The 115,343-nt window shown below is 71.9% G+C and carries 94 protein-coding genes and 4 pseudogenes (1 of these 98 cut by a window edge); 48 read left to right on the plus strand and 50 right to left on the minus strand.

All coding sequences use genetic code 11. The annotated features are described in order from the left end of the window. Nucleotides 1-180: 180 nt before the first annotated feature. From Sspor_RS35400 to Sspor_RS35425, 6 genes are all read left to right on the plus strand, one after another. Nucleotides 181-387, plus strand: coding sequence for a hypothetical protein (locus Sspor_RS35400; protein WP_202202749.1), 207 nt, complete (start codon nucleotides 181-183; stop codon nucleotides 385-387). Between the two features lie 286 nt (nucleotides 388-673). Next, nucleotides 674-2,149: a sialidase family protein gene (locus Sspor_RS35405; RefSeq protein WP_202202750.1), complete on the plus strand. Its 1,476-nt coding sequence runs from the start codon at nucleotides 674-676 to the stop codon at nucleotides 2,147-2,149. A 226-nt stretch (nucleotides 2,150-2,375) separates the two neighbouring features. After that, nucleotides 2,376-4,427: an MMPL family transporter gene (locus Sspor_RS35410; RefSeq protein ID WP_202202751.1), complete on the plus strand. Its 2,052-nt coding sequence runs from the start codon at nucleotides 2,376-2,378 to the stop codon at nucleotides 4,425-4,427. 68 nt (nucleotides 4,428-4,495) lie between these two features. Next, nucleotides 4,496-5,638 (plus strand): sensor histidine kinase, encoded by a 1,143-nt coding sequence (locus Sspor_RS35415; protein WP_202202752.1) that lies wholly within the window; start codon nucleotides 4,496-4,498, stop codon nucleotides 5,636-5,638. Next, nucleotides 5,635-6,291, plus strand: a complete 657-nt coding sequence (locus tag Sspor_RS35420) for a response regulator (protein WP_202202753.1) — start codon at nucleotides 5,635-5,637, stop codon at nucleotides 6,289-6,291. Before Sspor_RS35415 ends, Sspor_RS35420 begins: the two co-directional genes overlap by 4 nt. Nucleotides 6,292-6,373: 82 nt before the next feature. Beyond that, on the plus strand, nucleotides 6,374-7,162 hold the full coding sequence (locus tag Sspor_RS35425; protein ID WP_202202754.1) for a class I SAM-dependent methyltransferase: 789 nt from the start codon (nucleotides 6,374-6,376) through the stop codon (nucleotides 7,160-7,162). A 32-nt stretch (nucleotides 7,163-7,194) separates the two neighbouring features. Here the strand turns inward: Sspor_RS35425 and Sspor_RS35430 are convergent, their stop codons facing one another. From Sspor_RS35430 to Sspor_RS35440, 3 genes are all read right to left on the minus strand, one after another. Further along, nucleotides 7,195-8,232: a COX15/CtaA family protein gene (locus Sspor_RS35430; RefSeq protein ID WP_266818151.1), complete on the minus strand. Its 1,038-nt coding sequence runs from the start codon at nucleotides 8,230-8,232 to the stop codon at nucleotides 7,195-7,197. Nucleotides 8,233-8,340: 108 nt separating this feature from the next. Then, complete coding sequence (locus tag Sspor_RS35435; RefSeq protein WP_202202756.1) at nucleotides 8,341-8,748, minus strand: FKBP-type peptidyl-prolyl cis-trans isomerase; 408 nt, start codon at nucleotides 8,746-8,748, stop codon at nucleotides 8,341-8,343. Between the two features lie 143 nt (nucleotides 8,749-8,891). Next, the gene (locus Sspor_RS35440) at nucleotides 8,892-9,188 is read right to left on the minus strand and encodes a hypothetical protein (RefSeq protein ID WP_202202757.1); all 297 of its coding nucleotides are present in this window, start codon (nucleotides 9,186-9,188) and stop codon (nucleotides 8,892-8,894) included. 415 nt (nucleotides 9,189-9,603) lie between these two features. Here Sspor_RS35440 and Sspor_RS35445 point away from each other — a divergent pair, with 415 nt between their 5' ends. Both Sspor_RS35445 and Sspor_RS35450 read left to right on the plus strand, forming a co-directional pair. After that, the gene (locus tag Sspor_RS35445; RefSeq protein WP_373318876.1) at nucleotides 9,604-10,980 is read left to right on the plus strand and encodes a DUF5685 family protein; all 1,377 of its coding nucleotides are present in this window, start codon (nucleotides 9,604-9,606) and stop codon (nucleotides 10,978-10,980) included. Between the two features lie 207 nt (nucleotides 10,981-11,187). Beyond that, a complete protein-coding gene (locus Sspor_RS35450; RefSeq protein ID WP_237404166.1) occupies nucleotides 11,188-12,702 on the plus strand; it encodes a DHA2 family efflux MFS transporter permease subunit in 1,515 nt (504 codons plus the stop codon). A gap of 401 nt (nucleotides 12,703-13,103) precedes the next feature. On the opposite strand, the gene Sspor_RS35455 is transcribed toward Sspor_RS35450, so the two are convergent. From Sspor_RS35455 to Sspor_RS35465, 3 genes are all read right to left on the minus strand, one after another. Further along, nucleotides 13,104-14,048 carry a 5'-nucleotidase gene (locus Sspor_RS35455; protein ID WP_202202759.1) on the minus strand — a complete coding sequence of 315 codons (945 nt, stop codon included), beginning with the start codon at nucleotides 14,046-14,048 and terminating at the stop codon, nucleotides 13,104-13,106. A gap of 185 nt (nucleotides 14,049-14,233) precedes the next feature. Beyond that, nucleotides 14,234-15,352: a fatty acid desaturase family protein gene (locus Sspor_RS35460; RefSeq protein ID WP_202202760.1), complete on the minus strand. Its 1,119-nt coding sequence runs from the start codon at nucleotides 15,350-15,352 to the stop codon at nucleotides 14,234-14,236. A 7-nt stretch (nucleotides 15,353-15,359) separates the two neighbouring features. Then, on the minus strand, nucleotides 15,360-16,415 hold the full coding sequence (locus Sspor_RS35465) for a ferredoxin reductase (RefSeq protein WP_237404167.1): 1,056 nt from the start codon (nucleotides 16,413-16,415) through the stop codon (nucleotides 15,360-15,362). 86 nt (nucleotides 16,416-16,501) lie between these two features. Here Sspor_RS35465 and Sspor_RS35470 point away from each other — a divergent pair, with 86 nt between their 5' ends. The 5 genes and pseudogenes from Sspor_RS35470 to Sspor_RS40825 form a co-directional block, all read left to right on the plus strand. Further along, on the plus strand, nucleotides 16,502-17,641 hold the full coding sequence (locus Sspor_RS35470; RefSeq protein WP_202202761.1) for a PucR-like N-terminal domain-containing protein: 1,140 nt from the start codon (nucleotides 16,502-16,504) through the stop codon (nucleotides 17,639-17,641). A gap of 276 nt (nucleotides 17,642-17,917) precedes the next feature. After that, nucleotides 17,918-18,822 (plus strand): annotated as a pseudogene (locus tag Sspor_RS40815) (PEP/pyruvate-binding domain-containing protein); the annotation flags it as partial. Between the two features lie 720 nt (nucleotides 18,823-19,542). Further along, entirely contained in the window at nucleotides 19,543-20,505 is a 963-nt protein-coding gene (locus Sspor_RS40820) for a PEP-utilizing enzyme (protein WP_237404433.1), read from the plus strand. Between the two features lie 55 nt (nucleotides 20,506-20,560). Then, nucleotides 20,561-21,688, plus strand: coding sequence for a cell division protein ZapE (gene zapE / locus Sspor_RS35480; protein ID WP_237404168.1), 1,128 nt, complete (start codon nucleotides 20,561-20,563; stop codon nucleotides 21,686-21,688). A 627-nt stretch (nucleotides 21,689-22,315) separates the two neighbouring features. Next, nucleotides 22,316-22,504: pseudogene (locus tag Sspor_RS40825) on the plus strand (tyrosine-type recombinase/integrase); the annotation flags it as partial. Nucleotides 22,505-22,548: 44 nt separating this feature from the next. Here Sspor_RS40825 and Sspor_RS35485 read toward each other — a convergent pair. Then, entirely contained in the window at nucleotides 22,549-23,109 is a 561-nt protein-coding gene (locus Sspor_RS35485) for a hypothetical protein (RefSeq protein ID WP_202202764.1), read from the minus strand. 205 nt (nucleotides 23,110-23,314) lie between these two features. Here Sspor_RS35485 and trhA point away from each other — a divergent pair, with 205 nt between their 5' ends. Beyond that, a complete protein-coding gene (gene trhA, locus Sspor_RS35490; protein WP_202202765.1) occupies nucleotides 23,315-24,100 on the plus strand; it encodes a PAQR family membrane homeostasis protein TrhA in 786 nt (261 codons plus the stop codon). 68 nt (nucleotides 24,101-24,168) lie between these two features. Here the strand turns inward: trhA and Sspor_RS35495 are convergent, their stop codons facing one another. After that, the gene (locus Sspor_RS35495) at nucleotides 24,169-24,528 is read right to left on the minus strand and encodes a PRC-barrel domain containing protein (protein WP_202202766.1); all 360 of its coding nucleotides are present in this window, start codon (nucleotides 24,526-24,528) and stop codon (nucleotides 24,169-24,171) included. A gap of 264 nt (nucleotides 24,529-24,792) precedes the next feature. Here Sspor_RS35495 and Sspor_RS40830 point away from each other — a divergent pair, with 264 nt between their 5' ends. Both Sspor_RS40830 and Sspor_RS35500 read left to right on the plus strand, forming a co-directional pair. Then, nucleotides 24,793-24,963, plus strand: a complete 171-nt coding sequence (locus Sspor_RS40830; RefSeq protein ID WP_237404169.1) for a hypothetical protein — start codon at nucleotides 24,793-24,795, stop codon at nucleotides 24,961-24,963. Between the two features lie 60 nt (nucleotides 24,964-25,023). After that, a complete protein-coding gene (locus Sspor_RS35500) occupies nucleotides 25,024-25,659 on the plus strand; it encodes a PP2C family protein-serine/threonine phosphatase (protein ID WP_237404170.1) in 636 nt (211 codons plus the stop codon). Here Sspor_RS35500 and Sspor_RS35505 read toward each other — a convergent pair. The 3 genes from Sspor_RS35505 to Sspor_RS35515 form a co-directional block, all read right to left on the minus strand. Beyond that, nucleotides 25,604-25,942 (minus strand): MerR family transcriptional regulator, encoded by a 339-nt coding sequence (locus Sspor_RS35505; RefSeq protein ID WP_202202767.1) that lies wholly within the window; start codon nucleotides 25,940-25,942, stop codon nucleotides 25,604-25,606. The genes Sspor_RS35500 and Sspor_RS35505 overlap by 56 nt on opposite strands. Nucleotides 25,943-27,856: 1,914 nt before the next feature. Then, nucleotides 27,857-28,060: a cold-shock protein gene (locus Sspor_RS35510; RefSeq protein WP_202202768.1), complete on the minus strand. Its 204-nt coding sequence runs from the start codon at nucleotides 28,058-28,060 to the stop codon at nucleotides 27,857-27,859. Nucleotides 28,061-28,308: 248 nt separating this feature from the next. Beyond that, on the minus strand, nucleotides 28,309-28,647 hold the full coding sequence (locus Sspor_RS35515; RefSeq protein ID WP_112452790.1) for a helix-turn-helix domain-containing protein: 339 nt from the start codon (nucleotides 28,645-28,647) through the stop codon (nucleotides 28,309-28,311). An 866-nt stretch (nucleotides 28,648-29,513) separates the two neighbouring features. Between Sspor_RS35515 and Sspor_RS35520 the strand changes: the two genes are divergently transcribed. Continuing rightward, nucleotides 29,514-29,924, plus strand: a complete 411-nt coding sequence (locus Sspor_RS35520; protein WP_202202769.1) for an ATP-binding protein — start codon at nucleotides 29,514-29,516, stop codon at nucleotides 29,922-29,924. Nucleotides 29,925-29,981: 57 nt separating this feature from the next. Here Sspor_RS35520 and Sspor_RS35525 read toward each other — a convergent pair whose 3' ends face one another. The 20 genes and pseudogenes from Sspor_RS35525 to Sspor_RS35620 all read right to left on the minus strand — a co-directional run bounded on the left by Sspor_RS35525 (nucleotide 29,982) and on the right by Sspor_RS35620 (nucleotide 52,622). Further along, nucleotides 29,982-30,158, minus strand: a complete 177-nt coding sequence (locus Sspor_RS35525) for a hypothetical protein (RefSeq protein WP_372499587.1) — start codon at nucleotides 30,156-30,158, stop codon at nucleotides 29,982-29,984. Nucleotides 30,159-30,253: 95 nt separating this feature from the next. Beyond that, a complete protein-coding gene (locus Sspor_RS35530) occupies nucleotides 30,254-30,568 on the minus strand; it encodes an SCO5918 family protein (protein WP_202202770.1) in 315 nt (104 codons plus the stop codon). A gap of 49 nt (nucleotides 30,569-30,617) precedes the next feature. After that, nucleotides 30,618-31,022 carry a CBS domain-containing protein gene (locus tag Sspor_RS35535; RefSeq protein WP_202202771.1) on the minus strand — a complete coding sequence of 135 codons (405 nt, stop codon included), beginning with the start codon at nucleotides 31,020-31,022 and terminating at the stop codon, nucleotides 30,618-30,620. Nucleotides 31,023-31,068: 46 nt separating this feature from the next. Beyond that, entirely contained in the window at nucleotides 31,069-32,577 is a 1,509-nt protein-coding gene (locus tag Sspor_RS35540) for a DEAD/DEAH box helicase (protein WP_202202772.1), read from the minus strand. A 319-nt stretch (nucleotides 32,578-32,896) separates the two neighbouring features. Beyond that, nucleotides 32,897-33,100 carry a cold-shock protein gene (locus Sspor_RS35545; RefSeq protein WP_008734853.1) on the minus strand — a complete coding sequence of 68 codons (204 nt, stop codon included), beginning with the start codon at nucleotides 33,098-33,100 and terminating at the stop codon, nucleotides 32,897-32,899. 552 nt (nucleotides 33,101-33,652) lie between these two features. Further along, nucleotides 33,653-34,333 (minus strand): transposase, encoded by a 681-nt coding sequence (locus Sspor_RS35550; RefSeq protein WP_202202773.1) that lies wholly within the window; start codon nucleotides 34,331-34,333, stop codon nucleotides 33,653-33,655. A 559-nt stretch (nucleotides 34,334-34,892) separates the two neighbouring features. Beyond that, nucleotides 34,893-35,282 carry a hypothetical protein gene (locus tag Sspor_RS35555; RefSeq protein ID WP_202202774.1) on the minus strand — a complete coding sequence of 130 codons (390 nt, stop codon included), beginning with the start codon at nucleotides 35,280-35,282 and terminating at the stop codon, nucleotides 34,893-34,895. Between the two features lie 181 nt (nucleotides 35,283-35,463). Beyond that, nucleotides 35,464-35,595 (minus strand): hypothetical protein, encoded by a 132-nt coding sequence (locus Sspor_RS41200; RefSeq protein WP_272934856.1) that lies wholly within the window; start codon nucleotides 35,593-35,595, stop codon nucleotides 35,464-35,466. A 618-nt stretch (nucleotides 35,596-36,213) separates the two neighbouring features. Next, a complete protein-coding gene (locus Sspor_RS35565) occupies nucleotides 36,214-38,334 on the minus strand; it encodes an MMPL family transporter (RefSeq protein WP_202202775.1) in 2,121 nt (706 codons plus the stop codon). A 304-nt stretch (nucleotides 38,335-38,638) separates the two neighbouring features. After that, nucleotides 38,639-39,982, minus strand: a complete 1,344-nt coding sequence (locus Sspor_RS35570) for an FAD-dependent oxidoreductase (protein ID WP_202202776.1) — start codon at nucleotides 39,980-39,982, stop codon at nucleotides 38,639-38,641. Then, nucleotides 39,979-40,938, minus strand: coding sequence for a UbiA family prenyltransferase (locus Sspor_RS35575; RefSeq protein WP_202202777.1), 960 nt, complete (start codon nucleotides 40,936-40,938; stop codon nucleotides 39,979-39,981). Before Sspor_RS35575 ends, Sspor_RS35570 begins: the two co-directional genes overlap by 4 nt. After that, on the minus strand, nucleotides 40,935-41,603 hold the full coding sequence (locus tag Sspor_RS35580; protein WP_237404172.1) for a methyltransferase: 669 nt from the start codon (nucleotides 41,601-41,603) through the stop codon (nucleotides 40,935-40,937). Before Sspor_RS35580 ends, Sspor_RS35575 begins: the two co-directional genes overlap by 4 nt. A 114-nt stretch (nucleotides 41,604-41,717) precedes the next feature. Next, nucleotides 41,718-42,797: a polyprenyl synthetase family protein gene (locus Sspor_RS35585; protein WP_202202779.1), complete on the minus strand. Its 1,080-nt coding sequence runs from the start codon at nucleotides 42,795-42,797 to the stop codon at nucleotides 41,718-41,720. A 235-nt stretch (nucleotides 42,798-43,032) separates the two neighbouring features. Continuing rightward, a pseudogene (locus Sspor_RS35590) lies at nucleotides 43,033-43,245 on the minus strand (transposase); the annotation flags it as partial. A gap of 6 nt (nucleotides 43,246-43,251) precedes the next feature. Next, nucleotides 43,252-44,367 carry an IS110 family RNA-guided transposase gene (locus Sspor_RS35595; RefSeq protein ID WP_202198328.1) on the minus strand — a complete coding sequence of 372 codons (1,116 nt, stop codon included), beginning with the start codon at nucleotides 44,365-44,367 and terminating at the stop codon, nucleotides 43,252-43,254. Between the two features lie 215 nt (nucleotides 44,368-44,582). After that, nucleotides 44,583-45,053 (minus strand): annotated as a pseudogene (locus Sspor_RS35600) (transposase); the annotation flags it as partial. A 196-nt stretch (nucleotides 45,054-45,249) separates the two neighbouring features. After that, entirely contained in the window at nucleotides 45,250-46,773 is a 1,524-nt protein-coding gene (gene exaC, locus Sspor_RS35605) for an acetaldehyde dehydrogenase ExaC (RefSeq protein ID WP_202202780.1), read from the minus strand. A gap of 53 nt (nucleotides 46,774-46,826) precedes the next feature. Then, the gene (locus Sspor_RS35610; RefSeq protein ID WP_202202781.1) at nucleotides 46,827-48,131 is read right to left on the minus strand and encodes a GAF domain-containing protein; all 1,305 of its coding nucleotides are present in this window, start codon (nucleotides 48,129-48,131) and stop codon (nucleotides 46,827-46,829) included. Between the two features lie 166 nt (nucleotides 48,132-48,297). Next, on the minus strand, nucleotides 48,298-49,614 hold the full coding sequence (locus Sspor_RS35615) for an SWIM zinc finger family protein (protein ID WP_202202782.1): 1,317 nt from the start codon (nucleotides 49,612-49,614) through the stop codon (nucleotides 48,298-48,300). Next, nucleotides 49,611-52,622: an SCO1167/SCO6262 family helicase gene (locus Sspor_RS35620; protein ID WP_237404173.1), complete on the minus strand. Its 3,012-nt coding sequence runs from the start codon at nucleotides 52,620-52,622 to the stop codon at nucleotides 49,611-49,613. The genes Sspor_RS35615 and Sspor_RS35620 overlap by 4 nt, the downstream gene beginning before the upstream one ends. Nucleotides 52,623-52,817: 195 nt before the next feature. On the opposite strand from Sspor_RS35620, the gene Sspor_RS35625 reads away from it, so the two are divergent. Then, nucleotides 52,818-53,000 (plus strand): tail-anchor membrane protein, encoded by a 183-nt coding sequence (locus Sspor_RS35625; RefSeq protein WP_202202783.1) that lies wholly within the window; start codon nucleotides 52,818-52,820, stop codon nucleotides 52,998-53,000. A gap of 106 nt (nucleotides 53,001-53,106) precedes the next feature. Here the strand turns inward: Sspor_RS35625 and Sspor_RS35630 are convergent, their stop codons facing one another. Together Sspor_RS35630 and Sspor_RS35635 are read right to left on the minus strand one after the other, a co-directional pair. Continuing rightward, nucleotides 53,107-54,105 carry a polyprenyl synthetase family protein gene (locus Sspor_RS35630; RefSeq protein WP_202204056.1) on the minus strand — a complete coding sequence of 333 codons (999 nt, stop codon included), beginning with the start codon at nucleotides 54,103-54,105 and terminating at the stop codon, nucleotides 53,107-53,109. Between the two features lie 274 nt (nucleotides 54,106-54,379). Further along, nucleotides 54,380-55,168: a hypothetical protein gene (locus tag Sspor_RS35635; RefSeq protein WP_202202784.1), complete on the minus strand. Its 789-nt coding sequence runs from the start codon at nucleotides 55,166-55,168 to the stop codon at nucleotides 54,380-54,382. Between the two features lie 132 nt (nucleotides 55,169-55,300). Between Sspor_RS35635 and Sspor_RS35640 the strand changes: the two genes are divergently transcribed. Further along, entirely contained in the window at nucleotides 55,301-56,218 is a 918-nt protein-coding gene (locus Sspor_RS35640; RefSeq protein ID WP_202204057.1) for an oxygenase MpaB family protein, read from the plus strand. Between the two features lie 51 nt (nucleotides 56,219-56,269). Here Sspor_RS35640 and Sspor_RS35645 read toward each other — a convergent pair whose 3' ends face one another. Continuing rightward, on the minus strand, nucleotides 56,270-56,869 hold the full coding sequence (locus Sspor_RS35645; RefSeq protein WP_202202785.1) for a class I SAM-dependent methyltransferase: 600 nt from the start codon (nucleotides 56,867-56,869) through the stop codon (nucleotides 56,270-56,272). Nucleotides 56,870-57,085: 216 nt separating this feature from the next. On the opposite strand from Sspor_RS35645, the gene Sspor_RS35650 reads away from it, so the two are divergent. From Sspor_RS35650 to Sspor_RS35670, 5 genes are all read left to right on the plus strand, one after another. Then, nucleotides 57,086-57,865 carry an MHYT domain-containing protein gene (locus Sspor_RS35650; RefSeq protein ID WP_202204058.1) on the plus strand — a complete coding sequence of 260 codons (780 nt, stop codon included), beginning with the start codon at nucleotides 57,086-57,088 and terminating at the stop codon, nucleotides 57,863-57,865. A 186-nt stretch (nucleotides 57,866-58,051) separates the two neighbouring features. Next, nucleotides 58,052-60,676, plus strand: a complete 2,625-nt coding sequence (locus Sspor_RS35655; protein WP_202202786.1) for a sensor histidine kinase — start codon at nucleotides 58,052-58,054, stop codon at nucleotides 60,674-60,676. Continuing rightward, nucleotides 60,676-61,119, plus strand: a complete 444-nt coding sequence (locus Sspor_RS35660) for a roadblock/LC7 domain-containing protein (protein ID WP_202202787.1) — start codon at nucleotides 60,676-60,678, stop codon at nucleotides 61,117-61,119. The genes Sspor_RS35655 and Sspor_RS35660 overlap by 1 nt, the downstream gene beginning before the upstream one ends. Before the next feature lie 17 nt (nucleotides 61,120-61,136). Beyond that, on the plus strand, nucleotides 61,137-61,517 hold the full coding sequence (locus Sspor_RS35665) for a DUF742 domain-containing protein (RefSeq protein WP_202202788.1): 381 nt from the start codon (nucleotides 61,137-61,139) through the stop codon (nucleotides 61,515-61,517). Beyond that, entirely contained in the window at nucleotides 61,514-62,176 is a 663-nt protein-coding gene (locus Sspor_RS35670) for a GTP-binding protein (protein ID WP_372499584.1), read from the plus strand. The genes Sspor_RS35665 and Sspor_RS35670 overlap by 4 nt, the downstream gene beginning before the upstream one ends. Nucleotides 62,177-62,259: 83 nt before the next feature. Here Sspor_RS35670 and Sspor_RS35675 read toward each other — a convergent pair whose 3' ends face one another. Further along, nucleotides 62,260-62,697 (minus strand): PPOX class F420-dependent oxidoreductase, encoded by a 438-nt coding sequence (locus Sspor_RS35675; RefSeq protein ID WP_202202789.1) that lies wholly within the window; start codon nucleotides 62,695-62,697, stop codon nucleotides 62,260-62,262. Nucleotides 62,698-62,804: 107 nt separating this feature from the next. Here Sspor_RS35675 and Sspor_RS35680 point away from each other — a divergent pair, with 107 nt between their 5' ends. Both Sspor_RS35680 and Sspor_RS35685 read left to right on the plus strand, forming a co-directional pair. Continuing rightward, nucleotides 62,805-63,203, plus strand: a complete 399-nt coding sequence (locus tag Sspor_RS35680; RefSeq protein ID WP_189734290.1) for a roadblock/LC7 domain-containing protein — start codon at nucleotides 62,805-62,807, stop codon at nucleotides 63,201-63,203. A 113-nt stretch (nucleotides 63,204-63,316) separates the two neighbouring features. Continuing rightward, nucleotides 63,317-64,132: a DUF6397 family protein gene (locus tag Sspor_RS35685; protein ID WP_202202790.1), complete on the plus strand. Its 816-nt coding sequence runs from the start codon at nucleotides 63,317-63,319 to the stop codon at nucleotides 64,130-64,132. Here Sspor_RS35685 and Sspor_RS35690 read toward each other — a convergent pair. The 3 genes from Sspor_RS35690 to Sspor_RS35700 all read right to left on the minus strand — a co-directional run bounded on the left by Sspor_RS35690 (nucleotide 64,096) and on the right by Sspor_RS35700 (nucleotide 68,040). Next, the gene (locus Sspor_RS35690) at nucleotides 64,096-64,497 is read right to left on the minus strand and encodes a YchJ family protein (RefSeq protein ID WP_202202791.1); all 402 of its coding nucleotides are present in this window, start codon (nucleotides 64,495-64,497) and stop codon (nucleotides 64,096-64,098) included. The genes Sspor_RS35685 and Sspor_RS35690 overlap by 37 nt on opposite strands. Before the next feature lie 8 nt (nucleotides 64,498-64,505). After that, entirely contained in the window at nucleotides 64,506-65,429 is a 924-nt protein-coding gene (locus Sspor_RS35695; protein WP_202202792.1) for an acyl-CoA thioesterase, read from the minus strand. An 88-nt stretch (nucleotides 65,430-65,517) separates the two neighbouring features. Then, a complete protein-coding gene (locus Sspor_RS35700; protein WP_030009150.1) occupies nucleotides 65,518-68,040 on the minus strand; it encodes a DEAD/DEAH box helicase in 2,523 nt (840 codons plus the stop codon). A 144-nt stretch (nucleotides 68,041-68,184) separates the two neighbouring features. Here Sspor_RS35700 and Sspor_RS35705 point away from each other — a divergent pair, with 144 nt between their 5' ends. Then, nucleotides 68,185-68,976 carry a metal-dependent hydrolase gene (locus Sspor_RS35705; RefSeq protein ID WP_202202793.1) on the plus strand — a complete coding sequence of 264 codons (792 nt, stop codon included), beginning with the start codon at nucleotides 68,185-68,187 and terminating at the stop codon, nucleotides 68,974-68,976. Nucleotides 68,977-69,135: 159 nt separating this feature from the next. Next, the gene (locus Sspor_RS35710) at nucleotides 69,136-70,302 is read left to right on the plus strand and encodes a hypothetical protein (protein ID WP_202202794.1); all 1,167 of its coding nucleotides are present in this window, start codon (nucleotides 69,136-69,138) and stop codon (nucleotides 70,300-70,302) included. A 105-nt stretch (nucleotides 70,303-70,407) separates the two neighbouring features. Here Sspor_RS35710 and Sspor_RS35715 read toward each other — a convergent pair whose 3' ends face one another. The 4 genes from Sspor_RS35715 to Sspor_RS35730 all read right to left on the minus strand — a co-directional run bounded on the left by Sspor_RS35715 (nucleotide 70,408) and on the right by Sspor_RS35730 (nucleotide 77,695). Further along, complete coding sequence (locus tag Sspor_RS35715; protein ID WP_202202795.1) at nucleotides 70,408-72,189, minus strand: ABC transporter ATP-binding protein; 1,782 nt, start codon at nucleotides 72,187-72,189, stop codon at nucleotides 70,408-70,410. After that, on the minus strand, nucleotides 72,186-74,108 hold the full coding sequence (locus Sspor_RS35720) for an ABC transporter ATP-binding protein (RefSeq protein WP_202202796.1): 1,923 nt from the start codon (nucleotides 74,106-74,108) through the stop codon (nucleotides 72,186-72,188). Before Sspor_RS35720 ends, Sspor_RS35715 begins: the two co-directional genes overlap by 4 nt. A gap of 160 nt (nucleotides 74,109-74,268) precedes the next feature. Further along, on the minus strand, nucleotides 74,269-77,202 hold the full coding sequence (locus Sspor_RS35725) for an FAD-binding and (Fe-S)-binding domain-containing protein (RefSeq protein WP_202202797.1): 2,934 nt from the start codon (nucleotides 77,200-77,202) through the stop codon (nucleotides 74,269-74,271). Between the two features lie 40 nt (nucleotides 77,203-77,242). Beyond that, nucleotides 77,243-77,695: a MarR family winged helix-turn-helix transcriptional regulator gene (locus Sspor_RS35730; RefSeq protein WP_202202798.1), complete on the minus strand. Its 453-nt coding sequence runs from the start codon at nucleotides 77,693-77,695 to the stop codon at nucleotides 77,243-77,245. A gap of 132 nt (nucleotides 77,696-77,827) precedes the next feature. On the opposite strand from Sspor_RS35730, the gene Sspor_RS35735 reads away from it, so the two are divergent. Continuing rightward, complete coding sequence (locus Sspor_RS35735) at nucleotides 77,828-79,690, plus strand: ABC transporter ATP-binding protein (RefSeq protein ID WP_202202799.1); 1,863 nt, start codon at nucleotides 77,828-77,830, stop codon at nucleotides 79,688-79,690. Nucleotides 79,691-79,753: 63 nt separating this feature from the next. Beyond that, nucleotides 79,754-80,599: an endolytic transglycosylase MltG gene (mltG, locus tag Sspor_RS35740; RefSeq protein WP_202202800.1), complete on the plus strand. Its 846-nt coding sequence runs from the start codon at nucleotides 79,754-79,756 to the stop codon at nucleotides 80,597-80,599. Nucleotides 80,600-80,758: 159 nt separating this feature from the next. On the opposite strand, the gene Sspor_RS35745 is transcribed toward mltG, so the two are convergent. Next, nucleotides 80,759-81,844: an FAD-dependent oxidoreductase gene (locus Sspor_RS35745; protein WP_202204059.1), complete on the minus strand. Its 1,086-nt coding sequence runs from the start codon at nucleotides 81,842-81,844 to the stop codon at nucleotides 80,759-80,761. A 66-nt stretch (nucleotides 81,845-81,910) separates the two neighbouring features. After that, nucleotides 81,911-83,290 carry a cytochrome P450 gene (locus Sspor_RS35750; RefSeq protein ID WP_202202801.1) on the minus strand — a complete coding sequence of 460 codons (1,380 nt, stop codon included), beginning with the start codon at nucleotides 83,288-83,290 and terminating at the stop codon, nucleotides 81,911-81,913. A 138-nt stretch (nucleotides 83,291-83,428) separates the two neighbouring features. Here Sspor_RS35750 and Sspor_RS35755 point away from each other — a divergent pair, with 138 nt between their 5' ends. Together Sspor_RS35755 and Sspor_RS35760 are read left to right on the plus strand one after the other, a co-directional pair. Beyond that, complete coding sequence (locus Sspor_RS35755) at nucleotides 83,429-83,845, plus strand: SRPBCC family protein (protein WP_202202802.1); 417 nt, start codon at nucleotides 83,429-83,431, stop codon at nucleotides 83,843-83,845. Continuing rightward, nucleotides 83,845-84,273 carry a MarR family winged helix-turn-helix transcriptional regulator gene (locus tag Sspor_RS35760; protein ID WP_202202803.1) on the plus strand — a complete coding sequence of 143 codons (429 nt, stop codon included), beginning with the start codon at nucleotides 83,845-83,847 and terminating at the stop codon, nucleotides 84,271-84,273. Before Sspor_RS35755 ends, Sspor_RS35760 begins: the two co-directional genes overlap by 1 nt. Nucleotides 84,274-84,315: 42 nt before the next feature. Here Sspor_RS35760 and Sspor_RS35765 read toward each other — a convergent pair whose 3' ends face one another. Genes Sspor_RS35765 through Sspor_RS35775 form a run of 3 tightly spaced genes read right to left on the minus strand, consistent with a single transcriptional unit; the run spans nucleotide 84,316 to nucleotide 86,308 of the window. After that, entirely contained in the window at nucleotides 84,316-84,996 is a 681-nt protein-coding gene (locus tag Sspor_RS35765; RefSeq protein ID WP_202202804.1) for an HAD family hydrolase, read from the minus strand. Between the two features lie 45 nt (nucleotides 84,997-85,041). Continuing rightward, entirely contained in the window at nucleotides 85,042-85,521 is a 480-nt protein-coding gene (locus tag Sspor_RS35770) for an Lrp/AsnC family transcriptional regulator (RefSeq protein WP_030713436.1), read from the minus strand. Between the two features lie 25 nt (nucleotides 85,522-85,546). Next, nucleotides 85,547-86,308, minus strand: a complete 762-nt coding sequence (locus tag Sspor_RS35775) for a YoaK family protein (protein WP_202202805.1) — start codon at nucleotides 86,306-86,308, stop codon at nucleotides 85,547-85,549. 71 nt (nucleotides 86,309-86,379) lie between these two features. Between Sspor_RS35775 and Sspor_RS35780 the strand changes: the two genes are divergently transcribed. Genes Sspor_RS35780 through Sspor_RS35790 form a run of 3 tightly spaced genes read left to right on the plus strand, consistent with a single transcriptional unit; the run spans nucleotide 86,380 to nucleotide 88,993 of the window. Continuing rightward, entirely contained in the window at nucleotides 86,380-86,973 is a 594-nt protein-coding gene (locus Sspor_RS35780) for a histidine phosphatase family protein (RefSeq protein WP_202202806.1), read from the plus strand. A 51-nt stretch (nucleotides 86,974-87,024) separates the two neighbouring features. Then, nucleotides 87,025-88,557 carry an APC family permease gene (locus tag Sspor_RS35785; protein ID WP_237404175.1) on the plus strand — a complete coding sequence of 511 codons (1,533 nt, stop codon included), beginning with the start codon at nucleotides 87,025-87,027 and terminating at the stop codon, nucleotides 88,555-88,557. A 10-nt stretch (nucleotides 88,558-88,567) separates the two neighbouring features. Next, nucleotides 88,568-88,993, plus strand: a complete 426-nt coding sequence (locus Sspor_RS35790) for a universal stress protein (RefSeq protein WP_202202807.1) — start codon at nucleotides 88,568-88,570, stop codon at nucleotides 88,991-88,993. A 49-nt stretch (nucleotides 88,994-89,042) separates the two neighbouring features. Here Sspor_RS35790 and Sspor_RS35795 read toward each other — a convergent pair whose 3' ends face one another. From Sspor_RS35795 to Sspor_RS35805, 3 genes are all read right to left on the minus strand, one after another. After that, entirely contained in the window at nucleotides 89,043-90,323 is a 1,281-nt protein-coding gene (locus tag Sspor_RS35795; RefSeq protein ID WP_202202808.1) for a cation:proton antiporter domain-containing protein, read from the minus strand. After that, nucleotides 90,310-90,927 (minus strand): flavin reductase family protein, encoded by a 618-nt coding sequence (locus Sspor_RS35800; protein ID WP_202202809.1) that lies wholly within the window; start codon nucleotides 90,925-90,927, stop codon nucleotides 90,310-90,312. The genes Sspor_RS35795 and Sspor_RS35800 overlap by 14 nt, the downstream gene beginning before the upstream one ends. Before the next feature lie 84 nt (nucleotides 90,928-91,011). Continuing rightward, nucleotides 91,012-92,613 (minus strand): tryptophan halogenase family protein, encoded by a 1,602-nt coding sequence (locus Sspor_RS35805; RefSeq protein ID WP_202202810.1) that lies wholly within the window; start codon nucleotides 92,611-92,613, stop codon nucleotides 91,012-91,014. A gap of 176 nt (nucleotides 92,614-92,789) precedes the next feature. On the opposite strand from Sspor_RS35805, the gene Sspor_RS35810 reads away from it, so the two are divergent. The 13 genes from Sspor_RS35810 to Sspor_RS35870 all read left to right on the plus strand — a co-directional run. After that, nucleotides 92,790-93,806 carry an AfsR/SARP family transcriptional regulator gene (locus Sspor_RS35810; RefSeq protein ID WP_202202811.1) on the plus strand — a complete coding sequence of 339 codons (1,017 nt, stop codon included), beginning with the start codon at nucleotides 92,790-92,792 and terminating at the stop codon, nucleotides 93,804-93,806. Between the two features lie 128 nt (nucleotides 93,807-93,934). Further along, on the plus strand, nucleotides 93,935-95,446 hold the full coding sequence (locus Sspor_RS35815; RefSeq protein ID WP_202204061.1) for an aldehyde dehydrogenase family protein: 1,512 nt from the start codon (nucleotides 93,935-93,937) through the stop codon (nucleotides 95,444-95,446). Then, on the plus strand, nucleotides 95,443-97,362 hold the full coding sequence (locus tag Sspor_RS35820) for a non-ribosomal peptide synthetase (RefSeq protein WP_202202812.1): 1,920 nt from the start codon (nucleotides 95,443-95,445) through the stop codon (nucleotides 97,360-97,362). Before Sspor_RS35815 ends, Sspor_RS35820 begins: the two co-directional genes overlap by 4 nt. Before the next feature lie 3 nt (nucleotides 97,363-97,365). Further along, nucleotides 97,366-98,139 (plus strand): thioesterase II family protein, encoded by a 774-nt coding sequence (locus Sspor_RS35825; protein WP_202202813.1) that lies wholly within the window; start codon nucleotides 97,366-97,368, stop codon nucleotides 98,137-98,139. Next, complete coding sequence (locus Sspor_RS35830) at nucleotides 98,096-98,359, plus strand: MbtH family protein (RefSeq protein WP_308296203.1); 264 nt, start codon at nucleotides 98,096-98,098, stop codon at nucleotides 98,357-98,359. The genes Sspor_RS35825 and Sspor_RS35830 overlap by 44 nt, the downstream gene beginning before the upstream one ends. Before the next feature lies 1 nt (nucleotide 98,360). Next, nucleotides 98,361-99,575, plus strand: coding sequence for a cytochrome P450 (locus Sspor_RS35835; protein ID WP_202202815.1), 1,215 nt, complete (start codon nucleotides 98,361-98,363; stop codon nucleotides 99,573-99,575). Nucleotides 99,576-99,590: 15 nt separating this feature from the next. Then, a complete protein-coding gene (locus Sspor_RS35840) occupies nucleotides 99,591-103,529 on the plus strand; it encodes a non-ribosomal peptide synthetase (protein WP_202202816.1) in 3,939 nt (1,312 codons plus the stop codon). A 144-nt stretch (nucleotides 103,530-103,673) separates the two neighbouring features. Then, nucleotides 103,674-104,705 (plus strand): winged helix DNA-binding domain-containing protein, encoded by a 1,032-nt coding sequence (locus Sspor_RS35845; RefSeq protein ID WP_202202817.1) that lies wholly within the window; start codon nucleotides 103,674-103,676, stop codon nucleotides 104,703-104,705. A 119-nt stretch (nucleotides 104,706-104,824) separates the two neighbouring features. Further along, nucleotides 104,825-106,099 (plus strand): MFS transporter, encoded by a 1,275-nt coding sequence (locus tag Sspor_RS35850; RefSeq protein ID WP_202202818.1) that lies wholly within the window; start codon nucleotides 104,825-104,827, stop codon nucleotides 106,097-106,099. Between the two features lie 225 nt (nucleotides 106,100-106,324). Then, nucleotides 106,325-110,407 carry a non-ribosomal peptide synthetase gene (locus tag Sspor_RS35855; RefSeq protein WP_202202819.1) on the plus strand — a complete coding sequence of 1,361 codons (4,083 nt, stop codon included), beginning with the start codon at nucleotides 106,325-106,327 and terminating at the stop codon, nucleotides 110,405-110,407. Beyond that, the gene (locus Sspor_RS35860) at nucleotides 110,400-113,756 is read left to right on the plus strand and encodes a non-ribosomal peptide synthetase (RefSeq protein ID WP_202202820.1); all 3,357 of its coding nucleotides are present in this window, start codon (nucleotides 110,400-110,402) and stop codon (nucleotides 113,754-113,756) included. Before Sspor_RS35855 ends, Sspor_RS35860 begins: the two co-directional genes overlap by 8 nt. Continuing rightward, complete coding sequence (locus tag Sspor_RS35865) at nucleotides 113,756-115,153, plus strand: condensation domain-containing protein (RefSeq protein ID WP_202202821.1); 1,398 nt, start codon at nucleotides 113,756-113,758, stop codon at nucleotides 115,151-115,153. The genes Sspor_RS35860 and Sspor_RS35865 overlap by 1 nt, the downstream gene beginning before the upstream one ends. 10 nt (nucleotides 115,154-115,163) lie before the next feature. After that, nucleotides 115,164-115,343, plus strand: the beginning of a protein-coding gene (locus Sspor_RS35870; RefSeq protein ID WP_202202822.1) for an acyl-CoA dehydrogenase family protein. It continues 1,011 nt past the right edge of the window; the window shows 180 of its 1,191 coding nt (coding positions 1-180); its start codon is at nucleotides 115,164-115,166; its stop codon lies beyond the right edge, outside the window.

The raw sequence follows: 115,343 nt of genomic DNA on the forward strand, positions 1-115,343 counted from the left end.
TCGGCCGCGTCCCCGAACGGGACACCGCGCGCCGGAGGTTCACCGCCACGGGCGGCGGTGGTGGGCGACCTCGCCGCGCGGGCCCCATGCGGAGCGCCCATGCTGAGAAGGAGGGCGCCGTCGTCCTGAGCCCTGTCCTTCCCGAAGGCCGACGCAGGCGCCTGAGAGGAGGAGGAAGTCATGCGCATGCGAAGAATCCTGGGACTGGCCCTGGCCGCGGCGACCCTGGCAGGCATGAGCGCCGTCGGCGCGGTCAGCGCCGGGGCCGCCTCGTCTCCGAACATCACCAGAGACGAGTGCACGGCCGCCGGCGGACAGGTCACCGCACGCCCCTACGCCGGCTATCTCTGCACGCTGCCTGACGGAACCACGCAGGCGGTCACCTGACCGCTCCCTGATCCGCCCTGACCGACAAGACACCCCCTAGCAGCACCGCGTCACCGCACAACCTACGAGCCGACCGGCACGTTCCACCGCTGGTCGGCTCCGCCGTGCGTGCCGACGCCTCCGGGGAGGACTCCGTCGTTCGGCCCATCAAGGGCACCGGCCGCGACGCCGAAAAGGATCAGGCGGAGCCGCCCCACCCCCGCGTTCCGGTACACCTCCGTGCCCCTCGGCCGCCCTGACGACGGCGGTCCCGTACCCCGGCCGCCAGGCCCGGAGGAGATCCCGCATGCGCGTCTTCCTGCCCCTGACCGCCGTCACCACCGCCGCGCTCCTGCTCGTCACGGTCACCGGCGCGACCCCCGCCGCAGCCGACCGGAACCCCGGCGGCGCATCGCTGATCAAGGTGTCCGACGGCGACCCGTACGCGGACTGCACCATCGGCGCGAGGTCCCCCGACAGCGTCGTCTACCCGGGCACCGAGGTCGAGCCGTACCTGTCCGTCGACCCGCGCGACCCGAAACGCGTGGTCACCGCCTACCAGCAGGACCGCTGGAGCGACGGCGCCGCCCGCGGCCTGGTGGCCTCCTGGACCACCGACGGCCACACCTTCCACCGGAGCACGCTGCCCTTCAGCCTGTGCGCCCCCGGCGGCGCGGACTACGAACGGGCCACCGACCCCTGGGTGAGCACCGGACCGGACGGCACCGTCTACGCGAGCGGGGAAGGCGTCGACTTCACCAAGAGCACGCGCACCGCCCTCCTGGCCGCCACGTCCCGCGACGGCGGCCGCACCTGGCAGAACCTCACCACCACGCACGTCGACGAGTTGCCGTTCTTCAACGACAAGCCCTCGGTCACCGCCGACCCGATCCGCGAAGGCACCGCCTACCAGGTCTGGAACCGCCTCGACAACGATCCGCCCGGCCCCAGCTCCCTCGACGGTCCCGGCTACATCTCCCTCACCCGCGACGGCGGCCGCACCTGGAGCGGGGCCCGGCGCTTCGTCGACACCGCCTCCGTGCCCAACACCCAGACCATCGGCCATGTGATCGTCGTCGACAAGCGCACCGGCACCCTGTACGACTTCTACGACCGGATCACCTACTCCGACGACCTGAGCACCGTCACGGAGGCCCACTACGAGGTGGTCACCTCCACCGACGCCGGAGAGACCTGGAGCGGCCCGGCCACCGTGGCCCGCGACACCTCCGTACCCGAGGTCGACCCGAACGACCCCACCAAACTGCTGCGTGCCGGGTCCACCCTGCCCAGCCCGGCCGTCGACCCGAAGACGGGCACGCTGTACATGGCCTACGAGGGCGCGGACTTCTCCGGCGGCCGGTTCGACTCCGTCCAGCTCGTGCGTTCCACCGACGGCGGACGTACCTGGGGGACCCCCGAGCTGATCAGCCCGCAGGACGTGCCGGCCTTCTCCCCGGCGATCGCGGTCGACGAGCGGGGCACGGTCGCGCTCACCTACTACGACCTGCGCTTCCTCCAGCCCGGTGACACCACCACCCTGCCCACCGCCTACCAGCTGGCCACCCTGCCGCACGGAAACCCGGAGCTGCGGACCGAACGGCGGATCTCACGGGTCTTCGACTGGCTGCAGGCGCCGTTCGCCGGGGGCTACTTCCTCGGCGACTACCAAGGCCTGGTCGCGGACGGCAAGGGGGTGCGGGCGGTGCTCACCGAGACCAACTCCGGCGCACCACAGAACCGTACGGACGTGTACACCGGCAGTTTCCGCACCACCCGGTGAGCGACGCGGCCGCCCTCTCCCCTGAGAGGGCCCGCGCTGGACCTGTGGCACGGTCACCCGCCCCGCTCCTTCGTCGCGGGGCTCGCTCCCGTACTCCCCCGGGAGTAGCCCCCGCGGTCCACCGCCCCCGGCAGTACCCCCCAAGTCGGCCGTCAGCACGACGAATCGGCCTTCCGGCGGCGGGAATCTGGGATCGACCCCATGAGGACCGTCGAAGGGAGGCCCGATGCAGGGCCGTAAGAGGACCGTCGGCTGGGGGGTGCTGGCCCTGTGGGTGATCGTGATCGCCCTCGCCGCACCCCTCGCCGGAAAGCTCGGCGACGTACAGCGCGACCGCGCCGTCGACTACCTGCCCGCGAGCGCCGACTCGACCCAGGTCGCGAAGATCACCGAGCAGATGCCGGGCGGGGAGTCCACCGACCTCGTGCTGGTCTACCACCGAGACGGCGGACTCACCCCCGAGGACAAGGCGACCGCCGCCTGGGAAGTGCGGCAGGTCGCCGCCGAACACCCGCTCACCTCGCCGCCGCAGGCCGTTCCCTCCGAGGACGGCAGCACGCTCCTGTACGCCGTGTCCAGCACGGAGCCCGGTACGGACGAGGCGGCCCGGGACGCCTTCGTCCACGACGTCCGCGAGACCGTGAGCGGAGAGGTGGGCGGACCCGGCGCGCTCGCCACGGACGCGAGCGAGGTCTACAACTCCCTCGACGGGCCGCTCCTCTACACGACCGTCGCCGTGGTCGCCGTCCTGCTGATCGTCATCTACCGCAGTCCCTTCCTCTGGCTCGTCCCGCTGGTCGTCGCCGGAACCGCCGACTACCTCTCCATGGCCGTCACCTACGCCCTCCACCAGGGCTTCGACATCAGCGTCTCCGGCCAGAGCACGGGCGTCATGACCATCCTCGTCTTCGGCGCGGGCACCGACTACGCACTCCTGCTCGTCTCCCGCTACCGCGAGGAACTGCGCCGCGCGCCGCGCCCGTACGACGCGATGGCGGCAGCCCTGCGCGGCTGCGGACCCGCCGTACTCGCCTCCTCCGGGACCGTCGCCCTCGGCATGCTGTGCCTGCTCGCCGCCGACATGAACAGCAGCCGGGGGATGGGCCCCACCGCCGCCGTCGGTGTGCTGTGCGCACTCGTCGCGATGATGACGCTCCTCCCCGCACTGCTCGTCGTCCTCGGCCGACGGGTGTTCTGGCCCCTGATCCCGGCGTACGGGAGCGAGCCGAAGGCCGCGCGCCGCTCCCTCTTCGCCGCCATGGGCTCCTCGGCAGGCCGGCGGCCCCTCGCCGTCCTCGTCGCCGGCGCCGCGGCCCTGGCCGCCCTCGCGCTCGGCACGCTGAACCTGCCCGGGGCCCTCAAGCAGGAGGACTCCTTCAGCTCCACCCCGGAGGCGGTCGCCGCGATGAAGACGCTGGCCGCCGCGTACCCGCGGGCGGGTACCCAGCCCATCACCGTCGTCGCCCCGACACCCGCCTCCTCCCGGGCGCTGGAGACCGCCCGCGCCACGGAGGGCGTCACGAAGGCCGAGGCGGGCCGCAGCGGGCAGGGGTGGACGGAGATCACGGTCGTCGCCGCGTACCCGCCGCAGACACCGGCCGAGACCGCGACCATCAGAGAGCTGCGCTCCGCGCTCGGTGACGGCGTGTACGTCGGCGGGCCCAGCGCGGAACGGCTCGACATGGCCGACACCAGCACCCGCGACCGGAACATCGTCGTCCCGCTCGCCGTCGTCGTCGTCCTGCTCGTCCTGATCGCACTGCTGCGGAGCATCGTCGCCCCCCTGATCCTGGTCGCCGCGGTCGTCGCCGTCTGGGGCGCGTCCCTCGGCATCGGCGGTCTCCTCTTCGAGTCCCTCTTCGCCTTCGAGGGAACCGACCCGGGCCTGGCCCTGCTCTCCTTCGTCTTCCTCGTCGCGCTCGGCGTCGACTACGGCATCTTCCTCATGCACCGGATGCGCGAGGAGTGCCTGGGCGGCGCGGAACCGGGAGCCGCGGCGCTGACCGCCCTGCGGACGACCGGCGGGGTCATCGCCTCGGCGGGACTCGTCCTCGCCGCCACCTTCGCGGTCCTCGTCAACATGCCCATGGTGCAACTGGCCGAACTCGGCTTCGTGATCGCGGTCGGCGTCCTGCTCGACACCTTCCTGGTACGCACCTACCTCGTCACCAGCGCGAGCGTGCTGCTGGGGCGCAAGGTCTGGTGGCCGGGGCCGTTGGCCGGGAAGCCCGTACCGACGGCCGGTTCGGACACCGGGCGGGAGCGCGTACGGGTCTGACCGGGGCCGGGCCGGGCGGGGGCGCCCCGTACGCCCGGGGGCCCCTGCCCGCAGGGAGGATGGGCATCATGGACCTCGCAGCGGCGTTCACCCGCGACCCACAGGCCGCGCCGCACCCGGTGCGGCGCGACGCGACGGCCGCGGCCGTCTTCGCGCTCCTCGCGGCAGTGCTCGCGCTGACCGTCGAGGACGGCCGGCGCCCCGACGCCCTCGGCTGGGCGCTGCTGCTCGCCGCGCACGTCCCGCTGGCATGGCGGCGCAGGGCACCCATGCCGGTACTGCTCGCCGTGGTGGCCTGCGTGGCGCCGTACCACGCCTTCGACTACATGCACCTGGCCCCGATCCCGGCCTCGATGACCGCGCTGTACACCGTCGCGTCCACCGGCAGGCCGAAGCGGACGCTGATCGTCGGGCTCTCGGTCACCTCCCTCACGCTCACCATGCAGCTCTTCGTGAATCCGCACGAGACGGTGGAGCTGCTGAGGGTCTCCGGCTGGGTGATCGCCATGCTGGCCTTCGGCGCCGGCATCCGGCTCTACCGCCAACTGGTGGCGGGCGTCGTCGAGCGGGCCGAACGCGACGCGGAGCGCAAGGTCGCCGAGGAGCGGCTGCGCATCGCCAGGGACCTGCACGACCTCCTCGCACACTCGATCACCCTCATCGGCGTCCAGACATCGGTCGCCGCGCACGTCCTGGTCGCCGACCCCGACCGGCTCGACCGGGAGGCGCTCGTCAAGGCGCTCGACGGCATCGCGGAGACCTGCCGGGAGGCCCGCTCCGAGGTACGCACGACCCTGGACGTACTGCGGGCCACCCCGGAGGGCCCGTTGCCGGACCTGGCCTCGCTGCCCGATCTCGTCCGGTCGGCGGGCGCGGAGCTGATGGTGCGGACGGGAGCGGCGAAGGTACCGGCGGCGGTGGGCGCGGCGGCGTACCGGATCGTGCAGGAGTCCCTGACCAACGCCGTGCGGCACGGGTCACCGGGCGCGGACGTACGGGTCGACGTCGGGCTGGAGAAGGAAATGCTGAGGGTGCGGGTGACCAACGGCGGGAGCGCCTCCGGAGGGACGGCCGGCTCCGGGTACGGGATCCTCGGGATGCGTGAGCGGGCGAGGAGCGTCGGCGGCACACTGAGCGCGGGCCCGCGCGACGGCGGGGGTTTCGAGGTCACTGCGGCGCTGCCGCTGGCGGGGAGAGAGGTGACGGTGTGATCCGGGTCCTGCTCGCGGACGACCAGACGCTCGTCCGGGCGTCGTTCGCGATGCTCGTCGAATCGGCGCCGGACATGGAGGTCGTCGGCCAGGCGGCCAACGGCCGGCAAGCGGTGGAGCTGGCCCGTTCGGCCAGGGCCGACCTGGTCGTGATGGACGTCCGCATGCCCGAGCTGGACGGAATCGAGGCCACCCGGCTGATCGTCGCCGACGAGGACCTGGCCGGGGTGAAGGTATTGGTCCTCACCACCTACGACACCGACGAGCACGTCATGCGGGCGCTGCGGGCGGGCGCTTCGGGCTTCGTCGTCAAGGACATCCACCCGGCGGAACTCCTCGCCGCGATCCGCACGGTCGCGGCCGGGGAGGCCCTGCTGTCACCCGGCCCGACCTCCCGGCTCATCGCCCGGGCCCTGTCGCTCCCGGACGTCCCGGTCACGGCCGGACCGGACGGCCTCTCGGACCGCGAACGCGAGGTCCTCGTACTGGTGGCCCGAGGCCTGAACAACACGGAGATCGCCGAGACACTGGGCCTCTCGCCCCTCACGGCGAAGACGCACGTCAGCCGCATCATGGGCAAACTGGGCGCCCGGGACCGGGCCCAACTGGTCATCATCGGCTACGAATCGGGACTGGTACGGCCGGGCGGCTGACCGGGCGTGGTGGTCCCGTCCTCGGCGCGGTCGGCGCAGCATCATCGTCGGGGGCGTGCGTGCCGAGGAGAGGTGTGGGCCGATGTGGGCGACCGGTGAGGCGTACGAGCCGTACGTCGGGCGGTGGAGCCGCCTGGTGGCCGACCGGTTCGTCCGGGAGACGGCCGCGCCCGGGGGAGGCCGCTGGCTGGACGTCGGGTGCGGCACGGGTGCGGTGACCCGGGCGGTGCTGGACCTCGCCCGGCCGGCGGCCGTGGTCGGCGTCGACCCGTCCCGGGGCTACGTGGACTACGCCCGCAGGCACATCGTCGACCGGCGGGCGCGGTTCGTCCTGGCCGATGCGACGCGGCTGCCGTTCCCCGACGCCACGGCATCGGTCGCCGTGAGCGGGCTCGTACTCAACTTCGTTCCGGACCCGGCACGGGCGGCCGCCGAGTTGGCGAGGGTCGTCGTGCCCGGGGGACGGGTCGGGGTGTACGTGTGGGACTACGGACAGGGCGGCATGGAGGCAATCCGCGCGTTCTGGGATGCCGCGGTCGCCCTGGACGGGGAGGCACGGACACGGGACGAGGGCACCAGGTTCCCCCTGTGCGCCCCGGGCCCGTTGGGCGAGCTGCTCGCCGGAGCCGGTCTGGAGGACGTGGAGGTCGAGGAGATCCGGGTGCCGACCGCGTTCGCGGACTTCGACGACTACTGGACCCCGTTCCTGGGAGGCCAGGGCCCGGCCCCCGCCTACCTGTCCCAGCTCCCCGGGGAACACCGCGCGGAACTCCGCGAGCGGCTGCGTGCGGCGCTGCCGCGGGCGGCGGACGGCTCGATCCCCCTCCACGCGCGGGCCTGGGCGGCCAGGGCCCGGCGACGAGCGGACTGAAGCAGGGCCGCCATCCCCGCGGGCCAAGCCGGTCAGGCGTGTGTCACGGCGCCCCGGGCGCGCGGCAGCGGTGCGTCGCCGAGCGGGCCCCGCGGGCGGGAACAGGCCCTCCTGACCGTGAAGTACACCTGCAGCACTCCGGTCCAGACGAGCGCCGAGCCCAGCAGGTGGAGCATCACCAGGAGCGAGGGCAGCGCCGTCAGCGACTGCACCAGCCCCACGAGACCCTGGCCCAGGAGCACGGCCAGGAACACGCCCGTCTTGCGCCGCGCGGCTCCGAAGCCGTCCTCGGGCAGCGCGGAGAACAGAACTCCGGCCAGGACCAGGACCGCCCCGGCCAGCACGCCGTGGGCGACGGTCACGGCCGTCCAGTCGAAGGGCATCCGCGGCACGTCGGAGGAGTCGCCCGCGTGCGGACCGGAGCCGGTGGCGAGCGTGCCCACGACGACGAGCAGGGCCGTCACCACGACCAGGGCCCCCGCCAGCGACCGGATCCGCGCGAGCGGGCCCGGCGCGCCGGCCCGGTCCGCACCGGCACCGGAATCGCCATCGGCATGGTCATCGCCATCGGCGTACGCCGCGTGCCAGGTGTACACCGCGGCGGTCAGCAGCAGCGTGGCGGCGAGGAAGTGCGCGGCAACGATGTACGGACTCAGCCGCATCCACACGGTCACTCCGCCGACGACCGCGTTGAGCACGACGATCCAGAACTGCGCCCAGCCTCCGCGCAGCACGGCGGGCATCGGCTTTTCCTGGAGGCGCGCGGTGATGATGACCCAGCCCACCACCGCGCACAGCGCCCCGGTCAGGAGCCGGTTCCCGAATTCGATGGCTCCGTGCACCCCCATCTCGGCGGTGGGGGCCAGCGTCTCTCCCGTACACATGGGCCAATCGGTGCAGCCGAGACCGGAGCCGGTGACACGGACGATTCCACCGGTCACGATGATCGCGATACTCGCCACGACCGAACCCAGTGCGGCCACTCTGACGCTTCCCGCTCCGAGCGCGTACCTGCCGGCAAGCCATGAGAGGGGAGTACGCACGATCAGCCTTCCGTCGGGTCGCGCCATACGCGCCGCGGCGCGGAACCTCAGCGTACGCCGCGCCCGTACAGCAGACCTGACGGGGTGTCGTGCCAACAGCACGCGGGCCTGGTGGCCCCGCCAGCAGAGCGCGGGTTACCGGGCGCTGCTCCACCCGGTGGTACCGGAATACAGGTCCACCAGGTCCACCACGAAGACCAGGGTCGAGCCCGCGGGGATCAACGGCGAGGGCGACTGGTTGCCGTAGCCGAGACGCGGCGGAACGATGATCTCGCGTCGGCCACCGACCCGCATCCCCTTCACGCCCCGGTCCCAGCCCTTGATGACCCTGCCACTGCCCAGAGCGAACTTGAACGGCTGGCCCCGGTCCCAGGAGGCGTCGAACTCCTTCCCGGACGCGAAGGTCACCCCGACGTAGTGGACCCTGACCACCATGCCCGGTTTCACTTCGGGTCCCTCCCCGACGACCAGGTCCCGGACGGTCAGCTCGGTAGGAGCGTCACCTTCCGGAACCTCGACCTCGGGCTTCGTCAGTTCACTCATCGCAGCCTCATCCACTCTCCGTCGAAAACCCCCGCACGGACCGTCCGGACCCATGGGCCCCCATGCAGCAGATGGTCACGCTATACGGGTACGGCACGAGGCGCCGAGCGGACGGCAGAATGTGTGCGACGGCCCCTTGGGAATCAGGTGCCGGAGTTGTCGACGAACCCCACGATATCGAGGTATTCGATGGTGGGCGGGGCGCCGTAAACTTCCGTCACCTTGCCGACGAGCTCCTCCGTGAAGAAGGCGCGGGCTTTCTCCTCGTCGTCCCACACGTAGAAATTCCTGGCCTGAAGGCCGTGTTCGTCGAGCATGAAGCTCTTGAAGCGCAGGCCGGCCATTCCTTCGAACGGTCCTCGGAGTTCGCCGGCAATCTTCGTCAGAGCTGAACGATCGTATTTCTCGGTCGGTGTGAAAGTCACGAGCACGCCGATCATCGGGCCTCCTGTCGATGGGGGTGGGCAGCGGACGATCGAGTAATTCTCGCGGCGGATCCTAGTACACGCGGCCGGAAATTCCGGTGGTTGGGCCGCGAGTCGGAGGTGGGTATCGCGGTCGGTAACGGGGGCCAGGATTGCGTCGAGCTCCGCGCGTGTGCGCCGCTCGAAAAATGCCCGGCCGCATGAGCGGCGCGGGCGGCACCGATCCGCTTGAGCCCACCGGAGACGGACCATCTAGGATGTCGGCCGCGCGTTGACGTCACATGCGGTTGACGTCACGCCGGGTCGTGCCTCACATGCAGTCCTGCGTCCGAGAGCCGTCCGACCGGATGCGTCCGGGTAGCTGTTCCTATGGGGGAGGACTTCGGTGTTCGGAATCATCAGGCCATGCCGTCATCGCCTGGGCGAAGGCTTGCGTACCGAGTGGATGGCGCATCTGTGCGGGCTGTGCCTGGCCTTGCGCAGCGAGTACGGGCAGTTCGCGAGGGTGGCCACCAACTACGACGGCCTGATCGTCTCGGTGCTGACCGAAGCGCAGTCGGAGCGTACCGGGGACTGGCGTCGAGGTGCCGGTCCCTGCCCGCTGCGCGGGATGCGGTCGGCGGACGTGGCGCAGGGCGAGGGCGCGCGGCTGGCGGCGACGGTCTCGCTGGTGCTGGCCGCGGCGAAGATGCGTGACCACGCGGCCGACGGTGACGGCTTGGCGGGGCGCCGCCCGGTGGCGCTGGCGGCACGCCGGATCGCCCACAAGTGGGACCGTGCGGGCGTCGCGGGCGGCGCACGGCTCGGCTTCGACACCGCGCTGCTGCTCGGGGCGGTCGAGCGTCAGCCCGACGTCGAACGGTCGACCGGCTTCGGTGACTCGCTGCTGACGGTCACGGAGCCCTCGGAGACGGCGACCGCAGCCGCCTTCGCGTACACCGCGGTACTCACCGACCGCCCGGGCAACGTCGAACTGCTGGCCGAAGCAGGCCGCCTGTTCGGTCGGCTGGCGCATCTGCTGGACGCGGTGGAGGACCTGGACGCGGACGAGGCGTCCGGCGCGTGGAACCCGATCGCCGTGACCGGCGCGGACCGCGCCGAGGTGCGCCGGCTCTGCGACGACGCCGTCCGCGGAATACGACTCGCCCTGTCCGACGCCGTGTTCGTCGACGCGCGGCTGGTGCGGGCGCTTCTGGGCGGCGAGCTGGAGCGTGCCGTCGATCGAGTCTTCGATCCTCGGCATCGTCACCATCAGCACCGCCGCCAGGTGCGGGGCCCGCGCATGCTGCCCTGGCTGGGACGCCGTACGGAGACGGAAACGCCCTCGGGCACCGGCACCGGCACCGGCACCGGCACAGGCACGGGTACGGATGCGGCCTGCGGCGTCGGGGTGCTTGCGGGCGCGGTCCCGGAGCACGGGGTCATGGCGTCGGGCCGGCCGTCGGACGGGCAGTGTCGGCGGTGTCGGGAGTGGGGCCGGTTGTGCGGCGACTGCAGGTCCTGCTTCAGGTGCTGCCGCTGCGACGATGACGGCGGCCAGGACGACGGAGAGTCCTGGCAGTTCGGCGACGGCAACCGCAACGGCGGCTCGTCGAACCGGGAAGGTTCCGGCAGGGACGGTTCCGGCGGTGACGGCTGGTTCGGCGGTCAGGGCGGCGGGAACTCGGGTGGCTCCTGGGGCGGTTCGGGCGGCGGTCACGGATCCAGTGGCTCTGGTGGTTCCGGCGGCGGCTCGGGAGACGGCTGCGGTGGCGGTGGCGGCGGCTGCTGCAATCCGTGCAAGTGCTGCTGCGACTGCTGCGACTGAACGACGGATGAGCCCGGTTCCCCGCCCGGCGGGGAACCGGGTGCCGCGCTTCTCGTCGTCCTGCTCCAGAAGCCGTGTCCCGGCCGTTCCGGGTCGGCAAAATGGTTTGAGCCCGGACGGCGGCACCGACAGGATCGGAGAAGACCGATGAGTTCTTCCCGGCGCCGCAGTCTGTAAGTGTGACCGCCACGCGCGGAGGACACTCACATGACGGAAGGCACCATGCCCGCACTCCACGAAACACCCGCCCTCTCGCCCGCCCGCGTCACCTCCGTGCTGCGGATTCTCGTGCTGTCCACGTTCGTTGTCCTCCTCAACGAGACGATCATGGTCAACGCGATCCCGCGGCTCATGCGCGATTTCGAGGTCACCGCGGCAGCCGCAGGGTGGCTGTCCACGGCCTTCATGCTCACCATGGCCGTCGTCATCCCGGTGACGGGCTGGTTCCTCCAGCGCGTGACGACGCGGACCGCCTTCGGCCTCGCCATGGCACTGTTCCTCGCCGGCACGGCCCTGGCCGCGGCCGCGCCCACCTTCCCCGTACTGCTGGCCGCCCGCGTCATCCAGGCCGGCGGCACCGCCGTCATGATGCCGCTGCTCATGACGACGCTGATGACGCTCGTGCCCCCGCACGACCGCGGCCGCGTCATGGGCAACATCACCCTCGTCATCTCCGTCGCTCCCGCCCTCGGCCCGGCCGTCTCCGGCGTGCTGCTGCAGCTGGGGTCATGGCGCCTGCTCTTCCTCGCCGTGCTCCCCATCGCCGGAGCCATGGCCGTATTCGGCCGGCGCAACCTGGTCGACATCGGCGAGCCGCAGGCCGCCCCCATCGACTGGCTGTCCGTCCCCCTGGCGGCAGCGGGCTTCGGCGCCCTGGTGTACGGCCTGAGCGGGCTCGGTGCCGAGAACGCGGCCCAGGCCCCCGTGCCCCCGGAGGCCACCACCCTGGCCGGCGCCGTGCTCGTAGGCCTGTTCGTGTGGCGGCAACTGGCACTGCAGCGCTCCTCCACCCCGCTGCTGGACCTCCGCACCCTGACCTTCCGGCACTTCTCCGTGGCGCTGGCCCTGATGTGCCTGTCCTTCATGGCGCTCATGGGTGCGTTCATCGTCCTGCCGATCTACCTGCAGGAGGTGTGCGGCCTGACCTCGCTGCAGACCGGGCTGCTCCTCATCCCCGGCGGCCTGACCATGGGCCTGCTCGGACCACAGGTCGGCAAGCTCTACGACCGACTCGGCGCACCACGCCTGGTCGTACCCGGAGCCGCCCTCACGGCGCTGAGCCTCGCGCTGTTCGCCCTCACGGGCGAGCAGACCTCGCCATGGCTGGTGCTCGCCCTTCACGTGGCCCTGAGCGCGGGCATGGCGTTCGTCTTCACCCCCGTCTTCACCTCCGGCCTGTCCGTCCTGCCGCCGCACCTCTACCCCCACGGCTCCGCCATCCTGGGCTCGCTCCAACAGGTCGCGGCCGCCGCCGGCACCGCCCTCACCATCAGTGTCATGTCGGGACACGCCGCCACGGCGGCGGCCGATGGCGCCGACGCCACGGCCGCCCTCGCCACGGGCATCCGGTGGGGATTCGGCATCGGCGCCCTGCTGGGCGCCCTGGCCGTGCTGGTCGCGCTGCTGATCCGCACCCCGCCCGCTCCGCCGCAGCCTGCCGTGTCGCAGGCCCAGGACGAAGACGGCACCGCTACGAACAAGACCGCCCACACACCCACCTGACGCCCGTGGACTCGCGACCCGGCCGTCTCGCCGGCCCCGAGCACGGCCTCCGCCCCGTCCTGAGACGTGTATCCGCCCTGTCGCAGCGCGCCCGGTACCCGCGCTGCGACAAGGGGGAGGGGGGTGACTTGCGGCTCTGTCGCCCGGCAGGCGGTTCCGGGCACCTCCGTGCCTGCGGGGAAGAGCCTGGCGCGGAGTCGTCCGACGAGCAGTGCGCCAACGGCGGTGGCCGACGGGGATCCGAAGCGGCTCACGCCCGAGGTTCGCGCCGTCGAGCGATCCGCTGGCGCAGGACGAAGACGACGAACCGGCCCTTCGGGCCCCTGCACTCCTCCACTCGCCGTACGGCCACCCTGGGCCGCTGCCGCCGCTCCATCAGGGCCCCTGGGCGAGTACGCCACTCATTCAGGCCCCGGATGGGGTGCGTTGACGACTCCGAACGGCACGTGAACGCTCGGGGTGGCCGGCGCCGTGCCGGTCAGGTGGGCGACCTGGTCGTCGAAGAAGATGTGCGGGTCGAGGGCGCTCATCACGGCGGCCTTGTCGATGCCGCCGAGGAAGAAGGCGTCGTTGACGCGCAGTCCCCACTGCTTGAGGCTACGCACGGCACGTTCGTGTGCGGGGGCGTCCCGGGCGGTGACCAGGGACACCCGCAGGCGGGGCTGGTAGGCGGGGTCCTTGCGGCGTTCTTCCTCTTCGCGGCGCTGGATGCGGTTGATGCCCGCGAGGAAGTCCTTCAGGGGACCCGGGTCGTGAGGGGTGGCCGCATTGAGGACTTCGTGCGCGCGGAACCCGTCGATGCCGGCGGTTCGGAAGATCCGCTCGGAGGAGTCGCCCGCCAGTACGCCGTCGAAGTCGAAGGCGATGCGGAGTTCCTGGTCGGTGTCGTCATCGACTCGCTCGGTCGCGAGTACATGCCCCGCCGGCAGGCCGTCGGCCACCGCTTCCCGAACGTCGGAACCGCTGGCCGACAGGAACAGGGACATGTTCAGAGCGCGTATGAAGCGGTGTGACGACCGGCCTTGCCGGAACACGGCCCGACTGATCTGCAGGCCGTGCGCCGCGATGGAACGCATGACGCGGAGGCCGGTGTCCGGGTCGTTGCGCGACAGGATGATGACCTCGACCAGCGGATCGAGGGGCTCCGCGAGGTCGTTCAGCGACAGCAGGCGCCGGACGAAGGGGAAGGCCACCCCCTTGTCCAGGACGTCGTCCACGTGGGCCTCCTGGTACCTCCGGTACGCGTCCTCACCCTGCTCCCGGAACACCGCGTCGCAGTCGGCGAGGTCGAACAGGGCGCTGGAGGCGATCCCGATGACGACACGGTCGGACAGGTCGTACTTCATCTCGCCCCCTGCTGGCACACGTGCAACGTCGAGACGGTTATCGCCTGTTCGAATATGCCGAAAACATGTACGCCGCCTGCTGTGAACCAGCTGCGCTCCGGGTGGCCGCGTCTGATTCGGTTCGCCCGTCCGCCAGGTGTCGTACGACGGCCCCAGCGGAAAGGTCTGAACCTTGGTACCGGGAATCAGGCCGCGACGAGTTCCTGCTCGCGGTCCGGCGTCTTGACCTTGGGCTTCTTGTTCGGCAGCGAGAGCCGGAAGACCTTGTGCCACGCGGAGAAAACCTGCTTGGGCAGCGGCCCGGTGACGTACTCCAGCTCGTACTTCTCGAACAGCGCGCGCACCTTCACCGCGACCTCGGCGTACCGGTTGCTCGGCAGGTCCGGGAACAGGTGGTGCTCGATCTGGTGCGACAGGTTGCCGGTCATGAAGTGCATGGCCCTGCTGCCGCTGATGTTCGCCGAGCCCATCATCTGGCGCAGGTACCACTGGCCGCGGGTCTCGCCCTTGATCGACCGGCGTTCGAAGACCTGCACGCCCTCGGGGAAGTGCCCGCACATGATCACCGAGTGGGACCAGATGTTGCGGACCAGGTTCGCGGTGAACGTGGCGGCGAGCGTGGTGAGGAACGACGGGCCCGACAGAAGCGGGTGGATCACGTAGTCCTTGAGCACCTGCTTGCGGATCTTGCGGCCCACGGCCTTGGCCCGCGCGCGGAATTCCGGGTTCTTGCGGCGGCGCTTGTGCAGGTTCTTGCCGAGCTCCAGGTCGTACGCCGCGATGCCGTACTCGAAGAAGCAGGCGTTGATGAAGTTCCACAGCGGCTGGCCGAGGTGGAACGGGTGCCACTTCTGGTCCTCGTCGACGCGCATGATGCCGTAGCCGAGGTCGTTGTCCTTGCCGATCACGTTGGTGTACGTGTGGTGCAGCTCGTTGTGCGAGTGCCTCCACTGATCGGACGGCGAGACGTGATCCCACTCCCAGGTGGTGGAGTGGATCTTCGGGTCCCGCATCCAGTCCCACTGGCCGTGCAGGATGTTGTGGCCGATCTCCATGTTGTCCATGATCTTCGCCACGGACAGCCCGGCGGTGCCGATCAGCCAAGCGGGCGGGAAGAAGGAGAACAGCAGCACGCCCCTGCTGACCAGCTCGAGCTTGCGCTGCGCCGAGATGACCTTCCGGATGTAGGCGGCGTCCTTCTCGCCTCGGCTGGCGATCACCTCGTCGCGGATCGCGTCCAGCTCGCGGCCGAGCTCCTCGATCTGCTCCGCGGTCAGGTGGGCGGTGGGGTCGATGGCGGTCAAGGTGCTCCTACCGTTGGATATCGCAGGGGCCCGCCGCGGCGGACACGCAGGTCTGGATGAGGACGCCCGGCTCGGCCTCGGTGATCTCGCCGGTGCGCAGGTCGCGGACGGCGCCCGCCTTGAGCGGCGTGACACAGCCGAAGCAGATGCCCATACGGCACCCGGACGGCATGAGCACGCCGGCCTCCTCGCCGACGTCCAACAACGGCGTGGCGCCGTCCGCGTCGACGGTCTTGCCGGTGGCGCTGAACGTGACCTCGCCGCCGTCACCGGCGACGACGATGCCGGGGCGGAAGCGTTCGGTGTGCAGGCGCTCCTCGACGCCGTGCTCGCTCCAGAACTCTTCGGCGGCGTCGAGCAGGCCCGCGGGCCCGCAGGCCCAGGTCTCGCGCTCGGCCCAGTCGGGTACCAGTTCGCCGAGACGGGCGATGTCGAGCACGCCGTCCGTGTCGGTGTGCACCTCGGTGAGCCGCAGCTTCTTGTCCGCGACTAGGTCGTGCAGATCGTCGCGGAAGATCACGTCTTGCGGCCGTGGCGCGCAGTGGACCATGACGACGTCGTCGAACTCGACGTCACGCAGCATGCCCATCACCGGCGTGATGCCGCTGCCGGCCGTCAGGTAGAGCACCTTGGCGGGCTTGGCCTTCGGCAGTACGAAGTCACCGGTCGGCTGGTCGAGCTGGACCAGCGTGCCCGGTTTCACCCTGCGGACCAGGTGGTTGCTGACCTTGCCGTCCGGGATCGCCTTCACGGTGATCGTGACGCGGCCGTCCTGGCGGTTCGTCGGCGAGGTGAGGGAGTAGGCACGCCACAGGCGCCTCCCGTCGACGTCGACCCCGATCCGCACGTACTGACCGGCCGTGTGACCGCGCCAGCCCCTTCCCGGCCTGATCACGAGGGTCGCGGCGTCACCCGTCTCGGGGTGCACCGCCTCGATGCGCCCACGCAGGTCAGCACCCGCACGCAGCGGGCTGACCAGGTCGAGGTAGTCCGACGGCAGCAGCGGCGTCGTGATCATCTCCAGCAGTTTCCACGCCCTACTGCGGAGGGCTGCACTCGTCATGACCCCAGCTTGATGCGCCTCAAGGCGTAAAGTCCTGACCGCAAGACGTAAATTTCGTCGGCTGATTTGTTCGCAGGGAATAAAACATGAGCCATCCAATCCGGAGGGTCACCGAACTGGTCCTGGACCAGACAACGGTCACCGCACTTCGGGCCGCGCTGACGACCACCGCCGACGAGGTCGTGCAGGCGATCATCGACGAGGTCCCTCCCTACGCCAACGCCCTTTCGGGCCGCATGGGCGTCACCATCCGCCGAGCCGTCCGCACCGCCCTGGGGCACTACCTGGACCTCGCGAGCGGGAACGCCACGGGCGGCGACGCCGGTGACGCGGCCTACGAGCTGGGCCGCGGCGAGGTGCGCGACGGGCGTTCGATGGACGCCCTGCTCGGCGCCTACCGCGTCGGCGCCCGCGTGGCCTGGCGATGCCTGGCAGCGGGTGCCGTACCCGCAGGTCTGCCCGCCGCCGAGGTCGCCAAGTTCGCCGAGCTGACCTTCGCCTACATCGACGAGCTCTCCGCCGCGAGCGCCGCGGGCCACGCCGACGAACTGGCCGCCCGGGGCCGGGACCACGAGCGCCACCTGGAACACCTGGCCCGCGACCTCCTCGCCGGCGCGAGCCCGGACGTGCTGCTCGCCTCCGTCCAACGGGCCGGGTGGCAGCCTCCGGTTTCGCTGACCGCCGTCCTGCTGCCCGCCGCCCAGGCCCGGCCCGCCTACCGCACGCTCGACCCGGGCACCCTCGTCCTCGACGATCTGCCGGACGCCTTCGGTGTGCTGCTCGTCCCCGATGCCGACCGGTCGCATCTCTTGCGGCAGCTGACCGACCGCACCGCCGTGGTCGGCCCGGCCCGGCCATGGACGCGTGCCTCCGCCTCGTACGCACGAGCCGCACGCGCGCGCTCCCTCTCCTCCGATATCCGCGACACCGAGGACCACCTGCCCGAGCTGGTGCTGAGCGCCGACGCGGAAGCGTTCGCGGACCTGCGGGCCCGAGCCCTCGCACCGCTCGGGACCTTGCCCGTCGCGACCGCACGGCGGCTGGAGGAGACGTTGCGGGCGTGGCTGCTCCACCAAGGCAGGCGGGACGAGGTGGCGGCGGCGTTGTTCGTCCATCCCCAGACCGTCCGGTACCGGATGTCGCAGCTGCGGGAGCTGTTTCCGGATCTCGCATCGCCGCACCGGGTCCTCGAGCTGACGCTGGCGGTCGGCCTTCGGGTCGGCTGACGGGTCGCGCCAACAGCGCCTGACGGGCAAGAGCCCAGGTCAGGCGCCGTTCCTCGTGCTCCTGGAAGAAGCCGAGCCTCTTCGGTGAGCCAGGAGACCAGGAGGTTCCTCGTCTCCTGGCGGTACAGCAGTTGCACCCACGTCGACCAGGGGAAACGGGAGCCGGCGGGAACGCTTGGCGGGGTCGATGGGCGACGCGGCGGACAGGCCTGTTCGTGGGACCGGTCCAGATGCGATCATGATCCTTTCTCGGAGGCCGAGTTGGGGGATCAGGTCATGGGATTCGTGCTGTCGTTGGACGCGGTGACCGCGACGCTGGAGACAGCGGGCGGCAAGGGAGCGGCCCTCTCGGAGCTTGCGCGCGCAGGGTTACCGGTACCGGGCGGGTTCCATGTGACGACCGCCGCGTACCAGGAGTTCGTCACCTCGACAGGCGTGGCCGACCGCATCCGTGCGGAGCTCGCCGCCGCATCCCGACCGGACGCGGACACGAGCACGAGCACGGGCACGGGCGCCGGTGCGGGGGCCCGCATCCGGGCGCTTTTCGAAGAGGGCCCGCTGCCCTGCGCCCTGGAGCAGGCCATCTCGAAGGCGTACGCGGAACTCGGCGACGGCGCGCGCACGGTCGCCGTACGGTCGTCGGCCACGGCGGAGGACCTGCCCGACCTGTCCTTCGCCGGCCAGCAGGACACGTACCTGAACATTGCCGGCGAGAGCGCCCTGCTGGCAGCCGTGCGGCGGTGCTGGGCATCGCTGTGGACCGACCGTGCCCTCGTGTACCGCGCCAGGGCGGGCATCGCGCACGAAGACGTCTCGCTGGCAGTGGTGGTGCAGGAGCTGGTGGCCGCGGATGCCGCCGGGGTGATGTTCACTGTCGACCCGCTCGGCGGGCACACCGACCGGCTCGTGGTCAACGCGGCCTGGGGCTGGGCGAAGCCGTCGTCAGCGGGCTGGTCACTCCGGACACCCTGGTTGTCGACCGGGCCCGACTGGTCGTTGTGGAAGAACGCATCGCCGCGAAGGAGGTGATGACCGTTCCGACCGCCGACGGCACCGAGGAGCAGCCGGTCCCCTCCGACCTGCGCGAAGCCCCCGTCCTCACCACCGCGGAGGCCGGTGAACTGGCCCGGCTCGGACTCGCGATCGAGGAGCTGTACGGGGAGCCGCGCGACATCGAGTGGGCGCGCGAGGCGGGCTCCTTCCGGATCCTCCAGGCACGGCCCGTCACCACGGCCCCGGCGCCCCGCCCCGAGGTGTGGAACGACAGCACCGGCACCGACTCCCTCTGGACGAGCGCCAACCTCGGCGAGGCCGTCCCGGACGTGATGACGCCCGTGACCTGGTCGTTCGTCAAGGCGTTCATGGGTGACGTCATGGTCGGGGCCAGCCTTGAAGGACGCCCGATGTACGGGAACATCGGCGGCCGCTTCTACATGAACCTCAGCGTCACGGCCACCCTCGCCGCCGCGTTCGGACAGGGCCGCAAGTTCGCCCGGGCCAACGAGCTGGTCTTCGGGCGCCTCCCCGAGGGCATGACCATTCCGCTGCTGCCCGCATCCCGGCTGCGCGTCTGGCGGGACACCATCGGCGAGGCGTTCGCGGTGATGAGCCGTATCCGTGCGAACGGGAAGCAGTTGCCGGCGTTCCTGGAGGAGGCACCCGCGCGCTGCGAGGAACTGCGCGCCCGTGTCACCGCCGCGGCGACCACGGGAGAACTGTCGGCCCTGTGGGAGTCGGAGGTGGCACCGTACTTCCGCCGCTGCTGCCACATGCTGCAAGCCGCCACACGCCAGGGCGGCGACTCCCTCGTCAAGGTACGCGGCACCTTGGAGTCCCTGGTCGGCGAGGGAGACGCCGACCTGATGACCACCGGCCTCGGTGACGAAGGCCAACTGGCCAGCATGGGACCGTTGCTCGGCCTGGAACGACTCGCCCGCGGCGAGACCGACCGCGACACCTACACCCGTACCTATGGCCACCGCGGCCCGCACGAGTTCGAGGTTTCCCTCCCGCGGCCTGCCGAGGACGCGCAGTGGATCGACCGGCAGCTCGCCGCGCTCGGCACGGTCGAGGAGGACGCGTCACTGCGCCTCGCACGGCAGACCACCGCTCGCGCGGCGGCATGGGACCGCCTGACCGCCGCCCATCCCCGGCGGGTGGCGGGGATCCGCGCCGCGGTGGACACCTGGGCGGCCTCGGCACGCCTGCGGGAGGCCGCCCGCACCGAGGTCGCCCGCGTCTTCTGGCTACTGCGCACCTTCGTCCTGCGCGCCGGTGAGGTCAGCGGGGTCGGGGAGGACCTGTTCTTCCTGTCCCGCGAGGAAATCCTCGCCGTGCTCGGCGGTGACCGGACCCCGCTCGCCGGGGTGCAGGCGCGTCGCGCCGCATACGACGCCTACCGCGCGCTGCCCACCTACCCGACCCTGATCCGGGGCGAGTTCGCCCCGGCGACTTGGGCTGCCGACCCCAACCGGCGGGCCGACCTGTTCGACGCGCAGGACACGACACCCGCTACCGACACGGTCGCGGGCTCACCCGCGTCCGGCGGCGTGGTGGAGGGCATCGCCCGGGTCGTCGCCGACGTCGAGGAGGGCGAGGCCATCCAGCCGGGTGAGGTCCTGGTGACCACCGTGACGAACATCGGCTGGACGCCGCTGTTCACGCGGATCTCCGCGATCGTGACGGACGTCGGCGCGAACCTCTCGCACGCCTCGATCGTCGCGCGGGAGCTCGGTATCCCGGCGGTGGTCGGATGCGGCAACGCCACGACACGGATCCGGACGGGGGACAGGATCCGGGTGGACGGCGGTCGCGGAACGGTGGACGTCCTGGAACCGGCGACCTCGCTCCCCGGACCCGCCTGACCCCTCGGCCGGTGCCCCGACCCGAAGACCGGCTTACGAACGGATGAGCAGACCGGTGTCCCAGCACGAGCAGGCCATGCGCCACCACTTCCACCAGGCCGCGGCGCGGCGCGGATTCTCGGTCGCCCCGGCACAGGAGGCCGCTGTCGAACGGCTGGCCCGCCTGGCGGGCGACCTCGCCCGGCCGGCCTGGACGTTTCCCAGACCGCCGCGGGACCTGTACGTCTGGGGCCCGGTGGGCCGGGGGAAGTCCTGGCTGGTGGACACCTTCTACGAAGGGCTGCCCGGCGGGCGCAAACGCCGTCTGCACTTCCACGACTTCTTCCGCCGGCTGCACGACGGGGTGACCCGACCGGGCTCCCGTCGCGGCGGGCAAAGCGCCGTCGACAGCGCCCTCGACGAGCTGATCGGCGACAGCCGGGTGCTGGTCTTCGACGAGTTCCACGCACACGACGCGGGCGACGCGATGCTGATCGCACGCCTCTTCCGTACGCTGCTGGATCGCCGGATCACCCTGGTCACCACCTCCAACTACCCGCCCACCGGGCTGATGCCGGACCCGCTCTACCACCACCTGTTCGAGCCGACCATCCAGCTCATAGAGGAGCGGATGGACGTCCTGGACGTCACGGGTCCGGTGGATTTCCGCCGACTCGCGGTGTCCCGGTCGCAGGACGGCGGCCGCCGGTTCGCGACGGGCCTGTGCCTGCCCCCGGGCGACCCCGGCCTGGAGGCGCTGGGCCTCACCCACCCGGTCCCCGCGGATGCCACCACGGTCCAGGCCCACCTGAGGGAGCTCCCGGCCCGCGCGGTGCGCGGCGACCTCGTGTGGTTCGACTTCGACGCCCTGTGCGAGGACGCGACGGGAGTGCCCGACTACCTGGCCCTCGCCGAACAGTTCCCCACCCTGGTCCTGGACGGTGTGCCGCCGCTGGCCGAGGCCTCCGCGGACGGACGGCAGCGGTTCGCGAACCTCGTCGACGTGGCCTGCGACCGGGACGTCCGGCTCGTCCTCATCGGCGCAGACCCCCTGACCGCCCTCCCCGCCGGCGAGGCCCTCACCCGCGACCTGGACCGCACGGCCAGCCGCCTGGCGATGCTCCGGCGGACGAACCGAGCGGACCTGTCGACGCCGCAGCCGAGACCTGTGATCGGTGCCTCCGATTCCGCGCATTCGCCGTGAGGCCGAGGATCGCGGCGGGGAGTCCGGTGGACCGACGGTGGTCCACGGCTGCGGTGTCAGCGGCTGCCGGGGGTGCTCAGAAGAGCCCGAGCTTCCTCGGGGAGTAGCTGACCAGGAGGTTCTTCGAGTGCTGGTCGTACACCCCCTACACCGCTCCTGACCAGGCAAAATAGAGGGATCCGTCGTCGATGGCGCGGTGCTGGCCCGTAACTGGCCCGGATCTTGCTCCACCCAGCGGCGCAACCACTACTGTTCGCTGCGGCCTCGAGTGGAAGCCGGAGGGGGAACTGCGCGTCATTGTCACCTCATGTTGGACCCCACAAGCGTCACTGGGTGGCACTGGGCGTCAGCTTCGACGGAGCTCCCATGCGCCGGATGCCTCGACTTGTTCCCGATGACGCACCACGTGGAGTGCGTGGCGATGGGGGATCGCCCTGAGCGGCTGGGCTCAACGCTTGAGCACCCCTGCTGCGCTGCTGTCATGGGTGATACATAGGAAAGACCGACCAGGTTTCTGGAGGCAATCGTGCCGCTGGGAGAGGGCGCTGATGCTGACTTTTGCTGACTTCCTGGCATCCATAACGCCCTGACCTGCGAAAACGCTCAGAGAACCAATGGTTCTGGAACCTCTCCACCCAGTCCGGCGCGACCCTCAAGGACACGATGGTCCGTGCCGGGCAGTCATCGGAGAAGGCCGCGATGATCTACCAGCACTCCGACGATGAACGTCAGCAGGAGGTCGCCGGGGGTATTGACGCCCGGGTGCGTGCTGCCCGCGACAAGGGAGTGGTGCGGCGGGCGACAAGGGGCGCCTGACGGTTGAGGGGTGAGGGGAGGGAGGAGTCAGGTGACCTTGCGGATCAGACACTCGTCCATGCATCGAAGAAGGCCTCCCGCCTGGCCGGATCGGCTGATTTGTGGTCTGCATGCAGGACGCGCCAGGCGGTGAGTTCGAGGTCGCGGAGCCACAGCTCGCCGATGACCTGCGTTTTGAGGTCGGGGAGGTGGTCGGACTCGGCGAGTGCATGGCCGATGACCTCTCCGGCTGCGATGCGCTGGGGCGGGGTCATCTCGTCGAAGGCCGAGAGGATCTGCCCGGCCAGGCCGGTGCCTTCTCCTGCCAGCGAACTCAGCACGCACGCTTTGATGTTGGCGGGCAGCAGGTAGAGGGAGCCCGAGGACCTCCACAGTTCCGACCAGAAGTGCTCTCCGGACTCGGTGGGGGCGGGGAGCGCGGCCAGCAGACCGAGGAGGTGTGCGGTGGCCACGTATCCGTCGGAGTGGGCCGATGCGACGACGGCGATGTCCGCGACGCGCTCCACGTCGATGTGGCCGGCTTCGAGGCGGGGGTCCAGCCCAAGGCGCTGTTCCAGCTGATGGGAGAGGGGTGCGGACGCGTGGGAGCGGAACTCGGGAAGCATCGGCGGTCCTTGCACGTAGGAGAGCGGAGAGGCCCGTTCGGAAGCCCAAATCGTTCCCCTGGCCCGCCGAATTACACGAGTTCCACGGACCCAGTTGGCGGAAGACTGCCAGGACCGACGCGACGAGCCGGATGACCCGGCCGCGCCGTCGGACTTCGGCACACCTCACGTGATGCTGCTCCGGGTCAGCTCCTAGCATGAACTCATGGTTGCCAGTGATGCCCAGCAGTCCGAGTCAGGACGGGAAGCAGTGTCCCGGGACGACGCCGACGCCGACGGTGTTCTCTCCGCACCGACGGAAGGAGGAAGCAAGGGCTCCCGGCCCGCAGCCGACCTGGTCGAGCGAGCGGCCGATCTGATGGAGCCGATCAAGCCGAAGCTACGAGGTTGGCTCCATGCCGGCATGGTCCCCGCGTCCCTGGCCGCAGGCATCGTCCTCATCTGCCTGGCAGGAACACCGCAGGCCACCGTCGCCTGCATCGTGTACGCCGTCACCGCCTGGCTGCTGTTCGGGACGAGCGCCGTCTACCACCTCGGCATCTGGGGACCGCTAGGCGAGGCCGTCCTGCGCCGCCTGGACCACGCCAACATCTTCCTGATCATCGCCGGTACCTGCACCCCGCTCGCTGTGCTCCTCCTCGCCCCTGCCCAGCGGTCCGTGCTCCTGTGGATCGTGTGGACGGGCGCTCTGGCCGGCATCGCCTTCCGGGTCCTGTGGATCGGCGCGCCCCGCTGGCTGTACACGCCCTGCTACCTGGCCCTGGGCTGGGCGCCGGTGCGTTACCTGCCCGACTTCCTGCACAGCGGCGGCGCGGCCGTACTCACCTTGGTCGTGACCGGCGGGCTGCTCTACAGCGCGGGCGCCGTCGTGTACGCCCTCCAGCGCCCCGACCCCTCACCCCGCTGGTTCGGCTACCACGAGGTGTTCCACGCCCTGACCGTGGCAGCCTTCACCGCGCACTACATCGCCGTCTCCCTCGCCGCCTACTGAGCACGAGACGTGTCGATACATGCCCGCCCATTCGTGTGGGGGCCGGTGAGTTGCCGACCGGCGTCGGGTCAGGGCGCGAGCGGGCGGCGGAGGGAGACGTAGTAGTCGCCGACCGCGGACAGATAGCCGTGCTCGGCTGTTTCGCTGTCCGTCGTGAACCGGGGCGCGGCCTTGATCTCTTCCTGCGTGGCCGAGACCCTCAACACCTGCGCTGCCGTATCGATGCGGGTGACGGCGCCGGCCGGGATCAGGACGCTCCTGCCGAACACCCACACGCCGGTGTCGACCACCAGGTGCTGCATGCCCGGCTGGTCCTGCTGGCGGTCCACGTGCCCGATGACACCGTCAGCGGCTTCCACGGTGAAACCCGCCAGTGACTGCCCGGACGTGTAACTGCTGTCCTGCGCGTACATCCACACTCCGCTCACAGACCATCTCCTCGTCCTCGGCGACCGGGCGTGGTGGCTCGGTGCACCACCGGTTCGCGTCTGCCCGACCGCATGCCCCTGTGCTTGCCGCGCAACCGAGTCCGCAGAGCATTCCGGGCGTGCGCGCTACGCCCGTGGCCGGACAGTGGCTCCCAGCGCAGGCAGCTATGGGGGCGACACTTCCCGAGTCCGGGCCGCTGCCCGCTTGTCGGGTGAACCAGCTCGGCAGCACGGGCGCTCGCGGCAGCGGAAGCCGCCTCCTCTGTGGAGTCACTGGATGTCGTCGCCCGGATGCTCAGGGGCCGCCTGAACGCTGCTGCGGCCACGTTCCTGATCGTGGACTTCACCGGGTCGTCTGTGGTGCGGCTCGGGGCAGCCGACGACGTCGAGTCCAGTGAGCCCCCTGAGCGCGTCGCTCTGCCGGGCACCGTCTAGGCGGACGTACTGCGCACACAACGGCCTGCCGTCCAGCTGGAGGGAGACGGTCTGGTCAGGGTGGTGGCGCCCGTCACCAACCGCGGCGACGCCACCGGCCTGGTCGAACTGTTCCTGCCGGACCGTCCCGACGACGACGGGATGAGGCAGATCGCTGCGACCGCGCACGCCCTGGCTTACATCGTCATCGCCAACCGGTCCTTCACCGACGTCTACCAATGGGGCTGCCGTACCCGTCCCCTGAACCTGGCGGCCGAGGTCCAGCACCGGCTCCTCCCCGCCTCACCGGTATGTGAGGCGGCCCAGTTCATGGTCGCCGGAGCACTGGAACCGGCGACGCACGTCGGCGGTGACACCTTCGACTACGTCGTCGACCGCGACACCATGCAGCTCTCCGTCACCGACGCCATGGGCCACGACGTGGAAGCCGCGCTTCTCGCCACCCTGGCCGTGGGCGCCCTGCGCAGGGTGCGACGTGCCGGGGCCGAGCTCGAAGAACAGGCTGTCGAGGCCAACCAGGCGATCGTGGACAACGGCAGGCGGGGCTTCGTCACCGGACAGCTGCTGCGCGTCAGCCTCCTCGACGGGACCACCGAGTTCGTCAGTCGTGAGCCCGCCGATGACGACGGGCACGATCACCTCAGGCGGAGGTCGATGGAGCGGAAGATTCGCCGGCGCGGCGGTATTCGGCGTTGATGCGTTGGGCTTCTTCGAGTTGGTCTTCGAGGATGATGATGCGGCAGGCGGCTTCGATCGGGGTGCCGCGGTCGACGAGTTCGCGGGCGCGGGCGGCGATGCGCAGCTGGTAGCGGGAGTAGCGGCGGTGGCCGCCCGCGGAGCGGAGCGGGGTGATGAGGCGGGCTTCGCCGATGGCGCGGAGGAAGCCCTGGGTGGTGCCGAGCATCTCGGCGGCCCGGCCCATGGTGTAGGCGGGGTAGTCGTCGTCGTCGAGACGGCCGAACGAGTCGTCTGCTGTCATTGAACCTCTTTCTGGAACGCGTGGAGGGGCCCTGGTGCCTATGGCACCAGGGCCCCGAAGGAACTGCTACACCATCTGCCGACCTTGAGACTGCGCCGGCCTTCTGTTTCCGCAGACCCGACTCATGCGTGATCGGGGTGCGGGGATCGCGGTTGCTTGACCGGAGACCACCTCACTAACGATGTCCTGCGGTACCCGGGCTTCAACCTGCCGGCCCGGGCGATCCTGATGGCGCCAAGCTCCTCCGTTCTTCCCTCGATGATCAACTACTTACCAAGCGGGGTACTACTACTGGTGATGCTTACTGCTGATACTGCGTACTGCTAACCACTTGTACTGCTCGTGGCCTGGCCTAGCGCCACGTTTCGGCAGCCAGCCCCGTCGCCCGTCGTGCGTCTGCTCTGGCTTGGAACCCCACTGCCGAACCTCCCGGTACGCGCGCCCATATTCGACGCCTTCACCGAGGTGCTGCTCACTGTCTTAACTGCTGGGTACTGCACCTACGAGAACTGCACTTACAGGTACTGCCACTGCGTTAACTGCGGTACTGCTTGAGGTGGCCCCTGATCACTGCGGGCCTACCCGGTCCGGTCGTCAGTCCCGTCGCCGTCCTGCACCAGCCCTGGCTTCGGAACTCCACCACCGCACCGTCCTGCGCACTGCACCTACGGGTACTGCCGCCGGCAGTTCGTCTCTGCCAGGCCCTGCTGTCTCGCTGGGCTACGAGAGAAACCATAGCTACGCCATCGCCCAATGTCTACTCCAGCCGATATAGATTTTCTCTTGGCTGGTCAGGAGGTAATCGGGCTCGAACATGGCCGCTTCCTGAGGCTGCCGAGCTGGACCTGGACACCGGACGCGCCGCCGAGTTCGCCACGCCACTGCGGCGAGCGGTTGCCGATCCCGGCCGCTCCAGGGAGCGGAGGAGGGCCCGTTGCCGCCAACCGGAAACGGTGTCCAACGGGGTGGAAGAATCGTTTTGACGAACGTGACGGATGATCATTGGGTATACCTCGACCGCAGTGCTCAGGCCGGCAGCGGTAAGCGCAGAGCCGCTGCCCGTCTTCCGGAACAGCTGCGCCGGTGGCCTTCCCGTAGTCCGGCGCACGCCGGTGGGCAGGCCGGTGGAGAGGCCCCGGACGAGAGCACACCCCTGTACGCGCGGCTGGCCGAGGAGTGGGCGGCCCGAGGCGCCACCGTCCCCTGCTGTCCTGACCCGCTGTGGCAGCGTCTGGTCTCTGCCGAGCACTTCTGGCGCCAGACGGAGAGCACGTTGCGGCAGCTGCACCTGGCAGGGGACCCCCACCCTGCTGACGGCGCAGCTGCGTCGGTTCGAACGGAGGTACTCGCGTGATCCACGGCTCGCTGGTGTGCCAGGGTTGTTCCGGCACCCTCTACGCCGTTTCCACCACCTGTGCTCACTCGGCACCCTTCCCCACCTGGGAAGTCGATCACGACCGCACCCCGGCCTCCTGCCCCTTGCGGCCTCTCCTGCCCCTGGAAGGGGCGGCCGCTCACGTCTCCGAGCTTGCCCACGCCGATCACGTCCTGACCGAACCGTCCTGACGCAATCACGGGGCTCACCGTCATGGCCCTGACCCGGGCCCTACGGCCTGCCGGCCACGGGCCCGACCAGCCGGTCCAGTCGTGCGTACAAGGCGCGGACCATCCGGGCGCGGCCTTGGACACAGCGCACGCCGCCCTCCACCGAGATGACAGTCGCCGGTCTGCCTCCCCGTGAGTCGGTCCCGCTCCAGACGCGGATCAGGGCCGCGCAGCAAACGCTGCGCGGCCCTGATCCGGTACTCCTCGGATCCCGCCGACATCGCAGACGTCCGCTGTTCGGGCGCCTGCGAGCTGTATGGACAGCCGTGAGCGCCGATCGCGGTGGCCGCGCGGGCGGGGTGGGGAGGGTTAGGCCGGGTTGATGTTCTCGGCCTGGGGGCCCTTCTGGCCCTGGGTGATGTCGAACGTGACGACCTGGCCCTCCTGGAGCTCGCGGAAGCCCGAGGAGTTGATCGCGGAGTAGTGGGCGAAGACGTCCGGGCCGCCACCCTCCTGGGCGATGAAGCCGAAGCCCTTTTCAGCGTTGAACCACTTCACAGTTCCCGTAGCCATGTCTCATGCCTTCCAGTCGATGAACGCCTCCCGCTCCATGCGGAAGGCGGAGGTGATCGTCCTGGTTCCTGCGGCACTGCACAGCAAAACGCCCACACCAGGGCGTGGGCAAAGGGGACTTCCGAACCACGACAGCTGACGCAGACGCTACACGCCCCCAACGGCCTGTCACCATAGGGAGCACGGTGCGTCCTACCTCCGACACGCGCGGGCGGGAGTGCCCACCGCGACCGGCGGGCACGTCCACCTCAGGCCGCCGTGCGCGGGCGTCCTTCGGACGCTGGGGAGTGGTGCTCGGCGTTGACGCGCTGAGCTTCCTCAAGTCGGATCTCGAGCATTACGATCCGACAGGCCGCCTCAATCGGAGTGCCCTGGTCGACGAGTTCCCGGGCGCGGGCGGCAATACGCAGCTGGGAGCGGGAGTAGCGGCGGTGGCCGCCCTCGGAACGCAGCGGGGTGATCAGGTGGGCCTCTCCAATGGCGCGGAGGAAGGCCTGGGTGGTACCGAGCATCTCTGCGGCCCGGCCCATCGTGTAGGCGGGGTAGCCGTCGTCGTCGAGACGGCTGAACGAGTCGTCTGCTGTCATCGCACCTCACTGCGAAACAGGTGGAGGAAGGGGTCGGAACGAGGGGAGGGGCCCTGGCGCGTACGACACCAGGGCCCCGAAGGAACTGCTACACCATCTGCCGGCCCTGATACTGCGCCGGCCTTCTGTTTCCGCTGACCCGACCGAAAGGCTGTCGGGGGTGCGGGGATCGCGGTTGCTTGACCGGAGACCACCTCACTATCGATGTCCTGCGGTACCCGGACTCAGACCTACGTCCGGGCGATCCTGATGGCGCTTCAACTCCTCCGTTCATCCCTCGGTTTCAACTACATACCAAGCGGGGGACTGCGTACTGCTGGTCTTTCTCTTACTGCTGGTACTGCGAACCGCTGGTACCGCTCGTGGCCTGACCTAGCGCCACGTTTCGGCAGCCAGCCCCGTCGCCCATCCTGCGTCTTCTCTGGCTTAGAACCCCACTGCCGAACTTCCCGGTGCGCGCGCCCGCAGTCGACGCCTTCACCGAGGTACCGCTCACTCACTTCACTGCTGGGTACTGCCTGTGGCGGCCCCTGATCACTGCGGGCCACCCGGTCCGGTCGTCAGTCCCGTCGCCGTCCTGCACCAGCCCTGGCTTCGGAACTCCACCACCGCACCGTCCTGCGTACTGCAACTACGGGTTCTGCGTGTACTACTGCCGGCAGTTCGTCTCTGCGCGGCCCTGCTGTCTCTCTGGGTTACGAGAGAAACCATAACTACGCCACAGTCCAATGTCTACTCCAGCCAAGATAGATTTTTGAGTGCGTGTCGCTGAGGTAATTGGGTCCCGTCAGGTTGAACAGTCGTGGGTCAGGGAACAACGACCGGGCAAGCAAGGCCGGACACCGACAACAGACCCGGAGCGCGCGATGACCACGATGAGCGCCGAGTGCACAGCCCTTGCTTCTCTGTCCGCCGTCGCCGAGGCGCGCCAGGCCGCCCGGTCCTTCCTCGAAACCCTCGGGCAGCAGGCCATCGAGCCGGAGCACGCAGACACCGTGATCCTGGTCGTCTCCGAGCTCGTCACCAACGCCCTGCGTCACGGCGGCGGCTCCTACACGCTCCGGCCGGCCGTGCACCCCGACACCATCGAGGTCGCCGTCGAGGACTCCAGTCCCCTCCCGCCGCGCATGCGTACCCCCGACCTCGTGGACGGCACCGGGGGGTTCGGCTGGCACATGGTCAACGACCTGGCCCACGCCACCGTCGTCACGCCCACGCCCACGCCTGAAGGCGGGAAGACCGTACGCGCCCTCCTGCCCCGTCGGACCGGCGCATAGGCGCGAGCCTGCGGTCGGGTAGGCGATTCAGGGCCTCTCCGCGCGGAGTCATGGCGGTCAGGACTCGGTGCCGGGCAGGAGTCGGAGGGTCTGGTCCAGGCCGATGATCCGCAGGACGTGCAGCGTGTGGGCGGGGACGGCGGCGAGTGCGATGTCGGCTTGGGCGGCCTGTACGCGGTTGCGGGCGGCGATCAGGGCGCTGATGCCAGGCCGCCCGGAGTGCGGCCCACCCAAATGCGCTTCCCTGTGGGTATGCGAAGGGCCCGACCGGCGCGTGCCGGTCGGGCCCTCTTCGCTGTTCGGGTGGCGGCATGCGCCGGGCCCACTGGTCAGGCGGTGACGGGGGTGCCGAGCATCGCGGAGGCCCGCTGGAGGGGGTTGAGTGCGCGTGTGGCCATGGCGGTTCGGGGGAGGCTTCCGCGGCAGGTGAAGCCGAGCTGGGTCATGGCGCGGAGGACTTCGCCGGCGCTGAAGTCGCGGCGGTCTTGGCGGGTGATGACCTGGCCGACCTGCTTGACGGGGTAGGTGCGGCGGCCGATGATCACGGACTCGCCGATGACCTGTTCGGGCTTGATGCCCTTCATGGACTCCAGGACGCCCGTCTTGGTCAGGTCGAACGGGAAGCGGGCGATGACACAGCGCATGATGCCTCACAGGGTGAAGAGGGGAAGGGTCCGGCCACGGTGAGGTGGTTCAGCGTGCGAGGGCGAGGACGCCCAGGGCGCTGCCTTGTTCATCGACGACGGGCAGGGCGTCGAGCCTGCGGTAGTGCATCGCGTGCTCGGCTTCGGCCATCGTGGTCATGGGCGAGGTGAACGGCCCACGGTCGCCGAGGACATCGCGCAGACGGAGCCGGTCGGTGTACGCGGCGCTGTCGCGGATGGCGCTGAGCCGCTCGCGCGTGATCAGCCCGGTGCAGAGGCCGTCCTCGTCGCAGACGAGTAGATGGTCCGTGCGGGAACTGGCCGTGACGGCCAGGGCCACCTCGACGGTCATGTCGTCACAGACCTGCGGACCGGCCGCCTCCATGGCGTCGTCCACCGTCCGGTGCGCGAGGTCGGCATGCGCGGAGCGGGGCTGCATCTGGACCAGCGTCAAAATCTGCCTCCTGCAGAGATGGGTCAGTTTCCTGATCACGTGGTTCTCAGGCCGCCGCATCAAAGGCGGACTGCCGCGCGCTCGCCCGCCGGGCGACCGAAGCAGGGCCGCGCCGGCCGCGGGAGGCCGTGCTGCGCTTGGGCCGCTCGGACACCGGTGCGGTGATGGTGACCGGGATGCCGGAGGGCGCCTGCGCGCCGGTGATGCGGGTCAGGACCTCGTCGCCGGAGTGGATCTGGGTGGTCTGCGGGGTGATGCCCGCGGCCTGCATGAGGCGTGCCATCTCGCGGCGCTGGTTGGGGGTGACCAGGGTGACGACGCTGCCGGACTCGCCGGCGCGGGCGGTGCGGCCGCCGCGGTGGAGGTAGTCCTTGGGGTCGGTCGGCGGGTCGACGTTGACGACGAGGTCGAGGTTGTCGACGTGGATGCCGCGGGCCGCGACGTTCGTGGCCACGAGGACGCTGACGTGCCCGCTCTTGAACTGGGTGAGGGTACGGGTGCGCTGGGGCTGGGACTTCCCGCCGTGCAGGGCCGCGGCGCGCACCCCGTTGCTCAGCAGGTGTTCGGTCAGCCTGTCCACGCCGTGCTTGGTGTCCAGGAACATGATCACGCGGCCCTCGCGGGCGGCGATCTCGGTCGTGGCGGCCTGCTTGTCGAAGTTCTGGACGTGCAGGACGTGGTGTTCCATCGTGGTGACGGCGCCCTGCGAGGGGTCGACGGAGTGCACGACGGGGTCGGTCAGGTAGCGGCGCACCAGCAGGTCGACGTTCCGGTCCAGGGTGGCGGAGAACAGCATCCTCTGCCCTTCGGGCCGCACCTGGTCCAGCAGGGCGGTGACCTGGGGCATGAACCCCATGTCGGCCATCTGGTCAGCCTCGTCGAGCACGGTGATCGCGACCTGGTTCAGCCGGCAGTCGCCACGGTCGATGAGGTCCTTCAGGCGGCCGGGCGTGGCGACGACCACTTCCGCTCCGGCGCGCAGCGCCTGTGCCTGCCGGTAGATGGGCATGCCGCCGACGACGGTGGCCATGCGCAGCTTGACCGCCCGGGCGTAGGGGGTGAGCGCGGCGGTGACCTGCTGGGCGAGCTCACGGGTGGGTACGAGGACCAGTGCGAGCGGCCGGCCCGACTCGGCGCTCTGGCCGGCCGTACGGGCCAGCAGCGCGAGGCCGAAGGCCAGGGTCTTGCCCGAGCCGGTGCGGCCACGACCCAGGACGTCACGGCCCGCGAGGGTGTTGGGCAGGGTTGCTGCCTGGATCGGGAACGGCGTGACCATGCCCTCACGGGTGAGCGTGGCGAGCAGCTGGGCCGGCATGGCGAGGTCGGCGAAGGCCTCGACGGCGGGCAGTGCGGGGGTGATCGTCTTCGGCGGTGCGAACTCGCCCTGGATCGCGGCGGGCCGACGACCGTAGCCGCCCGAGCGGCTCGGACCTCCGGAGCGGCTCGGGGCCGAAGAGCCGAAGCGGCTGCCCCGGCCCGAACCGGAGCCGGCGCCGAAAGCGGGGCCGCCGGTGCGGCTGCGGGAGGAGCGCTCGTTCGTACGCGTGGGGTTCATGCGGAACCTTCCTTGATACGGCACGTATCAAGGAATTCCCGCAGCGTAGGAGCGGCGCAGGGAATTGCGAGAACGGGCCGAATGGAATGCGAAAGCAGATCTGGCGGACAGAAAGTCTGCACGCGCTCAGTCGCTGGAATAAGGTGGCGCCATGTAGGCGCGGCAACCAAAATAATTGACTCGGGTGCATATCCGAGAGAGCCGCTCGGCCGAGTGTCTCCATGCTCAATGCCGCGGGTGGACCCACCGCGGGAAATACGTGCAGCTGGGGCCCGCACCCCGAGGGATGCGGGCCCCAGCTGCAGAATGCGTGTCAGCGTCAGGCGGGAACGATGTTCTCGGCCGTCGGGCCCTTCTGGCCCTGCGCGATGTCGAAGGTGACCTTCTGGCCCTCGTTCAGCTCGCGGAAGCCCTGGGCGGCGATGTTCGAGTAGTGGGCGAACACGTCAGCGCCGCCACCGTCCTGCTCGATGAAGCCGAAACCCTTTTCCGCGTTGAACCACTTGACGGTACCAGCAGCCATGTCATATCTCCTTTGGGGCAATACATCGGCGACTGCACTGTGCGGACGCCGTGTCGCCGCGATGATGCCCCGCCCGGTAAACGACCGGAAAATACAAAGCGCTTCCAGTGGAATGAATTCCAGTCTGGAGGCGCTTGAAGTTCTTGGGTACCAAAACTGCAACCGAGAACGACAGTAGCACGCTGCAGCGGCTTGTGTGCGTTGAATATTTCCGGCCGCCGTGTTGCGGTAGAAACTCTCCCCGCGGGATCCGTTAAATCCTTAGGTCGCGGTGACAGATATTGATTCACCCCGACCGCAGCGTTTTTTGGTTGTTCGCCACCAGCTGCAGGAGGCGGCAGCGAAGTCGGCTGGTTGGAGACGTGTTGGGGACAGGTTCCGACGTGGCGGACCGCTGGAGCGGTCCGCGCGGTGACGAAGTCCTGTACGGCAACGAAGTCCTGTACGGGCAACGAACGCGCCTCGGGAGGGGCTCGACCAACCCGGCGCCACTGGCGGTTCGGAGGCCCGACAGTGGCCGCCCCAGCAGGCCTTGCAAGCGCGATCGCTGCTTCACCGGGCGGCTCGGACCGTGCGATGCCAGAGCGAGTCTCTGGATCCGAGGATCTCGGCGCCGGGATGGTCGCGCAGCCAGGCAGCGAAGGTCTCGGAGGTGCGGTCGGGCAGGACGTCCACGACGCGGCCGGCTTCCACGTCGACGAGGATCGTGCCGTAGGTGCGGCCCTTGCGGAAGGCGAACTCGTCGACTCCGAGCACTCGCGGAGACCGTTCCGGCGCCGTCGGTGGTTCCAGCAGCTCCAGCAGCTCCAGCAGTCGCGTGCGTCCGGCGGCGAGGTGCATGCGGCGGCACAGCCGTTCGCCGGCCCGCCCGCCGAGCTCGACCTGGCGGAGCCAGGTCTTCAGCCCGAGGCTGGAGCGGCGATAACGCTCGCTCAGCCCGCTGACCTGCTCGACAAACGTCCGCCGTGGACACGAGGCCCAGTCGCAGAAGAACCGCCGGACCCGCAGCCGCACGAGCAGCTTTCTCCCAGACAAGGGCCGCTCGGCCAGAGACCGCTCGTAGCACGAATGCACCCGCCGAGCTCGGGCACGGCATCCCGGGCATCTAGGTGGCGGCCCGCAAGCGGCCGCCACCACGACCAGGGCCTCCGCCGTGAACTGCATGGCCTCCAAACGCACATCGACGCCCGGGAACAGCACATCATCCAGCGAGCAAACCCCCACCACACGCATGCCCTGCCGAAACGTTCCAGCATGCGGCTCCTGACCTGGGATTTCACGGAACTCCGGGCAGAGCCATTTTCACGAATCCTCATCAGCACCCCGTTGCCGTGTTCGCCCGCCGCTCTCGACGCCGAGCTGCACGCCGCCCTGGCCGCTTTCGACGCTGCGGCCGCTCCGTGGCGTGAGGCCCTCGAGGACCTGGACGAAGACGTCCTCGCCGAGTCCGCCGCCGAAGCGCGGGCCTTCGGCGCCGGCCCGGCGGCCGTCGTCGACGAGCTGGTGCGCTGCCTGCTCAGGCAGTTGGCCGACTGGCAGCAGTCGATCGGCGAGCTGGGCCGCGCGCTCACCACGGCAACTGAAGGCCGACCGCTACCCGGCTGGTCCACAGACGCCGGCCGCACCGAGGACATCGGGTGGCGCCAGGCCCGCACCACGCTGCTCGAGGCCGTCGCACGCCACCACCACGCTCACCTGCTCGCCGCCATCGTCGAGCTCGGCGGTGAGCTGGAGCTCCCAGCTACCCGTAACGGGCGCTTCAGGGGCGCGGTCATCCCAGAAGGCTGCGCGGTCAGCGCCGGCCGCCGCCGATGCGGCGGTCGTCGGCCAGTGCGGTCAGCGGGCCGAACTCGCAGGCAAGCTGGTTCCACGTCAGAACCTCGCCACAGCGGGCCGGGAACTCCTTCGGGTTGAACTCGGGCATGGTCCAGGTGCCAGTGCCCCGGTCCCGCAGCCACAGGTCCCCGTCACCGTCGACCACAGTCGGCGGGACCGGTACGGGCTCGGCCTGATCGGTGGGTTCCCAGGTGACCCGGCCCGGGTGGGAAACGCGGCGCAGCTCGGTGGTGGCCAGCCGTGCGGCCAAGTCACGGGTGGACTCTTCGGTGTCCTTGACCGACGCGAGTCGGAATGCGTCGTCAAGTACGGGCAGGGCTGGATTCTTGCTGCGCTTTGAACTCATACGCTGACTACCTCCGGTGGGGGGCGTCACATCCGTTATGGCACCCCGTAGAGGAACACGGTATCCGAGGCGGGAGCCGGGCCGGCTACGACCACTGTCCAGGTGGAGGCGCTGGCACACCGGGCGGTGGGGCTAGGTGGTGAGCTGGTCCTGGACGTGGCGCAACCAGTGGTGGTAGCGCTCAGATATGGCGGTCCGGGTTTGAGAAGGTGAGGCCGCCGGGGGCGAGCGGACGTCGGGCCGGGGCGGGTGCGGGCTCGGGCTCGGTCTCGCCGGGCGGCTGGCGGAAGTCGGCGCCCTGCTCGACCGGCATCAGCCGGCGCCCACCCGCCTGGGCGGGTACGGGAGCGTCGGAAGCGGGCTCGGAGAAGGCGGGCAGCGAGAGCGGTCGGCCGGACCGAGAGGCTGATCGCCAGGGTGCGACCGATTGTAGGAAGCCGACAACCCCCGCAGCGGTCCTCGCAGCGGCGTCCGCCGCGCCGTCTCGGCGAGCTGGGCTAGATTACGGCGCGGCACCGCTCGGTGCGCCTTCGCGTGCTCCACTGCACTGAGCATCGGGCGGTCCGGGTTTCCACGGTCGCCCCGGTCCTCGGGCACGAGGACCTCCAGCTCCTCGTGGAGCGCGGGGACGAGGATGAAGCGCGGGTGTGGTACTTCGTTGCGGTCTTCCCGCTGAGGGTGTGGCACGAGCTCCACAGCCCGATAGACCCGCTGGGTGAGCGGCGTCGCCGGGCGGGGAATCACGCCGCGTCAACCAAACCTGACCTGACCGGCGGATGGGGTCACCACTCCGCCGACGTTCTTACGTTCTTCGGCGGTGAACTCCTGGCCCCCGCCGCCGCGCGACCACCCGGCCGACAGCGGCGACATAGGAACGTCGGATCCGATCAGGACCAGGCTCTCGTCGTCCGGTCCGGCTGATCAGCGCCGTTCAGGAGGCGGTGACGGGTTTTCGCCATGGTGCGGGCGTCCACCAGTTGGCGGGGCCGAGTGCTGCCATGACGGCAGGGACGAGGATGCCGCGTACGAGAACGGCGTCGACCAGGGCGCCGATGGCGATGCCGAGGCCGGTGAATTTGAGGAGGCTGACGTCTGAGGTGCCCATGGCTGCGGCGGACAGGGCGAGGGCTGCGGCGGCACTGCTGACGAGGCGGCCGGTGCGGGCGATGCCATCGATGACGGCGGTGCGGTTGCTGCCGGTGCGGTCGTATTCCTCGCGGATGCGGCCGAGGAGGAAGATCTCGTAGTCGATGGACAGGGCGAGGGTGACGAAGAGGGTGAACAGGAGCATGGGGGTGTCGAGGGTTCCTGTCACGGTGAAGTTGCCGACCAGGGTGCGGCCGTGGCCGTCTTGGAACAGGACTACCAGGATGCCGAGGCTGGCTCCCAGGCTGGCCACGGCGACCAGGACGGCTTTGATCGGAGCGATGATCGTGCGGGTGTAGGCAGCGAGGAGGGTCAGGAGTGCGCAGGCCAGGAGGAGGAAGCACAGGGGCATGGTGTTGCGGATGGCCGTGATGGTGTCGGTGACCTCTGCGGCCCGGCCGCCCACCAGGACGGCCCCGGGTGCGGTTGTGGCTCGTACGGCCCGTACGACTGTTGCCGCCTGCTCGGTGCCGGGGTCGGCGGCTGAGGCGAGCAGGAGCACGGCGGCGGGGGAGGGGCGGCCGGTGAGGCTGGGTCCGTTCGCGGGCTGGGCGGGGCGCACGATGCGGACGCCGATGATGTGGGGGACGCGGGCCAGTCGTTGCGTGTAGGCGGGCAGGCCTCGGGCGGTATCGGGGCCGGTGACGACCAAGGTCAGCAGCCGTTCGGGTGGGGCGGCGAAGGCGTCCCTGACGTGCTGGGCGGCGGCCGCCGCCGGGGCGGAGGGCGGCAAAGTGCGCTCGTCCGCCAGGCCGAGCCGGGCGTGGCCAAGCGGCAGCGTGATCACTCCCAGCAGGACGGCCGCGAGAGCGGTGGTGAGCAGGGGACGTGTGGTGACCGTGCGGGCGGTGGACCGCCAGAATTTGCTGCCGTTCTCGTGGTGTGTGCGTCGCCACCGGGACAAGGGATCGAAAGCGTAGGTGTGCGGGCCGAGCAGACGCAGGAAAGCGGGTAGTACTAGCAGGGCAACGGCGGCGGACAGGATCGCGACGATCATGCCCGCCATGGACAGGGCGCGCAATACCGGTACGGGCACCACCAGTGCGGCCGCGAGGCAGGCGGTGATCGCGGCGGCGGAGAAGACGATGGACCGCCTGGTGGAGTGCAGCGCGGTGGACAGCGCTTGCTGTGCGCTGTCGCCTCGTGCGCGCTGCTCGCGGACCCGGGCCAAGAGGAAGAGGCTGTAGTCGACTGCGAGTCCCGCGCCGATCGCTGAGGCGGCGTTGACCGCTGCCCAGGAGACTTCGGTGACCTGGGCGAGCAGTCCCAGCACGGGGATGGTGCAGCCGACTGCCAGCACGGCCACCAGGACCGGCAGGAGGGCGGCTACCAGGGAGCCGTAGGCGAAGACCAGCAGCAGGAACAGTACGGGAGCTGTGATCAGCTCTGCCCGCATGAGGTCGCGTGCGCTTGTTTCGTCGATTTCCTCGTTGGCGGCAGCTGGACCGCTGGCTTCCACCCGCAGGCCGCCGGCCGCCGTGCGGGCGGCTTTGATCAGGCGGGAGACATCAGGCGGGGGCTGTCCGTCCGTCTTCTTCAAACGGGCGGCGACCAGCATGGTCTTGCCATCCCGGGAGCGCAACCACGTGTTCTCGCGCGCGGTGGGGGTCCATACGCCGGCCACTTCGCGGTCGCCGGCCAGGGCTGCGGCCACTGCCACGACGCCGTCTGCCAAAGGCGGCTGCGCCGGGTGCGTTCCGGCGGGGGACAGGGCGAGGAACAGGTCTGGAGAGGGAACACCCAGCCGTTCGGCCCGCCGCTGGGCGTGCACTGCTTCGATCCCGGTGGCCACCGAGCCGCCGGTGGCCAGCGATGCCATCGCAGTCGGCGCCAGGACACCGGCGCACACCGCGGCCAGCATCGCCAGGACCACGGTCAGCCAGGCTCGTCGTCTCGACGGTTTCATTCGCGCCTTCCCTGGTGTGTCGCAGGCCCTGTCCAACGATCACGTTGTCGGCCCGGTACGTGCCTTGTTCTGCCGCTTCTGCTCTGGCTGGTCCGGCCGGGCCAGCGCAGCAGAGGCAGGCGGGTACCGCGGAGCATGAGCCGTCGCGACGCCGCCGGTGACCTGGTGGCTGGGCGGCCAAGGGGGGAGCAGGTCGAGGTGGCGAACGCCGTAAGGAAGCGGCCGGTCATCCCCGGACCGTGGAGGTGCTGGCCGCGCGTTGGGCCGGCCAGGTCGGTTGGCACCGCAGCGGTGGGCGGTCCGGTCACTCGACGGGCCCTGTCCCCGGTTTCTGAGGTCGCAGTGCCCCGAGGAGAACGCGTGGGCGCATGAGCGCGGTCGGCCGGTCGATCAGCCCTGCGACTCGCATCAAGGCATTCGTGACGGCGGGGTCCTTCGCCGCCGCATGATGCAACCGCGTCACGTACGCGTTCCCCATCCGCGCGGTGAGCCCACGATGCCCTGCCATTCCGTTGTACTTGAGGTCGTTGGTCGTCGAGATGAACCACGGCTGGTCTACGATCCGCCCGACTTCGCGCATGAACGCGATGGTGCTCGGCGTGCCGCGTGACAGGCGCCGGCGCAGGGCCATCACTTCCATGGCCGCGACGGTCATGCCCTGGCTGTAGTTGGGGTTGAGGCTGCACACTGCGTCGCCGAGCACGAGTAGCCGCTCGGGAAGGCGAGGCAGCCGTTCGTAGTGTCGGCGCACGCTCGCCGGGAAGCGGAAGCAGACCGGGTCGCTCAGCGGCTCGGCGTGCCGAATCTGCTCGTAGACGTCAGCGACGGGCAGAGACCTGGCGAATGCGAGAAATCCGCCGGGATCGGTCGGTGGATGGTCGCCGAGGATGCCGGTCAGCGACACGATGCAGGTTTTCCGGTCGACCTGACCGAAGAACGCCCCTCGCGGGAACTCGCGTGATGCAATGCAGTTGATGAACTGCGTACCGTTGAGCATGTCCGGGCGGCGTCGGTAGAGCCGTGTGGTGTAGGCCAGACCGATCGCCATCCGCTGCTCGACGGGTCGCTCGTACCCAAGCTCCTCCAGCCATACCGGCGTGCGCGATCCGCGGCCGGTGGCATCGACGAGCAGATCCGCGTCGAGATTGAATGCGCTTCCGGCATCCGCTGCCGTCGAGCGCAGCCGGACCCCGGTCACCTGTCTGCCGTCCGGTGTGGAGAGAAAGCCGAGAACGTCAGTCCGCTCCAGGAAAGTGACGTTGGGCAGCGCGGCGACTTTGTCGCGGAAGTACTCCTCCAACACGGGCCGCTGGGCGGTCACGGACGGTAAGCCGGTCCGCGTGGACCGGAACGGCCGGGCGTTGAAGTACCAGCGCTGCTCGCCCAGATCCCCCACTGGAAGTTTTGCGTGCAGCATGTCCCGAAGCAGGTTGGGAAAGAGTTCCTCCAGGATGAGGCAGCCGCGGGCGTGCAGTCCGTGGGCATGCCCGGCATGGGGAGTGCCGCGCCGGGGCCGGTTCACGCTGACCACCCGGTCGCGGTCAACGACGATGACTTCACGGTAGAACTCTGAGAGGACCCTGGCCGAGAACGTTCCGGCGATGCTTCCTCCGAGCACGACAGCCCGGTCGCCAGCGCTTTGGTTCATGAGGGGCGCCCCGTCAGGAGCGCGGTGGCGAGGCCGAGGAACCCGAGGTCGATGGAGATCAGCACGAGGAACCGGGCCTTGCGCAACTGGCGGCGGTACACCCCGTAGTACAGCTGGGCGAGTTGGAGTGCCACCGCGGGAGCGCTGAGCACGATGAATCCCGCGTTCAGCCGTGTCGTGGTGAAAAGCAGAACAAGCAGTACGGCGTTGACCGCAACCAGCACATGAAGTACGACGGCGAACGCCAGGGGTGGCAGGACGACGGCAAGGGTTTTCCGGGAGACGGCAGCGTCTCCTGCCCGGTCGGAGGCGTTCCCGTACGACACCACCAGGAGCAACCACAGTCCGAACAACGCACTCATGAGGAGCGTCTCACGGCTGACGGTTCCGGCGGCGAACCAGTAGGGCACGAGTACGGTGCAGACACCGGTGAAGAAGATCGTCGACTCGAGCCCCAGCGGCCGGTAGCTCAGCTTGAGGCCGCAGGAGTACTGGACAGCGAGAGCCGGCACACTGAAGGCGACCACCATGGCCGGTAAGGGAACCCGCCAGTCCAGAACGCCGGCGGCAAGCGAGATCGTGAGTATTCCGCCGATCCACGTCACGACGGCGAACCCGATCGCCTCCGGCGAGGTCAGAGCGCCGGTGAGCAGTGGTTTCCTCACCCTCGTCACCAGTGGCCGTCCCGCGTAGTTACGGGCGTCACTGCCGTTCAAGAACCCGCTCACGTCGTCGGCGGCTGACGCGCTCCACTGGATGGCCAGCGTGCCGACAAGCATGAAAGCCATGGCGAGCGGCGTGCCGCCGCTCAGGAAACCGTCCGATCGCAGGAGCAGCAGCCCCAGGGCCCAGCCATAGACGTAGTGGTACACCCGGGCCTTGGCGAGCCTGAGGTAGCTGATCATTTTGGGCCGGGGCCTGATCGAGGCGGCGACCGGCGTTTGCGTGGCGGTCACGCGCTCCTCCGCTCATCGCGGACGCCGACGGCCTCAAGCAGTTGGAACGTCACTGGAACGTCACCAGCCCGGCGGGTCGTCCGTTCCCGCTCCGTGAGCCGCACACCGCACCGGGCGGCCAGTGAGTTCAGCCGGCCGGGGTCACCGAGGCTGTTGAACCCTAGGAACAGGCGACCCGAATCGGTCAGCCGTGCCAGGCCCTCGCGCAGGTACCTGTGGTGCGTGGCGTAGCCACGATCGAAGATCGCGTGCTGCATGGGGCGTGTGTAGACGAACTCCTCGGGGGCGCAGATGACGTTGGAGTTCCAGAACACCACGTCGAACTGTTCACCGGGCGCCAGGGCGTCGTACAGATCGCTGTGCAGCACGTTCATCCGGTCGGTCACACCGTGGCGGACGGCGTTGAGCTCGGTGTTGCGCACCGCCTCGGGGTTGATGTCCACCGCGGTGACCCGCGAGCACCCCGCCAGCGCCGCCATCACCGCGGTCACGCCGGCTCCGCAGCCCACTTCCAGAAAGCTCCCCCCTACGGGGAACGGCAGCCATTGGGTGAACAGCTGGGTGGAGTCGGTGTGGACCGGAGCGAACACCTGGGGAATGAGATCCCACCGCAACCCCTGCATCTCGAATTCCTGTGGCTTCCTTCCTCCGTCGTGCCGCTCCACCAGCTGCAGGCCGACATCGAAGAGGGAGTCATCACCCGGTGCAGCAGCGGGGGCGAGGAGTGAGGGGACATGCCGACTTGCCATGACAGTTCCTTGTTCGGGGTGAGGGCCTGTTCAGTGGTCGCGGCGGGTGGCCATGTCGGCCAGATGCCTCAGGGATGCGGCCGCGGCAGCCGGGAAAGGAAAGCTGTCGAGAACAGTCAGGGCACGCACCCGGCGTTGGTCGATCATGTCTTCAACGGCGTCGCGCGCTCCCGTGGCGACGAGAATGTCGCGGACGTCCTGGGCACCGGTACGGTCGAGCCGAGCGTTCCCGATCAGGGCGCGCAGAGCGCCGGCCTGGACCGAGTCGGCACGTTGCCTGGCAATGGCCAGCAACACGGTGTGCTTGCCGTCACGCAGATCGTCAAGATCGGATTTGCCGGTGGTTCCCGGGTCACCGAAGACCCCGAGCAGGTCATCACGGAGCTGGAAGGCTTCACCGAGCGGAACGCCGTAGGCGCTGCACGCGGCCAGCATGCCCTGATCGGCGCCCGCCAGGTGCGCACCGGCCAGCAAGGGATACTCCACGGTGTAACGGGCGGTCTTCGCACGGCAGATGGCCAGTGCTTCCTCGACTGCGATGGCGGAGCTTCCCGTCGCGAGAAGGTCGAGGTACTGGCCGGTCATGGCTTGCAAGCGCATGGCGTCCAGCAGGGCCCTGAGCGTTCCTGCCCGAGGGGTGGCCAGCTCGGCGACCTGGAGCAGGTCGTAGGACCAACACAGCGCGAGATCACCCAGCAGGATCGCCATGTTTACGCCGAAACGGTCGGGCGAGGCATGCCGGGCATGGCTTCCGGCGAGCGTGCGGTGCACCGTCGGACGGCCCCGCCGGACGTCGCTGCCGTCCATGACGTCGTCATGGATCAAAACGCCGGCGTGGAACAGCTCCAATGCGGCGCCCAGATGAGTCACGGCGATGGTGCCGCCGTGCCCACCTGCGGCTTGCCAGCCGTAGTAGCACAGCAGCGGGCGCAGCCGCTTGCCGCCCGACAGGAACCCTTCCAGCAGTTCCACGAACATCGCGATTTCAGGACCGCCCGATGCCTGCTCCTTGTCGGCGAGGAACCGTGCAAGCAACGCATCAACCGCCGAACAGTCCCACGGCGCAGGTGCATCCGCTCGTACCGTGCCGCGGGATGTTAAAAGCGACATGCAAATCCTCCAGGTGGGCAAACCGAAGAGACGGGCGTGCGGTAAGAGGCCCGTCATCGTGAACGCCGGAACCACTGTTCGCTTGCCGGTCACATCACGGCTGAGGACCGATCAGGCTTCGCTGTGTCGAAAACCATGACCGCGAACGATGCCGCGAAGCCGACTACTGATCACGCGTACACATTCGCACCGTATCAGTCCGGACACGAAGAGTGACAATCAAGGGTGGTCGGGGTTACTGGCGGGCTGCGGAGAGTCGGCCGTCGAAGGTGATGTCGAAGGCGTTCAGGGCGGTTTTCCAGCGCATGGTCCAGCGGGCCTGGCCCTTCCCTGTGGGGTCATGCGACATGATCGCCATGTAGACGCACTTCAACGCTGCGGTCTCGTTCGGGAAGTGCCCGCGGGCCTTGACCGCCCGCCGGATCCTGGCGTTCACGGACTCGAAGCTCTCTTGTCAACCGGTTGCGGGGAGAGGGCTTGGCCAGGTGCGGCGGCGAGCGTCGTCTCTCCACATGTGGCGGATGATGACGTTGGCGAGCTGACGCTTGTGGGCTCGGCGGGCTTCGCGTTTCGTCTTGTTCTCCGCGATCTTCCTCGCGACGTAGGAACGTGCCGGCTCGTGGCATCTGACCTGCGTGACGTGCACGATGTGAAGAATCGAGTTCACGTTCCGGTTGCCGCCCACGTCGAGGCGATGCCGCCGCACCGGCCCGTGGCCCTCTCCGGACGAAAGAGCGATGGGGGCCGACCCGCACCAGCGGGCGAACTGCGCCTCGGTGGTGAACCGGCCGGGATCTCCGACCTCGACCAGCAGGTCCATAGCGGTGACTGCTCCTATGCCGCAGAGCTCGGTGAGAGTACAGCCGAGCCGCTCCAGCAGGGGCGGGATCCTCTTGTCCAGGGCCTTGATCCTGCAGGTCAGCTGGCGGATGTCGTCCAGGGCCGCCTGCAGACGATCCAGCCGCACCTGGTCAACGGCGGCCAGCCCGTCCCACTGGCCGGCGGAAGTCTCGAGCATTTCGAGCTGTGGCAGAACCCGGCTGGTTGAGGGAAGCTGCGACCGCAGGCTCAGGGGGAGCGAGACCAGGACCGCTTCTGCTTCAGTAAGCTGCCGCACGCGCTGCAAGATCAGTGACTTGCGCCAGTCATGCACTGCAGTGAGCTCTTCCCAGGCCGCCTCGGGGGCCGCGTGCTTCCCGGCGGGCGGCAACTGGGGATCGGCCAGGGTCTCGCGCGCGATCGCCTCGGCGTCCTCGATGTCGGTTTTCGCGCGGCGTCGGCGCCTACGGCGTTCGGCCGTACGGTTCGGCTGCACCTCGCGCACGTCGTATCCAGCCGCGGAGAGTGCCACGGCCACTGGTTGGCCCAGCGCGGCAGATCCCTCGACACCGATGCGATCGATGACCAGCTCAGTGTCGGTAAGGAACTCCAAAAGGTCGTTGATCCCCGCCGTGGTCACCGGGACGGAGACCACATCGACCAGGTGCCCGTGGCTGTCGACGACCGCCAACGTTGCGCTGTGCTTGTGGGGGTCTATCCCGCCCACACCATGCCGTACTTCCAACTCCACTGCCCCTCCCGGGAACCGGCTACCGTGGGAACGCGGGCCTCGTGCTGCCGGCAGATCTGGGTTGAGTCGGACAGGCTCTCTTCAAGCCAGGCACTCGAGGCCCGCGCTCACGGAACCGCCCGACACTTCGAATCCAGGGCAACCCATCGGGCGCCAATCGCGTTCAGAGTCAGAGCGGACCGCTTTGAGCGCCGCCCAGGGTAGCTACTCCCTGACCGGTAGCGGCAGTACAACACCCAGATCGCGTTGGTGGTGCAGACGATGCGGCGGATCTCAGTGTCGAACCGGAGAAATGGCGTGAACTCCTCCCAGGCGTTCTCCCCCAGGCGCACGATCGCCGGATTCTTCCGGCCCCAGGCGTCGGCGAACTCGGCGAACCGCTCCAGGGCCGCGTCCTCGGTCGCGGCGGTGTAGACGGGCTTGAGGAGCTTGGCGATCTTGTCCCAGTCCTGGCGGGCGGCGTAGCGGAAGGAGTTCCGCAGCAGGTGGACCACGCAGGTCTGGACGGTGGTGCGGGGCCAGACCGTCTCGACGGCTTCCGGCAGGCCCTTCAGGCCGTCGCAGACGAGCATGAGGACGTCGTTCACGCCGCGGTTCTTGATCTCGGTGAGGATGTGCATGATCCGGACCGGGCCGGTTTCCTCACCGCCCTCGCCGCTGCCCGGGGCCAGCTCGTCCTTGCCGCCGGCGTCACACCGGCACCGACATCGACCTCGTCGGCGCCATCCTCGCGCTGGCCCGTGCACGGCCCGGATCTTCTGTGTGAAGTGGGATATCGGAGGCAAGCGAACTCTGGAAATCATGCGATTTCGTAGCTGGCCGGAGACCAGGGTGCGGTGCCTGACGGGGCCTTTATGCAGGTTAGGCGTGGTCCTCAAGTTCTCAGAAGAAGCCAATCTTCTTTGGTGAATAACTTACTAATAAGTTCTTGGTCTGCTGGTAGTGCTCCAGCATCATCTTGTGGGTTTCGCGGCCGATGCCCGACTGCTTGTAGCCGCCGAAGGCGGCGTGGGCCGGGTACGCGTGGTAGCAGTTCGTCCAGACACGGCCCGCCTGGATCGCGCGGCCCGCGCGGTAGGCGGTGTTGATGTCCCGCGTCCAGACTCCCGCGCCCAGACCGTACGCCGTGTCGTTCGCGATCCGGACGGCGTCCTCGAAGTCCTGGAAGGAGGTCACGGACAGCACCGGCCCGAAGATCTCCTCCTGGAAGATCCGCATGCGGTTGTCGCCCTCGAAAATGGTCGGCTGCACGTAGAAGCCGCCCGCGAGGTCGCCCTCCAGCTGTTGCTGCTCGCCGCCCGTGAGGACCTTCGCGCCCTCCTGCCTGCCGATCTCCACGTACGACAGGACCTTCTTCAACTGCTCCTCGGAGGCCTGCGCTCCGATCATCGTGTCCGTGTCCAGCGGATGCCCCGGCACGATCAGTTCGGTACGGGCCACGGCCGCGTCGAGGAAGTCCCCGTACCGGCCCCGCTCGATCAGGGCGCGCGACGGGCTCGTGCACACCTCGCCCTGGTTGAGGGCGAACATGGTGAAGCCCTCCAGCGCCTTGTCGCGCAGGTCGTCGTCCCTCGACCAGATGTCGTCGAAGAAGAGGTTCGGGCTCTTGCCGCCGAGCTCCAGGGTGACCGGCTTCAGGTGCTCGGCCGCGTACTGCATGATCAGCCGCCCCGTGGCCGTCTCCCCCGTGAAGGCGATCTTCGCCACCCGCGGGCTGGACGCGAGCGGCTTGCCCGCCTCCTCCCCGAAGCCGTTGACGATGTTGACCACGCCCGGCGGCAGCAGGTCCGCCACCAGGCCCAGCCAGTAGTGGACGGAGGCCGGGGTCTGCTCGGCCGGCTTGAGGACGACGGTGTTTCCAGCCGCCAGCGCCGGGGCCAGCTTCCACACCGCCATCAGGATCGGGAAGTTCCACGGGATGATCTGCCCGACCACGCCCAGCGGCTCGTGGAAGTGGTACGCGACGGTGTCGTCGTCGAGCTGGCTCAGCGCTCCCTCCTGCGCGCGCAGGGCTCCCGCGAAGTACCGGAACTGGTCGACGGCCAGGGGCAGGTCGGCCGCCAGGGTCTCCCGCACCGGCTTGCCGTTCTCCCAGGTCTCCGCGACCGCGAGGGCCTCCAGGTTCTGCTCCGTCCGGTCCGCGATGCGCAGCAGGATCGACGACCGCTCCGTGACCGAGGTACGTCCCCAGGCGGGCGCCGCCGCGTGGGCCGCGTTCAGCGCCCGCTCCACGTCCTCGGAGGTGCCCCGCGCGACCTCCGTGAAGACCTGGCCGTTGACGGGGGAGGTGTTCTCGAAGTACCGGCCGCGGGCGGGCGGAACGTACTCGCCGCCGATGAAGTGGTCGTAGCGGGGTGCGTACGACATCAGCGCCCCCTCGGTACCGGGCGCAGCGTAACGGGCCATGTGTCCTCCCCTTGCCGGGCGCCGGCCGCCGTCGGACAGCGCTCGGACGGAGGCTAGGAGCGGGCAGGTTGCGGATACGTTGCACGCCGCCCGCGCGACCCCGGACGCGCGCCGAGCTCCCGGTCCAGGGCGTGGACGCGGGCCAGCGCGGCCGGTCGGCGCTCCGGTGGCAGGGCGGCCGCCAGGGCCCGCCACGCCTCGGGGTCGTCCGCGCCCCAGGGGCTGCACACCCAGTCGGTCAGCAGTCCGGCATCGGCCCGCGCGATCACGGCCGCCCGTGCCTGTTCCTCGATCCGTCGGCGCAGCCGGATGACACCGGGTGCGGCGGAGGCCGGCAGCAGGGGCCCGGGGTAGTGGTGGAGCGCCGCGGACACCGCCCCGGCGGCCAACTGCCTGGTCAGTGAGGTGAAATCTGCTTCCAGCGGACCGGCCGGGCGGTACGGGCGCGAAAGCGGCGCCGACGGCCCCAGCAGGGCGCGCAGCCGGGACATCTCGGCGCGCAACGTCACCGGCGACACCGACTCGTCCTCGTACAGGGCGATCGCCAACTCCTCGCCGGACAAGCCCTCGGGATGGTGCGCGAGCAGCACCATGATCTCGCTGTGCCGCCGCCCCAGCCGGAGCTTGCGTCCGGCGGTGACCAGCAGCGCCTCGTCCTCGCCGAGCGCGGCGAGGGTGTCCGCGGCGGCCCGTCGATCCGGTTCGAGCAGGGTCAGCTGGGCTTCGGCCGCCCGGGCCACCGCCTGTACGAAGCCGAGGGAGTGCGGGTGGGCCAGGCCGTCGCCCCCGGTGATGTCCACCGCGCCCAGCAGTCTGCCCGTCCGCGGATCGCTCACCGGGGCCGCCGCGCAGGTCCACGGGTGCGCCCGGCGGCTGAAGTGCTCGGCCCCGAAGACCTGCACGGGGGTGCCCGTCGCGACCGCCGTCCCCGGGGCGTTGGTCCCCATCGCCCTCTCCGCCCAGTGCGCTCCCGGGACGAAGCCCAGGCCCTCGGCCCGGCGCAGGGTGCCCGGTTCGCCCTCCACCCACAGCAGGCTGCCGCGCGCGTCGCACACCGCCAGCAGATGTGCCCCGTGCGCGGCGAACGCCCCGACGAGATCCCGGAACAGCGGCATCACCCGGGCCAGCGGGTGCGCCTCGCGGTACGACCGCAGATCCGCCTCCGCCAGCTCCACCCGGGGAGCGCACTCCGGGCTGAGCCGGGCCCGCGCGCACCGCCGCCAGGACCGCGCGATGACCGCCCGTACGGGAGCCTCGACCCGTCCGTCCCTGGTGAACGCGGCATGCGCCCGCCGTAGTTCCCGCGTGCGCGCGGCCGGATCGGCCCCGCCCGGCAGCGCCACCGACGGATCGCCCATGTCATCCTCCCGTGGTGCCGCGGTACGGAGCTGTGGAGCTACGGAGCTGTGGAGTTACGGAATTGCGGAGCTACGGAGCGCTCCCATCGTCGTCCCGGCTCCGGGTCCCGGCAAGCCGTACGTCGGCCAGGGCGCCGGCGGTACGCGGCCCGCGCGGGGCCGAAACTCATGGGGCGGGATCGGCCTCCAGTGCCGACCCGGGGTCCGGGGCGGACGGGCCCGACGGGATCCAGCGGCCCGCCTCGCGGCGGTACGGCCACCAGCGCCCCTCCCGGCCCAGCCGGAGCTGGCGGCCGGTGCCCGCCTCCGTCCAGCGGGCGCGGACCCGGCGGAGCACCGGCGCCTCACCGTCCGCGAAGGCCGCGGCCAGGGCGGCCCGGGCGCGGGCCAGTGTGGTCCGGTCCGGCGTCCAGTCGTCCTCCAGCGCCGCGAGGCCCGGGGCCGCGCCGAAGCCCCAGGCGCGTACGGCCAGTTCCATATCGGCCCGGCTGCGCCCGGTAGCCGCCGCCAGGCGGGACCGGACCCGGAAGTCGCCTGCCTCGACCGTGAGTCGTACGGCGTCCTCGGCGAGCGTGAGGGAGGCCGCCTGAGGGCGATCGGCGTGTCCCGGAGCCAGGGCCTCCGCCAGCCGCCGATGGGCCTCGGCCGCTGCCGCCTGGGCGAGGAACTCCACCGCGTCCACGTCCAGATGTGGTTCCGGATCGACCTCGGTGTCCAGCGTGGGCGGCTGACCCGGTGCCTGTGGCAGCCCCGGCAGCGGGGGCAGCGCAGCCGGCCGGATGCGGGCCGTCGCGAAGACCTCCGCCGCCGGGACCCCCTCGTCGGCGGGCGCTCGTGGAGCCTCTGGATCCGTATCCGCGTCCGTGCCCGTATCCGATTCCGCCTCGGCGCCGGCCGCCGTCGTGCTCCGCTCCGCCAGTTCGGCCACCAGCTCCCGTTCGCCCCGGCCCCGCAGGAGCAGCAGCACGAAGGGGTCCTGGTCCAGCAGCCGGGCCATCTGGTAGCAGAGCGCGGCCGTGTGCGGGCAGTGGTCCCACTCGCCGCAGTCGCAGCGCGGATCGAGGTCGCCGATGCCGGGCAGCAGGTCTACCCCGGCCGCCGCCGCGTCCTCGGCGAGCTCCGGCGGTACCTCCCGGTCCAGCAATGCCGCGATGTACCCGGCCTCCGCGACCGCCAGATCCAGCAGGCGGTCCCATTCCGCTTCCGTGAACTCCTGTACCAGTACGTCCGTTCGGTGCGCCGTTCCGTCCGGGTCGCGCACCACCGCGGTGAGCCCGCCGGGGCGGACCGACACCGCGCCGACCGCGCCCGAGCGCGCGTACCGGCGGCCGTGCTTGACCTGCGTCCCGTCGAGCGCGCTGTCCTCCAGGGCGCGCAGCCAGGCATGGCCCCACCAGGTCCGGGCGAAGCCGCGGCCGGGGTCGGGCGCCGCCGCCGGGAAGATCTTCTCGTACGGGTCTCGGTCTCGGTCCCGGCTGTTCATCGCTCGCTCCCCGCGTGCGCGGCCGGGCGCAGCGCCACGAGCTCGGCCAGTTCGGCATCGGTCAGTTCGGTCAGCGCGCTCTCGCCGCCCGCGAGGACGGCGTCGGCGAGGGCGCGTTTGTGCGCGAGGAGCTGCGCGATCCGGTCCTCGACGGTGCCCTCGGCGATGATCCGGTGGACCTGTACGGGCTGGGTCTGGCCGATGCGGTAGGCGCGGTCGGTGGCCTGCTCCTCGACGGCCGGGTTCCACCAGCGGTCGAAGTGGATGACGTGCCCGGCCCGGGTGAGGTTCAGCCCGGTGCCCGCCGCCTTCAGGGACAGCAGGAAGACGGGGACCTCGCCCGCCTGGAAACGGTCGACGAGCTCCTCACGGCGCGGCACCGGAGTCCCCCCGTGCAGGAACTGCGAGACGATCCCGCGGCCAGTCAGATGCTTCTCCAGGATCCTGGCCATCGCCACGTACTGGGTGAAGACCAGGACCGAGCCGCCCTCGGCCAGGATCGTGTCGAGGAGTTCGTCGAGGAGCTCCAGCTTTCCGGAGCGTCCGCCGTCGCCACCGGCCGCCTTCGCGCCGCGCTCCGCCGGACTGTGTTCGCGCAGGTAGTGGGCCGGATGGTTGCAGATCTGCTTGAGGGAGGTCAGCAGCTTGACCACCAAGCCGCGCCGTTCCATCCCGTCCGCTTCGGAGATCGCGGCGAGGGTCTCGCGTACGACCGCCTCGTAGAGCGAGGTCTGTTCGCGGCTGAGGGCGACGGTGTGGTCGGTCTCGGTCTTGGGCGGCAGCTCGGGGGCGATGCCGGGGTCGGACTTCTTGCGACGCAGCAGGAACGGCCGCAGGAGCGCCGCCAGCCGGGCTGCTGCCTGCGGGTCGCGGCCGCTCTCGACGGGGTCGGCGTAGCGGGAGCGGAAGGTGCCGAGGCGGCCGAGGATCCCCGGCGTGGTCCAGTCGAGGACGGCCCACAGCTCGGAGAGGTCGTTCTCGACCGGGGTGCCGGTCAGGGCCACGCGCGCCGCGGCCGGGATGGTGCGCAGGGCCTTGGCGGTGGAGGAACGCGGGTTCTTGACGTGCTGGGCCTCGTCGGCCACGACCATGCCCCAGCCGATGGAGGCGAGTACGGGCGCGTCCAGTCGCATGGTGCCGTAGGTGGTGAGGACGAACCCGCCGGTGGGCCCGGTGGGCCCGGTGGGCTCGCTGAGTCCGGTGAGGCTGCGGCCCGGGCCGTGGAAGCGGCGCACGGGGGTGCCGGGGGCGAACCTCTCGATCTCCCGCTGCCAGTTGCCCAGCAGCGAGGCCGGGCACACCACCAGGGTGGGTCCGGCGGTTCCGGCTCCGGTTCCGGCTCCGGGTTCGTGGGCCTCGGGCCGGTTGCGGTGCAGGTGGAGCGCGATGAGGGTGACGGTCTTGCCGAGGCCCATGTCGTCGGCGAGGCAGGCGCCGAGGCCGAGCGAGGTCATCCGGGCCAGCCACCGCAGGCCGCGCAACTGGTAGTCGCGCAGGGTGGCCCGCAGCTCCGGCGGCGGGCCGGGGGCGTCGGCCTCCTGCGGATCGGCGGTGAGGCGTGCGCGCAGGCCTTCCAGCGGACCGGTGGCCTCCACGTCGACCCGCTTGCCGTCGATCTCCGCCGACCCGGTGAGTACGGCGGCCAGCGCGTCCGCGGCGGCGATGCTGTGGTCCTGGCGGGCGCGGGCCCGGCGGGCCGCGGCGGGATCGACCAGGACCCACTGGTCACGCAGCCGGACCAGGGGGCGCTTCGCCTCGGCGAGCCGGTCGAGTTCGGCGCGGGTGAGATCGCCCTGGTCGCCGAGGGCGTGGCGCCAGCTGAAGGAGAGCAGGGCGCCGGGGGAGAGCAGACCGGAGGGGCGGGCGCTCGCGGCGGTGCCGTCGGGGGAGCCGAGGACGGGCCGGGCGCTCAGGTCCCGCACGAGCCCGCGCGGCCAGTGCACCTGGACCCCGTCGGCGGCCAGGGCGGTGGCGGCTTCGCCGAGCAGCTCCGTGACCTCCTCGTCGGCGAGTTCGACCGCGTCCGGTACGGCCGCGCCGAGCAGTGGGGCGAGCGGGGGCCACAGGCGGGAGGCGCGGCGCAAGGCGCGGAGGGCGTCCAGCCGGGCGCCGGGCGGGAAGGCTGCCGCGGCGGCTCCGGATCCGGCCCATACGTCGGCGGCATCGGCGACGAGGGCGGCATCGGCCGGGCTGTGCATCTGCAGGACGGCCCGGAAGGCGGGGGCGGCCTCGGAGGGCTGCTCCGCGGCGGCCGCGTCGAGGGCTTGGTCGAGCTCGATCCGCAGGGAGATCCGTACCCCGGCGTCATGGCCGGCGGCCACCTCGGCGGCCCATCCGCGCAGTTCGGGGTGGAGCCGGGGCGGGCGGTCGGCGTACGCGGGGCCACCGGCGGCCGCGAGGGCGGCGGGGGAGCGGGGGAGGGTGTCGGCGACGGCGTCGAGGAAGCCCCGCAGCAGCGGCTCCGGCGCGGGCAGCCGGGGGGGCCCGTCGGCGTTCAGCGGCACGCAGTGGGCGGTGGGCGGCATGGCGGCGGCCAGTTCCCGGACCTCGTCGAGGTCGGCGGCGTCCAGCGGACCGATCCTCCAGGCGTCGTGACCGGCGCGGCTCAGCCCGGGCAGGAGCTGCCCGCGCGCGGCGAAGCGCAGGGCGAGCAGTGCGGCTGCGCCCCAGAAGGCCGTGGCGGAAGCACCGGTTCCGTCGGTGGTGCGGGTGGCGGTCGCCTCCTCGGCCGCCGCGGCGCGGGCGCGGGTGAGCAGGGGCAGCGCTTCGTCCATGGGCAGGACGAGCGCGACCACGGTGGCCCGGCGGAGGTCGGGGGTGACGACGGTGAGCTCCTCGAAGCCGCCGGTGCGGGACGGGGTGCCGGCACCGGCAGTGGTACCGGCGTCGTCACCAGCACCGGGGGCCCCGCCGGCTGTCCGCCACAGGGCGATGCGGCCGCCGCGGGCCGGGTCGGCGGGAAGGAACACGGCGTGGTGGTGGATGAGGTCGGAGATCTCGGAGAGCACGCATTCCTCAAACTTGACTACTGGGGACGGGGTGGCCGAGGGTACCCCACCGAAGGCGCCCGACGGCGCCCGACGGCGCGGGCGCGGCCGTGACCCGGGTCACGTGCGAAGTCGTTCGGGTGCACGGGAACGCGCGGTCGTGACGGCACGTTGAGCGGGGTAGTAGTGGTCGACGGCAGAAGGAGGTGTCCGCAGATGTCAACGAGCGGAAAGATCGCGGTTGCCGGAGTCGTGGCAGCCATCGTGCTGTTCTGGACCGTGGGGTTCTGGGCGGGCCTGCTGGTCCTGATCGGCGTACCAGTCGCCGCCTACCTCCTGCTGGACTCCTCCCAGCGGCGTCGTCTTCGGGGTATATCCAGGAAGCAGATCGGCCGCTGACCGCGGCCGGTGCGCGGTCGCCCGGCGGGGCGGCCGGGCTCCGGCTTCGGCGCGGAGCCCGGCAGGTGCGGTCGTGGGGCGGGATCCGCCCGGGGCGGCGGCCGGGTCAGGCGGCGCCGCTCACGACGGCCGGGGCGAGATCCGCTTCGAGCAGCATCTGGGACGCGTGGTCCACGAGGTGCCGGAGCACCGGGGAGTAGGTCTCGTCGCCGCCCAGTACGTCCAGGATGCGGTGGGCCTCGGCGCGGAAGACGTCGATCTCCGCCCGGTACCGGTCGAGGGCGGTGGGCGTCCGCAGCAGGGCTTCGAGTTCCGCTCTGGCCTGATGTGAGCGCCCGGCGGCGGCGCACAGGCCCAGAATGTACTCCCGGGAATCGGGCGCGGCGTCCTCGACGACGGAGGCGAGGAGATAAGTGACCGTGCCGTTGAGGAGGTCCTCGTTACGGCCGGAAATGATGTCTTCCTGGTCGTTGAAGATTTGCCAAAGTATGCCGAAGACGTAGCCGAACTCGCGCCACAGTTCCACCTTCTCGGCCGTCGTTCCCGAGAATATCGCGGCCATTGCCGTGATCATTCCGAAGGGCGCGCCGGATTTGCCACGGTACGTCTCGACCACCGATTTCCGCGAGGCGCTGCAGATGTCCCCGCGCATGTCGTCGACCTGGCCGTCGACGCCGATGATCCAGCCGTTCAGGATCTCGGTTATCAGCGCGCTGCGCGCCGACTCCGGGAGATCTTGCGACAGGAGTATCTGGATGGGGAGCGAGTTTCCCGTGATGACGGATGCGAGCAGGGCTTCGTTCTCGGTGAGCTCACCGCAGATGGAGGCGCCGTTGGCGTCCGCCAGGTCGTCGAGGTAGCAGGCGGAGGTCCACCACAGGAGGTGCACGGCGGACAGCGGAATGGCCGGCCTCGGATTACCCGTCTCCATGCCGTGCGTGAGGAGCGGCAACACCGACAGGGGATGTCTCAGTTTGCGCTGTTCCAAGAGCTTGGCCACGGTGTTCCTGGTCGTGCCCGCCAGGGAGCCGAGGTGCTCCAGTGCGGTGTCGATCTCCGCGTCGATGTCCTGCGAGACTTCACGGTGCAGGTCCAGGTAGGACATGGAATTCAAGAATGGCCTCCGTCGTGGAATGGGCCGAAGGCGCGGGGGTGCGCCTTTGAGCCGCGTGACTGGCCGATTCGATCATTCCGCTGGAAGGGGATCCAGAGCGATTTCCAGCCTCGTTGGCTGATTCATTTCGGGTGTGACAGGTCTGGACGGCCCGTGCCCGGAAGCCGGGCACCGACGGACCGCTCGGTATGGAATGCGTGTCAGGACCGCCGCCCCCGTAGCTTCTGTCGCTCCGGTCGCCGCCGTCGCCCGCTCCGGCTCGCGCTCACGACGGTCGTACCGCGATGGCGTCCAGCGCCGTCAGCAGGTCCGGCAGGTCCGGGAGGTCGGAATCCCCCTCGCGGGGGACCGCGAGCACCTCGCTCGGTTCCTCGTCCAGCAGGACGAAGGCGGCCTCGCCGGTCCGTGCCACCAGTGACCAGCCGGGCCCGTCCACCCGCAGCGTGCGGACCCCCTCGCCGGCGAACGAGGACCGCACCCGGCCCGGCGGTGGCGGGGACTTCGTGTATCCCGCGGCCTCCTCCAGTGCCCGCGCGAGCCCGGGGTGCGCGGCGGCCGCCGCCCCGCCGTCCGTGGCCACGCGCTCCCGCCAGTCCGCCCACTCCCGCGCGATCTGGTCCGCGCCCATCCGCCGCTGCACCGGACCCCAGGCCTCCGCCGAGGGCGGGGCGAGCGGGACCCGCCCCGTACCGTCCGCTCCCTGCTCGGGATCGTGCGGCTCCGGGATCCCCGACGCGGCCACCGACAACTCCAGCGGCCAGCCCGCCAGCGAGACCACGATCGTCCGCTCGTCCGGGGACAGGTCGTATTCCATCCCGCAGTCCCAGGAGGCGATGGCCGTCGCGACGAGCGAGACGTCGTCCACGACGACCGTCCAGCGCGCCCCCTCCTCGTCCTGGCCGAGCACCAGCCCGTACCCGTCCCCGCCCGGCGCCACGCCCAGCAGCGAGCACGCCTCCGGGAAGTCGTCGCCCAGGATGCTGGGGAACTGTGCCGGGGTCAGCAGCACAGCGGTCAGCACGTACAGCGAGCCGCCACCCTCGTCGTCGGACACCTGGCCTCCTGGTAGCTCTCTCGTCGGCGCACCTTAACCAGCGGGTAACCCGCCCGTCGAGAGCCTGCGGGACACGATTTCCAAGGCTGCTACCTGCACGTAGAGTTGGGAACCCGCCACAGAAAGGGACACCTGGTGCAGCGATACGATCGGCTGAGGGAGATCCTCCGTCTCGATCCCGACAAGGATTTCCTCGCCATCTACCGGCTCACCGCCACCTACGAGTTCCCCTGGGACTTCAGCCGCGCCCTGGAACTCGCCCTGTTCCGGACATATGCCGTCCCGAGCATCGGTGGCCTGCTGGCCGAGACGGCCGAGTTCACCGAGCGGACCCAGAAGCGCTACGACGACACCGCGCTGCTCCTGGACGCGGTCGTCGAGCACGGCTTCGAGAGTGACACCGCCCGCACCGCGATCCGCCGCGTCAACCAGATGCACCGCAGCTACGACATCTCGAACGAGGACATGCGCTATGTCCTGTGCACCTTCGTGGTGATTCCGGCGCGCTGGCTGGACGCCTACGGCTGGCGTCCGCTGACCCACCACGAGCGCCGGGCCTGCGCGAACTACTACGCCGCCCTCGGCCGCCACCTGGGCATCACGGACATCCCGGGCTCGTACGAGGAGTTCGAGGCCACCCTCGACGCCTACGAGGAGGCCCACTTCGGCTGGGACGAGGGCGCCCGCAAGGTCGCCGACTCCACCCTGGACCTCATGGCCTCCTGGTACCCGGCGCCGGTCGCCCCCGCCGTGCGGCGCGCGAGTCTCGCCCTCCTCGACGAGCCGCTCCTGGGCGCCTTCCGGTACGAGGCCCCGCGCGCCCCGGTCCGGCGCCTCGTCGAGGGCGCCCTGTGGCTGCGCGGCCGCGCGGTGCGGCTGCTGCCCCCGCGCCGGAACCCGCACTACGCCCGCCAGAACCCGGAGATCAAGGGCTATCCGGACGGCTACGACGTGGGTGAGCTCGGCACGTTCCCCGTGCCCGGCTCGGGCGGCTGCCCCGTTCCGCATCCCCGCCGGCCCGCCGGAGCCGAGGCCCAGCCTCCGGCCTGATCCCGGGCACCTCCGCGGACCCGGGGTGCGGGGCCGACGTACAGGCGTATGTCACGGGTGACGTACGGCGAGCGCCAGAAAACGGTCGTCGTCGTCGGCGTACGAGGTCATGTCCCAGCCCGAACCGGTGAGCAGCGGGCCGAGGTTGTGCTCGGCCCGCATGTCGTCCGGGGTCAGCTCGCGGCCGTGGCGCGCGGCGAGGGCCGCTCGCCCGATCGGGTGGAAGAGCGCGAGCGCGCCACCGGGGCGGACCACCCGGGCGAGCTCGTGCAGGTTCGCCCCCGGGTCGGGCAGATGGGCGATGAGCCCGGCGGCGAACACCGCGTCGAGCACCTCGTCGCGCAGCGGCAGCCGGGCCACGTCGGCCAGCAGCAGGGCGCCCTCCGCGTCCCGGCCCGCCTGCCGTGCCGCGGCCAGCATCTGCGGGGTGAGGTCCACGCCCAGCACGGTCCCGGCGGGTCCGACGGCGGCCCGCAGTGCGGTCATGGCCCGCCCGGTGCCGCAGCCCGCGTCGAGCACGCGGTCCCCGGGACGCAGTCCGAACTCGGTCACCGCGGTGGTGAACGCGGGTCCGTCCCCGGGGAACCTGCGGTCCCAGTCGGCCGCGCGCGCCCCGAAGAACTCCTGCACGTGTGTGTGGTCTTCGCTCATGCGCCCATGATCCCCCACCGCCCTCCGCGTCTCCGCCCCTCCGTCCACGTGCCTGCGGGTGCTGCGGGCCCTGCGGGCGGCCCCCTGCGCAAGCTGGCACGTGGTGCGATCGAAGATGAACGTAGCTCTGTCATATTCCAGCAGTTCCAACTGCTTTCGGAATGCGCCCCCTGTTCGCGCCCTCACCCGGACTAGCGTCCGGTGGCCATGGAACACCTGGGACATCTGGACCACGCCGCCTATGGGTGGCTGACACCCGCGCTGTCATATGTGATGGCATCGATCGGCGCCGCCCTCGGGCTGCGCTGCACCGTCCGTGCGCTCGCCACGACCGGAGCCTCCCGCCGCAACTGGCTCCTCGCCGCGGCCTCCGCCATCGGCACCGGCATCTGGACCATGCACTTCGTCGCGATGCTCGGCTTCGAGGTCACGGGCACCGAGATCCACTACAACGTGCCGCTCACGATCCTCAGCCTGCTCGTCGCCATGCTGGTCGTCGGAGCCGGAGTCTTCGCCGTCGGCTACGGCAGGGACCGCAACCGGTCCCTCGTGCTGGGCGGCCTCACCACCGGACTCGGCGTCGCCAGCATGCACTACCTGGGCATGGCGGCCCTGCGCCTGCACGGCGACGTCTCCTACGATCCGCTCACCGTCGGACTCTCCGTCGCCATCGCGGTGATCGCGGCGACCGCCGCCCTGTGGGCCGCGCTCAACATCAAGTCACCGGTGGCGGTCGCCGTCGCCTCGCTCGTCATGGGCGCCGCCGTCAGCAGCATGCACTACACGGGGATGATGGCCGTCGCCGTGAGCGTCAGCCCCTCGGACGCGACCCTGCCCGGGGCCACGGCCATGCAGTTCATCTTCCCGCTCGCCGTCGGCCTGGGCTCGTACCTGTTCATCACCGCCGCCTTCGTCGCGCTCTCCCCGACGGTCGACGGGCGGGCCGCCTCCGTTTCCGCCCGGCACCTGGGGGAGCCCACGGTGACCGCCCACTGACCGGACACCGGTCGCGCACCGACCGGGCTGATCCTGCCGCACCGCACCGCACTGCAGGCACCCCACCGCACCGCACGGCCGTGCGCCGGCCGTCACCCCATCCCCACCGTCGCATCACCGCAACCACCCCCACCGCATCCCCCGCCGCACCGCACACCCGTAGGCACCGCCCGGAACGAGGAGCCCATGCGAACACCCCGCAGAAGACCGGAAGCAGCGGCGCCGAGGCTGCCCGCGCCCCCGGCACGCGGCCGCCGGGCCCACGCCGGGCCGCCGGCCGAGGAGCCTGCGGAGATCCGGGACCACCAGCCCCACCCGCCCGCCGCGCGCGCGAGCGGATCCCGGCCGCGGTTGCGGCTGCGCCCCGCCACCGTCCGCGCGAAGATCGTCTCGCTGCTGATGGTCCCCGTCGTGTCGCTCCTCGCCCTCTGGGCCTTCGCCACGGTCAACACCGCCCAGGACATCGCCCGGCTCAGCCGGGTCCACCAGGTCGACGCCGAGATACGCACGCCCGTCGCCGCCGCCGTCACCGAACTCCAGGCCGAACGGCGCGCAGCCGTCCGCCTCCTCGCCGACCCCGCCGCCGACCCGAGCGTCCTGGACCAGCAGGCCCGCCGGACCGACACCGCCGTGCGGCGGCTGCGGCTCGGCGACCAGCACACCGTCGCCGACTCCGGCGACTACCGTTCCGACATCGTGGTCCGGCTGGAGGCGTTCGTCGCCGCCGCCGAGGGCCTCGGCTCGGCGCGCAAGGACATCACCGACCGCCGCGCCACCCCCGAGGCGGCCTACGCGATCTACAGCCGCGTGGTCGACTCCGCCTTCGCCGCCTCAGGCGCCCTGACCGGCGGAGAGAAGGCCGAACTCGGACCCGACGCCCGGGTCCTGCTCGAATTCTCCCGCGCCGCGGAACTGCTGTCCCGGGAGGACGCACTGCTCGCCGCCCCCGGTCCGCGCACGGCCGAAACGCTTCGGCAACTGACCGGCGCCGTCGAGGCCCGCCGCGCTCTCACCGACTCCGCCGCCCGCGACCTCCCCGCCGCCCAGCAGGCCGTCTGGGAGTCCGCCGCCAAGAGCGCCGCGTACGCCGACCTCACCGGAGCCGAGGACCGGGCGCTGTCCGCAGGCACCTCCAAGGAGAGCCGCGGGGTGCCCGCCGGATGGGAGGCCGCCCACAACGCCATCGCCTCCTCGATGCGGGAGGTCGAGGCGGCCGTACACGCCACGGGCACCGAGCGGGCCGATCCGTTCACCGAAGGGGCGCTCACCCCCGCCGGGGCCGCCGTGCTCCTGGGCCTGGCGGCCGTCGCCGCCTCACTCGTCATCTCGGTCCGGATCGGCCGGGCCCTGGTCGTCGAACTCGTCTCGCTGCGCAACACCGCCCTGGAGATCGCCCACCGCAAACTCCCGCAGGCGATGGAGCGGCTGCGTGCCGGTCAGGAGATCGACGTCGCGGCCGAGACCCCGCCCGGGCCCCCGGCCGAGGACGAGATCACCCAGGTCGGCGAGGCGCTCGGCACCGTTCACCGTGCCGCGCTCAGTGCCGCCGTCGAACGGGCCGAACTCGCCAGCGGCATCTCGGGCGTCTTCGTCAACCTCGCCCGCCGCAGCCAGGTCCTCGTGCACAAGCAGCTCACCCTGCTCGACTCGATGGAACGCCGTGCCGACGACCCGAACGAGCTCGGCGACCTCTTCCGCCTCGACCACCTGACCACCCGGATGCGCCGGCACGCGGAAAGCCTGATCATCCTGTCGGGTGCCACCCCGGGCCGGGCCTGGCGCATGCCGGTTCCGCTGACCAACGTCGTGCGGGCCGCCGTCTCCGAGATCGAGGACTACCCGCGGATCGAGGTCCGGCAGCTCGCGGAAGCCGCCGTGGTCGGGGGCGCCGTCGCCGACCTCACCCACCTGCTCGCCGAACTCATCGAGAACGCCGCCACGTTCTCACCGCCGCACACCAAGGTCCGGGTCAGCGGCGAGCCCGTCGGCACCGGTTACGTGCTGGAGGTCGAGGACCGCGGGCTCGGCATGGGTCCCGAAACCCTCGGCGACGCCAACCGGCGCATCGAGCAGTCCGAGTCCCTCGACCTCTTCGACAGCGACCGGCTCGGGCTCTTCGTGGTCAGCCGGCTCTCGGCCCGCCACGGAGTCAAGGTGCACCTGCGCACCTCGCCCTACGGCGGCACCACCGCGGTGGTGCTCCTGCCCAACTCCATGCTCCAGGGTGCGATCACGGCCGGAGGCCCCGCCGCCGCCCACGCCGCCGCTCACGACGCTGCCCCCGCCCAGGGCTCGGCCCCGGGCTCCGCCACGGCCCGGGGAGCCGCCCGGGCACCCCGCCCGGAGCCGTCGGCCGCCGCTTCGGGCGGGGCCTCGTCGCCGTCCGCCTCCTCCCCGGCGCCGAAGCCGGTCGCGCGGGCCGAACAGCCGCCCGCGATGGCCGTCGTACGGGAGGACGCGCAGCCCCCCGCTCCGGCCGGGGCCCCGGACCCCGTACGCGAGGAGCCGCGCCCGGCCCCGGTGGCTTCCCTCCGGCCGCGTGCCCCCGGCGGCGCGGGGGCCCGTACCCAGGCGGCCGCGGCGCCCCCGGCCTCGGTGACGGAACTGCCGCGCCGGGTGCGCCAGGCCAGCCTCGTCCCGCAGCTCCGGGAGGCCCCCGCCCCGAAGGCCCCGGCCTCGTCCCGGCTCCCCGAGGAGCCGTCGGGCCGCAGCCCGGAGCAGGCCCGGGACCGGATGGCGGCCTACCGGGCCGGCTGGGTCCGCGGCGCCCAGGAGAACTCCCCTCACGCAGGCAGCGAAGGAGAAGTGTGATGATCGAACACCAGAGGATCGACCTCGACGGCGTCCGCAGGTCCGGTGAACTGGACTGGCTGCTCGACGACCTCGTGCTCCGGGTCCGTGAGGTCCGGCACGCCGTGGTCCTCTCCAACGACGGCCTGGCGGTCGGCGCCTCCAGCGCACTGAGCCGGGAGGACGCCGAGCACCTGGCCGCGGTGGCCTCCGGCTTCCACAGCCTGGCCAAGGGCGCGGGACGGCACTTCCACGCCGGGGGCGTGCGCCAGACGATGGTCGAGATGGACGAGGGGTTCCTCTTCGTCGCGGCCGCCGGTGACGGTTCGTGCCTGGCCGTGCTCAGTGCCGCCAGTGCCGACATCGGCCTGATCGCCTACGAGATGGCCCGGCTGGTGAAGCGGGTCGGCGAGCACCTCTACACGCCGCCCCGGTTCGCGGCGCACCCGCCGGCCGCGGGCTGAGGGCGGCGGTCCGGCACATGAACGGCCAGTGGTACGACGCCGACGCGGGCCCACTCGTCCGCCCGTACGCCATGACCGGCGGGCGTACGAAGCCGGGACCCCACGGCGTCCGCTTCGACCTGATCGCGCTGGTCGCGGTCGACCCGGAGGGCACGGACGAGGCGGCCGAGTCCCTGATGGGCCCCGAACACCGGGCACTGCTCGGACTCTGCCGGTCCGAGACCCAGTCGGTGGCCGAACTCGCCGCCGACGCCGACCTGCCGGTGGGGGTGGTGCGGGTGCTGCTCGGGGACCTGCTGGAGGGCGGGCACGTCAAGGTCAGCCGGCCGGTGCCGCCCGCACAACTGCCGGACGAGCGGATTCTGCGTGAAGTCATCGAGGGATTGCGAGCGCTTTGATGGGACAGCATGACGACCGATCTGCCGGACCGGCCCCGGGCGTGGATCCCGGTCCCGGGGAGGACCCGGAACTGGCCGCACTCGCACTGAAGATCCTGGTGGCGGGCGGCTTCGGGGTGGGCAAGACCACGCTGGTGGGCGCGGTCAGCGAGATCCGGCCGCTGCGGACGGAGGAAGCGCTGAGCGAGGCGGGTGAACTGGTCGACGACACGGGCGGCGTGGACCAGAAGACGACCACGACCGTGGCCATGGACTTCGGGCGGATCACCATCCGCTCCGGCCTGTCCCTCTACCTGTTCGGCACGCCGGGGCAGGACCGGTTCTGGTTCCTGTGGGACGAGCTGTCGCAGGGCGCGCTGGGTGCGGTGGTACTCGCCGACACGCGGCGGCTGGAGGACTGCTTTCCGGCGGTGGACTACTTCGAGCACCGGCGCATCCCGTTCGTGGTGGCCGTCAACTGCTTCACGGACGCCCGGCGGTACGGGGCGCACGACGTGTCGCGGGCGCTGGACCTGGAGCAGGGGACACCGGTGGTGCTGTGCGACGCGCGCGACCGGGATTCGGGGAAGGAAGTGCTGATCAGGCTGGTCGAGTACGCCGGGCGGGTGCACACCGCCCGGCTGCTGGACTCGGTGGAGCCCCAGGCCGATTCCGTGTGAACCGGCCCGGTGGGCCCGGTGGAGGCGGTCGCTCCCGGTCGGCCCGGTCGGCCCGGTCGGCCCGACCGGGAGTCAGGGGCGGGTCATTCGGCGATACGGGCCTGGGCGATCACCTTGTCGATGGGAACCCTGACGAGGAGTTCGGTCGGGACGGCATTGCGGCGTCCGAAGGATTCGGCCTGTTCCTCGCCCATGTAGCGGGCGCCGATCCGGGTGGCCCAGGTGAGCAGTTCGTCCGCGTCGTCGGCGTACCCGGTGATCTCGGCGCGGCCCTGGAGGACGACGAAGGAGAAGGGCGGCCGGTCGTCGTCGACGCAGAGCGCGACCCGGCCGTCGCGGATGAGGTTGCGGCCTTTCACCGTGTCCTTTCCGGTGTTGAAGACGAAGGAATCGCCGTCGAGTACGAACCAGATAGGAGCGATGTGCGGGCTTCCGTCCTCGCGCACGGTGGAGAGCTTTCCGGTGCGGGTGGAGTGCGAGACGAACGCCCGCCATTCCTCTTGAGTCATCTTCTTCGCCATGGGGACATCCTCCTTGCCCGAAAGGCGCTGGTGGGGAAGGCTTGCGGCACGAGTACACGGGGGCGGGGCGCGGCCATGCGGCCGGCGTCGACGGGGAGGGGCTGGGAATGGCACTGGACAAGCAACTGGACTGGCTGCTGGACGACCTGACGCGCAGGGTCCAGCAGGTGCGGCACGCGGTGGTGCTGTCCAATGACGGCCTGGTCACGGGCGCGAGCGCGGGGCTGGCGCGGGAGGACGCGGAGCATCTGGCGGCTGTCGCGGCCGGTCTGCAGAGCCTTGCCAAGGGGTCCGGCCGCCACTTCCGGGCCGGCGAGGTGCGTCAGACGATGGTCGAGTACGACGAGGGAGCGCTCTTCGTCATGGCGGCGGGCGCGGGCAGCAGCCTGTGCGTGCTGAGCGCCGCCGAGTCCGACATCGGCCAGGTCGCCTATGAGATGACACTGCTGGTCAACCGGGTGGGCGAGCACCTGGGTGTCGCGGAGCGGCGCATCACCGGCGGCTGATCCGGTCCGGCTTGGGCGTCGCCCGGGGAGTTGTCCACAGGCCTCGCGGGGTGTCATCACGTCGAGTTACGGTCTTCACACAGAGTAATCACCGCTCGTGGGGGAGGACCGTAATGACGCAGGTGGGGACCGCACTTCGGGAGGATGCGGCCGGCGCAGTCGCCGTGGACGTGCTGCTGGGCGGGGTACAGGCCGCGGGTGAACTGGGTCTGAGCCGCCATGAGTTCGCCAGGGCCGTCCAGCTGGGGATCGTGCGGGCCGGGCCGCGCACGATCGGCGGGGCCGCGCGCTTCGCACGGGCCGAGCTGGACCGTGTCAGGTCGGCGGCGGGCCCGCCGGGCGCGCTGCGCGAGCGGGTCGAGACGGTGGCCGGGGCGCAGGCGGCGGCCGAGGTGGTGGGGGTCGGCCCGAGCCGGTTCACGCGGCTCGCGCGCTGCGGGCACGTGATCCCGGTCGGCTACCGGATCAACAGGTACCGGGCCGTGGTGTGGCTCTACCTGACCACGGAGCTACGGAGCTTCGCCGCGCGGGAGCCGGGAATGCTGAGCGGGATCGCGCCGTCGGCGGACAGGGAACTGATGGCGGCCGGGGCGGATCTGCGCCCCCGGAAGTGGCGCGGGCGGCATGTCGGGCTGCTGCTGGGACGAGCCGCCGACCCGTGGGAGCGCGCCGCCGTACTGGCTTCCGTACTCCCTGAGGCCGAGCTGCTGGAGACCGTGCCCGACCCGGCGGAGCGGATCGTCCTGGCCGCCCTCGGACCGCCCCCGCCCTACGGGCACCCGCAGGTTCCGGCGGCAGCCGCGGTGGCGACGGAGCTGCTGAAGGCCGGCCCGCCGGACGAGATCCACTGGTACCGGGCCAGCCTGGACTTCGCCCTGGTACAGGCGCGGGGTCAGTCGAAGTCGACGGGGGAGAGGGGGCCGACGTAGACCCAGGCTCCGGCCTCGCGGGAGAAGCTGCTGTGCTCGTGCAGCGAGCCGGTGTGCCGGCCCTCGCGGTAGTGGGCGCGGAACTCCACCGAGCCCTCCGTCTCGAACATCCCGCCGCGCTCGGTGGCGAGGATCTCCAGCCGCTCCCAGCGCTGTTCGGGATCCAGGTCGAGGCGGGCCGGACGGGTGGCGGGATGCCAGGAGCGCAGCAGGTAGGCGGTGTCGCCGACGGCGAAGGCGCTGAACCGGGAGCGCATCAGCCGCTCGGCGGTGGGCGCCGACCGGGCACCCGAGTGGAAGGGGCCGCAGCACTCCGCGTAGGAGGCGGGCAGCCCGCAGGGGCAGGGGACGGCAGGGGTGGGCATGGGTGTGCTCAGTTCTCCGGGGCGGGCTCGGACGGACGGGCTGCCTGGGCCGGCCGGGACGACGCGGCGGGGTACGGACGGAAGAGGCCCTCCTGGACCACGGACACCAGCAGTCTGCCCTCCTCGTCGTAGATGCGGCCCCGGGCAAGGCCCCGGCCGCCGTGCGCGATGGGCGACTCCTGGTCGTACAGGAACCACTCGTCCGCCCGGAACGGCCGGTGGAACCACATGGCGTGGTCCAGCGAGGCCATGTCGAAACCGCGCATGCCCCACAGGGGTTCCACCGGGATGCGCACGGCGTCGAGGAGGGTCATGTCACTTGCGTAGGTGAGGGCGCAGGTGTGGATGAGGGGGTCGTCGCCCAGCGGGCCGACCGCGCGCATCCACACCGCGCTGCGGGGATCGGATCCCTTGAGCTCCTCCGGAGTCCAGCGGAGCCGGTTGACGTACCGGATGTCGAAGGGCTGGCGGCGGGCCATCCGCTCCAGCGCCTCCGGCAGCGCCCCGAGGTGCTCGCGGATCTCGTCCGCGACCTTGGGGAGCGTGTCCGGGTGAGGGACGTGGTGAGGAGGCAGCTGGTGCTCGATGCCGCCCTCCTCGGGATGATGGAAGGAGGCGGTGAGATTGAAGATCGTCTTGCCCTGCTGGACCGCGGTGACCCGGCGCGTGGTGAAGGACCGCCCGTCGCGCACCCGCTCCACCTGGTACACGATCGGCACCCCGGGGATGCCGGGGCGCAGGAAGTACGCGTGCAGCGAGTGGACCGGGCGGTCGCTCTCGACGGTGCGCCCCGCGGCCACCAGCGCCTGGCCGGCGACCTGGCCGCCGAAGACTCGCTGGAGGGACTCCTGCGGGCTGGCGCCGCGGAAGATGTTGACCTCGATCTGCTCCAGATCGAGCAGATCGACCAGTCTCTCGGCGGGGTTCGTCATCAGAGGATCTCCACGGTCGGGTCCGGCGGGTCCGGCTGGGCCGGCAGGTCGGGCGGGTACGTCGGGTGCGGCGGGGTGCGGCGGACGGTCAGAGCGCTCCGAGCTCGCCGACCGAGGTGACCCGGATGACGGCCCGGCCCTCCTCGTCGGAGGCGGCCAGGTCGACCTCGGCGCTGATGCCCCAGCCATGGTCCCCGTTGGGGTCCGCGAAGGTCTGGCGGACGCGCCACAGGCCGTGCGCCGGGTCCTCCTCGATCTGCAGCAGCTTCGGGCCGCGCGCGTCGGGGCCGGTGCCCAGGTCGTCGTACTCGTCCCAGTACCCGTCCAGGGCCTCGCCCCAGGCGTCCGCGTCCCAGCCGGACTCGGAATCCAGCTCGCCCAGCACGTTGACGTGGTCGAGTGCGGCCAGCTCCACCCGGCGGAACATGGCGTTGCGGACCAGGACGCGGAAGGCGCGCGCGTTCGCGGTGACCGGCTTGACCTGGTCGGCCTTCTCCTGGGCCTGCTCCGCCGTCTCCACCTCCGGGTTCGCCAGCTGCTCCCACTCGTCCAGCAGGCTGGAGTCGACCTGGCGTACCAGCTCGCCCAGCCAGGCGATCAGGTCCTGGAGGTCCTCGGACTTGAGGTCGTCGGGGATGGTGTGGTCCAGCGCCTTGAACGCGCTCGCCAGGTAGCGCAGCACGATGCCCTCGGTGCGGGCCAGCTCGTAGAAGGAGGTGAACTCGGTGAAGGTCATCGCGCGTTCGTACATGTCGCGGATGATCGACTTCGGGGAGACCGGGTGGTCGCGGACCCACGGGTGGCTCTTGGCGTACACGTCGTAGGCGTGGGAGAGCAGCTCTTCGAGGGGCTTGGGATAGGTGACGTCCTGGAGCCGCTCCATCCGCTCCTCGTACTCGATCCCGTCGGCCTTCATCTGGCCGACCTGGATGCCGCGTTCCTTGTTCTGCTGGGCGGCGAGGATCTGCCGCGGGTCGTCCAGCGTGGACTCCACGACGGAGACCATGTCCAGCGCGTAGGAGGGGGACTCCGGGTCCAGCAGGTCGAAGGAGGCCAGGGCGAAGGTGGACAGCGGCTGGTTGAGCGCGAAGTCCTGCTGGAGGTCGACCGTGAGCCGGATGGTGCGGCCCTCCGCGTCCGGGGTGTCGAGCTTCTCGACCACCCCGCCGTCCAGCAGCGAGCGGTAGATCGCGATGGCCCGGCGGATGTGCCGCAGCTGGGCCTTGCGGGGCTCGTGGTTGTCCTCCAGCAGGTGGCGCATCGCCTGGAAGGCGTCGCCCGGCCGGGCGATGACCGACAGCAGCATGATGTTCGTGACCTTGAAGCGCGAGGTGAGCGCCTCCGGGTCGGCGGCGATCAGCTTCTCGAACGTGGTGTCCGACCAGGCGACGAAGCCCTCGGGAGCCTTCTTGCGCACCACCTTGCGGCGCTTCTTCGGGTCGTCGCCCGCCTTCGCGAGCGCCTTCTCGTTCTCGATGACGTGCTCGGGAGCCTGTGCGACCACATAGCCCGCGGTGTCGAAGCCGGCCCGGCCGGCGCGCCCCGCGATCTGGTGGAACTCCCGGGCGCGCAAGGTGCGGACGCGGTTGCCGTCGTACTTGGTGAGCGCCGTGAACAGCACCGTACGGATCGGGACGTTGACACCGACCCCGAGCGTGTCGGTGCCGCAGATGACCTTCAGCAGACCGGCCTGGGCGAGCTTCTCGACGAGGCGGCGGTACTTGGGCAGCATGCCGGCGTGGTGCACACCGATGCCGTGCCGGACGTAGCGGGAGAGGTTCTGGCCGAACTTGGTGGTGAAGCGGAAGTTGCCGATGAGATCGGCGATCTTGTCCTTCTCCTCGCGCGTGCACATGTTGATGCTCATGAGCGACTGCGCCCGCTCGACCGCCTGGGCCTGGGTGAAGTGCACGATGTAGACCGGCGCCTGCCGGGTCTCCAGCAGCTCGGTGATCGTGTCGGTGATGGGCGTGGTCACGTACTCGTACGAGAGCGGGACGGGCCGCGTCGCGGAGCGGACCACCGAGGTGGGCCGTCCGGTGCGCCGGGTGAGGTCCTCCTCGAACCGCTTCATGTCGCCGAGGGTCGCCGACATCAGGATGAACTGCGCCTGCGGCAGTTCCAGCAGCGGGATCTGCCAGGCCCAGCCGCGGTCCGGCTCGGCATAGAAGTGGAACTCGTCCATCACGACCTGGCCGATGTCGGCGTGCTTGCCGTCGCGCAGGGCGATGGAGGCCAGGACCTCGGCGGTGCAGCAGATCACCGGGGCGTCCGCGTTCACGGAGGCGTCACCGGTCAGCATGCCGACGTTCTCGGTGCCGAAGAGCTTGCACAGGTCGAAGAACTTCTCCGACACCAGCGCCTTGATCGGGGCGGTGTAGAAGGTGACCTTGTCCTGGGCCAGCGCGGTGAAATGCGCGCCGGCCGCGACCAGGCTCTTGCCGGAGCCGGTCGGGGTGGAGAGGATCACGTTAGCCCCGGAGACGACCTCGATGAGCGCCTCCTCCTGAGCCGGGTACAGGGTGATGCCCTGGTCCTCCGCCCACGAGGAGAAAGCCTCGAAGAGGGCGTCGGGGTCGGCGTTCGGCGGGAGCTGATCAATGAGGGTCACACCCCCCATCTTGCCTGGCTTCCCCCCGGATCAGGGAACCGGCGGACGGAACGAAGATCACCGACGGTACGCTGTGCCGTCGATGCGGCCCGAACGAAACAGTCGACCGGGCCCGACCACACACCACCGGGGCGGGAAACGACCATGATGGGTCCGGCGCACTCACTGTCCGGGGCAGCGGCCTGGCTGGGGGTGGGCGCGGCCACCGCGGCCGCCGGACACCCCATGCCCTGGCCGGTCCTCGTCGTCGGCGCGCTGATCTGCGCCGGGGCGGCTCTGGCCCCCGACCTCGATCACAAGTCGGCGACGATCTCGCGTGCCTTCGGCCCGCTCTCCAAGGGCGTGTGCGAGGTGGTCGACAAGATCTCCTACGCCGTCTACAAGGGCACCCGCTCCAAGAAGGACGCCCGCCGCACGGGCGGCCACCGCACCCTGACGCACACCTGGCTCTGGGCCGTGCTGATCGGTGGCGGTTCCTCCCTGCTCGCCGTCACCGCCGAGCGCTGGGGTGTGCTGGCGCTGCTCTTCGTGCACCTGGTGCTGGCGGTCGAGGGGCTGCTCTGGCGGGCCGCCCGGATGTCCAGCGACGTCCTGGTCTGGCTGCTCGGCGCGACCAGCGCGTGGATCCTGGCCGGGGTGCTCGACCAGCCCGGCAACGGGGCGAACTGGCTGTTCACCGGACCGGGCCAGGAGTACCTCTGGCTCGGCCTGCCGATCGTGCTCGGGGCGCTGGTCCACGACATCGGCGACGCCCTGACCGTCTCCGGCTGCCCGGTCCTGTGGCCGCTGCCGATCGCGGGCAAGCGCTGGTACCCGATCGGGCCGCCGAAGGCGATGCGTTTCCGGGCCGGCAGCTGGGTGGAGCTGAAGGTCCTCATGCCGGTGTTCATCCTGCTGGGCGGCTTCGGTGGAGCCTCGGCCCTCGGCTTCATCTGACACGGCCGGGCCACCGCACCCGAGGCGGTCTGTTCAGGCCCGCCCCGGCCGGTCATGATGTGGGCCGACGAGCCGTCAGTGCCGTCGGCTCGCGTCAGGACCCGGGGGGGATCCGTGCGCAGGAGGAACAGAAGCATCCGTACAACGCTGGCGGGGGCGGTGCTCGCCACGCTCACCGTGGCCTTACCGGCCCACACGGCCTCGGCGGAGTCCGGCGGCACGCCGGACGCGGGACCGGACTGCAGACCGTCCGTCAGGATCCTGGAGTCGCTCCCGGGGGAGGACCCGTATCCGAACCCGTGGCTGCACCGCACGCAGGTGAACGACATCGGCCCGGCCGGGCTGTCGGTCGGTGTCTCCCACGACCTGCCGGCCTACTGGATCGGCACCAAGGTGTTCGCCGTGCCGCTCCCCGCGGGGGCCACCGGCGGACGGGTGGCGGCCGTCAACCGGTCCGGCCTCATGGTCGGCACGCTGACCACGGCGACCTGGACCGAGACCCTGGCCTTCAGCTACCGGCCGGGGGCACGCGGCGTCACCCTGTTGCCCGGCGGGCACACCGCCGCCGACGTCAACGACCGGGGACACATCGTCGGCACACGCTACGACGACGACCCGGGAGTCACCACCGGCCTCGAATGGGCGGGCGGCAGGATCCACCGCAAACTCCTCGTGCCGCCCGGCTACCGGCTCGACTACGTGACCGGCATCAACAACGCCGGTCAGGTCATCGGCTCCGGCTTCGGACCCTCCGCCACCGGGGACGACGGGCCCGCCAGCCCCGGGCTGCTCTGGTCCGCCGCCGTGGACGCCGGGCCCACCGCCCTCAGCCCCCTCGGCAGCCTCGACCACCAGTACCGGCCGCAGGACATCGACGACTCGGGCCGGATCGCCGGCACCTACCTGTCGGTGCAGGAGCAATGGCTGAACCTGCCCGCCGTCTGGGCCGCCCCCTACGGATCGGTCCGCTACGCGCCCCGGCTCCCGGCGGCCCACCGCGGCACCTTCGAGGGCCTCAGCCCGAACACGAACGTCTCGGTCGGCATCGCCAGCCACTTCCTCTACGCGTGGCCGCCCCCACAGGACCACCCGCAGGAGCGGGCCCAGTACTGGACCGGTGAAGGCCCCATGCGTGCCCTTCCCGCGCTCGCCCCGAACGCCTTCACCACCGCCTACACCGTCACCGACGACGACCGCGTCGGCGGCGCCGCCGAGGACGCCCAGGGCGACACCCACCCGGTGATCTGGACCTGCGCCCGCAAGCAGGCCTTCGTCCCCGCCGACCGGCCGGCCGTGAGGACGGGCGGGGCGGACACCGCGGACTAACGAACCGGGCAACAGGACGACCGGGCGGAACGGTGTCGCCGGGCGGCGGGGGAGCAAGTCCTCACCGCCGCCCGGCGGCACCGGCCCGGGGGTGTCCCGGCCCGCTCAGCCGTGCCAGGACCGCCACAGGGCCGCGTAGGCCCCGTCGGCCGCGACCAGCTCGTCGTGCGAGCCGAGTTCGCTGATCCGGCCCCCCTCGACCACCGCGATCACGTCCGCGTCGTGCGCGGTGTGCAGCCGGTGGGCGATGGCGATGACCGTACGGCCGTCCAGCACCCGAGCCAGCGAGCGCTCCAAGTGCCGTGCCGCGCGCGGGTCCAGCAGCGAGGTGGCCTCGTCCAGCACCAGCGTGTGCGGGTCGGCCAGCACCAGCCGGGCGAGCGCGATCTGCTGCGCCTGCGCCGGGGTCAGTGCCGTGCCGCCGGAGCCGACCTCGGTGTCCAGGCCGGCCTCCATGGCCCGCGCCCAGCCGTCGGCGTCCACCGCGGCCAGCGCCGCCCACAGCTCCGTGTCCCCGGCGCCCGTCCGCGCGAGGCGGAGATTGTCCCGCAGCGTGCCCACGAACACGTGGTGCTCCTGGTTGACGAGGGCCACGTGCTCGCGCACCCGCTCCGCGGGCATCCGTGACAGCCGGGCCCCGCCGAGGGTGACCTCGCCGCTCCGGGGCGCGTAGATGCCCGCGAGCAGCCGGCCCAGGGTGGACTTGCCCGCGCCCGAAGGGCCGACCAGCGCCATCCGGGTGCCCGGCGGAACGGACATGGACACCTGGTGCAGGACGTCCACGCCCTCCCGGTAGCCGAAGTGGACCTCCTGGGCCCGCACGTCCCGGCCCTCGGGCGCCACCTTCGCGTCCCCCGCGTCCGGTTCGATCTCCCGCACGCCCACCAGGCGGCCGAGCGAGACCTGGGCGACCTGCAACTCGTCGTACCAGCGCAGGATCAGACCGATCGGGTCGACCAGCATCTGGGCCAGCAGGGCGCCCGTGGTCAGCTCCCCGACCGACATCCAGCCCCGCATCACGCAGAAGCCGCCGATCAGCAGCACCGAACCGAGGATCGTCACGAAGGTGACGTTGATGACCGGGAAGAGGACCGTCCGCAGGAACAGCGTGTACCGCTCCCACGCGACCCACTGCGAGATCCGCCGCTCCGACAGCGCGATCCGCTCCGGGCCGAGGCGGTGCGCCTCGACCGTGCGGCCCGCGTCCACCGTCTCGGTGAGGACGGCCGAGACCGCCGCATAGCCGGCCGCCTCCGAGCGGTACGCCGACGGCGCCCGCCTGAAGTACCAGCGGCAGCCGATCACCAGCACCGGCAGCGCCACCAGCGCGGCCAGTGCCAACGGCGGCGCGGTCACGGCGAGGGCCCCGAACAGCAGCCCCGCCCACACCACGCCGATGGCCAGCTGCGGCACGGCCTGGCGCATGGCGTTCGCCAGCCGGTCGATGTCGGTGGTGATCCGCGACAGCAGGTCACCGGTACCGGCCCGCTCCAGCACGCCCGGCGGCAGACCCACCGACCGCACCAGGAAGTCCTCGCGCAGATCGGCCAGCATCTCCTCGCCGAGCATCGCCCCGCGGAGCCGTACCAGCCGGACGAAGAACGTCTGCACCGCCAGAGCCAGCGCGAACAGCAGCGCCACACGCCCCAGATGCAGCTCGCGCGCCCCCGTCGAGAGGTCGTCCACGATCCGGCCCAGCAGGTACGGGCCGACCATGGAGGCGATCACCGCGGCCGCGTTCACGCTCACCAGCACCGCGAAGGCCCGCCGGTGGCGCCGGAACAGGCCGCGCACATAGCCCCGTACGGTCGCCGACGTGCCCACGGGCAGGGTCGCGGCCGATTCGGGGGCCGCCGGATCGTACTCCGGCGGCGCCACGCCGATCATGCGGATTCCTCGATCTCTGTGAGTGCTTCTTCCAGCTCTGTCAGTTCCAGCCCGCCGAGCCGCTGCTCCTCGTCGGTCTCGCGGGTGACGACCGCCCGGTAGCGCGGTTCGCTCCGCAGCAGCTCGCGGTGGGTACCGACGGCCGCCACCGTCCCCCCGTCGATGAGCACGACCCGGTCCGCGCGGTCCAGCAGCAGTGGCGAGGACGCCAGTACCACCGTGGTCCGCCCGGCGCGCAGGGCCGCGATCCCGTCCGCGATCCGTGCCTCGGTGTGCGAGTCGACCGCGGAGGTCGGCTCGTCGAGCACCAGTACCTCCGGGTCGGTGACCAGGGACCGCGCCAGCGCGAGCCGCTGGCGCTGGCCGCCCGACAGGGACCGGCCGCGCTCGGTGATCCGGGCGTCCATCGGGTCCTCGGTCCCGTCCGGCGCCGACTGCAGCAGGGCGTCCAGGACGTCCGTGCACTGGGCCGCGCCGAGCGCCGCACCGGAGTCGACCGCTCCGGAGGCCGGCACGTCGAACAGCTCCCGCAGAGTCCCGGACAGCAGCACCGGGTCCTTGTCCTGTACGAGGACCAGGGTGCGCGCGGTGTCCAGTTCGAGCTCGTCCAGCGCGACTCCTCCGAGGAGCACGGACGGCGCCCCGGCCCCGGAACCGGAGTCCGCACCGGAGTCCGCACCGGAGTCCGCACCCGCCTCCGCACCCGCCTGCGCGTCGGACTCAGCGTCCGCCCCCGGGCCCTCGTCCATCGGGTGGCCGCCCAGGCGTTCGGCGAGCCGCCCGGCCAGGTCCGGGTCCCCGCACACGACGGCGGTGAACCGCCCCGCGGGGGCCAGCAGCCCGGTCCGGGGGTCGTACAGGTCCCCGCCCGCGGCCGGTGCCTTCGCGGGGCCGGTGCGCGCGGGACGCCCGGCCGCGGCGTCCGTCCGGGTCAGCGACAGCACCCGCGCGGCCCGCTTGGCGGACGGACGCGAGAAGGAGTAGGCCATGGCGATCTCTTCGAAGTGCCGGAGCGGGTAGAGCAGGGTCGCCACCGCGCTGAAGGCGGCGACGAGCTCACCCACCGCGATGCGCCCGTCCGAGACGAGCGTGGCGCCGTACCAGACCACGGTGATCATCAGCGCGCCCGGGAGCACCACCTGGATCGCGGAGATCAGCGCCCACATCCGGGCGCTGCGCACGGCGGCCTTGCGGACGTCCTGCGAGGCCTCGCGGTAGCGGCCGAGGAACAGCTCCTCACCGCCGATTCCGCGCAGCACGCGCAGGCCCGCGACCGTGTCGGAGGCCAGCTCGGTGGCCTTGCCCGCCTTCTCCCGCTGGACGTCGGCGCGCTTGGTGGCGCGCGGCAGCAGCGGCAGCGAGGCCAGGGCGATCAGGGGTACGCCCACGGCCACGACCACGCCGAGCTCGGGGGCGTAGAACAGCAGGCCGACGCAGACGAGGACGATGGAGAAGACGGCCGCGAGGAAGCGTGAGACGGCCTCGACGAACCATCCGATCTTCTCGACGTCGCCCGTGGACACCGCGACCACTTCGCCTGCGGCGACCCGGCGGGTGAGGGCGGATCCCAGCTCGGCCGTCTTGCGCGCCAGGAGTTGCTGGACCCGTGCCGCGGCAGTGATCCAGTTGGTGACGGCCGTGCGGTGGAGCATGGCGTCGCCGACCGAGATGGCGACGCCGATGCCCAGCAGCAGTGCGCCGACGAGCAGCAGCCGGTTCGGCTCGCGGTCGGCGACGGCGCCGATGCCCAGGCCCACGGCGTACGGCAGTCCGGCGACGCCGGAGAAGTGCAGCATGCCCCAGCACAGGCTCTTGAGCTGTCCGCCGAGTTGGCCGCGCCCCAGCCACAGCAGGAACCGGGGGCCTGAACGAGCGTCGGGTACCCCCGGATCCGGATACGGAAGATCGCTGATCTGCATGACGCCCCATGACTGGTCGAGTGGTCCAAACCGTGCAAGGTTCGCCTTCCGGACCGGTGCCGGGCAATCGATTTTCCGTGGGCCGCCCGCTGCGGCCAGCAGGTTTACGGCACCGGGCAGCGAAGGGCCGCCTGGTCACGGGGGTCGCACGCCCCGGCGCTCACGGGCGGGTGGCGTGCTCCAGTTCGAGCAGCGCCGAATAGTAGACCCGCCCCGTGGCCCGGTCCATGCCCACCTCGCACATCCGGTTCGCCGACAGGTGCGCGTCGAAGGCCCGTGCGGTCACCTCCGCCGCCTCCCGCGCCGTCGCCGAGGCCGTCAGCTCCGGGTGCAGCATGCCCCGGTCGCCCGCGAAGGCGCAGCAGCCCGCGTCGTCGGGGACCACCACCTCCTCGGCGCAGGCCTCGGCGACGGTGCGCAGGTGTGCCTCGTCGCCCAGGTGCCGCATCGAACAGGTGGGGTGGAGCACGGCCGAGCCCACCCTGCGCCGGACCTCCAGACGCGCAAGCAGCTCCTCGGCGGCCCACACGGGCGAGTCGAGGATCCGCAGCTCGGCGTGGAGGGCACGGTTCTCCGGCGTCAGGTACGGGACCACCTCGCGCGCGATGCCCAGCGTGCAGGAGGAGGCGTCGACGACCAGCGGCAGCAGCCCGCCGGCCGTCCAGCCCCAGGCCGCCTCGACGATCCGGTTGGCCATCACCCGGGCGCCGGCCTCGTAGCCCTTGGAATGCCAGATCGTCGCGCAGCAGGTGCCGGCGACATCGCCGGGGATCCAGACGGGCCGCCCGGCCCGTTCCGAAACGGCCACCACGGCCTCGGGCAGGGAGGGACCGGACCGGCCCTCGGGGCCGCCGAAGATCCGGTTGACGCAGGCCGGGTAGTACACGGCCGCGGCGCCCGCCCTCCGGGTCGGCGGAAGCCGCCGCGCGGCGCCGGGGAGCTGCGCCGACCACCGCGGAACCAGGTCCGGACGTACGGCCCTGCGCGCGGCCCCGGTGGCCGCTTCCAGCAGCCGGCCCCCGACCCGGGCGGGGACGCGGTCGGCGGCGGCCACGGTCAGCCTGGCGGCGGACTCGGAGGCCGCGAACCGCCGCGCGGCCAGCGCGGCCGCGGCCTCCTCGCGCGGGCTGTGGCGGCGGTGGCGGAAGTCCTTCATCAGTGCCCCGGTGTCGATGCCGACGGGGCAGGCGAGCTTGCAGGTGGAGTCGCCGGCGCAGGTGTCCACCGCGTCGTAGCCGTAGGCGGCGAGCAGGCCGTCGAGCACGGGCGAGCCGGGCTGCTGGCGCATCATCTCGCGGCGCAGCACGATCCGCTGGCGCGGAGTGGTCGTCAGGTCCCCGCTCGGGCAGGTCGGTTCGCAGAAGCCGCACTCGATACAGGGGTCGGCGACCGTCTCCACCTGCGGAATGGTCTTCAGGCCGCGCAGATGTGCCCGCGGGTCGCGGTCGAGGAGGACGCGCGGGGCGAGCACCCCGGCGGGGTCGACGAGCCGCTTGGTACGCCACATCAGGGCGGTGGCCGCGGGGCCCCACTCCAGTTCCAGGAAGGGGGCCATGTTGCGGCCCGTGGAGTGCTCGGCCTTCAGGGAGCCGTCGAACCGCTCCACGGTGAGCCGGCAGAAGGCCTCCATGAAGGCCCCGTACCGCGCGACGTCGGCGGGGTCGGCGGCGTCGAAGGCGAGCATGAAGTGCAGGTTGCCGTGGGCCGCGTGACCGGCGACGGCCGCGTCGAAGCCGTGCTCCGCCTGGAGCACGAGGAGCGCCTCGCAGGCTTCGGCCAGCCGGGACGGCGGCACCGCGAAGTCCTCGGTGATCAGCGTGGTGCCCCGGGCGCGGGCTCCGCCGACGGCGGTGACGAAGGCCTTGCGGGCCTGCCAGTAGCCGTGCACGGTCTTCGGGTCACCGGTGAAGGCGTTGGTGACCGAGGCCACCGGGGCGACCAGGTCGAGCCCGTCGAGGACCCGGGCGGCCCGGTGTGCGCAGGCGTCGCGGCCCGCCCGGTCCGGAGCCCGGAACTCCACGAGCAGGGCGGTGGTCTCCCGGGGCAGCTCCGCCCAGTCGCAGGGCACCCCCGCGACGCTGACCGAGGCGCGCAGGGTGTTGCCGTCCATCAGCTCGACGGCGACGGCGCCCGCCTCGTTGAAGAGGGGCACGGCCGCGGCCGCAGCGGGCAGCGAGGGGAAGAACAGCAGCGCGGAGCAGACTTCGCGGTCCAGCGGGAGGGTGTCGAAGACGACCTCGGAGATGAATCCGAGGGTCCCCTCCGAGCCGACCATGAGCCCCCGCAGGATCTCGACGGGAGTGGTGCCGTCCAGGTAGGCGTCGAGTCGGTAGCCGGTGGTGTTCTTGATCTCGTACTTGGCGCGGATCCGGGCGACGAGCGCGGGATCGGCCTCGATCTCCCGCTTGATGTCCAGCAGCCCGTGGCACAGGTCCGGTTCGGCGCGTGACAGCTCCTCGTCGGCCAGCGGGTCGGCGGTGTCCACGACGGTGCCGCCCGGCAGGACGAAGGTGAGGGAGGAGAGCGTGCGGTAGGAGTTGCGCGTGGTGCCCGCGGTCATGCCGGACGCGTTGTTGGCGACGACCCCGCCGAGGGTGCAGGCGACGGCGCTGGCCGGGTCGGGGCCGAGGATCCGGCCGTGCCGGGCGAGGGCCGCGTTCGCCCGGGCCACGGTGGTGCCGGGCCGGATCCGGGCCCGCCGGCCTTCCTCCAGCACCTCGATCCCGGCCCAGTGGCGGCGTACGTCGACCAGGATGTCCTCGCCCTGGGCCTGGCCGTTGAGCGAGGTCCCGGCGGCGCGGAAGACGACGTCGCGCTGCCGGCCGTGGGCGTAGGACAGCACCGCGGAGACGTCGTCGATGTCCTGGGCGATCACCACGACCTGGGGTACGAAGCGGTAGGGGGAGGCGTCGGAGGCGTAGCGGACCAGGTCGGAGACCTTCCACAGCACCTTTTCCGGTCCGAGCAGCTCGGTCAGCTCGGTGCGCAGCGGCTCGGGTGTGCCGGCGGCGCGGTGCGCGGGGAGCCGGTCGGGCGCGGGGCCGCGGATGCCGCGGGGGCGCAGGGCCCCCGGCTTCGGTTCCAGCAGCGGCATCTGCGACCCCTCGCGTCGTCGAGGCCCACGGGTGGCCTACTCAGCAGGTGTGCTCCGCCGGGGCGTCCGACAGGGCGTTCAGCAGACCGCCGAGCACCTCGCGCTGGTCGGCGGTCAACGGAGCCAGGATCTCCTCCGCCGCGTCGGTTCGCGCGTTGCGCAGACGGCGCAGCGTGCCGCGGCCGGTGTCGGTGAGCTCGATACGGATGACGCGGCGGTTCGCCGGGTCGGGCGCACGCCGTACGCACTCGGCCGCCTCCAGGCCGTCGACGAGGGTGGTCACGGCGCGCGGAACGACTTCCAGGCGGGCGGCGAGATCCGCCATACGGGGTGCCTGCTCGCCCTCGTAGTGCGAGACGAGGCGCAGCAAACGACTCTGGGCGGGAGTGATCCCGAGCGGCACCATGTGGCGCTTCTGGATCCGGTGCAGCCTGCGCGTCAGGCGCAGGAGCTGTTCGGCGAGGAGGCGATCGCTGTCGGAGGCGGAGCTCATGCGGGAACAATATCAGGATGCCGCTCATTGTGAGTATAGGTAACAATGACCTATGCTCCCATGGCGCAGACTTGACCGAATGGGGACGTCGCGAAGACCTCGACCCTGACTCCTGACCCCGAGAGGGTGCCCATGCCGCACGACGAACCGAAGTGGATGCCGCCGAAAGACCCCGTCGACCCCGCCGGTCCGGCCCCGGCGGAGCAGCCGCGCGAGCTGCGCCGCATCGTCGGACTGTTCCGGCCCTACCGCGGGCGGCTCGCCGTCGTCGGCCTCCTGGTCGGCGCCTCCTCGCTGGTCGGCGTCGCCTCGCCGTTCATGCTCCGCGAGATACTCGACGTCGCGATTCCCCAGGGCCGCACCGGGCTGCTCAGCCTGCTCGCGCTCGGCATGATCCTCACCGCCGTCGTCACCAGCGTCTTCGGCGTGCTCCAGACCCTGATCTCCACCACCGTCGGCCAGCGCGTCATGCACGACCTGCGCACCGCCGTCTACGCACAGCTCCAGCGGATGCCCCTGGCCTTCTTCACCCGGACCCGCACCGGCGAGGTGCAGTCCCGCATCGCCAACGACATCGGCGGCATGCAGGCCACCGTCACCTCCACCGCGACCTCGCTCGTCTCGAACCTGACGGCCGTCATCGCCACCGTGGTCGCCATGCTCGCGCTCGACTGGCGGCTCACCCTCGTCTCGCTCCTCCTGCTCCCCGTCTTCGTGTGGATCAGCCGGCGGGTCGGCCGTGAGCGCAAGAGGATCACCACGAAGCGGCAGAAGCAGATGGCCGCCATGGCCGCCACGGTCACCGAGTCGCTCTCGGTGAGCGGCATCCTGCTCGGCCGCACCATGGGCCGCTCCGAGTCCCTCACCTCCGCCTTCTCCGCGGAGTCCGAGAAGCTCGTCGGTCTGGAAGTGCGCTCCAGCATGGCCGGGCGCTGGCGGATGTCCACCATCGGCATCGTCATGGCCGCGATGCCCGCCCTCATCTACTGGGCGGCCGGCATAGCCCTCCAGACCGGCGCCCCTTCGCTCTCCGTCGGCACCCTCGTCGCCTTCGTCACGCTCCAGCAGGGCCTGTTCCGGCCCGCCGTCAGCCTGCTGTCGACCGGTGTGCAGATACAGACCTCGCTCGCGCTGTTCGCCCGCATCTTCGAGTACCTCGATCTGCCGGTGGACATCACCGAGCGCCCGGACGCGGTACGCCTCGACCGGGCCAAGGGCGAGGTCACCCTGGAGGGCGTGCACTTCACGTACGACTCCAAGAACGGTCCGACCCTCTCGGGGATCGACATCACCGTCCCGGCCGGCGGCTCCCTCGCCGTGGTCGGCCCGACCGGCTCCGGCAAGAGCACGCTCAGCTACCTGGTGCCCCGCCTCTACGACGTCACCGGCGGACGGGTCGCCCTCGACGGCGTGGACGTACGCGACCTCGACTTCGACTCGCTGGCCCGCTCGATCGGCGTGGTCTCCCAGGAGACCTACCTCTTCCACGCCTCGGTCGCCGACAACCTGCGTTTCGCCAAGCCGGACGCCACCGACGAGGAGATCGCCGAGGCGGCCCGCGCCGCCCAGATCCACGAGCACATCGCCTCCCTGCCCGACGGCTACGACACCCTGGTCGGCGAGCGCGGCTACCGGTTCTCCGGAGGCGAGAAGCAGCGCCTGGCCATCGCCCGGACCATCCTGCGGGACCCGCCGGTGCTGATCCTCGACGAGGCCACCAGTGCCCTGGACACCCGTACCGAGCACGCCGTCCAGCGGGCCATCGACAACCTCTCCGCGGGCCGCACCACCATCACCATCGCGCACCGCCTCTCCACCGTCCGCGACGCCGACCAGATCGTGGTCCTGGACGCCGGGCGCATCGCCGAGCGCGGGACCCACGAGGAGTTGCTGAAGGCCGACGGCCGGTACGCGGCCCTGGTCCGCCGGGACCGGGACGCCGCGCTCGCGCCCGAGCCGCCCGAGGGTGTCCAGCTGGCTCCGGTAAATGTGTGACCGTATGACCGGCGCACGGGTCGGGTGCCGGAAATGTGATGAATGGCGGGTTAGCGTTCCCGCATGCGTCATGAGTACCGGCCGCCGCAGCGCCGTTCCCGGCTGACCCGCCGGGGCCGGCTGGCGCTCTTCCTCGGCACGCTGCTCGCCCTCGGCGCGGCAGTCCTGATCCCGATACTGCGCGGTGGCGACGTGCCGGAGACGCCACGCCGGCTGCTGATCCCCGAGGGCTGGCGGGCCCCACAGGTGTACGCCGCGGTCGACCGCGAACTGAAGCTCGCCCCGGGATCGACCAAGGCGGCGGTGGCCACCGCCGGGCTGGAGCTGCCCGCGGAGGCCAAGGGCAATCCGGAGGGCTACCTCTTCCCGGCGACCTATCCGGTGACCTCGAAGTCCACCCCGGCCACCCTCCTCGCGCACATGGTGCGGACGGCGAACCAGAAGCTCGCCACCCGGGCCGTCGCCGACGGCGGCAAGGCCCACGGGATGACGCCGTACCAGACGGCCACCCTGGCCAGCATCATCGAGGCGGAGGCCGAAGGGCGCGCCGACATGGGCAAGGTCGCACGGGTGGTGCACAACCGGCTGGCGAAGTCGATGCCGCTCCAGATGGACTCGACCATCAACTACGCGCTGAACCGCAGCACCGTGGACACCAAGCTGAGCGACACCCGGATCGACAGCCCCTTCAACACCTACGAACGCCAGGGCCTGCCCCCCACGCCCATCGACAGCCCGGGGCTGGAGGCGATGGCGGCCGCGGTCGCCCCGACGCCCGGGGACTGGCTGTTCTTCGTCACCGTCAAGCCGGGGGACACCCGCTTCTCGGCGACCTACGAGGAACACCGCAAGCACGTGGCCGAGTTCAACAAGCACCGCGCCGCACACGCGGGCCCGCGCGCGGGGTGACAGCGCCCGCCTGCGTCTGCGGACGGCGGGGTACCACGAGGACGCGGGCGGTCGCCCGGGGCGGCTGCCCCGCTCGCACCTCCACGCGGAAACCGCGGCTCAGCGCCGGACCTGCGGAAAACCGCACGGCCCGGCACCGGCACCGGCACCGGGACCTGATCACGGCACGGGCGTGGCCGCCGGCTCGCGGCTCAGGAGCCGGCGGATCTCGCGGACCGCCGAGCCACCCGCGCGGTTGGCGCCGATGGTCGACGCCGACGGGCCGTACCCCACCAGGTGGATCCGCCCGTCGCGCACGGACCGGGTCCCCTCGACCCGGATGCCTCCGCCCGGCTCGCGCAGGCGCAGCGGGGCGAGATGGTCGACGGCCGCCCGGAATCCGGTGGCCCACAGGATCACGTCCGCGTCCGCACGGCTCCCGTCCGCCCAGGCGGCGCCGGTGGCGGTGATCCGGTCGAACGCGGGCCGCCGGGCCAGCACGCCCGAGGCGAGACCGGCCCGGACGGCGTCGTTCAGCGCGAGCCCCGTCACGCTGACCACGCTCTGCGGCGGCAGCCCCCGGCGCACCCGCTCGTCCACCAGGGCCACCGCGGCCCGGCCCTCGGCCTCGCCGAAGCGGCCGTCACGGAAGACCGGGGGCCGCCGGGTCACCCATATGGTCTCCGCCGCCACCTCGGCGATCTCCAGCAGGTGCTGGACCGCCGACGTGCCGCCGCCGACGACGATCACCCGCGCCCCCGTGAACTCCTGCGGCCCCGGATAGTTCGCGGTGTGCAGCTGGCGGCCCCGGAAGGTCTCCTGGCCCGGGTAGCGCGGCCAGAACGGCCGGTCCCAGGTGCCGGTGGCGTTGATCAGGGCCCGCGCCGACCAGGTGCCGGCCGAGGTCTCCACGCGCAGCCGCCCCGCGTCCCCCTCGCGTACGGCGGACACGTCCACGGGCCGGCGCACGCGCAGGCCGAAGCGGTCCTCGTAGGCGGCGAAGTACTCCCCGACGACCTGCGAGGACGGCCGCGACGGGTCGGCGCCCGTCAGCTCCATGCCCGGCAGGGCGTGCATCCCGTGGACCTTGCCGTAGGTGAGCGAGGGCCAGCGGAACTGCCAGGCGCCGCCCGGGCGGGGCGCGTGGTCGAGGACCACGTGGTCGAGCCCCGCCCGCGTCAGGTGGTAGGCGCTGGACAGACCGGCCTGCCCGGCGCCGACGACCACCACGTCCACGTCCACCGGCGCGTCCGCGCCCCGCGTCATGTCGTTCACGGTTCTACCAACTCGCGGCGAGCGCCGGATCTTCCCGGGCCGCGACAGCGGCGGGTCTCAGCGGGCGCCCCCGTCGTGCGGGCGGGCGGCGCGCAGGGTCGCCAGGACCGGACCGGTCGGCTGAAGGGTGAGCCCCGGGAAGACCCCGGCCCGGTCGCTCCCGCTGTCCAGATGGAACCGCTGCGCCAGCACGGCGAGTACGAGCGCGGCCTCCACCAGCGCGAACCGCGCCCCCAGGCAGGCCCGCGGGCCGCCGCCGAAGGGGAACCAGGCGTGTTCGGGCACCGGATGCGGGGCGTCCGCGTCCCACCGCTCGGGGCGGAAGGCCTCCGGGTCCGGGAACCACCGGGCGTCGCGGTGCACCGACCAGGGGCTGGTCCACACCGAGGTCCCGGCCGGCACCGCCCGCCCGCCGAGGCTGGCCCCTTCCGTGGCCACGGCCGAGATCAGCCAGATCGGCGGGTAGATGCGCAGGGCCTCCTTGACCACCTGCCGGGTCCAGGGCAGCCGTGCGTAGTCGTCGTACGCGGGCAGCCGTCCGCCCAGCACCCGGTCCAGCTCCTCCGTCAGCCGGGCCCGCGCCGCCGGCGCCCCCGACAGCAGCTGCCAGGCCCAGGTCAGGGTGGTCGAGGTGGTCTCGTGGCCGCCGATGTAGAGGGTGATCGACTCGTCCCGCAGCTCCTTGCGGGAGAGCGGGCCGCCGGTTTCGTCGCGGGCGGCGAGCAGCCGGCTCAGCAGGTCGTCCCGTTCCGCGCCGGCCGCCGATGCCGCCTCGTGCTCCCGGATGACGTGTTCGATCTCCCGGTCGAGCACCGCCACGGCCTCCCGCATCCGGCGCCGTCCGGGAGTGCGGACCCATGGCGGCAGGAACAGCGTCAGCCCGCGGAACTCCGCCCCCAGTTCCCGCTGCGCCGTGGCCATGGCCGTGCTGATGGGCGCCTCCCGGCCGGCGGCGTCGCTCCCGAAGAGGGTGCGCACCGCGATCCGCTGGGTGAGCCCGGCCATCTCCCGGTGCACGTCGATCCGTTGACCCGCACGCCAGCCGCCCGCCAGGGCGTCCGCGCACTCCACCATCGTGGCGGCGTACGAGCGCACCTGGCGCGGCCGTACGGCGGGCTGTACCAGGGCCCGTTTGCGCCGCCAGTCGTCCCCGGTGGCGACGACCACCCCGTTGCCCAGCAACTGGCGGAAGGCCCAGCCCAGTTCCGTCGGCCGGAAGGTGGACTCGACGGCCCCGAGCAGTTCGCCCGCGTGCTCGGGCCGGGAGACCAGGATGTTGCGCTGCGGCCCGAGCGCCCAGGACACCCAGTCCCCGTAGCCGTCGCGCAGGGACTCGAAGAAGGCCAGGGGGTCGCGGGCGAAGGCGGGGAGGTTGCCGAGCAGCGGCCATCGGCGAGGTCCGCCGCTCCGGGTGCCCGGGGTCAGGGTCGCGGTCACGCGGGCATGGTGACAGCTGCCCCCGCAGGCCGCCAGAGAACGGACAGGCCCTCCTCGCCGGGGTCCCGCCCCGCCCGGTGGACAGATAGTCTGCGCACAGATAGTCTATGGATAGATAATCCGACCAGGAGGCCACCCATGTGGGAGTACGAGCACAGCATCGAGACCGGAGCCAGCCCCGAGGCGATCTGGCGGCTCTGGGCGGACGTGGAGAACTGGGGCACCTGGAACGCGGGAATCCAGAAGATCGAGATCAGCGGCCCGTTCGCGGCCGGTACGCGGATCACGATGACGCCGCCGGGGGAGGACCCGGTCCCGCTGCGGATCACCGAGGCGGTCGAAGGCGAACGGTTCGTCGACGAGGCCCGCTTCGGCGATCTGCTGCTGCGGACCGTCCACCGGATCGACCCCGTCGGCCAGGGCCGGATCCGGGTGCTCTACCGGATGGAGATCACCGGCGACGGCGCCGACGAGGCCGGCCCGCAGATCGGCCCGGGCATCACCGCCGACTGGCCCGACACGATGGCCTCGCTGGCCGGCCTGGCGCTTCGCTGATGCCCCTCAGCCCCGGCGAGAGCCCCGGGTTCCTGCTGTGGCACGCCACCTTGCGCTGGCAGCGCGACATCGCCGCGGCCCTGGCCCCGCTCGACCTCACCCACGTGCAGTTCGTGCTGCTCGCCTGTACCTGGTGGCTCAACAGCCAGGGCGAGCACCCCAACCAGCTGGCCGTCGCCCGCCAGGCCGGCACCGACGTCAAGATGACCTCCCAGGTCCTGCGCACCCTGGAGCACAAGGGGCTCGTCGAGCGGGAGGTCGACCCGGCCGACACCCGCGCCAAACGGCTGCGCGTCACCGACACCGGAGCCGAACTGGCCCCCCGGGCGATCGCCGCCGTGGAGCGCGCCGACGCGCAGTTCTTCCGGCCGGTGCCCGTCGGTGATGCGGTGGCCCTGCTCGGCCGTCTGGCCCGTCCCGAGTCCTGAGAGCGGCCTGCCGGGCCGTGCGGCGCCACCCGCGCGAGGGCGCTACACGGTCCGGCGGCGTGCGACCAGCCACTCGTACGCGGCGTCCGCGCTGAACTCCGGCTGCCCGCCGGGGAAGAGGAGCCCGGCGCAGGCGAAGGCCGCGTCCCCCGCGATCTCCGGGGTGTACGGGACCGCCACGCAGCCCATGCCCGCGGCGTGCGCGGCCCGCACCCCCGGCGCCGCGTCCTCGACGACCACGCAGTCGGCGGGCGCGGCGCCCAGCCTGCGCGCCGCCTCCAGGAACACGTCCGGAGCGGGCTTGCCGTGCGCGACCTCCTCGGCGGACACCACCGTCGTCAGCAGCGCGTCCAGCCCCGTGCCCGACAGCACCGCGTCGATCGCCTCCAGGGAGGAGCCGGAGGCCACCGCCATGGCCGCGCCGTCGGTGCGCAGCCGCTCGACGAGCCCCCGCATCTGCGGGTAGACCTCGGTCCGGGTGCGGGCCAGCTCCAGGTAGGCGGCGTTCTGCTCGGCGAGCAGCTGCTCGACCGGTGCCCGGATCCCGTACCGGTCCCGCAGGATCTCCAAGGTCTCCAGGGTGCCGATGCCGATGAAGCGGGAGTGCTGCTCCCACGTGAAATCGGGAACCCCGTGCCGCTCCAGGGTGCGGCGCCCGGACTCGTAGTAGTTCGGCTCGCTGTCCACCAGGGTGCCGTCGAGATCGAATATGACGGAAATCATCCGTTGAGCCCGTCCTGCCGATGGTGTTCCGTATCGGTAATCCTGTCAGGTTTTGCCGGCATTCCTGCCCACGGATTCGACCAGAGGCAGCAGCCGGTGCGGTACCCGCTCGCGCAGCGCCACCTCCGTACGGGTGCGGACCACGCCCGGGAGCTGGATCAGCCGCTGGATCACGTCCTCCAGGTGACCGTTGTCCCGGGCCGCCACGCGGGTCAGCAGGTCCCCGCCGCCGGTGATCGAGAAGGCCTCGATGATCTCGGGCACGGCGGCCAGCGCGTCACCCACGTCGTCCAGATGCCCCTGGGTGACCTCGATGTGCACGAACGCCAGCACCGGATGCCCCAGTGCGGCGGGGGAGAGCACCGGCCCGGTGCCGGTGATCACGCCCGTGCGCTCCAGCCGGTCCAGCCGTGCCTGCAGGGTGCCGCGCGCGACGCCGAGGATCCGGGCGTACTCACGGACACTGGTGCGCGGCTGCTCGATCAGCAGGCGCAGGATTCTGGTGTCGAGCTCGTCCACCGCCACGACCCGACTGTACCAATGGCCCCGTTCACCCCGGTCGTTCCCGGCCAGGGGCCTGGTCCGTGTGGAGCCCGGGCTGGCTCCGGTAGAGCAGGCCCACCACCAGCACCACCGCGCCGGCCGGCAGCAGCAGCCAGCCCACCGTCCAGCCGGCCCGCAGCAGCAGCGCCCCGAGGAACCCGCCGGCGAACATGGCGAGGACGGTGAGGCCGCGCAGCTTCCAGCCGGCCGTCCGGAAGCCGTAGATGTTCTCCCGCCCCATGGCCGAGGCGCCGAGGAAGGCGGTCATGGACCGGGTGACCAGCGTCGTCGGTACGCCCGGCACGTTCGCCCGCATGATCGTGGTGTTGCGCAGCCCCATCGCCAGGGCCAGCACCGCCGTCGCCGCCAGATGCCGTGGAGCCGGGGACCCGTACTGCGGAAGCAGCCCCCAGCCGATGGCCCCGGCGGCCAGGATCAGCCCCGCCTCGGCGATCAGACCGTCGACGAACCAGCGCCTCCCGCGGATCTCGGTCACGGACTCCAGATGCGACCCACAGACGACCCCGACGACGAACGCGGCCAGGGAGATCCCGGGAGCGAGCGTCTCCAGCCTCCCCGCCCCGGCCGCGCCGAAGGCCACGAACAGCACGTTTCCCGTCTGCATCGCCGTGAAGGCCGGCCCGAGCGCCAGCAGGCTCGCCGCCTCCACCGTCCCGGTCACCGCGGTCAGTGCGATCATCAGCGCGGGCATGTGCGGCGGGAGCAGCGGCGAACCGGCCGTCCGCCCGGCCTCCCGGTTCTCGTCCATGACGCCCGACAGTGACACGCCCGCACGGGTGCTCCGGCGCCGACATGCCGGAAGGTCGTAGGGTCCCAAGGATGAGTGACCTGTTGCTGGTGAGGCACGGCGAGACCGCCTGGAGCGCGAACGGGCGCCACACGGGACGCACGGACCTGCCACTGACCCCGCGCGGGGTCGAGGAGGCCATCTCGCTCGCCCCCTTCTTCCACGACAGCCGGCCGGCCCTGGTGCTGACCAGCCCGCTGCGCCGGGCCGCCGCCACCGCCGAACTCGCCGGGCTCACCGGCGGCGAGCCCGACCCCGACCTGTACGAATGGGACTACGGCGGCTACGAGGGGATCACCACGGCCGAGATCCGGCGGACGACCCCGGACTGGTCCCTGTGGACCCACGGCGTGCCGCCCGGCGACACCGAGCACCCGGGCGAGAGCGCCGCACAGGTGGGCGCCCGCGCCGACCGCGCCCTGGCCCGCGTGGCCCCCGTACTCCGTGCGGACGACGGCGACGTGGTGCTCGTCGCCCACGGCCACTTCCTTCGCGTCCTCACCGCCCGCTACCTGCGCCTGGAGCCCGAGCACGGCCGGCTCTTCCTGCTGCGCACCGGCACCGTGAGCGTGCTCTCCGCGGAGCACGGGCTCCCGGTGATCGCGGGCTGGAACACCCGGCCCTGACCGGGGCCGCCTCGCCTCGCGCGGCGGTGCCGTCTGCGTGACCATTCGTACATGGTTCACGAGTCGTACACGGACGACGGCAGTGCGGGTGCCGGACCGGAGGGCCAGGACGCGAGGCTCAAGGCCAACGCGATCGGATTCCTCGACGCGCTCGTCATCGGCCTGAACTCCACCTCGCCCGCCTACTCCCTGGCCGCCGTCCTCGGCCCGATCGTGGCACTGGTCGGCATCTACGCACCCGGCGTGATGCTGGCCTCCTTCGTCCCGATGCTGCTCATCGCCGCCGCCTTCTACTACCTCAACAAGGTCGACCAGGACTGCGGGACGACCTTCTCGTGGGTCACCCGGGCCATGGGCCCGTGGGCCGGCTGGCTCGGCGGCTGGGCCATCGCCATGACCGGCGTCCTCGTCATCGGCTCGCTCGCGGACGTGGCCGTGAACTTCGGCCTGCTCGCCGTCGGACTCGACAGCTGGGCCGCCAACGCCTGGATCCGGCAGGGCCTCACCGTCGCGGTGATCCTCGCCATGACGGGCATCTGCGTCATCGGCACCGAGCTCTCGGCCCACCTCCAGGACATCCTCATCCTCGCCCAGGTCTTCTTCCTGCTGGCCTTCGCCGTGGTCGCCTTCTACCGCGTCTACGCCGACACCAGCACCCTGGATTCGATCGAGCCGTCCCTCAGCTGGCTCAACCCCTTCGGCGCGGGCGGCGCCGCCCTGACCGGCGGGCTGCTGCTCGGCGTGTTCATCTACTGGGGCTGGGAGTCCGCGGTCAACCTCACCGAGGAGGTCGAGAACTCCGCCACCGCGCCCGGCAAGGCGGGCGTCTGGTCGACGGTGATCCTCCTCGTCACCTACCTGTCCGTGGGCTTCGCGGTCGTCGCCTACGCGGGCACCGCCTACCTCGCCGAGAACGCCGGCGAGGAGGAGGCCATCTTCGCGGTCCTCGCCCACGAGGTCATGGGCGGCTGGGACTGGGTGGTGCTCCTCGCCGTCTGCACCTCGGCGCTCGCCTCCACCCAGACCACGATCATCCCCGCCTCCCGCACCGCCCTGTCCATGGCCCGCCGGCACGCGCTGCCGCACCGTCTGGCGCACATCCACCCGAGGTTCCGCACCCCGGACGTGAGCACGTGGTGGGTCGCCGGAATCGCCATCGGCTGGTACCTCGTCGTCAACCAGATCAGCGAGAACGCCCTCCTGGACTCGCTCACCGCGCTCTCCCTGCTCATCGCCTTCTACTACGCGCTCACCGGCCTGGCCTGCGCCATCTACTACCGCCGCCACCTCCTCGAGAACCTGCACAACTTCCTGCTGATCGGGCTCGGCCCGGTGGTCGGCGCGGGCCTGCTGGCCTGGCTGCTGGTGGAGTCGATCGGCGACATGTCCAACCCGGCGAACTCGGCCAGCGGAGTCTCCTGGTTCGGGCTCGGCCCGCCGCTGGTCATCGGCATCGGCATCGCGCTCGTGGGCGTGGCCGTCATGTGCTTCTGGCGGATCCGGGACGGCCGGTTCTGGCAGGAGCGCCGCGGCGTCGCCGACCCGGAGCTCGTCCATGCCGGGAAGCGCAAGACACATCTCTAAGGGGTGTCCGATGTCCGTGGTCCTTGGATACGACGAGTCGCCGGGCGCGGAACGGGCCCTGCAGGTGGCGCTGGAGGTGGCCACCGCCTTCGGCGAGCCCCTCGTTCTCGTCTACGGCGCGGCCGCCCCGGGCCCCACCGGAGAGGAGTACCGCGCCCACCGCGAAGCCGTCCGCCAGGCGGGCCGCAGCGCGCTGGCGCACGCGGTGGAGGAGGCCGACGCGGCCGGGGTGCCCTCCACGGTCGAGGTGGCCGACGAGAAACCCGCGCAGGCCCTGCTGGACGCTGCCGAGCGCCACGGGGCCCGCGTCATCATCGTCGGCAGCTGGGGCGACAGCCCGATGCGCGGGGCGCTGCTCGGCTCCACCCCGCACAAACTCCTGCACCTGTCGCCGATCCCGGTGCTGTGCGTGCCGACCGGGCCGGAGGGCGTCTGAACAGCCGTCGTGCGGCTGGGGCGGACACCCTCCGGCCCCGGCCCGCCCCTCAGGGCTTGGAGAGGGCGCTCTCGGGCTCGGCCGTCGCCGGTGCCCCGCGGCTCACCTCCTTCCCGGCACGCAGCCGGGTCAGGGCCGGGCTGGTGACGGCCGTCGTCAGCAGAGCCATCAGCACCAGCATGGTGAACAGCTGCGGCCCGATGACGCCGAGTTCCAGACCGACGTTGAGCACCACCAGCTCGGTCAGCCCCCGGCAGTTCATCAGGGCGCCGATCGACAGGGCCTCCCGCCAGGGTCTTCCGCAGGCGCGGGCCGCGCCCGTCGCGCCGCCCCACTTGCCGGCGAAGGCGACGAAGAGGATCGCTGCCGTCCAGAGCCACAGCCCGGGCGAGGCGGTCAGGCCCCCGATGTCCGTACGCAGCCCCGTGTGCACGAAGAACAGCGGCAGCAGGACGGGCACCGTGAACGCGCGCAGCCGGGCCGCCGAGGCCTCGATGCGCTGCCCGGTGCGCGGGGTGACCACCCCGAAGAGGAACGCCCCGAACAGCGCGTGCACGCCGATCAGATCGGTGGCCAGCGCGGACAGGCTCAGCCCGCTGAACAGCGCCACCAGCACCGCCGCGTCGCCGGCCCGGTCGGCGCGGGCCGACCAGCGGGCCAGCAACGGCCGTACCGCGTACAGCATCACCAGCGTGAAGGCCACCGCGAGTCCGGCCGTGGTGGCCGCCTCCAGCGGGGACCCGGCCGTGGACAGGGCCACCACCAGGGCCAGCAGGCACCACGCGACGACGTCGTCCACGGCCGCGCAGGCCATCGCGAGGGCGCCGAGCGGAGTCCCGTACAGGCCCCGGTCGGCGAGGATCCGGGCGAGGACCGGGAACGCGGTGATGGCCATGGCCACGGCCATGAACAGGGTGAACGGCATCCGGCCCACCCCCTCGGGGGCGAACCCGCCGTACATCGCGAGGGCGAGCAGTGCGCCCAGGGCCAGCGGAAGCAGCATGCCCGCCTGGCTCACCGCCACCGCGACCCGGGTGTGACCGCGCAGGCTCTTCAGGTCCAGTTCCAGCCCGACCAGGAACATGAAGGCGAGCAGCCCGAGCTGCCCGAGCACCGAGGTGTACGGCAGTACGGACGGCGGGAAGAGCGCGTGCTGGGCCTGCGGCCAGAGCCAGCCCAGCAGGGAGGGGCCCAGCAGGATGCCGGTGGCGATCTCTCCCACCACCGGGGGCTGGCCGAACCGGCGGCATACGGCGGCCCCCGCCTGACTGGCCACGATCACCACCGGTACGGCGATCAGCAGGGCGGGCAGCGGGTCAGCGGACGACACGGGTACCTCCTTCGGGCGCGGGCCGCAGCGCGGCGGGCCGGTCGTGGTGGGCGGCCGGCTGCGGGACCGCGGCCGCCGCGGACCACGGGGCGTACCGGCGCAGCCCGTAGAGCAGGGGTTCGCGGTCGTCGCGCACGGTCACCCGGCGGACCTCGGCGAACACGGCCGTGTGGTCCCCGAAGCCGACGGTTCTGACCACGGCGCAGTCCGCGACGGCGTGCGCCTCCGCCGTCAGGTGCGGTCCGCCCGCGCCCAGCGGCAGCCGCCACTCGACGCGGTCGAAGCGGTCGGGGTCCCCGGAGGCGAACAGGTCCGAGGTGCCGCGGGCCCGCTCGTGCAGCAGGTTGAGGGCGAAGTGGCCCTCGGCGAGCAGGACCGCGAGGGTCGGGCTCGCCGCCCGTATGCACACCACGAGCGTCGCCGGTTCGAGCGCGACGCTCGCGAGGGAGGTGCAGGTCAGACCGTGCGGTACGGAATCGGAGTCCAGTGTGGTGACGACGGAGACCCCGGTGGGGAAGACGGCCATGAAGGGACGGAGGTCCGCCGGACGGCTCCCGGCCGACTCGTCCGGTGCGGCGGGAGGGGGCACGGAGCGGTGGGGCATGTCTGACTCCTGAGGTGGCTGAAGCAACTGCGGCCCGGCAGCCGGCGAAAGAGCCGTACTGCCGGGCCGTGGGAGCGGTGGGCCTTACGCGCCGTGCAGCCGGCGCAGGTAGTCGTAGGCACTGGGCAGGGTCTCCAGCAGGTTCTGCTGCTGGCGCTTGACCGTGTCGAAGAGGGGTTCGGCACTGGCCACCGAGTCCGGCCGGTGCGCCAGGGAGGGCAGCGGAGCGTCCGGCTCCAGGCCGAGGCCCGCGAAGATGCAGTAGTAGCTGCCGTTGGTCCAGAAGTTGCGGAACTCGGCCTCGAAGTTGCCGTAGTACGTCGACTCGTCGGTGATCGGCGAGTTGATGGGCAGGCCGGCCTTGTAGGCGGAGATCTTCTGCTGGATGTTGTCGGGGAGGGTCAGCTTCTTGTTGGCCTGCCAGAACGGCGTGTCGTTGCGCGGCGCGTAGAAGAAGTGCGCCTGGATGAAGTCGCGGGTGTCGTCGAACATCACCTCGATCTCGTGGTTGAAGCTGTTGATCAGACCGTCGTTGAAGGTCCTGTCCGGGAAGTGCTTGGCCAGCTGGTAGATCGCGGCGGTGATGAAGTAGATGCCCGTCGACTCCAGCGGCTCCAGGAAGCAGGAGGACAGGCCGATGCTGACGACATTCTTCACCCACGCCCGGCGGTTGCGGCCGACGCGGAAACGGATGTGGTTGAACTTCGTCACCTCGGGGTCCAGCCCCCACATGTCCGCGAACTCGCGGGTGGCGGTGTCCTGGTCGGTGAACCTGCTGGAGTACACGTAGCCGGTCCCGAACCGCCCCAGCATGGGAATCTTCCAGGCCCAGCCGGACGACATGGCGATGGCCGAGGTGTACGGCTCCACGCCGTTCGCCTCGTCGTCGTGCGGGACGGCGGTCGCCACCGCGCTGTCGCACAGCAGGTGGTCGCTCATGTCGATGAAGGGCTCCTCCATCGCCTGGTTGATCAGCAGGCCGCGGAAGCCCGAGCAGTCCACGAACAGGTCGGCGTCCAGGGCCAGTCCGCCCTTGGTGTGCAGCGTGGTCACATAGCCGCGCTCGTCCTGCTCGACCCGCACCATCTCGTCCTGCACGTGGTTCACGCCCTGCTTCTCGGTGCTGAACCGGCGCAGGAAGTCGGCCACCAACTGGGCGTCGAAGTGCCAGGCGTACCGGGTGGCCGGCCGGCCGTCGAGCCAGCGCGGGGCCTTCATCGCGTCCATCACCGGGGGTTCGCGGAAGCAGGCGTAGTCGAACGGCTCGGTCGTGCGGCCCTCGTACTTGCGCTTGAACCAGTAGTGCGACAGCGGAGTCTGGTCGTAGTCGGGGAGCAGCCCGAACGGGTGGTAGAAGTGGTCCGGACCGCCGCCCGGCAGCTCGCGGGCCGTCGACTCGCCCTGCCCGTCGGTCCGCCAGTTGACGAAGCGCACGGCCATCTTGAAGCTCGCGTTGCACTCCCGCATCCACTCGTCCTCGGCGATGCCCAGGTAGTCGAAGAAGGAACGCTGCAGGTTGGGCACGGTGGCCTCGCCGACACCGATGCGCGGGATCGTCGGCGCTTCGAGCACGGTGATGTCGACCGTTCCCTGCAGCGCCTTTCCGAGGTAGGCGGCCGTCATCCAGCCGGCCGTGCCGCCGCCCAGGATGACGACCTTCTGAAGCCGGGTGTCGCTGCTGGTCATGAAACAGCCCTCATTTCGGATTCGGCGGTTCGGGTGGTCGTGCTCATCAGTGTCGAAAAACGCCCTATCACCGCTCTACACGGTTCGGATCCGGCCGTTGTAGGGCCGTCGTAGAGCCCCCGGACACACTCCTCGCAGGCAGAGGGCGGCAGGCTGAAAACCACCGGGAGGACGCGATGACCACCGCAGCGAACGGGACGGCGGGGCCGGCGGTACGGGTCCGCTTCCTGGGCGACTTCGAGCTGACCGTCAACGGCACCCCCGTCCAGCGCTGGCGGGCCGGCAAGGCCCGTGGCCTGTTCCAGTACCTCGTGGTCCACCGCGGCCAGATGCTCACCCGCGACCGGCTCTACGCATCCCTGTGGCCCGGCACCGACAGCACCTCGGGCAGCTCCCTGAAGGTCGCCGCCCACGCCCTGCGCCGGGTGCTCGACGCCCACCCCGACCGCCCCGGCGACTCCGGGATCCGGCTCGTCTACCGGGACTTCGGCTACGTCCTGCACATCACCGGGCTGTGGTCCGACCTCGACCGCTTCCAGGAACTGGTGCACACCGGCCTGCGTGCCGCCGCGGCCGGCGACGCCCCGCTCGCCCGTACCCGGCTGCGGGCCGCGATCGGCCTCTACGGCGGCGAGTTCCTGCGCGGCGAGAGCGCCGACTGGGTCGTCGAGCAGCGGGAGTACCTCAGGGCGCTCGCCCTGCGCGCCCTGGGCGTGCTGCGCGCCGACGCCGAGGCCCGCGAGGACTTCGTGGAGCTGATCGAGGTGTGCAAGCGCACGCTGGAGATCGACCGCCACCACGAGGAGACCTACCGCGCGCTGATGGCCGCACACGGCCGGCGCGGTGAACTCGCCTGCGTCCGCCGCTGGTACGAGCTCTGCGCCCGCCGGATGCGCGACGAACTGGCCGTGGCACCCGGCCCCGAGACCCAGCGGCTGCTGGGCACCCTGCTCCCGGCCGCGGCGCGCGCCGCCGCCGTCACCGCCGCCGCCCGCGCCCCGGTCTCCGCCGTGACGGGCGCCCCGCCCGCCACCGTCCGCGCGCTGCGGCCCGCGGCGGGCCGCCGGGCCGGGACCCCCGCCTGGAGCGCGGACGCCCGTACGGCCGCGCCGGCCCGCCCGGTGCGGCGGGCCAGGCCCGACAACCGGGCCGCGGCCGCCCTGGCCCGTACGGCCGACCAGGCGACCGCGTGACACCGACCCAGCTGTTCAGCGAGCCCGTGATCCCGTGACCGAGTGAGGACCCCACCGTGACCGTGCTGACCGTGCCGACCGAGCCACAGGACTCCAGACCCGCCGGGGCCGAGCCCGACGCGGCCCCGCTGCCGCCCCGTTACACCGACCAGTGGATCGGCGGCGCCTGGGCCGCCTCCGACGCCGACGGCCGCCTGGTCGTCACCGACCCCGCCACCGAGCGCGCCCTGGCCACCGTGCCCGCGGGCACCGCCCGGGACGCCGACCTCGCCGCGCGCGCCGCCGCGGCCGCGTTCCCGCGCTGGGCCGCCACCCCGCCGCGCGCACGTACGGCACTGCTGCGCCGGGTCGTCGAGGCCATGGAGGTCCGGGCCGACCGCTTCGCCGAGACCATCACCGCCGAGGTCGGGGCGCCCGCCCGGATGGCCCGCCAGACCCACGTCGGACTCTCCCTCGGCATGGCGGCGCACTGCGTCGAGACCGCCGCCTCCTACACCTTCGAGGAGCGCGTCGGCCATTCGCTCGTCGTGCGCGAGGCCGCCGGGGTGGCCGCGTGCATCACCCCCTGGAACACCCCGCTGCTGCTCACCGTGCAGAAGATCCTCCCCGCCCTCGCGGCGGGCTGCACGGTCGTGCACAAGCCGAGCGAGATCACCCCGCTGCACGCCCGGTTGCTCGCCGAGGCCATCGCCGAGGCCGATCTGCCGCCCGGCGTCTTCAACATGGTCGTCGGCACCGGCGCCGCCGTCGGCACCGCGCTCGTCACCCACCCGCTGATCGACGTGGTCTCCCTGACCGGTTCCACCCGGGCCGGCCGCGAGGTCTCCGCGCTCGGCGCCGGCACCGTCAAGCGCGTCCACCTCGAACTCGGCGGGAAGAACGCGAGCCTCGTCCTCGACGACGCCGATCTGGCCGCCTCCGTGGCCGCCACCGTCGACCAGATGCTCTTCAACACCGGCCAGACCTGCCTGCAGTGGAGCCGGCTGCTGGTACCGAGGGACCGCCAGGACGAGGCCGTACAGCTCGCCGCGGAGGCCATGGCCGGGTACGTGACCGGCGATCCGCGCGATCCCGCGACCGACCTCGGACCGCTGGTCTCCGCCGCCGCGCACGCCCGCGTCACCGCGTACATCCGCCGTGGCGTCGACGAGGGCGGCGGGCGCCTGGTACACGGCGGCCCCGGCCGGCCCGCCGGCCTGGACACCGGCTACTACGTCCGGCCGACGATCTTCGCCGACGTGGACCCGCTGAGCACGATCGGCCAGGAGGAGATCTTCGGGCCGGTGCTCTCGGTCATCCCCTACGACGAGGAGGACCAGGCGGTCCGGATCGTCAACGGCACGCGCTACGGGCTGCACGGCGCGGTCTGGTCCGGCGACGGCGCCCGCGCCGAGGGCGTGGCCCGGCGCTTCCGCTCCGGCCTGGTCGACGTGAACGGCGGCCAGTTCAACCCGGCCGCCCCGTTCGGCGGGTTCAAGCAGTCCGGGATCGGTCGTGAATGCGGCACCGCCGGACTGGAGGCCTTCCTGGAGACCAAGTCGATGCAGCTCCCGCAGGGCACGGGCGGCCAGGTGGTCGGCCCGCGCCTGCGCGCCACCGCGGCCGCCCGCCCCGCGGACACCGAGAGGAACGACGGATGACCGACCGGCACGCCGAGTCCGCAGGGGCCACCGCCCCGGGCGTACCGGCCGACGACACACCGCCCCGCGCGGCCCGGGCCGAACCGGGCTCCGCCGCGCCGGGCTCCGACGCCCCGGCCGGCGGCGCACTCCCGCCGCTGTTCGCCCGCCTGGAGCGGTGGACCCGCGAACAGCCGGACGAGACCGCCGTGAAGGCCTTCGACGGCACCCTCACCTACGCCGCGCTCACCGCCCGCACCGCCCGGTACGCCACCGCGCTCGCCGACGCCGGAGTCGGCCCGGAGACCTCCGTCGGGCTGCTGCTCGGCCGGTCCCGGGAGAGCGTGCCCGCCCTGCTCGCCGTCTGGAGCCTCGGCGGTACCGCCGTCCCCCTGGACCCCGCGCACCCCGTCGAGCGCCTCGGCCGCGTCCTGCGCGACGCCGGGGCCGCCGTCCTGGTCGCCACCGAGGTACCCACGGGCCTGGAGCCCGGCGGGATCACCGCGCTGGCCCCCGCCGACGTGCGCCGCGGCGCCCCCGGCGCGCTCGCGGTGTCCGTACCCGCCCCCGACAGCTGCTCGTACCTCATCTACACCTCCGGCACCACCGGCCGCCCCAAGGGCGTCGAGGTCACCTACCGGGGCCTGGACACCTTCGTCGACGCCCTCGGCACCCTCGGCCTGCCCCCGGGCGGCCTCGGCCTCAACGCCGTCTCGCCCGCCTTCGACGGCTGGCTCTGGTGCACCCTGCTCTACCTGACGCACGGCCAGGGGGTCGCCCTCACCGACCTCTCCCTGGACGGGCTGCGCCGGGCCGCAGCCGAAGGCCGCGAACCGCTGTCCGCAGGCCTGCGCACCGTCTCCCTCACCCCGTCGCTGCTCGCCGCGCACGGCGCCGGGATCGACTCCGCCGAGGTGGTGGTGGTCGCCGGGGAGGCCTGCCCCGCCGCGCTGGCCGAGCGGTTCGCCCGCGGCCGCCGGCTGCTCAACGTGTACGGGCCGACGGAGGTGACCATCGCCGCGACCTGGGCCGACAGCCGACGAGGGGACGACGTGACCACCATCGGACGACCGCTGCCCGGCTACCGCGCGTACGTGCTCGACGACGAGCTCCGCCCGGTGCCCGCCGGTACCGAGGGCGAGCTCTACCTCGGCGGCCCCGCCGTCGCGCGCGGCTACCGGGGCCGCCCCGGACTCACCGCGAGCCGCTTCCTGCCCGATCCCTTCCAGGGCGGCGGCACCCGCATGTACCGCACCGGCGACGTGGTGATCCGGCGTCCCGGCGGCGAACTGGAGTACCGGGGCCGACGCGACGACCAGGTGAAGATCCGCGGCCACCGCATCGAACTGGGCGAGGTGGAGCGGATCGCCGCCGAACTCCCCGAGGTCGTCGCCGCCGCCTGCTGCCCGCTCGCCGGGGGGCAGACCCTCGGCCTCGCCGTGGTCGCGGCCCCCGGCGCCGACCCGGCCGGCCTCGCCGACCTGGTCGTGGAACGCTGCCGCAAGCAGCTGCCCGCGGCCGCGGTGCCCGGAACCGTACGGGTGCTCGAGCGCATCCCGACCCTCAGCACAGGCAAGGCCGACCGCGAAGCACTGGCCAAGGCCCTGGCGGCGCCGGAACAGCCGCCCGGCACACCGGTGGTGGCCCAGGGCGCCGGCCCGACCCCGAGCGAGCGCATCGTGATGGCCGTCTGGGCCGACGTGCTCGCCACCGAGGTCCCCGGCCCCGACGCGGACTTCTTCGAGCTGGGCGGCCACTCCCTGGCCGCCGCCCGCGCGGTGTCCGAACTGCGCCGCGTCACCGGACTGCGCGTCGGCCTCGGCGCGCTGCTGGCCGAACCGACCGCCCGGCACTTCGCCGCCGAACTCGACCGGCTCTCCGCCGAACGGGAGGCATCCGCCGCCGACCCGGCCGCCGACTCCGCCGAAGGAGCCTGAGCCATGGGCGCCTGGATCTCCACCTGGTCCGACGACCCCGCCGACCGGGCCCTGCCCGCGCTGCTGTGCCTGCCCCCCGCCGGAGCCGGCTGCCAGCAGTTCCGCTCCTGGCGGCCCGAACTGGCCGGTACCGCCCAGGTGTACGGAGTACAGCTCCCGGGCCGGGAGAACCGCTGGCGGGACCCGATGCCGGACACCTTCGGCGAGGCCGTGGAGGCCATCGCCGCGGAACTGCGGGACGTCGTCGCCGACGGCCGGCCGCTGGTGGTCTTCGGCCACAGCTTCGGCGGCCTCCTCGGCTACGAGGTCTCCCGCCGGGTCGCCCCGCGAGCCCTGGTGGTCAGCGGCTGCCGGGCCCCCGGCCACTGGGACGGCGCCGGCCGCGGCATCGTCGACGACGGCGAGGAACTGGACAAGCTCTTCGACACGGCCGGCCTCGACCCCGAACTGCTCGACGAGGACACGCGTGACCTGATGGTCGCGATGCTCCGCAAGGACGCCCAGCTGTCCCTGAGCTACGTCCACGAGCCGGGCGTCCGCCTCGGCACGCCCGTCCACGCCTGGGGGGCCGACGGCGACGAGACCGTCAGCTCCGCCGACCTGGACGGCTGGGCCGCGGTCACCACCGCCGCCTTCACCCGGCACACCACGACGGGCGGCCACCACGCCGTGCTGCGCCGCCCGCGGCCCGTACTGGACCACCTGACCACCCTGCTGCGGGCCGCGGGCGCCGATACGCCGGCCCACGCCCCCACCGCGACCGCGACCGGCGCCTGAGCGCCCGACCGTCCACACCCGCCCGAGTCCGGAGGACACCGTGCCCACCACCCACCAGGTCCTCGTGAACCACGAGGGGCAGTACGCGCTGTACCCCGCCGCACGCGAGACCCCCGACGGCTGGACGCCGGCCGGGTTCGACGGCACCGAGGACGAATGCGCCGGCTTCGTGGACGCCCAGTGGCCCGACACCCGCCCGCTCAGCCTGCGAGGAGCCTGAGATGGAGATCGACCTGCTCGACCCGGGCCCCTTCGGCCGCAACGACTTCTGGCCCGCCTTCACCTGGCTGCGCGCCCACTCGCCCGTCCACTGGCACCCCGAGCCGGGCAGCGACGACGGGGGCTTCTGGGCGCTGAGCCGCCACCGCGACATCATGAAGGTCTACGCCGACAGCGACACCTTCAGCTCGGCGCGCGGGATGCGCCTCGGCAGCGACCCGGCCGCCGTCGCCGCCGTCGCCCAGCGCATGCTCATCGTCTCCGACGTCCCCCACCACACCCGCCTCAAGCGCGCCCTCCACCAGGCCTTCGGGCCGCAGCAGATGCCGCGCCTGGAGGCGATGGTGGAGAAGGTGGTCGGCGAGCTGGTGGCCGAGGCAGCCGAACGTGACGAACTGGACTTCATCGACCTCGCCAAGCAGCTGCCCAACCGGGTCGTCTGCGCCATGATGGGCATCCCGCGCGCCGACTGGGCCTGGATCGGTGCCCTGACCACCGACGCCTTCGACTCCCCGGACGACGAGGTACGCACCAGCGCGCACTCGGAGATCTTCCTCTACTTCATCGAGCTGCTCGCCGAGCGCCGGGCCCGCCCCGGCGACGACCTGGTCAGCCAGATCGCCCACGACACCCTCGTGGACGAGGGCGACGGCACCGAACGGCCGCTCAGCGACCACGAGATCGTCTTCAACCTCAACGGCGTCCTCTCCGGGGCCAACGAGACCACCCGCTACTCGGCGGCCGGCGCCGTCCACATGTTCGCCGAACACCCCGACCAGTGGCGGCTGCTGCGCGGCCTCGGCCAGGGCGGCATCGCCCCGGCGGTCGAGGAGATCCTGCGCTGGACCACCCCCGGGGTGCACGCCCTGCGCACCGCCGTCCGCGACACCGAGATCAACGGGATCCCGGTGGCCGAGGGCGCCCGGGTGACGCTGTGGAACGTCTCGGCCAACCGCGACGAGGAGGTCTTCGCCGACCCGCACGCCTTCCGCGTCGACCGCCGCCCCAACCGGCACGTCGCCTTCGGGCACGGCCGCCACCTGTGCCTCGGCGCCCGCCTCGCCCGCTTCGAACTCGGAGCCCTGCTCACCGAGATGCTCGGTGCGCTGGACGGCTTCGAACTCGCCGGACCCGTCACCTTCAACTCCTCCAACTTCACCTGGGGGATCAACAGTCTCCCCGTGCGGCTGCTGCGCAGCCGAGCCTTCGCGAAGTAAGAAAGGGCCCGCACTGTGACCACCGCACTCGTCGACTTCAACCGTTCGGACGCCGCCTTTCCCGCCACCGGGTATCCGCAGCTTCTCGCCGAACAGGCCGCCCGCACCCCCCGGGCCACCGCCCTCGCGCAGGGTGACCGCAGCTGGACCTACGCCGAACTGGAGGCCGCCACCAACCGGCTGGCGCACGCGCTGATCGCCCGCGGAGCCGCCGCCGGGACCCGGATCGGCCTCTGCTACCCCCGTAGCGCCGAGTACGTCATCGGCTCCCTCGCCATCCTCAAGACCGGCGCCGCGATCGTCGCCCTCGACCCGGTCAACCCCGACGACCGGCTCGCGGCGATGATCGCCGACGCCGCGCCGCTGCTCGTCCTCACCCCCGCCGACCTGGGCCGGCGGATACCCGAGGGCGTCCCGCAGGCCGAGGTCGCCACCGCCGGAGCCGGCCTGCCCGACACCCCACCCGCCGTCGTGACCGGACCCGACACCGTCAGCCACCTCATCTACACCTCCGGCTCCACCGGCACCCCCAAGGCCGTCCTGGAACGGCACGGCGCGCTCACCAACCTCGTGCACTGGACCACCCGTGCCTACGGGGTCCGGCCCGGCGACCGGGCCTCCTGGATGTCCACCCCCGGCTTCGCCGTCCAGATCATGGAGTGGCTCGCCTACCTGCCCGCCGGTGCGGCCATCCACATCCCCGAGGCCGGACAGGCCCAGAGCCCCGAGCAGATCCGCGACTGGATCGTCCGCGAGGGCATCACCCACACCATGCTGGTGGCCGCCCTGGCCGAGCCCGCGTGGGGCCTGGACTGGCCCGCGGACACGGCGCTGCGGATCCTGGTGACCACGGCCGAGCGCGTCCACAGCTGGCCGCCCGTCGACACCCCGTTCCAGGTCGTGATGACCTACGGCACCACCGAGACCACCAACGTCCTGTCCTGCCTCGACCTCGGGGCCGGCATCGACTTCACCAGCCGGGCCACCTCCGACGAGGTCCGGGCCGACCGCCAGGTCCCGGTCGGCGTGCCCATCGCCAACCTCCGCGTCCACCTCCTGGACGAGGACGGCAGCCCCGTGCCCGAGGGCGAGGTCGGCCGCCTGTACGTCTCCGGCGCCGGGGTCGCGGCCGGCTACCACGGCCGCCCCGAGCTCACCGCCGCGAAGTTCCACCCCAACTTCCTGCCCGGCGACCCGCACCCGGTGCTCTACGACACCGGCGACCTCGCCCGCCGCCGGGAGGACGGCGCCGTCGAACTCCTCGGCCGCTCCGACTCCCAGGTCAAGATCCGCGGCTTCCGCGTGGAGCTCGGGGAGGTGGAGACGCACATCGCCCGGCTCGACGACATCGCCGAGGCCGTCGTCGTCACCCAGGAGCGCGCCCCCGGCGACAAGCGGCTCATCGCCTACGTCTCCCCGGCCGGCGCGGCCGCGCCGGACTCCGCCGCCGTGCGCGCCGAGGTCGCCCGCACCCTGCCCTACTACATGGTCCCCTCGGCCGTCGTCGTGCTGCCGGCCCTCCCGCGGCTGCCCAACGGCAAGGTCGACCGGCGCAGCCTGCCCGAACCCCCCGAGGGCCGCGACGCGGTCGGCGCCGGCTACGAAGCCCCCCGCAACGAGGTCGAGGACGGGCTCGGCAGGCTGTGGGCCGAGGCGTTCCGCACCGACGGCGTCGGCATCCACGACAACTTCTTCGAGCTGGGCGGGCATTCGCTCCTCGCCTTCCAGCTGATCGACGAGATCCGCCGCCGCTACGGCGTCGAGCTGAGCCTCTCCGACCTCTCCACCTGCCCCACGGTCGCCGAGCTCGCCACCCTCGTCACCACCGAACGCACCGGCGGCCGAGGCTCCTTCGGCGGACTCCCCGCGATCGTCCCGGACCCCTCCGCCCGCTTCGAGCCCTTCCCGCTCACCGAGAGCCAGCAGGCCCTGTGGATCGGCCGCGGCGGACTCGTCGAACTGGGCAACGTCGGCTGCCACGGCTACTTCGAGTGGGAGAGCGAGCAGCTCGACGCGGCCCGCTTCGAGAGGGCCTGGCGCCGGCTCGTCGAACGCCACGACGCCCTGCGCACCCGCGTCCTGCCCGACGGAACCCAGCAGGTGTTCGAGGAGATCCCGGCCTACGAGATCCCCGTCACCGACTTCGGCGGCCTCGACGAGGAGACCCGCCGGGCCGAGCTGGCCGACCTGCGTGAACGGCTGTCCCACCAGGTCCTCGACGCCGACGCCTGGCCGCTGTTCGACGTACGGATCAGCCTGCTCGGCGGCGGCCGGGCCCGGATCCACCTCTGCCTGGACTTCCTCGTCGCCGACGCCTGGAGCTACTTCCAGGTCCTCGTCCCCGACCTGGTCACCTACTACGCCGAACCGGACGCGGAACTCGCCCCGCTGGAGCTGACCTTCCGCGACTACGTGCTCGCCGTCGGGAACTCGCTGCGCGACAGCGAGCTCTACCGCCGCTCCGAGTGGTACTGGCGCGACCGCCTCGCCACCCTCCCGCCCGCCCCCGAGCTGCCCGCCCGCCCGGCCGACGCCCCGGAGCTGCCGGTCCGCTTCGAGCGCCGCAGCCACGTCGTCTCCCCGGAGCGGTGGAGCCGGATCCAGGAACGCGCGCACGCCCGCGAGGTGACCCCGTCCGGGGTCCTGGCGGCCGCCTACGCCGAGATCCTCGGGAAGGCCGCGGGACAGGCCCGCTTCACCATCAACTTCCCGCTGTTCAACCGCCTCCCGCTGCACCCGCAGGTCAACTCGCTGCTCGCGGACACCACGACCACCCTGCTGCTGGCCGTCGAGCAGACGGAGTCCACCTTCGCCGGGCGTGCGCAGGCCGTCCAGCGCCGGCTCTGGGCCGACCTGGAGCACCGCTACTTCAGCGGGGTGCAGGTCCTGCGCGAACTCACCAGGCTGCGCGGCTCCCTCGCCCCGGCCATGCCCGTGGTGATGACCAGCCTGGCCGGCCACCCGCCGCAGTACGAGGAGACCGAACTGGGCGCCCCGGTCTACGGCATCTCCCAGACCCCGCAGGTCTCCCTCGACTTCCAGGTCTTCGAGAAGCCCGAGGGCCTCACCTTCAACTGGGACTTCCTGCCCGCCGTCTACCCGGACGGCCTCATCGACGCGATGTTCGAGGAGTTCACCGCCCTGCTGGACACCCTCGCCGAGGACGAGGTCTGGGAACGGCACTCCCCGCCGCCCGGCGAGGAGGACGCCGCCCCCGGCAAGGCCGAGGAGCGCGACACCGGCGACGCCTGGGAGCGGTACTGGGCCGGGATCCGGCGCACCGGCCGCGGCGGCGACGTCATCTGGGACGCAGACAGCGGCGAGGAGTTCCGCTGGCTGCTGGACCAGGCGCAGCGCCACTTCCGCGGCGACCTGCAAGTCATCGACCTCGGCTGCGGCAACGGCCGCTACAGCCGCGAACTCGCCCCGCACTACCCTTCGGTCATCGGCGTCGACGTCTCGGTCAGCGCCATCGACCACGCCAAGCGCGAGGCCGAGGGCGTGCCGAACGTCGACTACCTGGCGATCGACATGACCGACGCCGAGCAGGCCGCCGTCCTGGGAGAGGGGCCGTACAACATCTTCGTCCGCGGTGTCTTCCACGTCCTGGACGGCGAGGCCCGGGCCCGGCTCGCGGCGGTCGCCGACCGGCTGCTGGGCGACGAGGGCACGCTGATCGTGCACGAGCCCGACTACTCCAGCAACTCCTTCGGCTACCTCGGCTTCGTCGGCGGCAAGCGAGGCCGCGCCGAGGACCTGGTCGGCCCGCTGGAGGCGGCCGGTGTCCGGCACTCGCACCGCTTCACCCGGCCCGAACTGGCCGAGGCGTTCGGCGCGGACGGGTGGGAGGTCGTCGAGGACGAGGCGATAGAACTGCACGCGATCGACCCCAGGTCGGATTCCGACGCCCTGCGGCTGCCCGGCTACTACGCGGTGCTGCGCCGCAGGCGCTGACGGCCGCGCACGCTCCGGTCCGGCTCTGTGCCGGGCGGCCCGTCGGCCGCCCGGCACAGGGCCTCGGCGTCGTTCGGAGCAGGAGCGGGCCGGACCGGCAACGAGAAGACGCGGCCACGGCCGCTCGGCTGAAAGACTGGACACGTGGAACGACGTACGACCGACCGGCTGCTCAGGGCGCGCGCACAGGCGATCGGGGGCGAGGTCCGGGAGGAATCCGTCGCCGCCGTCCTCGACCGGGTGCTGGCCGTGCAGGCCCAGGACCTGCCCGCGGCGGAGCTCGGGCTCCGGGTGCGGGCCCGCGGGCTGACCCGGGAGGCGGTCCGCCGGGCCACCGACACCGAACGCACCGCCGTCCGCGGCTGGTTCATGCGCGGCACCCTCCAGCTGGTACCGGCCGCCGACGCCCGATGGCTGCTGGCCCTCTTCGGCCCCGTCCACCTCGCACTCGCCGCCCGGCGGCTGCGCGAACTGGACCTCGACGAGGCCCTGTGCACGCGCTCGGAACGCCTCATCACCGAAGCGATCGACGGCGAGGGGCCGTTGACCCGGGCCCAGCTCACCGACCGGCTCACCACCCTCGGGGTGGAGCCGAAGGGGCAGTCCGCCTTCCACCTGATCCGCCGGGCCGCCCTGGCCGGGCGCATCTGCCACGGACCGCAGCGGGACGGGGAGGCCACCTTCGTCCTCCTCGACGACTGGCTGCCCGCCACCGGACCCCTGCCCTTCACCGGAGCGGCCGCCGAACGTGAACTCGCGCGCCGCTACCGCGCGGCGTACGGACCCTCCGACGCCCTGGACTTCGTCCACTGGTCGGGGCTCAAGGCCACCACCGGCAAGAACGCGTGGGCCGCCGTACGGGAGACCGGGCCGGAGGCCGCCCCCGCCCCCGCGGAGCCGGACGTACGCCTGCTGCCGGCCTACGACAACTACCTCGTCGGCTACCGCGACCGGGACCTGTCCGTACCCGCCGCACACGAACGCCGGGTGTGGCCCGGCGGCGGGCAGATCCGCGCCACCGTGCTGGTCGACGGCCTGGCCGTCGGCACCTGGTCCGGCGGCCGCCGCGGAACTCCCGTCAAGGTCGAACCGTTCCCCGGTACCGAGCCCCCGACCCCCGCCGTGGCCGCCGGAATCGCCCGCGAGAGCGCCGACATCGCACGCTTCTCCAGCTGAGCTCATCGCATGTCTACAAGCGGTCTACAGTCCCCGGATTCATAACCGTGGTCTAACTCCGGCTCCATAGCGTCAGTGCCGTCCGACAATTCCGTACCCAATCAGAAAAGGGCGTCGACATGGCACTCGGTCGGCATTCCGATTTCAATCGCCTGTGGTTCGGGCAGACCGTCAGCAACTTCGGCGACAAGATCTCCCTCCTCGCACTTCCGACCCTCGCGGTCGTGGTGCTGGACGGCGGAGCCCTGGAGGTCGGCGTGCTGGGGGCGCTGCGCTTCCTCCCCTTCCTCCTGCTCGCCCCGATCGCCGGGCTGGTGGCCGACCGGGTCTCGCGGCGCACAGTGATGATCGCCGCCGACCTGGGCCGCTTCCTGGCCCTCGGCACGATTCCGCTCGCATTCGCCCTCGATTCCGTCAGCATGACCCACGTCTACGTCGTGGCCGCTCTCACCGGTGTCCTCACCACCTTCTTCGAGGTCTCCTACCAGTCCTGGCTGCCGCAGCTCATCGGCACCGAGAACCTCATCGAGGGCAATACCAAACTCCAGATCAGCCGGAGCGTCGCGGAGGCGGTCGGCGCCGGCGCCGGCGGCGCCCTCATCCAGCTGCTCGGCGCCGCACGCGCCATCACCGCCGACGCGTTCACCTTCCTCGTCTCGCTCGTGGCCCTCCTCGTCATCCGCCACCGGGACACCCGCGAGCGGACCCAGGAGCGCAAGGCCTCCGCCAAGGCGGAGATGAAGGAGGGAATGAAGACCCTCTTCGGCAATCCGGTCCTGCGCGGCCTGTTCACCGCCAACGTCGTGGTCAACCTCGGCGCCGCCATGGGTGACGCCCTGCTGATCGTCTACGCGTACAAGGTGCTGGACCTCAGCCCCGGCCAGGTCGGTGCGGCCTTCGCCGTCATGTCGGTCTTCGTGATCGTCGGCGCGGTGCTCTCCGAGGTCGTCTCCAAGAGCCTCTCGGTGGGCCGCCTGCTGGTCATCACGGCGGTCGTGCTCGGCGCCGGCTACATCCTGGTCCCGACGGGCGGCGCGGTCGGCGGCTTCGTCGGCCTGATCGTGGTCCAGGCCGTCATCGGTTTCGTCTCCCCGATGTTCGACATCCACGTCCTCAGCCTCGTGCAGGGTGTCACCCCGAACGAGCAGATGGGCCGCGTCAGCGGCACCGCCCTCTCCGCGGTCTACGGAGCCCTGTCGCTGGGCTACTTCGCCGGCGGCGCGCTCGGCGAGGGCATCGGCCTGACGGCCGGCCTCGCGGTGGCCGGCGCGGTCACCATCGCCGGCGGACTGACCCTGCTGACCGGGCCGGTGGCCAAGATCAAGGAAATGCCCGCCGGCGACAACGCCGAGGAGGGATCTCCGGCGGCGGACGAGGCCAGGATCACCGCCTGACGCTCCGCCCCCACGGGAGCGGGTGCCCGCCGAACGGCATCCGCTCCCGGCACACGCGACCGGGCACGGCCGCCGGGCCCCGCCCCGGACGCCGCCCCCACGAGGTGGATCCACACCCGCGCCCGCCGCACCCGCTGACGCCCGTACCGCACCCGCAAGCCCGCGCCGCGCTCCCGCGGCGCGTCCTGCCGTACTCCCTCTCCCGAAGACGCACGGAGGCTCAAGGTGAGCGAGTCCCTCGCCGAACGCATAGCCGCACTGCCGAAGTCCCGCCGGGCACTGTTCCAGGCCCTGACGGGCCGCACCGGCGGGCGCTCCGCCGTACGGGAGGACCCTGAGCCGGCACCCCGCGACCCCGCCGAGGCGCCCGTGCTCTCCTTCGCGCAGCGCCGCCTCTGGTTCATCGACCAGCTCCAGCCGGGCAGCCCCGCCTACAACGTGCCGGTCGCCACCCGCATCCGCGGCCCGCTCGACGTCCCCGCCCTGCACGCGGCGCTCCAGGACATCGTGGACCGCCACGAGGTGCTGCGGACCGTCTACACCTACCGGGAGGGCGCCACCGAGGCCGTGCCCCGCGTCGTGGACGGCTACCGGCTGCCCCTGCCGCTGACCGAACTGCCCGACGAGGACGCCGCCCGGCCGTTCTACGACGCCGACGCGGGCGCCCCCTTCGACCTGGCCGGCGCCGTCCCGCTGCGGGCCCGGCTCGGCCGGATCGGCGCCGAGGACCATGTCCTCGTCCTCAACCTGCACCACATCGTCACCGACGGCTGGTCCATGCGGGTCCTGTACACCGAACTGGAGCGCGCCTACGCCGCCCGCACCGGGGCACCCGGCGAGGCGGCGGCCCCGCTCGCCCTCCAGTACGCGGACTTCGCCACCTGGCAGCGCCGCCGCGTCAGCGGGGACCGGCTGGAGGGCCTCACCTCCTTCTGGCGGGAGGAACTGGACGGCGCCACCCCCGTCGACCTGCCCACCGACCGGCCCAGACCGCCCGTCTTCGGGCACGCCGGAGCCTCCCGCTACATCGACCTCCCGCCCCGGCTCATCGCCCGGCTGCGGGAGTTCGGCAAATCCGAGGGCGCCACCCTCTACATGACGATGCTGGCCGGCTTCGCCGCCACCCTGCGCCGCTGGACCGGCCAGGAGGACATCGTCGTCGGCACCTCCGTCTCCGGCCGCGACCACCCGGCCTTCGGCGACCTCATCGGCTTCTTCGTCAACACCCTGCCGCTGCGCATCAGAACCGGCGGCGATCCCGGCTTCGCCGAACTGGTCCGCGCCACCCGCCACACCACCCTCCAGGCGTACGCGCACCAGGAACTGCCCTTCGACCTGATCGTCGACGCCCTCGCACTGCCCCGCGACCCCAGCCGGCCGCCGCTCACCTCCGTGATGTTCCTCCTCGACGAGACTCCGGACACCGCCCCGGGCCTCGCGGGCGTCACCACCGAGCCCATCGACTTCTCCTCGCACGCCACCAAGTACGACCTCATGATCAGCGTCCACGACACCGGCACCGCGGTCCGCGCCCTCGTGGAGTACCCCACCGCGCTCTTCGACGCCACGACCGTGGACCGGCTGCTCGGCCACTTCCTCACCACCCTCGAAGGGGCGCTCGACCGCCCCGACGCCCCGCTGTCCGCCCTGCCGCTCCTCACCGACGGCGAGCGCCGGGCCGCCCTGGACGACTGGAACGCCACCCGCGCCCCCTTCCCCCAGGACGCCTGCCTGCACCAGCTGTTCGAGCAGCACGCCGACCGGCGGCCCGACGCGCCCGCCGTGATCCTCGGCGGACTCGGCGGCTGGAACATCACCTACCGGGAGCTGGAGGAGCGCGCCAACCGGCTCGCGCACCGGCTCACCGAGGCCGGCGCCGGCCCCGACCGGACCGTCGCCCTGTGCCTGCGCCGCGGCCCCGGCCTGGTCACCGCGATCCTCGCCGTCCTCAAGGCCGGCGGGGCCTACGTACCCCTGGACCCGGACTACCCGGCGGAACGCCTGGCGCTGCTGCTGCGGGACTCCGCGCCGCCCATCGTCGTCTCCGACGCCGAACTCATCGGCCGGCTGCCCGTCCCCGCCGGCACCGCGCAGGTGCTGCTCGACACCGACCGGGCCGCGCTCGCCGAACGCCCCGCGACCCGCCCGGCCGTCCCCGTCACCTCGCGGGACCTGGCCTACGTCATCTTCACCTCGGGCTCCACCGGCACCCCCAAGGGGATCGCCCTGGAACACCGGGGCGTGGTCAACAACCTCCTCGACCTCAACCGCTCCTACGGCATCGGCCCCGGCGACTCCGTCCTCGCCCTGTCCTCGCCCAGCTTCGACATGAGCGTCTACGAGACCCTCGGCATCCTGGCCGCGGGCGGCACCCTCGTCCTGCCCGACCCGGCCGCCGCCAAGGACCCGGCGCACTGGGCCGACCTCGTCGAACGGCACGGGGTCACCGTCTGGAACTCCGCCCCGGCCCTCCTCGGGCTCCTGGCCGACCAGCTCGAACACGCGGACGGTCCCCGGCTGCCCACCCTGCGCACGGCGTTCCTCGGCGGCGACTGGATCCCCGTCACCCAGCCCGACCGGATCCGCGCCTTCGCCCCCGGCCTGTCCTTCGTCGCCCTCGGCGGGGCGACCGAGGCCTCCATCCACTCGGTGGAGTACCGGGTCGGCCGGGTCGATCCGCAGTGGACGAAGCTCCCGTACGGGCGGCCCATGGCCAACCAGCACACGTACATCCTCGACCCGAACGACCGCCTCGTTCCCGTCGGCGTACCCGGCGAACTCCACCTCGGCGGCGTCGGACTGGCCCGCGGCTACCTGGGCCGGCCCGAGCTCACCGAGGAGAGGTTCGTCCACGTCGAACTGGGGCCCGGCCGCACCGAACGCCTCTACCGCACCGGCGACCTGGCCCGCTACGGCGCCGACGGCACCATCGAACTCCTCGGCCGCACCGACTTCCGGATCAAGCTGAACGGGCTGCGCATCGAACCCGGCGAGGTGGAGAGCGCGCTGCGCGACCGCCCCGGGGTCCGCGAGGCCGTCGTGGCCGCCCGCCGCACCGCCGGCTCCGACCGCCTGGTCGGCTACGTGGTGCCCGAGGAGGGCGCCGACCTCGACACAGCGGCCCTGCGGACCGCCCTCGCGGCCGTCCTGCCCCCGCACTGCGTCCCCGCCGAACTGGTCCTGCTGGAGCGGCTCCCGCTCAGCCCCAACGGCAAGGTGGACCGCGGCGCGCTGCCCGACCCGCGGCAGGGCACCCCCGCGCCGGACCGGACCCCCGCCGCACCCGCCGGCGGGGACCCCGTCGCCCTGCGGATCGCCGCCGTCTGGGCCGAGGTGCTCGGCGCCGCCGAGGTGGCGCCCGACGACGACTTCTTCGCCCTCGGCGGGGACTCCTTCGCCGCCGTGCGCGCGGTCCGCGCCGTCGCCACCGCCCTGCCGGACAGCGGTGCCGCCGCCCTGCGCGTCGTCGACCTCTTCAGCAACCCGACCCCGGCCGGCCTCGCCGCCCGCACCGCCGAACTCGGCGGTGGCCGCACCCAGGTGCACAGCCTGCTGCACCGGCTCACCCCCACACGCCCGGCCGGCACCACCTCGCTGACCCTCGTCTGCTTCCCGCACGGCGGCGGCGACGCCATCGCCTACCAGCCCCTCGCGGCCCAGCTCCCGCCGCACATCGAGCTCCTGGCCGTCTCCCCGCCCGGACACGACCCGCTGCGCCCCGGCCCGATGCTGGCGGTGGCCGAGTTCGCGGAACGCGCCGCCGAGGAGATCGCCCGCACCGTGCGGGGCCCGTACGCGGTCTACGGTCACTGCGCCGGAGTCGTCACCGCCCTGGAGACCACCCACGTACTGGAACGGCTGGGGCAGCGCCCGATCGCCCTCGACCTCGCCGCGGCCCTCCCGGAGGAGGACCCCGAGTACGCCCTGGAGATGGAACGCGTCTCCGGCGACGACGACCTCGTCGCCTACCTGACGACCATGGACGGCTTCGACGGCGTCCTCGACGACAGCGACCTGACCGCGGTCCTGCGGATGGTCCGCCACGACATGACCGAGGCCGCCCGCTTCTTCGCCCGCACCCCGGGCGGCTACGACCGGCCCCTGGACACCCCGCTCACCTGCATCATCGGCGACGCCGACGACGCGACCGAGGGCTACGAGAACGGCTACCGCGCCTGGGGCCGGTACGCGGCCGACGTACGCCTCGCCGTGATCCCCGGGGGCCGCCACTACTTCGCCAAGCACCTGCCCGACCGGCTCGCCGCTCTCCTCGACGACCTGCACCGCAACGGAGGAACCCATGTCTGATCTCGCCGAACGGCTCGGCCGTCTGCCCCAGGGACAGCGCTCCCGGCTGCTGGGACGGATGCGCAACCAGATGACGGCCGGAGTGGGCCGCCGCATCGAACTGGCGCGCGCCGACCACGGACCGCGGTCCCGCTCCTCGTTCCAGCAGGAGCAGATGTGGTTCGTCGACAAGCTCGGCGCCGGCAAGGCCCGCAACAACATAGCCCTGGCCATAGGCCTGGGCGGACCCCTCGACCGGGCCGCCCTGCACGAGGCTCTCAACGCCGTCGTCGCCCGCCACCAGGTGCTGCACAGCAAACTCGTCGAGATCGACGGGGTCCCCTGGCAGGAACCCGTCCCCTCCTTCGTGCTCGGCGTCCAGAGCACCGACCTGTCGGGCGGCGACGACGCCGACCGCGAACTCGCCGAGCTCACCGCGAGCTGCGCCGCCGCCCCCTTCGACCTGGCCGCCGGCCCGCCCGTCCGCGCCCACCTCGTGCGCCTCGGCCCGGAGCGCCACGTCCTGCTCTGGATCGTCCACCACATCGCCTGGGACCCGGGCTCGACCCGGATCTTCACCGAGGAACTGACCGCCGGCTACGCGGCCGCCGCCGCGGGCAGGCGCCCCGAGGCCCCCCGGCTCGCTGTCGAGTACGCCGACTTCGCGGCCTGGCAGCGCGCCAAGCTGGAGAACGACGAGCACGGCCGGGCGCTGGCCGCCAAGTGGCGCCAGCTCCTGGCCGGCGCCGTCGCCACCGAGGTCCTGCCCGACCACCCGCGCGGCCCCGAGACCCGCGGCGACGGCCGCGGTCTGAAGCTGACCCTGGACCAGAAACTGCTGGACCGCCTCACCGAGCTCGCCGACGCCAACAGCACCACCGTCTTCACCACCCTGCTCGCCGCCTTCAACGCGCTGCTGCGGCACTGGACCCGCACCGAGGACGTCGTCGTCGGCACGGCCAGCGCCTCCCGGCCGCACCCCGACCTGGAGCAGGTCATCGGCTGCTTCGTCCAGATGATCACCCTGCGGACCGAGGTCACCGACCGGCTCACCTTCCGCGAGCTGGTCACCCGCACCGCGTCCTCCGTCATGGACTCCTTCACCAACAGCGAGCTGCCCTTCGAGCAGGTCGTCGAGGCCGTCCGCCCGGTGCGCGACCCGCTGCGCCACCCGCTCTTCCAGATCGAGTTCACCTCGCTGGGCCGCTGGGGCACCCACCGGGCGCAGGCCGCCGACGTCGAGTTCACCATGGACCAACTCCACGACGGCGCGGCCAAGTTCGACATGAGCTTCCTGGTCGGCGAGAACGACGGCCTGGAACTCTCCCTCGAATACAACACCTCCCTGTACCGGCACGGCACGGCGAGCGCCCTGCTCGCCGCCTTCCGCCAGGTCCTGGAGCAGGTCGCCGAGAACCCCGACCTCCAGGTCGGCGACATCAGCCTCGTCGAGGAGCCGGCCGCCTCCCGGCACGCCCGCGAGCTGTCCCGCGGCGGCCCCGTCGACGAGGCCGCCTGGACCACCACCCTGGACCGCGCGTTCCGGGAGCGGGCCACCATCCACCCCGACGCCGTCGCCGTCCGCCACGGCTCCACCCGGCTCGACTACGCGGCACTGGACCGCTGGTCCGAGGCCATCGCCCACCGGCTGCGCGACCGCGGCGTCCGCCACGGCGACCCCGTCGCCGTGTGCGTGTCCCGGGGCCCGTCCGCCGTCGCCGGAGTCCTCGGCGTGCTCAAGGCGGGCGCCCACTACATCCCGGTCGACCCGGCCGCCCCGGCCGAGCGCACCCGTACGGTCCTCGCCGACGCCAAGGTCCGCCACGCCCTCGTCGACGAGGCCGCGCGGCTGCCCGTACCGCTGGAGCTGGTGACCACCGGTACGGCGGCCCCCGTCCGTGAGGTCCCCTCCCTCGCGCCGACCGCCACCCCCGGCGACCTGGCGTACGTGCTCTACACCTCGGGCAGCAGCGGAACCCCCAAGGGGGTCATGATCGAGCACCGCTCGGTCACCCACTTCTCCCGCACCATCGCCAAGGCCTACGAGATCAGGGCCGAGGACCGGGTCCTGCACTTCGCCCCGCTCACCTTCGACGTCTCCGTCTTCGAGATCTTCACCACCCTGCTGGCGGGCGGCTCGCTCGTCATCGCCACCGACGACGAGCGCCGCGATCCCGCCCTGCTCCAGACCCGGATGCGCGAGGACGCGGTCACCGTCGCGGAACTCCCGCCCGCCCTGCTGCCGTTGCTCGACCAGGCCGCCCTGCCCGGCCTGCGGCTCGTCTCGGTGGGCGGCGAGGCCTTCCCCGGCCGGCTGGTCGCCGAATGGACCGCGGGGGAGCGCAGGTTCGTCAACGGGTACGGGCCCACCGAGGCGACCGTCGCCGTCACCCTCATGGACTGCACCGGCAGCTACGACCGCAACCCGCCGATCGGCCGCCCCATGCCGGGCCACCAGGCCTTCGTCCTCGACGAGCGGCTGCGCCCGGTCCCGCCCGGCGTACCCGGCGAACTGTGCGTCTCCGGCCCGGGCGTGGCCCGCGGCTACCTGGGCCGCCCCGATCTCACCGCCGACCGCTTCGCCGACAACCCCTACGCGGACGGCCCCGAGACGGCCCGCCTCTACCGCACCGGCGACCTGGTCCGCTGGCTGCCCGGCGGCAACCTGGACTTCCTCGGCCGCACCGACCGCCAGCTCAAGGTACGGGGCCACCGCATCGAGCCGGGCGAGGTCGAGTCCGTGCTCACCGGGCACCCCTCCGTGCAGCAGGCCGTCGTGGTGGCCCAGCCCGCCGCGGGCGGCGAGCGCATGCTGGCCGCCTACGTCACCGTCGAACAAGTGGGCTCGTACGCCTCCGAGGTGGCCGACGCCGAGGGCCTGCGCGCCTACGCCGCCGGCCGCCTGCCCGGCTACATGGTGCCGGTCGTCGTCGTCCTGGACGAACTGCCCCTCACCCCGCACGGCAAGGTCGACACCGCGGCCCTGCCCCTGCCCGCCGAGCAGTCGGCACAGGGCGGTACACCTCCGCGCGACGCCGTCGAGGAGCAGATCTGCCGCGACATCCTCACCCCGCTGCTCGAATGGCAGAACCCGGACGTGGAAGGCGACTTCTTCGCCCTGGGCGGCAGCTCCCTGCAGGCCACCATCGTGGTCTCCCGGGTCCGCGCCCTGTTCGGCATCGACATCGCCCTGGCCGACTTCTTCGGCCGCCCCACCGTCTCGGGCCTGGCCGAACTGGTCCGCACGGCCAAGGCCGAGGCCGCAGGCGAACAGGACCGGCTGCTCGCGGTCTTCGAGCAGATCGAGAACATGAGCGACGACGAGGCCGCCGCCCTCCTCGGCTCCCTCCAGCACCCGGACGGTGCCTGATGGCCGACCCGGCCGGGCTCGAAGGGGCGCTCGCCGCGCTCCCCGAGGCGAAGCGGGAACTCGCCCGCCTGATGCTGGCCGCCCGGCAGCCCGTACCCGCCCATCCGGCCCCGCGCTCCGGCGCGGGGCCGGTCCCCCCGACCGCGCTCCAGTCCCGGCTGTGGCGCCAAGAGCGCACCCACCCGGCCGCCGCCACCGGCTCGCACGCACTGCGGCTGACCGGCCCGCTCGACCCCGGCCGGCTCGTGGCGGCCCTCACCGGGGTGCTGCGCCGCCACGAGGCGCTGCGCACGCGCCTGTCCGTCTCCACCACCGGGCAGCCGAGGCTGCACGTGGACGGGGAGCCGGTGCTGCGGCTCACCCGGGCCGATCTCTCGGGCCTCACCCCGCGGGCCGCGGCCGAACGCGTGGCCCTGCAGAGCACCGAGAGCGCCTCCACCGTCCTGGACCTGGAGAGCGGCCGCACCAGCGCGTTCCGGCTGCTGCGGCTCGCCCCCGGCGAGCACGTCCTGATCCTCGCCTCCCACCTCGCGGTCTTCGACGGCTGGTCCTCCGGGGTCTTCCTCGCGGACCTGGCCGCCGGCTACCGCGAGGGTCCGGCGGCCCTCGCGCCGCCCGGACTCCAGTTCCCCGACTACGCCGACTGGCAGCACCGCTGGCTCTCCGGACCCGACGGCACCGCCGAACTCGCCCGCCGCCGAGCGGTGTTCGCCGCCGACCCGCCCGCACCCCGGGCGCCCGGCGGATTCGAACGCGGCCATCTGCCCGTACGGCTGGCCCGCGGACCCGTCGACGCCGGACTGGAGCTGGGCGCGGCCGAGGGAGCCACCCCGTTCATGACGCTGCTCGCCGCGCTGGCCGTCGTACTGGCCCGCAGGGAAGGCCGTACCTCCCAGGTGATCGGCACCCCGGCGGCCGGCCGCTTCGCCGGGGCGCTCGAAGGCGCCGTCGGACAGTTCACCACGGTGGTGCCGATCCGGCTCGACCTCGCCGGCGGCCCCACCTTCCGGGAGCTGCTGCACCGCACCCGCACCGCCGTGGCCGAGGCGCTCGCCCACCAACGCCTGCCCGTGGACGTCCTGTTCGGCGACGGCACGCCTCCCCCGTACCGCGTCCTGTTCGCCCTCCACAACTACCCGTCCGTCCCCCTGGACCTGCCGGGCATCGAGGTCGGCCAGCTCCCCGGGCCGCCCGCCCGCCACCTGGAGCTCTACAGCCCCGACCCGGCCGCCGCCCTCGCCTGCGTCGGCCTCGTGGAACGGGACGGCGAGATCGGCGGCACCGCCGAGTACAACCGCCACGCGGCCACGCCCGAGGACGTGCGAGGGCTGCTCACCGGAATCGAGGACGTGCTGGACCGGGCCGCCGCCGCGCCCGCATCCCCGCTCACCACCTAGGGAGTTGCCCGTGCTCACCACCGAGTTCTACCGCGCGCCCGCGGACTGCGGGCTCGTACGGAGCGGAGCCGACGTGCCCCGCACCCCCATGCGGGCCCTGCGCGAGGACATCCACGACATCCTGGTCTCCGCCCCCGTGGCCGAGGCCCGGCGCACCCGCGACCCCCGGCCCGTCCACCGGGCCCTGGGC

This window comes from Streptomyces spororaveus (genome assembly GCF_016755875.1).
GTDB lineage: Bacteria > Actinomycetota > Actinomycetes > Streptomycetales > Streptomycetaceae > Streptomyces > Streptomyces spororaveus.

Bases quoted from the DNA above. Each gene is read 5' to 3' on its own strand.
- Sspor_RS35400 (WP_202202749.1), top strand. From the start codon at position 181: ATGCGCATGCGAAGAATCCTGGGACTGGCCCTGGCCGCGGCGACCCTG.
- Sspor_RS35405 (WP_202202750.1), top strand. From the start codon at position 674: ATGCGCGTCTTCCTGCCCCTGACCGCCGTCACCACCGCCGCGCTCCTG.
- Sspor_RS35410 (WP_202202751.1), top strand. From the start codon at position 2,376: ATGCAGGGCCGTAAGAGGACCGTCGGCTGGGGGGTGCTGGCCCTGTGG.
- Sspor_RS35415 (WP_202202752.1), top strand. From the start codon at position 4,496: ATGGACCTCGCAGCGGCGTTCACCCGCGACCCACAGGCCGCGCCGCAC.
- Sspor_RS35425 (WP_202202754.1), top strand. From the start codon at position 6,374: ATGTGGGCGACCGGTGAGGCGTACGAGCCGTACGTCGGGCGGTGGAGC.
- Sspor_RS35430 (WP_266818151.1), bottom strand. From the start codon at position 8,232: ATGGCGCGACCCGACGGAAGGCTGATCGTGCGTACTCCCCTCTCATGG.
- Sspor_RS35435 (WP_202202756.1), bottom strand. From the start codon at position 8,748: ATGAGTGAACTGACGAAGCCCGAGGTCGAGGTTCCGGAAGGTGACGCT.
- Sspor_RS35440 (WP_202202757.1), bottom strand. From the start codon at position 9,188: ATGATCGGCGTGCTCGTGACTTTCACACCGACCGAGAAATACGATCGT.
- Sspor_RS35450 (WP_237404166.1), top strand. From the start codon at position 11,188: ATGACGGAAGGCACCATGCCCGCACTCCACGAAACACCCGCCCTCTCG.
- Sspor_RS35455 (WP_202202759.1), bottom strand. From the start codon at position 14,048: ATGAAGTACGACCTGTCCGACCGTGTCGTCATCGGGATCGCCTCCAGC.
- Sspor_RS35465 (WP_237404167.1), bottom strand. From the start codon at position 16,415: ATGACGAGTGCAGCCCTCCGCAGTAGGGCGTGGAAACTGCTGGAGATG.
- Sspor_RS35470 (WP_202202761.1), top strand. From the start codon at position 16,502: ATGAGCCATCCAATCCGGAGGGTCACCGAACTGGTCCTGGACCAGACA.
- Sspor_RS40820 (WP_237404433.1), top strand. From the start codon at position 19,543: ATGGGACCGTTGCTCGGCCTGGAACGACTCGCCCGCGGCGAGACCGAC.
- Sspor_RS35485 (WP_202202764.1), bottom strand. From the start codon at position 23,109: ATGCTTCCCGAGTTCCGCTCCCACGCGTCCGCACCCCTCTCCCATCAG.
- trhA (WP_202202765.1), top strand. From the start codon at position 23,315: ATGGTTGCCAGTGATGCCCAGCAGTCCGAGTCAGGACGGGAAGCAGTG.
- Sspor_RS35505 (WP_202202767.1), bottom strand. From the start codon at position 25,942: ATGACAGCAGACGACTCGTTCGGCCGTCTCGACGACGACGACTACCCC.
- Sspor_RS35510 (WP_202202768.1), bottom strand. From the start codon at position 28,060: ATGGCTACGGGAACTGTGAAGTGGTTCAACGCTGAAAAGGGCTTCGGC.
- Sspor_RS35515 (WP_112452790.1), bottom strand. From the start codon at position 28,647: ATGACAGCAGACGACTCGTTCAGCCGTCTCGACGACGACGGCTACCCC.
- Sspor_RS35520 (WP_202202769.1), top strand. From the start codon at position 29,514: ATGACCACGATGAGCGCCGAGTGCACAGCCCTTGCTTCTCTGTCCGCC.
- Sspor_RS35530 (WP_202202770.1), bottom strand. From the start codon at position 30,568: ATGCGCTGTGTCATCGCCCGCTTCCCGTTCGACCTGACCAAGACGGGC.
- Sspor_RS35540 (WP_202202772.1), bottom strand. From the start codon at position 32,577: ATGAACCCCACGCGTACGAACGAGCGCTCCTCCCGCAGCCGCACCGGC.
- Sspor_RS35545 (WP_008734853.1), bottom strand. From the start codon at position 33,100: ATGGCTGCTGGTACCGTCAAGTGGTTCAACGCGGAAAAGGGTTTCGGC.
- Sspor_RS35550 (WP_202202773.1), bottom strand. From the start codon at position 34,333: ATGCGTGTGGTGGGGGTTTGCTCGCTGGATGATGTGCTGTTCCCGGGC.
- Sspor_RS35555 (WP_202202774.1), bottom strand. From the start codon at position 35,282: ATGAGTTCAAAGCGCAGCAAGAATCCAGCCCTGCCCGTACTTGACGAC.
- Sspor_RS41200 (WP_272934856.1), bottom strand. From the start codon at position 35,595: ATGCCGGTCGAGCAGGGCGCCGACTTCCGCCAGCCGCCCGGCGAGACC.
- Sspor_RS35565 (WP_202202775.1), bottom strand. From the start codon at position 38,334: ATGAAACCGTCGAGACGACGAGCCTGGCTGACCGTGGTCCTGGCGATG.
- Sspor_RS35570 (WP_202202776.1), bottom strand. From the start codon at position 39,982: ATGAACCAAAGCGCTGGCGACCGGGCTGTCGTGCTCGGAGGAAGCATC.
- Sspor_RS35585 (WP_202202779.1), bottom strand. From the start codon at position 42,797: ATGTCGCTTTTAACATCCCGCGGCACGGTACGAGCGGATGCACCTGCG.
- exaC (WP_202202780.1), bottom strand. From the start codon at position 46,773: ATGGCCCGTTACGCTGCGCCCGGTACCGAGGGGGCGCTGATGTCGTAC.
- Sspor_RS35610 (WP_202202781.1), bottom strand. From the start codon at position 48,131: ATGGGCGATCCGTCGGTGGCGCTGCCGGGCGGGGCCGATCCGGCCGCG.
- Sspor_RS35615 (WP_202202782.1), bottom strand. From the start codon at position 49,614: ATGAACAGCCGGGACCGAGACCGAGACCCGTACGAGAAGATCTTCCCG.
- Sspor_RS35625 (WP_202202783.1), top strand. From the start codon at position 52,818: ATGTCAACGAGCGGAAAGATCGCGGTTGCCGGAGTCGTGGCAGCCATC.
- Sspor_RS35630 (WP_202204056.1), bottom strand. From the start codon at position 54,105: ATGTCCTACCTGGACCTGCACCGTGAAGTCTCGCAGGACATCGACGCG.
- Sspor_RS35645 (WP_202202785.1), bottom strand. From the start codon at position 56,869: ATGAGCGAAGACCACACACACGTGCAGGAGTTCTTCGGGGCGCGCGCG.
- Sspor_RS35655 (WP_202202786.1), top strand. From the start codon at position 58,052: ATGCGAACACCCCGCAGAAGACCGGAAGCAGCGGCGCCGAGGCTGCCC.
- Sspor_RS35660 (WP_202202787.1), top strand. From the start codon at position 60,676: ATGATCGAACACCAGAGGATCGACCTCGACGGCGTCCGCAGGTCCGGT.
- Sspor_RS35665 (WP_202202788.1), top strand. From the start codon at position 61,137: ATGAACGGCCAGTGGTACGACGCCGACGCGGGCCCACTCGTCCGCCCG.
- Sspor_RS35675 (WP_202202789.1), bottom strand. From the start codon at position 62,697: ATGGCGAAGAAGATGACTCAAGAGGAATGGCGGGCGTTCGTCTCGCAC.
- Sspor_RS35680 (WP_189734290.1), top strand. From the start codon at position 62,805: ATGGCACTGGACAAGCAACTGGACTGGCTGCTGGACGACCTGACGCGC.
- Sspor_RS35685 (WP_202202790.1), top strand. From the start codon at position 63,317: ATGACGCAGGTGGGGACCGCACTTCGGGAGGATGCGGCCGGCGCAGTC.
- Sspor_RS35690 (WP_202202791.1), bottom strand. From the start codon at position 64,497: ATGCCCACCCCTGCCGTCCCCTGCCCCTGCGGGCTGCCCGCCTCCTAC.
- Sspor_RS35695 (WP_202202792.1), bottom strand. From the start codon at position 65,429: ATGACGAACCCCGCCGAGAGACTGGTCGATCTGCTCGATCTGGAGCAG.
- Sspor_RS35705 (WP_202202793.1), top strand. From the start codon at position 68,185: ATGATGGGTCCGGCGCACTCACTGTCCGGGGCAGCGGCCTGGCTGGGG.
- Sspor_RS35715 (WP_202202795.1), bottom strand. From the start codon at position 72,189: ATGATCGGCGTGGCGCCGCCGGAGTACGATCCGGCGGCCCCCGAATCG.
- Sspor_RS35720 (WP_202202796.1), bottom strand. From the start codon at position 74,108: ATGCAGATCAGCGATCTTCCGTATCCGGATCCGGGGGTACCCGACGCT.
- Sspor_RS35725 (WP_202202797.1), bottom strand. From the start codon at position 77,202: ATGCCGCTGCTGGAACCGAAGCCGGGGGCCCTGCGCCCCCGCGGCATC.
- Sspor_RS35730 (WP_202202798.1), bottom strand. From the start codon at position 77,695: ATGAGCTCCGCCTCCGACAGCGATCGCCTCCTCGCCGAACAGCTCCTG.
- Sspor_RS35735 (WP_202202799.1), top strand. From the start codon at position 77,828: ATGCCGCACGACGAACCGAAGTGGATGCCGCCGAAAGACCCCGTCGAC.
- mltG (WP_202202800.1), top strand. From the start codon at position 79,754: ATGCGTCATGAGTACCGGCCGCCGCAGCGCCGTTCCCGGCTGACCCGC.
- Sspor_RS35745 (WP_202204059.1), bottom strand. From the start codon at position 81,844: ATGACGCGGGGCGCGGACGCGCCGGTGGACGTGGACGTGGTGGTCGTC.
- Sspor_RS35755 (WP_202202802.1), top strand. From the start codon at position 83,429: ATGTGGGAGTACGAGCACAGCATCGAGACCGGAGCCAGCCCCGAGGCG.
- Sspor_RS35760 (WP_202202803.1), top strand. From the start codon at position 83,845: ATGCCCCTCAGCCCCGGCGAGAGCCCCGGGTTCCTGCTGTGGCACGCC.
- Sspor_RS35765 (WP_202202804.1), bottom strand. From the start codon at position 84,996: ATGATTTCCGTCATATTCGATCTCGACGGCACCCTGGTGGACAGCGAG.
- Sspor_RS35775 (WP_202202805.1), bottom strand. From the start codon at position 86,308: ATGGACGAGAACCGGGAGGCCGGGCGGACGGCCGGTTCGCCGCTGCTC.
- Sspor_RS35780 (WP_202202806.1), top strand. From the start codon at position 86,380: ATGAGTGACCTGTTGCTGGTGAGGCACGGCGAGACCGCCTGGAGCGCG.
- Sspor_RS35785 (WP_237404175.1), top strand. From the start codon at position 87,025: ATGGTTCACGAGTCGTACACGGACGACGGCAGTGCGGGTGCCGGACCG.
- Sspor_RS35790 (WP_202202807.1), top strand. From the start codon at position 88,568: ATGTCCGTGGTCCTTGGATACGACGAGTCGCCGGGCGCGGAACGGGCC.
- Sspor_RS35800 (WP_202202809.1), bottom strand. From the start codon at position 90,927: ATGCCCCACCGCTCCGTGCCCCCTCCCGCCGCACCGGACGAGTCGGCC.
- Sspor_RS35805 (WP_202202810.1), bottom strand. From the start codon at position 92,613: ATGACCAGCAGCGACACCCGGCTTCAGAAGGTCGTCATCCTGGGCGGC.
- Sspor_RS35810 (WP_202202811.1), top strand. From the start codon at position 92,790: ATGACCACCGCAGCGAACGGGACGGCGGGGCCGGCGGTACGGGTCCGC.
- Sspor_RS35820 (WP_202202812.1), top strand. From the start codon at position 95,443: ATGACCGACCGGCACGCCGAGTCCGCAGGGGCCACCGCCCCGGGCGTA.
- Sspor_RS35825 (WP_202202813.1), top strand. From the start codon at position 97,366: ATGGGCGCCTGGATCTCCACCTGGTCCGACGACCCCGCCGACCGGGCC.
- Sspor_RS35835 (WP_202202815.1), top strand. From the start codon at position 98,361: ATGGAGATCGACCTGCTCGACCCGGGCCCCTTCGGCCGCAACGACTTC.
- Sspor_RS35850 (WP_202202818.1), top strand. From the start codon at position 104,825: ATGGCACTCGGTCGGCATTCCGATTTCAATCGCCTGTGGTTCGGGCAG.
- Sspor_RS35860 (WP_202202820.1), top strand. From the start codon at position 110,400: ATGTCTGATCTCGCCGAACGGCTCGGCCGTCTGCCCCAGGGACAGCGC.
- Sspor_RS35865 (WP_202202821.1), top strand. From the start codon at position 113,756: ATGGCCGACCCGGCCGGGCTCGAAGGGGCGCTCGCCGCGCTCCCCGAG.